The sequence below is a fragment of the Parabacteroides sp. genome, from assembly GCF_977054455.1.
Genome location: NZ_CDRTCT010000005.1, coordinates 57,672 through 166,909 on the forward strand (window position 1 = coordinate 57,672; position 109,238 = coordinate 166,909).

Below are 109,238 nucleotides of genomic sequence, written 5' to 3' on the forward strand. Positions count from 1 at the left end.
CTATCGGCGAGCCTTATATTGCCAACGATGTCTATCTCGACGATGAAAAGCAGCAGATCATCATTATCACCGGACCGAACATGGCCGGCAAGTCCGCTTTGCTTCGCCAGACGGCCTTGATCACGCTGATGTCCCAGATCGGTTGTTTCGTCCCTGCCGAATGCGCCCATATCGGGATTGTCGACAAGATATTTACGCGTGTGGGAGCCTCGGATAACATTTCGGTTGGAGAATCCACTTTCATGGTGGAGATGAACGAGGCTTCGGATATCCTCAACAACATGTCTTCCCGCAGTCTTGTCCTGTTTGACGAATTGGGACGCGGGACAAGCACATACGACGGTATTTCCATTGCCTGGGCGATTGTCGAATATATCCACGAACATCCCAATGCCCGTGCGAAGACCTTGTTTGCCACCCATTACCACGAGCTGAACGAGATGGAGGCTTCTTTCAAACGCATCAAGAACTACAATGTCTCGGTGAAGGAGGTCAATAACAAAGTGATCTTCTTGCGCAAGCTGATCCCCGGAGGCAGTGAGCACAGTTTCGGTATCCATGTGGCCAAGATGGCCGGCATGCCGAAAAGCATCGTAAAGCGTTCCAATGAGATCCTCAAACAGTTGGAAACGGAAAACCGCCAGGAGGGGATCGCCACGGAAAAACGCAAAGGCAGCGTCAAAAGCAAGCCTGTAAAAGGAATCGCTTCATCGGCAGACGGCTACCAGCTCAGCTTCTTCCAATTGGACGACCCGGTACTCAGCCAGGTGCGGGATGAGATCAAGAATCTGGATGTCAACAACCTGACGCCGCTGGAAGCTCTGAATAAGCTGAGCGAGATACGGAGGATCATTACCGGGAAATAAACCGATACATTTTTTCCCCTGATGCAACGAATCCGAATTCTATTGCATCCTTTATTTTAAAGGGTGCTATTGTATTTTGTAATAATATTATCCCTATATTTGTTGCAATCAGTAATAAATCAAAAACGCAGGTTTAAAGAAAGGAATGACTGCCTGCCGGGAATGTTTGCTACAGTGTCAACGAACCTTGTGTTAACCTGGGTTCGTCTTCTCATCAAAAGAATGTATGGATTTTAGGATGTTGACTTTAAAACAAATCAGAAAGTATGAATGTACAAAAGAAAATAAGAATGAGGCGATGGCTGTGGCCGTTGCTGCTTTTTGTGTCTATGTTTTTTGCCGGAGGGTGTGACTCAAATGAAGATTTTGAAACTTTCGGCGGATATGAAACACTTAAACTGTCGGAATGGGATGACGAGTGGAATCAATACTTCGAAGGAGAGTGGAAAGAATATGTAGCTTTTAAAAATCAGAAAGGCTGGATTAAAAAGTGTTTTACTGGAAAATTAGGAATTGCGACCACAAAAGAGGAAGAATATGCAAACTTTTTTCCTGAAAACATCTCCCAAGATCAATTGGAGGAAGATTTGGAAATTATTTTTTCAGGTGAAGTTCGTGCTCCTTTCTCATCCATATATCCACTACCGCTTTTCCTTAAGAATATACAAGTTCACAAAAATATAATAATCGAATAAATGAAAATATCATGAAATATTTAATATCTATAGTTGCTCTTTTCTGTATAAATACATTCACTTTCTCTCAAATAAGAATTGATATTGGAGAAGTGTATGGTGCAGCATTAGAAAAAACGGTGAATACAACAATGCAAAAAATTTATCGCATCAATGTTCAAACATTGTTGGATGCACGAGGTTTGGAAAATAATCAGATGGAGGTAAAAATGTCTTTTTTCAATAAAGATTATGACGTTGTGCTGATGGAAAATACAATATTGGAAAAATGATATAATTGACACGTCAGGTAGTTATTCTTGCGGTACTCCTGAATTAGAACAAGAAATGTCAGAATCAGCGATTATGCCAATTAAAGTCAGGAGAGGGTGTCTCTCTGCTGTAGGGGATAACGTCTCCTCTACATTAGAGAGGCTCTCTCTTTTTTCTTGTCTTTTAACAAACCTGGATAACAGGTATGTCTAACAGGAAAGCTATCTTCTTTAGCTTGTCCGCAACATGTCCGATACCGATTGCACAGTGGTGTGAAGGCCCCGCCTTACTCCATCGGTTCATAAAGGTGCGGGCTCCGCAACTGAACCTGTAGCGGCTGTTCGTGTTTCCTATGTGCAGGGTGGGTCCGTCGGTCGATTCTCCCTCTGCGACAAGTAAAAATACGCCATCATTATTTTCACATACGGAAAGAAAAGTGACAGGTCCCTGCTTGACGCGCATCTGAATGGACAATCCTTTGCCCGGTTTACCGTGATATACGGGTAGCGGTACGAGGCTGACCTTTCCCTCGGCAATGGCGAAGTGGGCCGGCCCGTCATGTCCCCATAAAACAACATCGTCATTGAAGTCCATGGCATACGGTTCAGAGAATGAACCTCCGGCATCTAAAAGAGAAAGGAGCTTCATGGCTTGTACGTTCTTTACTTCGCATTCGCCTGCTACCGGGATGCCGCGTCCTGTAAGCAGGGTATTGCCGGCTATTACGGAAGTCACGATATTTTCATAATCGTTTCCTTTCCAACCTTCGTAGTAGTAGGCCATTGAACCGAGGTCGTGGGCTTCGGCCAGTTTATCGAGTGCGACAGAGGTGCGGGCAGCACGATCCAATTCGTATTCTTCACAATGCGGGTCGACTTCAAACTTCATGGAAAATTCCAGACGTTTTGCTGTTCGTTCGTCTTCCGTTACAGCATCCCGGTAAGCTTTGAGTTCGCACATTTCGATAAGCTCTATGTGAGTGCCGAAAGTGAAGGATTGCCGGGTAATGTCGGTGTAAACGTCCAGCATACCGCAATAATAGTGTCCGAGAATCCCCATCCGGTTGTTACGCATCCCTTGCACGGCCCTTGCCGCATCGATCCAGTTTTCGATTTCGTTCCATACGTATGGTTCTTCGAGGTAACCGGTCAGGATGTCGTATTTGATGCCGGCACGGTTGAATACGCAGGCAAATTCCGGAGTGGAACAGGCTTGGCAGTGAGCCAGCCATTCGCCGGTCATTTTCCCACGGTCGCCTAATCCGTTGATATAATTGTAATTTATGGCGGCTACGGGTTGTATGTTGAGCAGGATAACCGGAATCTTGATGCGCTGGGCGATCGGAAGGATCGTTGAGGAAAGGGCATAGGTCGAAATAAAGATGAAGAGGATTTCTATGTCTTCACTTTTTAAAACTTCTGCTGTCCGGGCTGCCTTTTCCGGGCTGTCTACCATTCCCCCGTCAATCACGGTTGCCTGTAAGCCGGACATACGTTCTTTTATCTTTCTTTGGTAATCCGCCAATCGGGAGAGAAGCCCTTCGAATTGATTCCAATAGGTGTTCAATCCGACTCCGATCAGTCCGACTTTAACTTCCTTTTTTGTTGTATTCATGGTATTCTTCATTATTTATTTTTCTTCACTTTGAAAGTATAAGTACCGGAACCTGTTGTTGCCACGACATACTGGTTTCCTTCTTGTTTGCAACTGATTCCGGGGACATCTTCCAATCGTACACCGCTTTCGGTTATTTGTTTCGTGTCGGCAGACGGGAGATAGACGGAGGCTTTGCTGTTTGCCGGTACTTCCACTCGGATGATAAATTCTTTATCGTTGTCTTTCCAGTCGGAAACAATCTGTCCGTAAGGCGATTCGTAGGAAACCTGTGCGTCGCGGACATCACCGACCGGTTCGGGTTTGATGACAATATGCTTAAACCCGAAGGAATCTTCTTTCTGACGGATGCCTCCTAAGCCGCTGAACAACCATTCCATCAGATGACCCAACATAAAATGATTGTTCGATACGAAGCCGTATGCCTGCCAGGATTCGGTGAGAGCGGTAGCTCCGTGTGCCAGTTGCCAACCGTATCCCGGTGTGTCGTACTTGCAGTTCATGTCGTAAATGACATCCGAAGCGCCACCGGCTTCAAGGGCACGCAAGACATAGCGGTAGCCGACGTCGCCTGCCGTCAGGGCGTTGTTGCGTCCGCGGATATCGGCTATCAGGTTATCGAATACCTGCTGCCTGTTTTCCGGAGTCGTCAGTCCCATGTAGAGTGCGACGGCGTTTGCCGCCTGGCTGTTGCGGTCGTAGGTACGGGTGGACGGGTTCCAGAAAGTCCGGTTGAAGGCTTGTTTGATCCGGGCCGCCAGTTCCTGGTACTTGCGTGCATCGTCCGGCTTCCCTAAAAGGTTTGCCATTTTCTCCATCAGGGTGACGTCGTAATAGTAGATAGCCGTTGCCGTTACGCCATTGGAGGTCAGTTGCGATTCTCCCGGACTTTTCGGACCGATGTCGAACCAGTCTCCCAAGCCGTAGGCGATAATATGGTTGTCGGCTTTCGAGGAAAGGTAGTCGATGTAGCGTTGCATATCCGGATAATAGGTTTCGATCGGGCGCGTATCGCCATACCATTGGTAAATGTACCAAGGGCTGATGACAAATGTGCTTCCCCATTCCGGCGTATCCTTGAAGCCTCCTTCGAATTCGACCAGTTCGGGAGCAATGGTCGGTATCATGCCGTTGGCTGCTTGTGTGGAGCGCATATCGTTGAATGTCTTTTCGTACAGGCGTGCCAGGTTGTAGCGGTATTGTACGGAGTATTGCATCAGGTGCGCTTCTTCCAGCCAACCCAACTTCTCACGATGCGGGCAGTCGGTCAGCACGCTTGCCATATTGCTGCGGATCGCCCAGTCGATCAGTTCGTATGTCTGATTGAACAACGGCTTGGAACAATGGAAACTGCCGACATCTTCGGCCGAATTGCAAGTATGAAGACCGGTGATTTCCGTTATTTCAGGTAGTCCGTCCGGATTGGGTTGTCCGGCGGGAACAGCACCTTCGACCTGCACGTAACGAAAACCGTAGTAGGTAAACTGGGGTTGCCAACTTTCAATACCTTTTCCTTTCGGTGTGTAACCGAACCAGAAAGGAGCGCCGGACGCGCTTTGGTTTACGGTACTGTCCGGATTCAGTAGTTCGGCCGGATAGAGCTTAACCGGGTGCGTGTCCTTTGAATGCAGGGAAAGCTGTATGATGCCGGAAAAGTTTTGTCCCAAATCGTACACCCATTGTCCTTTCCGGGTCTTGAAAAGACGGACGGTGGGGATTCGGTCACGTACGGTCAGCGGTGCGGAGCGTTGGGAGAGGAGCCGGGTTTTCCAGCCTGTGTCGAGGGCTTTGTTCCAGGTACGGTCGTCGAAACCGGGTTGCATCCATCCGGTCTGTTCTTTCGTGGCATCGTAATCTTCACCGCCGTAAATACTGCTGTAGGTAACGGGGCTTTCGGTTGTTTTCCAGTCTGTACCGGTTACGATGTCCTGCGTACTGCCGTCTGCATATTCGATTTGTATTTTCATCAAGAGGCGCGGAGCGCCATATGAAGCAAGCAGTTTGAAATAACGTTCCCTCGGGATATTGAAAAAGCCGTTTCCCAACATGACGCCTATTGCGTTTCCGCCTTGCTTTAGCTGTCCGGACAGATCGAAAGTGACATACAGCGCACATTTATCATATTTTGTCCATCCCGGATCGAGAAAGTTGTTACCCACCTTCTCTCCATTCAGGAACATATCGAAATGTCCGAGCCCGGAGACATAGGCGGTTGCTCGTTTCACCGGTTTTTGAACCGTAAATTCTTTTCGGAATTGGGGGAGGCGGTACATACCGATCTTTTTGCCTTTGAGTTCCCGGTCTACGTTGGCCAGTCCGTGCAGCCCTGTCGTGACGATTTCGTCTTTCCTGTCTTTTTCCAGTGCAATCCATTTGGCATTGCTCCAGTCTTTTTCCGAAAGAAGCCCCATGCCGAAGGTATGGGTACAGCTCCAGCGGGAAGGGCTGTCCTCCTTATCCCAACTCCTTACTTTCCAGTAGTAGGTCTGTCCTGCTTTCAATTCTTTTCCTTTGAAAGGAACAAGGATCGAGGCGGAAGAAAGCGTTTTTCCGCTGTCCCAGATATTTCCATTGCCGGCCTGTAGTTTTTCCGGAGAATCGGCCACTAATATCTGCCAGGCCGATTGTTCGAAGTTCCGTTGTTGTGCCTGTATCTGCCAGCTGAAACAAGGTTGTCCTGTTTCGATTCCTAACGGGTTTTCTTCCTGTTCGCATCGCAGGTTATAAACGGAATGTGTGTCCGCTGCCTGTAGAAAGAAAGGAAAAACCATACATAAGATACAAATGTTTAAAAGTCTATTTTTCATGCTGCCGTCCTTTTTTGAAAAAGGTGCCATGCTTTTCCGAAAAAGCACGCACCCTTTTTTCGTGTATGTTTAATGAATTAATTCAAAATCTTCCATCAGCCCGTAATCCATCATCTGGTATTCTTTTCCGGATATCGGTTTGTCTACGTTTTTCCAATGCCAGGGAGATGCCAGGCCGGGAGCCGGATTCCGGTAATGCGGACCTAACAGGTTCTTCAAACTGCCGATCACATGTACATCGATCGTGTTGCCACCCTCTTTCAGGTAGGACGTTACATCCAGTTGCCAGGGGTCGAAGGCGATCATACCGGCTTTCTGTCCGTTGACATATACTTCTGCTACCGTCCCGTTCCATTTGTTCAGTTTGACGGCATATCTGCCTGTAAGGTCATCGAGGGTATATTCTTTGCTATAGCTCATATCCCATGAGTAGAACGGTTGCTTTTGTTCTTTCCAGCTACCCAGAGCGAACGATTCCTGTGGCGCACCGATGCTCCATCCCTCTTGTTCGGGTACGACCGAGAAGTTTCCGATGATGTAGACCGGTTCTATCTCTGCAAAAATACGCATCGGGTTGATGCTGAGTTCTACCGTATTGCTACCTTTTTTCACCTGTCCGCCTATCGGATAAACGCCGAAAGAACGGTCCAGCCACCATTCATCTGGAAGAACGTTCACGAGATTTCCGTTGATTTTTACGGTAAATAGTTCGGGGCGTTCGGAAACCAGTTTGATACCGGAATAGTCGAAAGCGTCGTTTACCGTAAAATGATAGGAGGCCGTGAAGCCGCCATCCTTAAAGTGGTCGCGGTCGAGGATATTCCGTTTGTATTGTACGGAGGTATTCCAGGGATTGCCGTTGGTGAATCCGTGCGCTTTGAAGGCGATATCGGCGGCACGGGAGAAATGTTGTTTCTTGTAAGTCTTTCCTTTAACCGTAACGTCGCAAAAGTCAATTGTCAGAGCATTGTCGCGTAAACGGCTGACGGTGGTCCGGCTTGTTGCCGTAACCGGGCTGCTTCCCGCTTTTCCGGGGCGTTCCGGATAGTTTTTCGGGTTCTTGTCAGAACAGTAAAGCAAGAGGCTTCCTGCCGGTTCGATCCGGAAAGATGTACTTAGTTTGTCTCCTTCTTTTGAAGACGGATACGTATAGATTTCTCCGTTCAGGGCATCCATTTCCAGCATGGCTTTTCCCTGCGTCGAAAGGGTGCCGTCAACAACTTCATCCATTGAAGAGTTGACGAGAAAAACCAATTCTCCGTCTGCAAACCGGCGACGGTGGTGATACAGGTTACCACTGTTGAAAGTAATCCTGAAGTTATCGGAAGAGAAATACCGGGCGATTACATCTTTGGATAGTTCCGGGAGTGATGTGACGGTTGCACCGGTCAACAGTCCGGCCAGTTCGTCATTGACAGCCCCGTCTATCCGGGTGGGAGCGGAGAAGGTTATGATCTGTCCACCTTGTTCTACAAATTGTTGCAAGAGGTTGAAGGTAGGCTTGTTTAAAGTCTCCATCATGGGAGGCAGAACGACAGTCGAGTAGGAGGCATTGCCGACGATGAAACGCCCGTTTTCTACCTTTCCGAGGTCTTTGATGATGTTTTCGGAACCGAGGTCATATTCTACCTGGTTCTTTTCCAAAGTCGTTACAAAAGTTTGGAAATCACTTCCTATCTCCATGAGTTTCGGGGAACTTCCTGTATGGACGTAATAGCTCCATAGAGTCGAGTTGGGTTCCAGAACCAAAATATCGTTTTTCTGGATGCCTTTGCTCATAACAAATGAAAGGCGTCCGTAATAGTCATTCAGTTCGCGGTAGTCGGGCCACCAGGGAGAATGGTAGGTGAATACCGGCGGATAGTCGTATTTGCGTGCTCCCGTCAGTGTCATATGGGCTAAATGTTGGTTCATGAAGTTGACCCCGAGTACATATTCCCAATCGCTCAGCCGCTTGAAGTCTTTGAAAGTTTCATCCCAACCGCCGCCGCCATAAGTTTCGCTGAGGGTACGGCTGCGGCCTGTCTGGTTGGCGGCGCTGCGCAATTCTTTTACTGCGCGGATATTGCCGAACTGTGCTTGCGGGCTGGTTTCGTCGAACTGGTTGAACAGCATGTCGATAGCGGGTACCTGATGCCAGGCGTACATTGCCATATTGTCCGGTCCGTCGTTCATTTGCGGCCAACCGTGTTCCCAATAGTGTCCGGTCCATTTCAGGTTGTTCGTCTCGCAGTAATGGTGCCAGGGTTTGGACCAGCGGTCGACAAACATTTGCAACAGGGTTTCCATATAATTATGGCGTACCTGTTTCCAATTGCCCGTCTCTTCGTTCAGGAGGGGAAGGAGTGGTTTTAGATCGTATCCCCACTGCTTTTGAAAGACTTCGAACAGATCCGGAGTCCAACGCAGGCCACCCGGACTACTGATGTTCGGTTCGTCGGTGAAGATACCGAAAACAGACTTCCCGAACTCGTCCTGTATGCTCTTCTCGTAACCTTTCATTGTGATGTCGATGAACTTCTCGGTTACACCGGGAACAAGCAGATCGACATATGAGTAGCCACCGTACCAGTCCGACTTGCCTAAATAGGTCTTTTTGTAGAGGTAATATTCTCCTTTTGCTTTTTTATGCTGGCTCAGGGCGTTCGTGATATCCTCCCATTTGTCACCTTCCTTTTTCAGGATGATGGAATATGCGTCTGTCTTGTCTGGCAAGAGGTCTGCTTTCGTCAGGGCAAGTCCTTGTCCTTGGTTGTAGGATTCGGGCATCTCTTCGGGAACATGTCCTCCGGCAAAGCCGCTGGGATAGGAGTTTTCATCGTAGATCCAGATGTCCAGTCCCATCTCTTTTCCTTTATCGACGGCATAGCGGTAGAGGGAATACCATTCGTCCGACATATATTCCGTGATCATGCCCGGACGGGGGTGGATAAACGCTCCTCCGCACCCGGCATCTTTAAAGTCTTTCAGCATGCGGTCTATTTCAGCTTCTGTAACTTTTCCGTTCCAAACCATAAAGGGAGCTGTACGGTACTCGGATGAAGGATTGGAGAATTGGGCTTCCAGAGTGGAAAAACTATCTGTCGTTTCCGCTTTGTTGCCACTGCAACCGGCCGTTCCGAGAGACAGGATACCTCCCGCTACGGCATACATAAAGTTTCTGATAATGTGTCGTGTATTCATGGTGCTAATAGTAAAAAGACCTCTACTGCAAAAGTAAAGGTCTTTTTGTTAATTATGATAATTAATAACCGGGATTTTGTTTGAGTTGCTCATTTAATTGCAACTCGTTGTAAGGTATCGGATAAAGCAAATATTCCGGTTTTATCTGATAGGTACGTTCAGGAAGTTCCGTATCAATCGTTTTGATATATTTTCCGTACGCGGTCATTACTTCAAGAGCTTTTCCTGTTCTCAACAAATCATACCAGCGATGGTTCTCAAATGCGAGTTCGTGACGTCGTTCATTGGCAACCACCTCGGCATTGATTGTTGTGACAGCTGGTAAACCTGCACGTGCACGTACCTGATTGACATAAGGTGCTGCGTCTCCCGCACGTCCTTGTTCCACCAAGCATTCGGCTAACAATAACAGACAGTCCGCATAACGGTAAACAGGCCAGTTGTCGTCTGTATTTTCTATTTTGGAGTGTGCGTGACGGTATTTATTGATAAACGGATAATTTACAGGGTAATCATTGATCTTGGGATCGCCGATTTTTAGTACATCGGTTACGACTAAAGCGTTTGCCGCATCCAGTGTACCGACCGCAACCGCAATAGACGGGTCGACGCGGAGATCTCCCGGCTCGTAAGAAGCGATCATTTCCGGTGTCGGGACATTCCAGCCCCCTGTCAGCAGCGTACTACAATCGGGAACACCTGTAATAATTTCCGCATTCGTTGTTTTGGGGATAAAGTAGTACAGCCAATCACTTTGCTGCCCTTGATCTCCCATTTGATATTGGATTTCGAAGATCGATTCTTTTCCGTTCTTTTTGGATGTGTCGTATATATCGGCATAATCGGGAAGTAATTCATATCCCATATTCATGACATCTTTCAACTGCGCTTCCGCTGTCGCATAATCCCGGTCCGGCTTTGTCATCAATACATAAGCGTAAAGCATTTTGGCTGCTCCTTTGGTTGCCGCACCGTTTTGCGGGAATTTGACTGTCGGAAGTTTCTCGATGGCGTCTTTCACATCGTCGATGATGGCCGTATATACATCGTTAACGGACGAACGGGGTAAGAATGCGTTGTCTGCTCCCGTCACTTCTTCCAGATGCAAAGGGATGTCTCCGTAGCATTGCACCAATTGGAAATACATGAAGGCACGGATGAATTTAGCCTCCCCGATCGTTTTATTTTTGAAATCATCGGGAAAAGTTGTCCCTTCAATGCGGTTCAGAATGGTGTTGGCTCTTGAAATGCCCGTATAACATGCATAATACATTTCATTTGTCCATTGGTTCTGGTCGTCTACAACAAAATCCGCAATGTTTTCGCGATATAGGATGTGTAGACCGCGGTCCGCTTTATAGCGGGTGTAGTGCGTATTGTCGGAACGCATTTCTCCCATCAGATATCCTTGTCTTGCCGATACTCCCCGTAAAGCGGAATAGGCTCCGTTCACTGCTTGCGTGAATTGCTCCTGGGTTTTAAAGAATGTCGCATCATTCGGATAATATTGAGGCGTCAGATTCAGGAAATCTTCCGAACAAGAAGCCAAAGTCAATAATGCAACAACTAAACTAAATATCTTTTTCATGATCTTTCGTTTTAAATTTATAATTTGTTTTTCTGTCAGAATGAGATGTTGCATCCGATACTGAATGTTCTTGGAACCGGGTAAGTCGTACGGTCTACCCCTAAACCGTTCCATCCCATATCTTCATTCATGGCTATTTCCGGATTCATACCTGGGTATTTGGTGAATGTTGCCAATTGCTGGGCTGTTACATATACCCGGAGTTTGGAAAGGTACTGGCTCGGTTTGATCGGAATCGTGTAGCCCAGAGTGATATTCTTTATGGTCAAATAGGAAGCATCATATACCCAACTGCTATTATTGAAGCGGAATAATTCCGTTGTACCGGCTTTTGTTCTCGGAACTTGTCCGTCACCCGGATTTTCCGGGGAGCGCCAACGGTTGGCTACTTTCTTCAATACATTGAAACAACCGTCGATATTCAGAGTATGCTCGTAGTTTGAATTTATGATGTCGCCGCCTACCTGTCCGCTGATCAGGATACTCAGGTCGAAGTTCTTCCAGGAAAATTCATTTGTCATACCATAAATGAAATCCGGATTCGGGTCACCGATTTTTACACGGTCATTGTTGTCGATTATACCGTCGGGAACACCGTTAGGACCGCTGACATCTTTCATGCGGACTGTTCCGATCTCGGATGAGGCGTGCTTTGGCTGGGAATTAAACTCTTCTTCGGTCATATATACGCCGTCAAATACATATCCCATGAATATACCGATAGGTTCTCCTACAGCTAAACGGTTGAAATCTTCCTGATTGGAATATCCGCCTTTCGGGGTGTTGTTTGTTCCCATTTTGGTTATTTCATTCCGGTTGAAGGCTATATTCAAATTGGTAGTCCATTTGAAATCGCCGACGAGGTTACGGGATTGCAAAGTGATTTCATGTCCCCATGCTTTGTAATCACCGATATTGGAATAAATGTTGGAAAAGCCGGAAGCTCTCGGAATATCGACCTGATACAAAAGTCCGTCGACTTTCTTATTATAATAGTCATACATCAAATAGATACGATCGTTTAAGAAACCGATATCGACACCTAAGTCCAGTTGCTTTGTTTCTTCCCAAGTAAGGGCATTGTTTCCTAAATTGCCCAATCCTTTTCCCGGCGCTAAAGAACCACCCAGGACATAGTTGTAAGTGTTGACTCCCGCTATATACCGGTAATTACCGATGTTGTAGTTACCGGTTAATCCATAGCTGGCTCTTATTTTCAGGTAATTCATAACATCGGTTACCGGTTCCATGAAAGCCTCGTCGGATACAATCCATCCGGCGGATACGGAAGGAAAGTTCGCATATTTATTGCCTGTTCCGAAACGTGAGCACCCATCCCGGCGGAATGTTGCCTGCAGTAAGTAGCGATCTTTGAAACTGTAGTTTGCACGTGCAATGACGGAGGCCAGTGTCCATTGCTCGATGTTGTTGTCACCGTTTTTGGTGGCACCGGCACCCATCCAGGCGATATCATCACTTGGAAAGTCGGTTGCTGTCAGTTGGTTATATTCGTTGGAATATTTTTGTGCGCTGTAACCGACCAGTGCATCGATGTTGTGGTCTCCGAATTTGTGGTTATACATCAACATATTTTCGATGGTCCAGCTATAATGGAAGTTGGTGTTGTATTGTCCGCTTGCTTTCTGAGGGGGAGCAGTGAACATCGCTCCGCCGGATGTCGAAGGTGTAAAATCCCTGTAATTCTTGGCTCCTAAATCGAGGCCTGCCTGGAATTTATATTTGATGCCGTTCCATATATCCAGTTCTGCAAAAGCATTGCTTAATAAAGCCAAATCCTGTGTTTTACTTGTTTTTTCATGTAAAACACGTATCCAGTTTGGCTGTGGGAACATCCCCGGAGAATTTAAAGAAAGAATAGGTTCTCCGTTCTCATCGTAAGGATTTACAGTCGGGTCAGCCAAGAATGCAGCACTTAATATCTGCCAGCCTCCGTCTGTATTTTGATTGTTTTTGATTTGTAAGGTGGGAGCTATGTTCAGTCCTAATTTTAAGCGGTCGTTAACCTGATAATCGTTGTTTGCACGTAAAGAATAACGTTCGAAGTTAGAATTGTACATGACGCCATCCTGACGGAAGTAACCTAATACGATAGCCGTGTTGAACTTGTCTTTATTGGCTGTCACACTGATACTGTAATTCTGCGTGGCGGCATTGCGTGTCAGCAAGTCATACCAGTTGGTTCCGGCACCGTATTGGGATGGGTTTTGATATTGTTCCGGAACTCCTCCGGTATATCCTTCATATCTGGCTGCATCTTCGTAGTATTCTTTTTTGTATTGGGCAAATTCTTCCCCGTTCATAACGTCCGGAGTTTTTAATCCCTTTAAAGTCTGGACACCGAACGAAGCGTTTACATCTACCTGGGTTTTGCCTTGTTTCCCCCTTTTCGTTGTGATCAGTACGACGCCATTGGCGGCACGTGATCCATACAGGGAAGTGGCAGCGGCATCTTTCAGGATGGAAAAAGTTTCGATTTCATCCGGGTTGATACTGCTTAGATCCATATTGACAGGGATCCCATCGACTACGAATAAGGGTGAACTGCCGCCATTGATAGAAGCTGCACCACGGATACGGAATCCCATGCCTTTACCCGGTTGTCCTGTAGACTGGTTGATTTGTACACCAGCTACCTGCCCTTGTAGTTTTTGAGCAAATTGCCCTACGGGGAAACTTTCTAATTCTCCTGCATCTATCTTTGAAACAGATCCGGTCAGATCCCTTTTTTTCTGCGTACCGTAGCTAACGACGACAAGTTCGTCCAGCTGGTTTACAGTCTCTTTCAGAACGACATTTAATGTTTTCTGGTTGGAGACAGGGATTGTTTTGGTCTCATATCCGATGAAACTGATGGTGAGTATTTGATTGGGGCTAACATCTATGGAAAAATTACCGTCCATGTCCGTAATGGTACCGATAGTGGTCCCTTTGACGGAAATGTTTGCACCTGGGATAGGTTCTCCTTTTGCGTCGATCACCCGTCCGGACAGTTTACCGTTCGTTTGTTCTATGCCACTTATGGATTCTGTGTTTGCATGAGCTTTTGAAATCACATATCCGGGGCTTAAAAATACTGATAATAGTACAGCTTTTGACAATAGATTGCTGCATATCGATTTGATCATAATATTAAAATTTAATTTAACAGTTGAAATACTCTAATTTTCTCTACTAAAACTTTTTAGGTGTGTTCTTTACTTCTCTCCATAGGCAAATGATTTAAAATTACAATTGAATTCGTTCTGGTAGAACTATGAACTATACGGTACGGATAGTTGTAAAAAAGTAGGCTCGGTTGTCGGTTTTGGCTTATCTGTAGAGGTTATTGGAGCCTTCTGGAAGGAAAAAAGGAGAATATCTTTTTTGAAAGAATATCAATTTGGCTAATTTTAATATCATTTTTGAAAACATCCGGTCGTTTTATATACCTAATTTTGTCACGGTAGCGAACAACAGACAAGAATAGCCTTAGTTCTACCAGAACTAAGGTATTCGCAAAAGCATATTTATCTTTTTCGGGCTAACAATCCTTTTTCAGTTTTAGTTGTAACTGATCGTTACCTCTTTTTTATCGCTTTGGGAAAAACTTGTTGCCACATCCTGTATATCCTGCAAAGTGAACTTGCCTGTTATCCGGATGACCACATAGTCCGAATCCGTGTCGGCCAGCATGATCATTTCGTTGATCAGGTCGCCGTTCTGGACGATGTAGAAAGAGGCACGCGTGTCGTTGTCCTTGACCCGCATCAGTTCTTCATGCGATTGGCCGATGAGGCTGCTGAATTCTTTTCGCATCTGGTCCCGTACCTCCCGCTTGTCGGAAGTGACGATCTGGAGGTTGTTTATTTTCCCTTTCAGGTTCATCAGGTTGAGACCGCCGCTTTCTACGTTAGGGATCATGTCAAACATTTTCTTGGAGATGAAGACGGATGTCACGTTATCCATGTCGGCATATTTTTCGAACAGTTTGTCCTGGGCGAAACACAGGCTGGTGCAGCAAAGAAACAGGATCAGGAATATATTCTTGGATTTCATAAGATTAATCGTTTAAATGTTTGTTTAAAATGTTGTTTACTTTATCTATCTCCTGCCCGGCACTGTTTACCTGGCTGATGCCTTTGTTGAGGTTGTGCGACAGCAGGAGCAAAGCCTTTTCGGCGGCGACGGCGGCATCTTCCGGATTGGTGTAAGTGTCGCGCCGGTCTGGAGTATGGAACGATACATCGTACTGGAAAAAGCCGATACACAGCAGGATGGAGGCGGCGACCCCGCTTAACCAGTATAAAGTCCGTCTACGGGCCAATGAACGATTCTTCTTTTCTTCCGTGGCGGCCCAGGCGTCGATCCGCTCTTCCAGCCTGCGGGAAAGTCCTTCGGGTAAAGCCTGCTCCTCCTGGAGGGCTTTATTGATCAGTTCGTCTATCTTTTTATCGTTCATATTCGTATGTATAATATTTTTCAAATTGTTCCCGGATTATTTTTCGTGCCCGGGAAAGTAGCACCCGTATGTTGACGGCACTCAGGCCGGTGATCTGTTCTATCTCATCCATCGAGCAGTCTTCAATCCCTTTCAACCGGAGGACTTGCCGTTGATTTTCCGGCAGGCGGTCGATGAGGTGGCGGACTTGCTCCACTTTGTCTTGCATTTCCAGTTCTTTGTCCGGAGAAGCATCTGTCGAGAGGCTGACGGCTTCGGTGACATCCTCGTCATGCCTGCCCGCACGGGGAGAACGAAGGAAATCGAGGCAAAGGTTTTTGACCAGCGTCACGCAGAAGGCTTCCGGATTCCGGACATCGGCCAGTTCATTCCGCCGGCTCCACAGCTTATAGTAGGCATCTTGCAGGATATCTTCGGCATCGGCTTTATTTTCGACCAAAGCGTAAGCGATCCGGAAGAGCTTGGGATGAAGGGGAAGGAACAGCCTTTTAAAGCTCTCAACATCCATCTTTGTGGTCGTTTACTACTTTTTCGATATCGGACGGTTTGATTTTCCCTTTGATACGGATCAGGGCATCGTCGCCTCCGTCGGTTGTCAGGATCACCAGTTCGCGGATGATATCTTCGTCAATGCGTACCATTACTTTCGTACGGCTGCCCTCCTCGTTGGAGTTGACCATTGTTTCAAAATTCGGATCTTTCAGTTTTTTGATGGCAGCGCGGAGATCGTCTTTGACGGTACTGCCGCATTCCTCGAAAGAAAGGACTTCGATGCTGTTCACGCCCATCGTCTCGGTGAACAGGCTGCTTATTTTCATCAGGAACGGGCCGACTGTTACGCGGGTTACGTTTTTTTGCTTGGCAAAGTCGTTGAACAGTTTGTCCATGCTCTGGCTGTATCCTGCCTGGCAGGATAGAATGAGGATCAGGATTGCAATGTATTTTTTCATCTTTCTTGTGTATTAACCGTTATTTAATTCCGTTAGTTCCGCTCTTTCAATGCGCGCTATTGAAGAGCGTTCATTTAGTAGACGGGAACGGAAAAGAAGTTGTTACAAAGAAAGGGAAAAAAATTATTTTTTTTCTTTGTTCTCTGCTATTTCGACAAAGTAAACGCTGGAACAGATGAGCAATATGGCTATCAGTTGCGTCCAGCTGAAACGGTCCTGTCCCAATGTGAGCGATACGATGGTGGCGACAATCAGAATGAGATAGCCATAGAGGGCTACTAAAGTCGTACTCAGGTATTTCAGGCCGATAGGGATGAGCAAATAGCTGACGACGGTCGGGAAGATCAGGACGAACATCAGGATAAGGAAGGGCGTCCAATGCAAAGGCAATTCCAGCACCTTGGCATCGAAACCGGTTATCGCCGACACGATAAGGGCTGAAAAAGCCGCTCCTGTAAACGTATATCGCAGCATGGTCATCACCCCGACCTTACTCAATATCCGGTTGCTGATAATCAGATAGGCGGCGTACGCGAACGAGCTCATCAGGCAAAGCATATTCCCGGTAAAAGCGTCGGCTGCCAGGTCGTCGCTCTTTTGCGTCAGGATGCAAAGCAGGGCGCCTCCCAGCCCGATCAGTATCCCGATAACCTTCATCTTCGTTATCTTCTCTTTGAAAAAGATTACGGCAAGAATGAATACCCAGATCGGTTCGAGGCTGGTGAAGATGGAGCTGGAGACCGGAGTTGTCTTACTCAGCCCGATCAGGTAGAAGAACATAAAACCATAGATGCCCAGTGCCCCTAACAGGAAAAGAGATATCTTTTCCTTCCGTGTAGAAGTTTCCGGTTTCGTAAACATCCCGATAATCCAGAAAGCGACTGCCGCGAAAGTGCATCGTAGCGTAACTCCCGAAAGCGGCGTCATCCAGAGTGGCAGCAGATATTTCAGGGCATTCATATTCAGACCGCTGAAGGTCTTGGATATTACCATGCTGACGTTTGCTTCTGTAATTTTATTCTTCATGCTTGATGCGGTTTGATATTATGCGGATTTAAAATTGTCGTTAAATAAGAAAGAATCCTGTTTGACATATGCCCACGCGGCGGTTATCAGCGCGATCACCATATTGAAGATGAAAGCGAATTGCTGGGTCTCGATATGGAAGAGGTCTTTAAAGACATTGATGATAAACGGGCAAAGCAGGATTGCCAGGTAATTCATCGCCATCACGAAAGCCAGCGCGAGCGTCACTTTGGACGGGATCGCCGTACGGGTCGTCTTGTCGTAAGCGACAGGTTGTATGACGCCGTAGCCGAAGCCGGCAAAGATACAACCCAGCCCGATCAGCCATTCCGTCCGGGAGATCAGGATGAGCGCCATCCCGATCGCAATGGAAAGCATGCAGGCGAACTTGGTCTTTTTCCCGAAATAGGAGACGATCTGGTTAAGTATGAACCCCGGCGCCATGATCGCTAAGAAAAAAAGCGAGATCATGATGCCCGAATTCCCGCTGGTGAAATGATACTCCTTCATCAGGAACGGCAGGTTGAAGCTGATAATGATCACCAGATAAGTGGCCAGCCCGTAGAACGCCATAATCTGCATCAGATGCCGTATCTGTATGCCGAATTTGCCGAAGCTGCTGGCGGTTGTATCCTCCGTCGGTTTGGATTGGGCCTGTGGAGCCGCCGGCTTTGCGGTTGCATGTGTACTTGTTTCGGGATAGGGCGAAATATTCTTTTTCAGATAAAACGAAAGAACGATCGAGATCAGGGGAAACAGATAGACGACGAACGGCAGGTGCCAGTTTACTTCCGCCAGATAACCGGTCAGAATCGTTGCCAATACTAAGGTCACATTCGTGATCGCGGAACTAAGGCCGAACTGCTTCGTCCGGTATGCACCCGTGAAAAAGCGGGAGATCAAGCCAGTGGAAAGTGGTACGATCAACCCCGAACCGATTCCTAAAAGCGCACTGACGGCAATCAGTTGCCACATTTTTATGGAAAGCAAATACAGAATCCCGCTCAATGAGAAGATCACCAGGCCGACTTGCAGCAGGAGGATATTATTGATCTTTTCCGTCAGCTTGCCCGACAGGATGATAAAAGGAATGATCAAAAGGGAAGGAAGTGACGAAAGCATCTGTATGTCCAATTCCGTGGAGTGGGGGAAGATCGCAGAAAGTTTTCCTAAGATAGGGGAGACGGCCAGGCCGGGCAATGCATTCAGTGCCGATATCGACCATATACCTATTAATGTAATAAGGGGAATCGTCCCCTGTCCGGTCTGTATTCGCATAATCGTTTCGTTAAATCATTATTTATTGTATTGAAACAATCTCGAATTGCGAATGTTCATTATTTTAATAAACCCCAAATATAGTATGTTTAACCAAAAACACAGAACAATTGTGGATAGTAGCTGTTTTTGCCTTACAATCGACCGAATGGAGTCGATAACGCCATTAATAATTAAAAACAAAAAAGACATGGAAGATTCTAATTTCAGAAAAGGTGATGCCAAGACAGCGATCTTTGGCTCGGAAAAAATGTTACAAGCCTCTCCTGTAGACAAAATCCCAGATGGTCCTACCACTCCGGAAATAGCGTATCAAATGGTTAAAGACGAAACGTTTGCACAGACACAGCCGCGTCTGAACCTGGCGACATTCGTGACGACTTATATGGATGACTATGCAACCAAACTGATGAACGAGGCAATCAACATCAACTACATCGATGAGACGGAATATCCGCGTATTGCCGTTATGAACGCCAAATGTATCAACATCGTAGCGAATTTGTGGAATACTCCCGAACAGGCAAAATGGAAAGCCGGTGCATTGGCTATCGGTTCGTCCGAAGCATGTATGTTGGGAGGGGTGGCTGCCTGGCTACGCTGGCGTAAGAAAAGATTGGCCGCCGGTAAGCCTGCAGACAAACCGAACTTCGTAATCTCTACCGGATTTCAGGTTGTATGGGAAAAATTCGCCCAGCTTTGGCAGATCGAAATGCGCCAGGTGCCTTTGACACTGGACAAGACTACGCTCGATCCCGAAGAAGCATTGAAGATGTGTGATGAAAATACGATCTGTATCGTGCCGATCCAGGGGGTTACATGGACAGGTCTGAACGATGATGTAGAGGCTTTGGACAAAGCTCTCGACGCCTACAATGCAAAGACTGGTTACGATATTCCTATTCATGTGGATGCTGCTTCCGGCGGCTTTATCCTTCCGTTTTTGAAACCGGAATTGAAGTGGGACTTCCGTTTGAAATGGGTTCTTTCCATCAGTACGTCCGGACATAAGTTCGGTCTGGTTTATCCGGGTCTGGGCTGGGTTGTCTGGAAAGACAAATCTTATCTGCCTGATTCCATGTCGTTCAGTGTGAACTATCTGGGTGCCAACATTACACAGGTCGGTTTGAACTTCTCCCGTCCTGCCGCACAGATCCTCGGACAATACTACCAGTTCATCCGTCTCGGTTTCGAAGGATATAAAGCAGTCCAGGAAAACAGCATGGCGGTTACCCAGTACCTGCATGACCAGATTGGCAAGATGGCTCCGTTCGTAAACTATAGCAACGAAGTCGTGAACCCGCTGTTCATCTGGTATCTGAAACCGGATTATGCGCAAAAGGCGAAATGGACACTGTACGACCTGCAGGATAAACTGAAACAAAGCGGTTGGATGGTTCCCGCCTATACATTGCCAAACAATCTTGAAAACTATGTCGTGATGCGTATCGTTGCCCGTCAGGGATTCAGCCGCGACATGGCGGACCAGTTACTGAACGATATCACGGGAGCCGTTGCGGAACTTGAAAAACTCGAATATCCGACTCCTACGCGTATTGCGCAGGATAAGAACCAGGAAGTGAAAGGTTCCGTATTTACTCACACGGGCATGCCTCATAAGAAGTAATCCTGTTGACTATATATATTCAAGAGCGAGGAAGTTGCAACTCTGTTGCGACAACCTCCTCTTTCACTATCAATCTTTAATTACAGTTGTTTATGAATAAAACAATTTCCGTTTCACAAATAAAAGAAGCAGCACAGGAAGCCTTTGAGCAATTTAAGGATAATACGGGTGGCAAGAATGCCGATTACATCCCTTATCTGGCTAATATCGACAAGAACCTGTTCGGTATCAGTATCTGCCTGTTGGATGGTAAGACCATTACGCTGGGTGATTCTTCCTACCGTTTCGGGATCGAATCTGTTTCGAAAGTGCACACGGCTATCCTGGCACTTCGTCAATACGGAGCCGAAAAAGTACTGAAGATGATCGGTGCCGACGCTACCGGCCTTCCTTTCAACTCCATCATGGCGATCTTGTTGGAGAATGACCATCCTTCCACTCCGCTGGTAAACGCCGGGGCGATCACGGCTTGCAGCATGGTGCAGCCGGTCGGTGATTCCGACAAGAAGTGGGAGGCTATCGTTTCCAATATCACCGACCTTTGCGGAAGCGCCCCGCAGTTGATCGACGAATTGTATAAGTCCGAGACGGCAACCAACTTCAACAACCGTTCCATCGCCTGGTTGCTGAAGAACTACAACCGTATCTATGACGATCCGGATATGTCGCTCGACCTGTACACCCGCCAGTGTTCATTGGGGATCACAACCGAACAACTTTCCATCGCTGCAGCTACCGTTGCCAACGACGGTGTGAACCCGGTTACGAAGAAGTCTGTTTTCGACGCTTCTCTGTCGCCGAAAATCACTTCCTTAGTGGCTACGGTCGGTTTCTACGAACGTACGGGAGACTGGTTGTACACTTCCGGTATTCCTGCCAAGACAGGGGTAGGCGGCGGCGTCATGGGTATCATGCCCGGACACTTCGGTATCTCTGCCTTTGCTCCTCCTTTGGACAGCTCCGGCAACTCCGTAAAAGCTCAATTGGCAATAAAATACATAATGAATAAACTGGGCATCTCCATCTTTGGCAGTACCCGGTTTACAATCACCGATTAAAACGGTTTATTCTTTTAGTTGACGAGCCTTCACGCCCCTGTAGTTGACAGGGAGACGGGAGGCTCGTTTTTTGTGGGCGAAAGGTTTCTTGATTAGTTGAATTTGCTTGAAAAACATATTTTATATTTCAATTAGTAATGATATTAGCCGTATATTTGTAGTTATCAGCAATAAATCAAAATGCAGGCTTAAAGAAAGGAATGATTGCCTGCCGGAAATGTTTACCACGTACATGCGAACCTTGTGTTAACTTATGTTCGTCTTCTTGCCAAAAGAATATATTAATTTAGGATGTTAACTTTTAAAACAAATCAGAGAATATGAAAACAAGAGAAACAAGAGAAACAAGAGAAACAAGAGAAACAAGAGAAACAAGAAAAAATAATCAATGGCTATTGCCTTTTGGATAATCCTAAATTTGTATTCCTTTATCATGTCGGATGTGTTTCAGAAAAACAAGAGGGGGAAAATGGAAGAGCCGTGGTGTAAAAAGAGTAATTTCTCTAATAAAGCGAACCTTATGTAAACAAATTTGTTTACCTTTGTGAAAAGGATAAAATTATGGATAGCCGTATTGATATAATAAAAGGTATTCATCCCGGAAAATTTATTGAAAGGGAACTGAAAAAAGGAAATTTGACTCAGCGTTCTCTGGCAGAGGCAACAGGTATTCCATATCAAACTATTAATGCAATTATTGCAGGCAGACGAAACTTAACAACGGAGCAAGCCATAAAAATAGATTCTGTATTGAACTTGGAAGAGGGTTTTTTCTCTATACTTCAAGTTTATTATGACATAAAACAGTATAGAGAGAAAGAATTAGCTAATCTGTATACTGGTAGTCCACGTATTCGTCGAATACTTTTTTGGGACACGGATTTCGACAAAATCAACTGGGGTAAGTATAAAGATGCTGTTATCAAGCGGGTATTAGAGAGAGGTAATGAAGAAGAAATCAATGAAATTCAAAATTTTTATAATCTTTCGACAGGTCAACTAAAACTATATAAGCCGAGGAAAATACGTCAATATAGATTAAACCAAAAAACGAATGACTAAGAAAAACGCTAATAAACTGCATTATGAAACGGTTAGTCCTCTATTGAGGAAGATTCTCAATGATATAATGGGGAATTCTATTTTTGAGCCGTTCTATTTGGTTGGTGGTACTTCTTTGAGCTTGCGGTTAGGACATAGGAAGTCGGTAGATATTGATTTGTTTACCAATGTCCCTTATGGAAGCTTGGATTTTACTGTATATGAAAACTTTTTTCGGAATAACTATCAATACTACTATTGTGCAGATAAAACAGACCTTGTCGGGTTTGGGCGTTCGTATTATATTGGAAATTTGGAAGACGATAGCATAAAAGTAGATTTGTTTTATCACGATGAGATTATAGACCCATGCGATATAGTTGATGGTATACGAATGGCAAGTCTTCCCGATGTTACAGCGATGAAAATAGATGTTATTTCCCGAATTGGTCGTAAAAAGGATTTTTGGGATTTACACGAACTGCTGAATACTTATACTATTTCTCAAATGATATCCTTTCATAAACAGCGGTATGAATACACGCATGACAAAAAGGAAATAATTTCCAATCTTACTGATTTTTCTTCTGCTGATAAGGAGCTTGACCCTATCTGTCTGAAAGAGAAAGAGTGGGAATTAATAAAGTTGGACTTTGTGGAACTGATGAAACTAAAATCTTAATGGGATGGGGTATTTGTATGGAGCAATTCATGGTGATTGCCAAAATCAGACACTAATCATGTATTAAGAGATAAAACTATCGTAATACAGAAAAATGACAATAACCCCTTTTTTGCCCTTTTTCTATTTCATCTCAAATTCCGGTTCATTTTGATCTTACATTTTGTCCGGTCAGACGGTTTTTGTTTAACAACAGAAAGTATGTGGTAGGCAGCTTGTCCGGTTATCGCTTCTGTTTTGTCAGTCTGAGTAGGAAAAACAGGGAAATGTGATAAAGTCCAACTCCCGGAGAATCGAATATTTGCAGACGAGATCGGAGCGCTTATCATTTATGGAGAACGTTTTTTTCAGGCCTTTCACTGTGAGCTGCGCAGAATTTTGCCATGACGACCGTCTTCGTTGCCGTGGGTTGCCGGGTTCATGGGTAATGACGACCGTCTTCACTGCGATGAAGTCCCTTGCTATGGCGATGACGACCGTCCTCATGGCGATAAACCAGCAAATAAATGGAAAAAGTGCGTTTTACCTTCAAAAAGAAGAATATCTGAACTCTTTCATCGCCAAACCTGCTAATTGTTAAATAACTTGTTTTTTACAATAAGTGATCTTGAATTTATTTGTTTGTTTGAGTAGGGTCGGTTGGTTTGGCATCAACTGCTTGCCCAGCAGGGGCAGGATGTGTTTTATTATAATAATCTTCTTTTTTCTTGTTTGCGGACTGTACCAGGCTCGTGACATAGACCGTGAAGATCGGGAACATCATCATGCCGAGAGCAGCCAGCAGAACCGACAGGATGCGCCCCGTAGGCGTGATCGCGATGATGTTCGAGCCGACGGTCGTCACGTCCATGAAAGCCCACCAGAGGGCGTCGCTGTAATCCTTTACTTCGGGGTTCACCTTATGTTCGATCACGAAAAATATCAGGCTGGAGAAATAGACCATTGCCAGCAACATCGTCAGGTAGGAGACGAAAAGACCGGAGGCCCGGTTAGAAGTCAGCCAGCCGACGACGATCGCCAGTGCCCAGCCACTGCGTACGAGCGGAATGAAACGCAGGAAATAGGTCACTTCGGCCGAGAAGGTGAAACCATAGTAGTCTATAATATTAAGATAAGGAATCGATACCAGCAGGAAGAGGAAATGAGTTTGCAAATAATGAATTTTATCTTTTGATAAGAAAAACTCCAATACGAAATCGGCTATGAAGAACATACAGATCCAGAACTGCGTTTTCAGATACGAAGTCTGCGAGATGAACGGTATATTGTTGAACGTGTCGATCGAAATATCTACAATCAGAAAAAGCGAGAGTAGCAATATCATCACATGAAGCACTCCGTAAATGCCTCGCTTTTCATAAAAAAAGTCGTTGAATGCAGTTCTCATTATCTTTAAATATTTAGTCTTTATTGGGTGAATGCTGATTTATCCGATGAAACAACAAAATGATACCTTTTGTTTTTAACACTTGTCTGTTAATTAACCAAATTTGACATCCTGTTGACAAACTAACACAAAAAGGAGTTGTTATACTGTCAATACAAGCGAAACTAAACGAAACAAAATTCACATTTTAATAGTAAAATTCATGGCAAATATTGGAAAAGCAGTAAAACTTGGAGTATTTACTCTTGCGATTATGAATGTAACGGCAGTCGTCTCACTCCGCGGACTGCCGGCTGAGGCTGTGTATGGACTGAGTTCAGCCTTTTATTATCTGTTTGCAGCAATCGTGTTCTTAATTCCTACCTCGTTGGTGGCAGCCGAGTTGGCCGCCATGTTCCAGGATAAACAGGGTGGGGTGTTCCGGTGGGTAGGAGAGGCCTATGGCAAGAAATGGGGCTTCCTGGCTATCTGGGTGCAATGGATCGAAAGTACGATCTGGTATCCGACCGTGTTGACTTTCGGCGCCGTTTCCATCGCGTTTATCGGAATGAACGATGCACACGACATGACGTTGGCTTCAAACAAAATGTACACGCTGGTTGTGGTATTGATTATTTACTGGCTCGCAACTTTCATCTCTTTGAAAGGCTTGAGCTGGGTAGGCAAAGTGGCTAAAGTGGGCGGTATCGTCGGTACGATCATCCCGGCTGCCTTGCTGATTATCTTAGGTATTGTGTACCTGGCTTCCGGCGGTCATTCCAATATGGACTTCCATGGCAATTTCTTCCCCGATTTTACGAAATTCGATAACCTGGTACTTGCTTCCAGTATTTTCCTCTTTTATGCCGGTATGGAAATGGGCGGTATCCATGTGAAAGATGTGGAAAACCCTTCCGTCAATTATCCGAAGGCCGTGTTTATCGGTGCGTTGATTACCGTGTTGATCTTCGTGTTGGGAACATTCGCATTGGGTATCATTATCCCGCAGAAGGATATTAACCTGACACAGAGTTTGCTGGTCGGTTTCGACAACTATTTCAAGTTTATCCATGCTTCCTGGCTGTCGCCGGTTATCGCCGTTGCCTTGGCTTTCGGTGTGCTGGCAGGCGTATTGACATGGGTGGCCGGTCCGTCAAAAGGTATCTTTGCCGTAGGTAAAGCCGGTTATCTGCCTCCGTTCTTCCAGAAAACAAACAAGTTGGGCGTACAGAAAAATATCTTGCTGATCCAGGGTCTGGCTGTTACATTCCTGAGCTTGTTGTTCGTGGTTATGCCTTCCGTACAGAGCTTCTATCAGATTCTGTCACAGCTGACGGTTATCCTTTACCTGATTATGTATATGCTGATGTTCTCCGGTGCGATCGCATTGCGTTACCGGATGAAGAAAGCCGGTCGTCCGTTCCGTATCGGTAAGAGTGGCAACGGTCTGATGTGGTTTATCGGCGGTCTTGGTTTCTGCGGTTCTTTGCTCGCTTTCATCCTGAGCTTTATCCCGCCCAGCCAGATTTCTACAGGTAACAATACCGTTTGGTTTGCCGTGCTGATTATCGGCGCTATCGTGGTGGTAGCCGCTCCGTTCATCATCTATGCTGCCAAGAAACCGTCTTGGGTGGATCCTAATACAGAGTTCGAACCGTTCCATTGGGAAGTCGACAAACAGGTTCAAGGAACCGGCAGCACCAATACGACAGGCGCATCCCCTTCCGGAACATCTCCTAAGGCGTAAATCCGTGCGCGATGGGTTTGCCTCTGGCAAGTGGCAGGCTTTATTGACAATAGAATAAAACGAGAGGATGCATCCAAACTCCCCTTTCCCGCGTCGAGCGCGGGGATAAGGAGTTTTGGGCGCATCCTCTTGTTATTGAAAGACGAATACCCGGTGAAGTTTTACCAACCTGTGTTCTGCACCAGATGCTCGTTCATGTCTATTTCTTCCTGCGGGATCGGCCAGAGCTTATATTTCTCTTCAGTCGCTTTGGTGGAAAGGACTTTTCCCACAACGTCTACCTGTGCCTGGTTGTTGGTCATGGAGATCAGCAAGCCCCAACGTTTCAAATCATTGTAACGGATGCCTTCGGCTGCGAATTCGATGGCTCTTTCGTGTTTGATCCGTTCGAATACCTGTTCCTTACCCGTTGCCTGCAAGTATGACGGACCGGAGTTCAGGAGCGCGATGCCAGCTCTTTGGCGTACCTGGTTGATCAACTCGACAGCTTTTGACTGGTTGCCGTTTTCGTTATAGCATTCGGCAAGCATCAGCAATACGTCTGCGTAGCGGATCAGCGGGAAATTAGTCGGTGAATGGAAACGGTCCGTGATCAATCCGTCCATGTCATATTCGGGGACAAATTTGCGATACAGATAGGTGTTATGCCCGAAAGCATTCCGCACGTATCCGTTGGTCTCGTTTGACGGGTTCGATGGAGCGATAATCATTTCACAATCTTTGGCGGCGTTGTTTACCCACCCTTTATATTTGTTGGCTGTGTAAGGCAGGATAATAGTCGATTCCATGCGCGGATCGCGTTCTGCGTACATCTTTTGCAAGGTTGCGACGCTTTCCGGATATTCGGCTACGTATTTGCCGTCCGCATCAAACGTGCTGTAGAATACATTCTCCTTCACCGTGTTGTCTGTCGAGAAGCCGGGGAAAAGCTCGTCCCAGTCGAACGGCCGTCCATCCTTGTATTCATACATATCCACCAGTTCGACCGATGGAACCAGGCAGTTGATACAACCTCCGTAAGAAGCACGGTTGGCAATATAATGGACCGGCATGCCGTAAGCGGTACTTGCTCCGCCCATGTTCTGGACGGCAAAGATCATTTCCGTGCTTTCGTCTCCACCCGGTTTGAACAGTCCGGCGTAGTCCGGATAAAGGGCATAGCCGTAACCTCCGTTGCAGACTTCTTCAAAGGCCGTTGCCGCATCCTGGTATTGTTTGTTATAGAGCAGGACTTTTCCCTTCAGGGCATATGCCGTACCTTTGGTGACACGTCCTTTATCGGCATCGTCCCATGTCTTGGGAAGAGCGGAGCAGGCATATTCCAGATCGGCCAGAATGAAGTTGCGCACTTCTTCTTCCGTATTCCGGGTTTTGTACATATTATCGTATTCTTTATCTATCTCGGTTGTTTCGTCGTAGATGGGGACGCCTCCGTAGAGGTTCAACAATTCGTTGTAGAAAAAGGCACGCATGAAACGGGCTTCGGCGATATACTGGTTGATCAGGCTTTCGTCCATATCTACGTGTTTTATATTTGTGATCAGGGTGTTCGAACGTGCGATCCCGTCGTACATGCGTTTCCAGATGTCTTTGAACAAACCGGTAGTCGAATTGCTTTGTCCCTGGGCTACTTCGATAAAGCCATAAACGCCCCAGTTCAATCCGATGCCGATATCTGTCAAACAATCGCGAGTATAATATATGCCGAAAGCATCATCCTTTTTGAGGGAGCTGTAGATCCCCATCATGCCTTCTTTCGCATCAGCTTCGTCCTGCCAGAAAGAACCGCTCGATACTTTATCGGCAGGATATTGATCCATGTCGTAGCATCCTGTTAATAGAAGGAGGCTCGAGAAAGCTGTTAAGCCTATATGTTTAATTGTTTTTTTCATGATCCTGATATTTAAAATTCTATATTAACACCAATAACTGCCTGTCTCATGGTCGGGTAGGTCAACTGATCCAGTTCGGGATCGATGCCTTTGTAGCTTGTGAACGTAAAGAAGTTCTCCAAGCTCCCGTAGATACGCAATTTCTGTAATTGAATCTTGCTCAGCAAATGCTTCGGGATACTGTATCCTAACTGGATGTTCCGTATCTTCAGATAGTTTTTATTCTGTATCCACAGCGTATTTGCTTGGTTGTTGATGGCGTTCTGGTAGGTCAAACGCGGATATTTGGCGTTTGTCATGCCTTCCGCCCAGCTATTTTCGGCGATCTCTTTCGTGATCTGGTAGCCTCTCTGTACGCTTGTGCTGAAGTATTTTTCATTCAGATATCCTTTTGCACCGGCTACGCCCTGCATAAAGATCGAGAAGTCGATTCCTTTGTAAGCGGCGGACAATGTCAGGCCGAATGTATGTTTCGGGATCGTGCTGCCTACAACCTTGCGGTCTTTGTTCGGGTCGATGATACCGTCTCCATCCTGGTCTTTGAACAAGATATCCCCTTTGCCAGGAGTCGCTCCCAGTTTGCTGAATGCGTCCGGATTCTTGGCGATCATGTTGTTGACGATTGCCAAGTCTTCGTCTGTCTGGATGATGCGGTCTGCTTCGTACATGTACATCGAGCGGATGGCTTCGCCTTCTTTGGTCATATAGATTCCGTCCAAGCTATAATCTTTGCCCTTGAATTTGTCCACATTATTCGTGACATACATATAGTTTCCGTTGATGCTGTAGCTGAAATCGTTGATCTGGTCTCTCCAACCTAAAGACAGTTCGATCCCCTTATTGGTAACTTGTGCTGCATTGGAGGTCGGAGTCGAGGCTGCACCGTGCACCAATGGAGACGGCAGTTGGATCAAGATTCCTTCTGTCTGTTTGTTGAACCAGTCGAATGTTCCGTACAAACGGTTGTTCAGGACACCGAAATCGAAACCGATATCGGTTACTTTGGTCTTTTCCCAGGTCAGGTTGGCATTAGCCAGTGCTGTGATAGACCAACCGGTGTTGACCGCGTTATTCAGGATGTAATTAGCTGCTCCATAGCTGGAAATAGCGGAATAGTTGCCAACCGAGTTATTCCCCAGTGCACCGTAAGAAGCACGAATCTTCAGATTGTCGAGCCATTCGGCATCTTCCATGAAAGCTTCCTGGTCGATGCGCCATGCCAGTGATCCGGAAGGGAAGTAACCCCAGCGGTGGTCGGACAGGAAACGGGAGGAACCGTCGGAACGAAGGTTGAACTCGGCCAGATATTTGTTTTCCCAGTCCAGATTGATACGTCCGAAGTAGGAACGCATCACCCATTGGGTACGGTTGCCGCTTGCACTGATTTCACCGTTTGCAGCGTCTAATACGCTTCCGTTGGGAACAGTCAGGTCCTTGCGGCTGACAGTGTGCCATTCATACTGGTATTGTTCCTGGCTTGCGCCCGCCATTACTTGTAATCCCAGGCGGTTTTCCAGAAAACGATGGTTGTAGTTGGCTACGACGTCCATGTAGTTACGTTCGCGGTCATATTGCTTTTGAGTGATATAACTCTGTCCTTCGCCGTAAAACATGATCTGGTTCGTTCCGAAATTCCATATATCGTTGAAGACAGGCATTGTCTTCACGTTTTGTCCGGTATATTCATACGAGTACGATCCTGTAACCGATAAATCCTTGATCGGTTGCAAAGTGATGAAAAAACGGGATTTGACATTGCGGGTGATGTTGCTTCCTGTCGTGGAGTTCAGAGCCAACCGGATATTGTTTCCGGATTCGGACACGTCGTCTTCCGGGTTCTGGATACCTCCGTAGCGTCCGTCATGCTTCAGGATCATGGCGGGAGAAGTCGCCCAGCCCCAGGTGAATGCCCCGACAGAGGCTTGTTCGCCGGCTTCGGTAGCAGTTTGCCCGGCATTTCCCGGATCGGCTTTACCGACAAAACCGCTGGCATTGATCCCCATCTTCAACCAGGAGGTCAGCTGGGCGGTAATGTTCGTGCGGGCATTGTATTTGCGGTAACCGGCATTTTCCAATACTCCCGGATTATCGAAATAACCGAAAGCGCCGTAAAACTGGATTTTATCCGTACCTCCGCTCATGGACAGGTTATGCTGGGTTCCTACGCCGTTCTGGAAAGCCGCGTCGATCCAGTTCGTGTTCGGATATTTCAGCGGGTTTTGCCCGTTGTCGTTTCTCCATTCGGAAATGGCCGTGGAACTGTACGGGGTAGCCATATCGCTGTTTACATATCCGCTATTGATATATTCCATATAGTCCGCATAGTTGCTTACAGGGTCTAATACTCCCGGGCGGATGCTCTGAAAAGACACATATCCGTTGTAAGAAACGGACAGTTTACCCGATTTGCCGGATTTAGTCGTGATCAGGATTACGCCATTGGCGGCACGTGAACCGTAAATAGCGGCTGAAGAGGCATCTTTCAGAACCGAAATATTTTCGATATCCTGCACGTTCAGGCTGCTCATTTCACCTTCCATGCCGTCGATTATCACCAGCGGGGCGGCATTATTGAGAGTACCCTGCCCGCGGATCAGGATGCTGGCATTGTCATCGCCCGGACGGTTGTTGGATGACGTTACTTGCAGACCGGCTGCAACACCGGCCAAGGCGTTTGTCACGTTCGTGATCGGGCGGCTTTCTGCCAGGTCGTTCATATCGACCGAAACCACCGAACCCGACAGATTGACCTTTTTCTGCGTTCCGAAACCGACCACTACCACCTCTTCCAAGGCCTGGGTATCTTCTTTCAACTGGACATTGAGAGTCGGCTCGTTGCCTAATTTGATACGGCGGGTAGCATATCCGATGTAAGAGATCTGGATGGTTTCGCCCGGAGAGGCGGACAGTGAGAAATGTCCCGAACCGTCAGTGATGGTTCCGTTGCTCGTGCCTTCGACGGATACGTTTACACCGATCAGCGGTTCACCGTATTCGTCGGTGATCGTGCCGGTGATTTTTCTGGCTGACTGCATGACGATAGGGCTTTCCGTTTTCTCCCCTTTCATCAGCATGATGCTGTTTCCCTGCATGGCATAGACAATATCGGTGTTATTGAATATGTTTTGCAGGATGTCGGCAACGGACTGATTGGTTGCATGCACGGAGACCTTACGGGTAAGGTCTACTTCGTTCTTATTGAATATAAACAGGTAATCCGTCTGCTGTTCGATTTGATTGATCAGCGTCTGGATATTTATGTTTTCGCTGTTGATGGAAACTTTGGCAACTTGCGAGCTGGCTTCCGTAGCGAATAGCCCCGTTATGAAAATGAAGAGAGATGTAAAGGTTATTTTCATAATGCGCAATATATGTTTATTAGTCATTTTTAATGGGATATAGAAATCCCTGTATAAATTATTTTTCATACATTTATAGCCTTGTAATCGTTAATACTTAAGATAATTAAAATCCTGTCTGGTATTGACTTAGCCGGAGTGTGTCGGTAGCGCGTTCCGGCTTTTTTATGTATTCTTTCCTTTCCCCATAGGCAGTATAGATTTAAGATGTTAATAACTCTTGTTTATTTTATTATGATTGTACTTTCCTTGTCGTCTTTTTTCTCGTATTTAAATTTTGTCCTGAGTTGTAAGGTCTTCAGGACATGTTCCACCCCGTCGCTGGTTCGGAATTTACCGCTGTAGCGCTGGTTGAGGATCCGGGTGTTTTCAATGATGATGTTGACATCGAAATAGAGTTGAAGTTTTTTGAAGAGGTCACCGATCGTATTGTCGTCAAAGCAGATCAGCCCTTCTTTCCATAAGAAATAATTGTATTGGGTGATCGGGGAAGTTTTAAGCTGTCCGTGTTCCATGTAAGCTTTTTTGTTGGGCTCCAGCAGGAGATTGTCCTGGTGGTTGGACGATTCGATCTGTACGGAACCTTTCAGCAAAGCCGTTTCGAAAACGGGATTTCCCTTATAGGCCTGGACGTTGAACTCCGTACCTAAAACCTTTATGTCGTACTGCTCGGTCTTGACGATGAACGGTTTGTTTTTGTTGTGGGTTACATTGAAATAACCTTCGCCATCCAACGTGACGCTGCGGTTATTGCCCTCGAAATGACTGGGAAAGGTCAGGGTCGTTTTTGCATTCAGCCAGACTTTTGTGCTATCCGACAACGTCAGTTCGGCACGCTGTCCGGCAGGGACGTAAATCGTTTGCATGACGGCTTCCTGCCGGACAGGTTCCGGCTCCGGTTGGTTATATATGGACACAATTGAAAACGCGATGGCAAATATGGCGGCGATTTTCAGTATTTCACGGCCGATCGTCCGTAGCGTCCGCCGTTTCCGGCCCTCAGAAAGATTTTCTGAGGCAACATGAGCCGGCTCATGTTGCCAAATCGTTATGCTATAGAGTTTGCGTAAGGCGAGATATTCTTTCATATTCTCCTTATCGGCATCGATCCAACGGGCAACGGCCTCTTTTTCGTTTGGGCTTGCATCGCCGATAATATATTTATGCAGTGTCTCTTTATCCATAATTATGCGTTGGGGTAGTTGTTTTTCCACCCTTCTATTAATAATACGATTGGAAAGGGAACATCCCTAAACGAAAAACGAAGATTATTCAATTAAAAGTAAAAAATATAAAACGGGCAGATAGTCCTTTAGCCGCAGGCGTAACGGTTTGAGCGCTTTCGTGATATGATATTCCACGCCTTTTACCGAGATACCCAACTGTTCTGCAATCTCTTTGTTCGATCTGTTCTGGAAACGGCTCATGATAAAGATATGGCGGGTCTGTCCGGGTAAGGTCGCCAAAGTGTCTGCAATGATCTTTTTAACCTCTTCGGAGAATATCTCTTCAGGGTCGCATGCCTGCAAGGTGGAGATACGGATTTCCAGTTCCCGCTGGCTCATGCTGCTCATCGAATGAAGGGCTTCCGCTTTGATGGCTTCGTGTTTCAGGTGGTCGAGCGATTTGTTTTTGAGGATTGTAAGCAGCAACGCATCGGCATGATCCGTCTCTTTTGTTTTCAGGATTTCCCAGAGTTTGATCAGCGCATCGGATACAATGTCTTCTGCTACGGATTCATCATGTACAAACGATTTCGTGAACAAGAAAGCTTTCTTGTAGTACCGTGTGTATAAGATATTAAAGCTATGTATTTCCCCTTCAGACATTTATTTATATTTGTATTCCATACGCTTCTGGTAGCAAATATAAATAAAAATATGAGATTGTCACGAGAAGCGGGATGAAAAGCGGTTCCGCCCTATTTAAATTTGAATGGAGGTGCACTACGGAATCTTATTTTCCATATTCCCTTCCACGGGAAGCCATTCACTGGCGCTTACATTTTCGAGAGTGATGTCTTTACCGTTGAAAAGGAGGTTGTATATGTATCTTTTTCCTTTTTCCCACTTCGTATCGGCAGGAACATAATATTTGAATGTCGTTCCGTTGATGGTGAAGAGCACTTCCACATCTCCGTCTGCCTTGATACGCGACGTGGGGATCACCATCAGCTGCTGCGGCTCGCCCGGTATTTTTTTCAGCATGTGCGGACTATCCAGTTTCAGTCGGGTAGAGGCATTCGTCCCGACGCATCCGCTGATGTTTCCGGTCTTGATATTCATCTTTCCTCCGAAGCATAGGGACGTGCCGCCGGCTTTGTTTCCGATCTGGATCGCATGGAGCAGGAAACAGCCTTTCGTTTCCGGTGCCATTCGCAACTGGAAACTCAGGAGCGAAAGCGTATGATTCATGTTGAGTAAAGCGACCGGGGAAATCTGGTTGACCGCCCGTTGTCCGCGGGCCTGTATCCCGTACATATAATCTTTCGTCAGGGAAGCATCCGGTGATATGCGGACCGGGATATTCTCAGGGTCGAAGTTTACCTGCGATTGATAGGGGTAATAGGCATAAACGGTGACCGGTTCCTGATGCAGATAGATCTCAGGTGACTGGCGCCAGTTCAGTTTGTTGTTCAACAGGCAGGCTTCCGCCCGTACATTCTTGTAATCCGGATTACTATCGTAGATGCTGCCGGTGTTTTCCGAGACGACATGCAACCCGATGACCGACCCGCTTGTAAATTCTTGCATGAAATTGGGAGACTTTGTCGTTAGCGCCTTTGTTATTATTCTTAAAGGTTGCTCTTTCATGCCCAAATTTTCAATGAGTCCCGGTTCGTAGTCGTTTGTGCAACTAAAAATACTAACTGCCGTCACCATAAATAGTAGTAATTTATTCATTCTTTGTATTATTTTTGTGAAATGATTACAGATGCAAAGATCAGTCAGTTTGAGGAGGTAGAGGCTGCATTCGGTATAAAACCACGATGAAATCGTATAAAACCACAGGATGCAAATTGTCTACAGGCGTCAAATTGTCAACTGACGGTTCAGATTAACTATTTAATGCTTCAATTTGTTTACTTGATACGAGGGATTCATTATGTTGGACAAAATTCAGTTTTTATTAAGCTTGCAGATTATAGGATTCTGTATTTTTGGCGGAGTCACCCTGTTACTCCGGGCTGGTGAAAACCGGGCGAAAAAGATATTGGGCTGGGGGATGTTTTTGTGGGCTTTCCTGGCAGTCATGAGGGTGTCTGTGAATCTTTATCTGCATGAACCGAAAGAGGCTTTCCATCCGGATATCCTGATTATGGGGGCTTTGGTGACGGCAACGCTCGCTTGTTATGTGATTGAAGTTTTGCGGCCCGGCTTTCTTACTTGCAAACGTTTTCTTCTGTTTATCAGTCCGGTTATTTTCGGCGGACTGGCTTACCTGACTTATCGTCTGTCGGGAGGTGAAATTCATACCTATTATTCGATACGGGAGGTTTTCGAATACTTTAATATGGATGTCTTGCTTCGTATGACGGTCTTTCTGCTGACCTTGTTTTATATGGTTCTGCCTGTTTATCTGATAGCCAGGTACGGTAAGGACTTCAAGGTCTTTTTGGCGGAGAATGTTTCCGATCCGGAAGAATATGATTTGGAATGGTTAAGGAAAACCATGATACTTTTAATTGTTCTGTATGGCTTTTATCTGGCCTTATTGCTGACCGATACGCCTTTGATGTATGTGATCGACAAAACGGTCCTGCTGTTCGTATGGTATTATTTCTTTTATAAGGCGCTATTCCTGAAGGTGGTGGTCCTGGAACATTCCTTTGAAAGCGGGTGGGACCTGCCGTACCAGGAAGAGGGTAATGACGATGACGAACACCGGGTTCTCAGTAAACGTTATGCGGAGGAAGTAAATGCATGGTTTGAAAGGGAAAAACCGTATCTTCGCGAAGATTTACGCCTGACGGATTTGCAACGGATCTTTCCTATCAGCCGTTCTTATCTTTCCCAACTGTTTAACCGGGAGCTGGGACAATCGTTTTCCGATTATGTCAACCAGTTCCGGATCGAGGAAAGCAAGCGTCTGATGGATGCCGAGCCGAATGCCAGTATACAGGAGATTGCCGAACGTTCCGGATTCCATTCGATCAGTACGTTCCGGCGGGCTTTCCAGAAGTGTACAGGCACGATTCCGTCGGAGTATAAGAATAGCAAATAAACACGTAACGATCTTTATTCCGTCATGGACACTGTTCAAACTACTACTGCCGTCCGACCGCATATTGTCTGGCTGGACGTTCTTCGCCTTGTCGCCATCCTGATGGTGATTGCCATTCATTGTACCGACCCGTTTAACGCCTCGCCTGAATCGCGTGCCGATCCGGAATTTAATTTCTGGGGTTCTGTTTACGGTTCCATGCTGCGTGCCAGCGTGCCGCTTTTTGTGATGATGACCGGATTCCTTTTGTTGCCGGTCAGGCAGGAGGCTTCCGCCTTTTATAGGAAACGCATTCCGCGTGTGTTGTTTCCATTCCTGATCTGGTCTGTCTTGTTCGATCTGGCACCCTGGTTCATCCAGTGGGTAGGAGGTAGTCCGGAACTGGTGACGGACTTTTTCCCTTGGGAACCGAACCCTTCGGCCTCGTTCGTAGAGGCGTTGAAGACGATTGCTTTGATCCCTCTCACCTTTACGGTCTATGCGACACCGATGTGGTATATCTATGTGCTGATAGGGCTTTATCTGTATATGCCGGTCTTCTCCGCATGGGTGGAAAAGGCATCGGACAAGGCGAAGCGTATGTTTCTGGCGCTTTGGTTTGTTTCGTTGTTTATCCCTTATCTGACGGAGTTTGTCTCGCGTTACCAGTTCGGAACCTGCTCATGGAACTCATTCGGGCTGTTTTACTATTTTGCCGGTTTCAACGGATATCTGTTGTTAGGGCATTATTTAGGGAAAAGAACAGACGGGTCGCTCGGCAAGACCTTGTCGGTGACGGTTCCGCTGTTTTTAGCCGGCTATTTTATCACATTGGCCGGTTTTCGCCATATGACATCCGACCCGAATGTGAGCGAGGAGGGGATGGAGCTGTTCTTTACTTATTGTTCGCCTAACGTGTTGCTGATGACGGTTGCCGTTTTCCTGTTGGTACGGAAAGTGCGGATTACCTCGCCGGTCGTTTGCCGCGCCCTTGCCAATCTGACCAAATGCGGTTTTGGTTTGTATTGCGTGCATTATTTCTTTGTCGGTCCTTCCTATATGTTTGCGCAGTGGATCGGGACGCCTGTTCCGGCGTTGGTGCCTGTTTCGGCCGTTCTGACCTTTATTTGTTCATGGTCATTTACTTATCTGGTGAGTAAGTTGCCGCATGCGAAATATATCATCGGTTGAGGCGCCTTTCTCTTGTCCGGCTGTTTGTGCAAATGATGTTAAATAGGCACACGAAGTGAATAACGTATCTGTTTTACCTCTATTTTTGTGTTGTAAAACATAATTATGCAATACTAATGCAGGTATGTTTTGCACGAATCGTTTTAAACAAGAAGAGAGAAGCTATGAAGAAGTTTTTTAGAAAGTGTGTCAGATGCCTTGAAATATTAGGTGACTATGGAATGCAGAAATATGGTATGAAACGTGCTTGAGAGGTTCACTCCTCCAAACAACGAAGCCCCGAAGATGTCGATCACCTTCGGGGCTTGTTTTCTGTATGCTTTCGTCCTTCACAGGGTTACCGGCTACATTGAACTTTTCAATTCAATATACTTTAGTATTATTAATATTAAATCCGGCCGCCTGTTCGCCTGTCGCAGGGTAATTGCCGTTTTCACGGCACGCGGCCAAACATTTTAGAATTATTTGATTATAAAATATCTTCCTTTATTTTACAATTGCCTTAACAGCAGCTTCGCCTTCGACAGCTACTACTACCACACCTGCCGGAGCAGCGATTGCAGCGTTGTCAGAAGTCAGAACCGTGTTGGCTACTGTCTGGCCTAAGATGTTGCTGATAACCACCTTCTTGCCGGCAGCGTTAGCGATGGTTACCTGGCCTTCGCCTGCGATAACGGCGATTTCAGATGTGGCGATCGTTTCGTTGTCTGTAGCAACTACATCGTCTGCAGATACTTCAAGAACATTTACGACAACTGCATCTTCTTTCGGGCCCATAGCCAATACACCGTTGATGTTGTGGACGTAGTTCTTGCCATTTGCATTCTGGCATACGATGTTGTATTCGCCTTCAGCGTCCTTGCTTGCAAATTCGAAGCTGAACTGGAAGTTCTTGACACCTTCCTTAACTTCGTGTTTCAAACCGTCTTTTGAAGTACCTTTAGCAACAGATACGGTATCGATCTTGGCAGCAGCATCCAAAGCCGGAACCAACAATGTATCCTGAGCCATGATAGAAGCCGTGCGGAACATAACGCGGTTTGCACCTGTACCGTAGATGTACGGAAGTTCTTTGTTTGCATCCTTTGTAGTGGCAGAGTCAACAGAGTTCCACATATACAGACGGCTTGCAGCAGCTTCTTCAGTAGCCTTAACACCCTTCGTGATGTAGTAAGTGTAGGGAGCAGCATTGTCATAATGGGCGGTATCCAACCAGAAGATAAAGTCCAAGTTGCTATAAGCATCAGCCTTCAAGTCGCCTTCGCGAACAGCGATGCCCTGGTTCTTGGCGTTAACAACGGCATAGTCGCCATTGACAGCTTGGATGCGTACGTGCTTCGGCAGAGATTTGTAAGAAGCAGGAGCAGACTGCGGTTTAACGATGAACATGTCGTTGCGAGCGGTCAGAGGTTCGCCGGAGATGGTCTTGTACTGGGTGCTTACAACCAGTTTCAATGGATCAGGAGTTGCAGTTGCATCATACAATACGAATGTAGAATCCGTATCGACAGCGATCATAGTGAACTGAACCGGAGTGCCGTTCTTCGTTGCATATTTGCCGTTAGAGAATACATAACCTCTTGTAGCATCTTTGATGATAAATGCGCTGTCGGCATCCATGATCGTGTAAGTCACTTTCTTCAAAGCATCTTCCACACCGTATTTGCTTTCATCGGAAGGAACTAATGTGTACAGCACTTCTTCTTCCGGAGCAGCTACTTTCAGCGTAGAGTCTTTTGTCATGACAATGCTCTGTCCTTCCAATACGTCGGCAGCCGAGGTGATGGTGAACTTGTTGTTCTTGGCATCGTTAGCTGTGATATATTTGAAGCCGATATATGCGTTGTCTGCGTCTACGTCTTCGGCTGCTACCAACTGGATTGTATCGCTACCGATAGCGAAGATGTTATTGTCTTTGTCGACAACGTTGGTTACACCTTGCCATTTAGCAGTTGCCGTTGCACGGTTTTCAATAGCATAATTACCTTTGTCTACACCGGCAGCCTTAGAAACTACGAATTGTGCATACGGATTGAATGCCTGAGCTTTTGCTACATACTTGGCAGGATTAACCGGGCTTTCATCAAAGTACAAGCCATAATATTTGTTAGCTACACCGGCACTTTTTTCTTTCATTGCATTGATCACATAATACAGACCTTCAGCGATTGTGGCATCACCACCGATAGTTGCGGCTTTGTCGGATGTTTTGATAGTGGCGACCAAGTTGCCATTAGTAGTAACAGAAGGATCACCACCGATCGTTAAGACTTTCGTATTAGAAAGTTTACGGATTACCACTTGCTTAGAAGGAGAAATAGAGGTTCCTGAACCTGTCCCTATTAAAGTAACCTCAAGAGCATTAATGCCATTTGCATAGTTTGCACCGTCTTTGATGGCGGAAGTGGAGACAAGAGCTGCATTAGAATTATCTGATACTGTTGTTATTTCCAAACCATTAAGAGCAGTCAAATACTTATTTACAGCTGCAACATAAGCTTCTTCCTTCTTTTTTGTTGCATCGGTCGTAGAATAAGTAATTCCTTTTATTGCAGTCTTTACTGCATCAATCAGATCCTGACCTGTTTTTGCAGAACCTGTGGCTCCTGCATCTGTAAACTTCTTTGCTTCTGCAAATTTTGTCCCTTTAGGAAAATCTGACGCCTTGTCCTGAGTAGAGAACAAAGTGACACCTGCCTCCAAATGGTCTACAGCAGTTTTAACAGCAGAAATTTCTCCATCTGTAGGAAGTGCTGTATGCATAGCATCCAAAGTAGAAGCTACCGGCAGTGACTTCGGAGCGAACAACGGAGCAATTACTAAAGAATCATTCGGGATATAATAAGTTGCGATGAAAGCAGCTGTTGCAGGATGATGTTTAGCAATCTTTGTTCGCTCAGCCAAAGTAGTGACCTTATTTGAACTTGGTTCAACTGCGATAGTATCCACATTCAATACATTAAATTCTTTGCTTGGGTCGTAGAACTTATAGTCAACCAACAGATATTCTTTTTGTGTCACATCTGCTGCAGTCATATCATTGTTCATACGGCCTTTATGTTCTTTTCCGTTTGTAAGGAAAAGGGCACGTGTTCCAGAATTTACTGCTCTATAATTACCTGTTTCATCAAAAGTGACATTGACTGCTTTCCATTTATTATCTGTCAAAACATTAGTCTCTGTAGAAGAAACATTTTCGCCAGTAAAGTACAGGCGGCCACTATTTCTGGCAACCAATGCATTAAAATCTCCTGCGGACAATTTAACAGCAGCTGTAGAAACATCACCTTTCAACAAGGCAGATGTCACACTTTGAGCATCTGTTCCTTTAGTAGCATCAAAGGCAATTTCTCCAGTTGTCCCATTAAAACCGATAGTAAAGGTAGTATCCTTTCCGGCACCATAGTTTTTAACAACATAAAGGCCTTTCGAAGCATCCCAAGCCCAATCTGTATTACCATTCTTTTCATTTGCTTTGATAGCCGTAGCACGACCACCATCTGCCTTATCAGACTGTAACTTGATAGATAGTTTCTGACCAGACAATCTGTTAGTAAATGAATAGGTATAAGTTGTACCAGCTACAGAAGAATGAGGATTTAACTTTACCTGCCAAAGGGTCCCCAGCAAATTGGAAATACTACCTCTCCAAACGGACGCCTCTACTTTCTTGAAATTACCTGCTTCATCCATTGCCAAATAGTCAGTAGAACCACTACCGATCGTCAAATGGATAAAAGAGCCATCCTTTATAGTGCTGGCATCGACAGAAGCTGCCGCCGCATTAAAGGACAGTCCACCGGCTACCAGAGCGGTAGCCAAAAGAGTAGAAAATCTCTTGTTCATAATCATTAAAAATTAATTGTTAATAAAATAGTGTTTAAAAATCCAACAACTAATTTCACGAAGGGGAAACAACCCCCGCGAATGATTATGAACGGGCATAAAAAAACGCGGGTCTATTGTCTATTATCAAACATAAGGCTCTGGTAAGCCCGTACAACAATAATAGAACAATAGCCCGCGCCTTATACGATATAAAACAATTTTCCCATAAGAATGGTAGATGAATTTATACGTAACCAGCGCAAGCATTTACTGTCCATTATTCCGTTGTACTAAAAATTTACCAGATTCTATGTAAGGAATAATCTTCGTAAAATGCTTACAATATGTAACTGATCCCGCGCCCTATGAGCCGCTGCCCACTACGGAATCGTTGCAAAGGTAAATAGGTTTTCCGAATCGACAAGAGAAAATACCCGTAATTTTCCAAAATATGTGGGTTACAGGACAAAACAATACCCTTTGGGCAACATATTCCTCTGGTTTAAGGATAAAATACAAGTATCTGATATGCTTTGAATGAAGTGAAAAACGGATCTCAAAACAGTGTATTAATAGATATTGATAACCAGTCTATTACAGTTTCCCCCTGTAGGGAACGGAAATTCCCCTTGCAGGGAACCAGAGTTCCCTATGCTGGAAACGGAAATTCCCTCGTTAGGAAACGAGAGTTTCCCTATAAGGGAACTTCATGAAAGTAAAAGGGCAATGGCCGCTTGGGCCTTTCTCTTGGGATTGCCGATACATAAGTATAACTATCAGTATCGGCATTCCCCTGCGGTACGAGGAAAGCCTCGCCATCCGCGAACCTGGTTCTTTAGTGGGACATTTAGTTTCACATCTGCTAATATCCGAAACATTCTTCCCGATCCGCCCTCCCGTTTATAAATAATATGTATATTTGTGGATTATAAGTAATAACTAAAAAACAGTAACTATGAAAAAGGAAGAGTCGGATCTGAAAATCATAGAAGAGATGGAAAGAAGAGAGTTGCAGGACCGGTATATCCGTTTTGATTGGGCCATCAAGCGTCTGCTGCGCCAGAAGGCCAATTTCGACGTGCTCGACGGTTTCCTGACCGTCATGCTGAACGAAGAGATCAAGATCGTCGAAATCCTCGAGAGCGAAGGCAACCAGGAAAGTGCCGACGACAAGTACAACCGCGTCGACATCAAAGCCTTGAACAGCAAAGGGGAGATCATCCTCGTCGAGATCCAGAACACACGCGAACTGCATTACTTGGAACGCATCCTCTACGGCGTGGCGAAAGCTATCACCGAACATATCTCGCTTGGCGAAGGCTACGAGAAAATCAAGAAAGTCTACTCCATCAGCATCCTCTATTTCGACATCGGCATCGGGACGGACTATATCTACCACGGTCAGAACCATTTCGTCGGCGTGCATACGGGCGACCACTTGCGTGTCAACATGCGCGAACGAGATGTGATCGTTTCGCACCTTCCCGCTGAGATCTTCCCCGAATATATCCTGGTCCGCGTGAACGAGTTCGACAAAGTGGCCCTCACGCCATTGGACGAATGGATCGAATACCTGAAAGACGGCACGATCCGTCCGGACACGACGGCTCCCGGCCTGAAGGAAGCCCGCGAGAAGTTGAAATACTACTCCATGTCGCCCCAGGAACGCCTTATCTACGACCGCCATCTCGACGCCATCATGATCCAAAACGACGTGATCGACACGGCCAAATTGGAAGGGAGAATAGAAGGGAAAGCCGAAGGTCTTGCCGAAGGCATGCGTCAAGTCGCCTTGAAGATGAAAGATACGGGTGTAGACGTTGCTACCATAGCAAAATATACCGGCTTGAGCGAAGAAATCATTTTGTCTTTATAAGGGGGCAAGGCGGTAGCTGACAAATGCAACGCGTCTGCTGTCCGGTGCCCAGGAATTGACGTTGATCGTTCCTTGTCCGCCGAATAGCTTGACCAACGTTTTCGGTTCTCCTCCCGTGGCCGGCATGATCCTGAGTTCTACATTCTTATTGGGGAGATGCTGTCCCGGTTCCAGGTCTCCTTTGTAATATGTGATGAAGAGGACGGATTTACCGTCGGGCGAGACATGGGGAAACCAGGAGTTACGGGTCTCATCGAACGTCATCTGGGTTTGTTCGGAGCCGTCTTTCTTCATTCTCCATATTTGCATCAGGCCGGTACGGACGGAATTGAACCAGATATAGTCTCCGCAAGGGGAATATTCGGGACCGTCATCCAATCCTTCGGCTGTCGTGAGGCGGGTTTCTTCTCCTCCTTCAACCGGAATAACATAAATGTCGTAATTGCCTTTCCGTTCGGCACAATAGGCGAGTTGTCCTCCGTCCGGGCTCCATCCGTGCAGGTAGCTGGGAGCCATCGGGGTGATCAGGCGGGGCGTTCCTCCCTGTATCGGAAGGGTGTAAACGCGGGATTTGCCGTCTTCCTTCGTCCCGTGGCTGATGGCTATCTGCTTGCCGTCGGCTGCTATGACATGGTCGTTGTTGCATCGGGTGGCGAAGCCGGTGTCGATCATCTCCGGTTCGCCGGGCGAATCGGGGGAGAGCTTGTACAGTTTTCCTCCGCTGTTATAGACGAGCCACCGTCCGTCGGGTGTCCAGTTGGGGGCTTCGACACGGTAGGGGAATTCCTTGACTACGGTGCGCTGGCCGTTTGTCACGTCCAGCACTTCCAGTATGCTGGTTACGCCGTTTTGCTGGGCGGATGCGAGCGACGCGAAGGCCGCTAAAAGAATCATGCAACAGGTTTTCATAATGAATGAGAATTAATAGAACGCTGAAAGATACGAAAATTAGCCGGGCCGGTAATAACCGTAAGGGATTAATTCTTCTTTTTCCTTGATCTCTGCCGACAAAATCCCTTTGTTTCTTGTATGATATTCCCTTTCAAATCCTGATTACAATAAACATGATTTAGGCACGGATTGCGCGGATTACACGGAAAGATAATAAATTTATCCGTGTAAATCCGTGAAATCCGTGCCTAAAAGATCGTGATAAAGGAGTTCTACCACTTATTATACAACACCACTTCGCGAGAGTCCCGTACGCTCATGGTCGGGAACCAGATGTCGTCTGCTGTCAGGCCGCATTCGTCGACGGCTTGCAGACAATATTCCAGTTTGCCGAAATCGGCATCGACATTGTTCGTGCCGAAGGTGAACTTGATTCCGCGTTCTTTGGCTTTACGGATGATATCCATGCTTGGAATCTTGTAGCGTGCGTTGATTTCGAGTGCTATATTGTATTGGACCAATACGTCCAGGACGCGGTCGACACGCTCGTCGGTCCAGTATTTGGCATACTCTGCATTCAGCTCTTCCGGCAGGAAGGTCGGATTGGCATAGATGTCGGCCGGTTCGTTGGTCAGGATCTTGACGGTTTGGTCGACCAGATGATCCATATATTGTTCTTTGGTAACATCGTCGTAGTGCACCTCTTCCGGACGGTAGATTCGAGACAGCCGGCCTTTATGGTCCACAATGGTCATGCCGTCGGTAAAGAGATAGTCGAATACGCCTAATGCCTTTTGCGAGAAGGTGGCTGTCCATTTACGGCCTTCACCTTGTACGCCGCGCAGGAAAGGCATGTCTTTTACTTCGTTGTAGTATTCGTACACTTCCTTGTCGTCGGCAAGCATACGCCCTACGCCACCTTCGCCGGCATTAGGAGCTACACCGTAGTTGATGCCGTAGTTCATCGACATGGCTTGTGCCATCTCCTTCGTCAGGCCGCCTTTCAGGTGCACATGGTAGTCTATCACAGGGAAGTTTTGCTGCTGGAAACGGATCACGGCATCGTTCTGTTCGTCTATCCGGGGCATTGTGTCCGCTTCATTGACCGCGTTTTTTTTCAAACGGGTCATGTTGAGGTTACGAAAGGCTACATCGCCGCTCACGCCTTTTAGCGCAATAGCGCCCCGGCTGAGCAGGCGCTTTGCATATTCTTTCGTACGATAGGGATATTCGGGTTCGGTATAGCATACTACCACCGTATCGTTTATGGTAACCGATATGTTATGCCCGCGTACGGCGATCTCGAAATCGAACCATTTCCCGTCTTCGGCCAATGAACGGTAGAGGTTGCGCACGGATGTGAGGCTGCCGCTTTTGCGTGTGCCGTCGATAGCTCCGTTCCGGAATACCACCTCATAGCCTGATTGCCCGTCGGTGTGGAACAGCAAGGCTGCTTCCGCATTGTCTCCGGTGAGGGCCTGTCCGGTAAGTATAAAGTTCTTGTAATCCCCTCCTTCGGCGAACCAGGTCGATCCGGCTGTCACGGTTATTTCATTACCGTCGGCAGTCCCCATTTCGGGATTGCTGAAACGGGTTAACGGTTCTGCAACGTTGTATCGTACGCAGCCGGTAAGTCCTAAGATACTTATCAAGACCGCTATGATTGCTGTATTGGTTTTATTAATCATAATGTATTTGTTTTAGTAAATTACACATTAAAGCGGAAATGCATGATATCGCCGTCCTGGACGATATATTCTTTTCCTTCGACACTCATCTTTCCGGCTTCTTTCACGGCAGATTCGGAACCGTAGGAGATATAATCCTCATATTTGATGACTTCGGCGCGGATGAAGCCTTTCTCGAAGTCGGTATGGATCACACCGGCGCATTGCGGGGCTTTCCAGCCTTTATGGAACGTCCAGGCACGACATTCGTCGGGACCGGCAGTCAGGAAGGTTTGCAGGTTCAGGAGTTTGTAAGCGGACTTGATCAGGCGGGCGACGCCGGATTCTTCCAAACCGATCTCCTGCAAGAACATCTGGCGTTCCTCGTAGGTGTCGAACTCGGCGATTTCGCTTTCGATCTTGGCCGCTACAACCAGGATTTCGGCTCCTTCGTCTTTTACGGCTTCGCGTACGGCATCCACGTATTTGTTGCCGTTGACAGCACTGGCCTCGTCTACGTTGCAGACATACATTACCGGTTTGTCGGTCAACAGGAACAGGTCGTGTGCGATCTTTTGCTCGTCTTTCGTGTCGAAAGAAACGGTGCGGGCGCTTTTGCCCTGTTCCAGCGCTTCCTTGTATTTGCAAAGTACCTCGTAAGCGATCTTAGCCTGTTTGTCACCGCCTGTCTGTGCCTGTTTCTGCACTTTGGCGATCCGGCTGTCGATGGTTTCGAGGTCTTTGATCTGCAACTCGGCATCGATGATTTCCTTGTCGCGCACCGGATCGACACGGCCGTCTACATGGACGATGTTGTCATCGTCGAAGCAACGCAATACGTGCAGGATTGCATCTGTCTCGCGGATATTGGCGAGGAATTTGTTTCCCAGCCCTTCCCCTTTGCTGGCGCCTTTTACGAGGCCGGCAATATCTACGATTTCGACCGTAGTAGGGATGACACGTTGGGGATGTTCGATTTCAGCCAGCTTGTTCAGACGTTCGTCCGGTACGGTGATCACGCCGACATTCGGTTCGATCGTACAGAACGGGAAGTTAGCAGACTGTGCTTTTGCATTCGATAAGCAGTTGAAAAGAGTAGACTTTCCTACGTTGGGAAGTCCTACGATGCCACATTGTAATGCCATTCTATTTTGTTGTTATGATTTATTCAAAAAATCTGTTTTCAGTTTGCAAAGATAAGGATTCTTTTGTATTTCTGTTGCCGGATAGCTGGCGAACCGAATATTTTGCTTATGTTTGTGTACCTTTTAATTAATGTATTATGAACAAAAAACTTAAAGCTCTTCTTTGTGTTTTGGCATGTTCTCTGATGACGACCTATGCACAACAAAAGCCGGAATGGATGAATCCGGAAGTGAATGCTGTCAACCGCGCTCCGATGCACACGCATTATTTCGCCTATGAAACGGAAGATGCGGCCTTGCAAGGCGAGCAGCAAAAGTCCTCCAACTTCATGTCGATCGACGGAACCTGGAAATTCAACTGGGTGAGGAATGCCGACCAACGGCCGCTCGACTTCTTTAAAGTTGATTTTAATGATAAGGGATGGGACAATTTCTCCGTTCCCGGTCTTTGGGAAATGAACGGCTATGGCGACCCGCTGTATATCGAGAGCGGTTATGCCTGGTGCTACCAGTTCGAAAGTAACCCGCCTTATGTGCCGATCGAAAACAACCATGTCGGTTCATACCGCCGGGAGATCGAACTGCCTGCCGGCTGGAAGGGGAAAGAGGTTTTTGCCCATTTCGGTTCCGTTACGTCCAATATGTATCTGTGGGTAAACGGCAAATATGTCGGATATAGCGAGGACAGCAAGCTGGAAGCCGAGTTCAATCTGACTAAATACCTGAAACCGGGCAAGAACCTGATAGCGTTCCAGGTGTTCCGCTGGTGTGACGGGACGTATCTGGAAGACCAGGATTTCGTTCGTCTTTCCGGAGTAGCCCGTAGCTGTTATCTCTATGCCCGTAACCCGAAATATATCGAGGACATACGGATCACGCCGGATCTGGATGCAAACTATAGAAACGGGACGGTCCGGGTGGATCTGGACCTGAAAGGAAATGCCGCCGTAGAACTGAAACTGACGGATGCCGAAGGTCGTGTGGTTGCGTCCGAAGAGTTGAAGGGGAGCGGTAAGCTGAATACTTCTTTTGCTATCGGAAATGCACGGAAATGGTCTGCCGAGACACCTTATCTGTATACGCTGACCGCAACCTTGAAAGACGGGGACCGGGTACTTGAAGTTATCCCGCAGAAGGTCGGTATCCGGAAAGTCGAATTGCGCAATAACCAGGTTTGGGTGAACGGTTCGCCGGTCCTGATCAAAGGTGTGAACCGCCATGAGATCGATCCGGACAGGGGGTATTGGGTGACGCCCGAACGGATGCTTCAGGATATCCGGATTATGAAGGAAAATAATATCAATGCGGTCCGTACCTGCCATTATCCGGATGATAACCTGTGGTATGATTTGTGTGACGAATACGGTCTGTATATGGTTGCCGAAGCCAATGTGGAATCGCATGGCATGGGGTACGGCGAAGAGACGCTGGCCAAGAATCCGGCGTTCAGGAAAGCCCATTTGGAGAGGAACGAACGGAACGTGCAGCGCAACTTCAACCATCCGTCCATCATCTTCTGGTCATTGGGAAATGAAGCCGGTTTCGGCCCTAACTTCGAGGCTTGCTACCGTTGGGTGAAAGCGGAAGATCCGTCACGCGCCGTACAGTATGAACAGGCGGAGGAGAATGAGTTTACCGATATCTATTGCCCGATGTATATCCCGTTCGACAGTTGCCTGAAGCATTTGCGTGGCAATTACGGCAAACCGTTGATCCAGTGCGAATATGCGCATGCGATGGGTAATTCCGAAGGCGGCTTCAAGGAGTATTGGGACCTGATCCGGAAAGAACCCGAATATCAGGGTGGCTTTATCTGGGATTTCGTCGACCAGTCTCCCCGTATGTTTACGAAAGAAGGTGTACAATACTTCGGTTATGGAGGCGACTTCAACAAGTACGATGCTTCGGGACAGAACTTCCTGGATAACGGCCTGGTCAATCCTGACCGGCGCCTGAATCCGCATATGGATGAAGTGCGGCATATCTATCAGGATATCTGGGTAACGCCGAAAGACCTCGAAAAGGGGGAAATCTCCGTTTATAACGAATACTTCTTCCGTGATCTGGATGCTTATTACCTGGAATGGCAATTGCTCGCCGACGGCGTGCCGGTGCAGAACGGTATTGTCCCCCGTTTGGAAATTAAGCCGCATGAGACGAAAACAATGCATCTGGATTACGACCTTTCGCGTATCTGTGCGGATAAGGAAGTCTTGCTGAATGTCGCTTTCCGTTTGAAACAGTCCGAAACACTATTGCCTTCCGGTTATCCGGTCGCCAAGAACCAGCTTTCGGTCCGCCCGTACAAAACACCTTCCATCGACAATGCGAACTTGGCGGAAAGCAATCAGCCTGTGATCACGCCGGTTGTGAAGGAAAATGATATCAACTACCTGATCGTGGAAGGGGATAACTACCGTGCCGAATTCGCAAAGGAAGATGGATTCCTGACGCTGTACACCGTGAACGGCGTCCCGATGATGAAGGAGGGCGGCAAGCTGACACCGAACTTCTGGCGTGCCCCGACCGATAACGAGATGGGAGGCAATATGCAGAAACTATATGCCGTCTGGCGTAACCCGCAGATCAAGCTGGATAAGATCACCCAAAAGGCGGAGAACGGCCAGGCACTGATCGAGGCGGCTTATACCATGCCCGAAGTCTCTGCTAAGTTGTATCTGACTTATCAGATCAATAATAAAGGAACCATGAAAGTCACTCAGAAAATGGTTGCCGATGCTTCTGCCGACGTTCCGGACCTGTTCCGTTTCGGTATGCGCCTGCAAATGCCGAAGTGCATGGACCGGATCTCTTATTATGGTCGCGGCCCGATTGAAAACTATCCGGACCGTAATCATTCGACCGATCTGGGAAGATACAAACAGACGGTTGCCGAGCAGTTCTATCCGTATATCCGCCCGCAGGAAACAGGTACGAAGAGCGATATCCGTTGGTGGAAACAGCAGACGGTTGCCGGTGACGGGCTGAAGTTCTTTTCCGGTAAACCGATTCTTATGTCGGCCATGAACTATACGGTGGAAGATCTGGACGACGGACCGGAAAAAGGCCAACGCCATTCCGAACTCGTCCCGCAGGTCGATTATACCAATGTGCTGATCGACCTGAACCAGAAAGGACTGGGATGTATCACCAGCTGGGGTAAACGTGCTTTACCGCTCGAACCTTACCGGATTCATTATGGTAATTATGAATTCTCGTTTATCATGCAACCGGTGTTCGGAGATTATGAATAGTTTTTACGATGATCGTAACAGTGCTTTTACGATGGCCGTAACAACAAAGCCTCATCCTTCCTGCCCGGTGCAGGGTTCGGATGAGGCTCTTCATTTAACATTCAGAAAAAATATTGTTTGGGCGAATAGGCGGGAGAGGATTGGGGTATTTCAATAATCCAGTATGGCCCGGACCTGCCGCTTTTCCTTTTTGGGACATATATCGAGGCTGCTGTTTGCCATATTGAATGCCACTCCCAGGTCGATCACGCTGTTGTCTTTGCACCAGTATTCCTCGTCGTATAGCAGGGTTCCCCGGCGCTTGGCAAGGAGCAGGTTGAATTCCCGTTGCCTGGTGTGCAGCAATACCAGATTGAGCATATCCGGCAAATGCCAGTTGTCCAACGTCCCTTCGGAAATAGACTCGCAATAGATCAGGGCATCGAAATAGTCGAGTGTCTGTTCCCGTATCTCCATTACCGAACCTTTATAAGGGATGATATCGGGTTCTATATGCCGGCCGGAAGGACCTTCTCCGACCCGTATAACCACGCCGTTCGCATAAAGATCTCCGACGGCCGGAGCCTGGAAGGGGGGAAGATGGATGCCTTGCGCGATCTGATACCCTTTTTCGGGGTAATAGTAAATGAAATGGCTTAGGGATGTCGTGAGGCGGATGGAACGGATGTGACTGGCTTCGTCCGGAATAGCGATTGAAATGCCCCGATTCAGTATCTCTGTATCCGGTGTTATGTATCGATACAAGGGGAGTTGTTCGGATGTGAATTCGAACGCCGCCTTTTGTACGGATGCCGGAAGATTGTCTGGGAATATGAAATACATAATTTTCCAATTGCTCCATCTGTCCCCCTGAGATGGAAAAAATAATAGAAGCGTGGGAACTGCCATCTATCCAAGCAAGAGGTATCGCCAAACACCTATCCAGCAGATAGACAACAGCCCACGCTTTATGTTTATATAATATGTATATATACAAAAAACGTGAGGCAATTGTTGTCTACTGTCCTTGCTGGATGAAAAATTGGCGATTTTCTTGCTTAAGGACAATATGATAACGCTTCTGTTTTACTATGTGATATTGCAACTCTTTGCAATAAAGTTCACTACAAAGATAGTGTATAAATGATATGATTTATAATCTTTATGTGTTTTTGTTAATGCGCTTCCAGCCAGTTCACCCCTTCACCGCAGTCGGCGATCAGAGGAACTTGCAGCTTGATTGCATTTTCCATTTCATCCAATACGATTTGTTTCACTTTTTCCAGTTCGTCCTTGTAGACGTTAAAGTTCAATTCATCGTGTACCTGCAGGATCATCTTGCTTTTCAGGCCTTCGGTTTCGAAACGGTTGAAGATACGGACCATAGCCACCTTGATGATGTCGGCGGCACTGCCCTGGATCGGAGCGTTGATCGCGTTTCGTTCGGCATATCCCCTCACGATGGCGTTGTGGGAGTTGATATCCGGCAGGAAACGTTTCCGCTTGTAGATCGTTTCTACATATCCTTTTTCTTTCGCCACCTCGATGCTTTCGTCCATGTAGGCGCGGATGTCCGGATAGGTCTTGAAGTAGCCTTCGATCAACTCTTTCGATTCTGCACGGGGGATGTTCAGCCGTTCGGCCAACCCGAATACGGAGATACCGTAGATAATGCCGAAATTGGCCGTTTTCGCTTTCCGGCGCATGTCGGAAGTGACTTCTTCGACCGGAATGCCGTATATCTTGGCGGCAGTGGCGGCATGGATGTCGGCTCCGCTGCGGAAGGCTTCTATCATGTGGGCATCCTGGCTGAGGTGAGCCATGATGCGTAGTTCGATCTGCGAATAGTCGGCGGAGAAGAAGATACAGTCTTCGTTTTCGGCTGTAAAGGCTTTCCGGATTTCACGTCCCAATTCGTCGCGTACCGGAATGTTTTGCAGGTTCGGATTGGTGGAGCTGAGGCGGCCGGTCGAGGTGACTGCCTGGTTGTAGGACGTGTGGATCTTGCCGGTCTCCGGGTTGATCAGTTCGGGCAGGGCGTCGATATAGGTGCTGAGCAGCTTCTTCAGCCCGCGATATTCGAGCAGCTTTTCCACGACGGGATGTTTGGAACGCATTTTTTCCAGTATTTCTTCACTCGTGCTGTAGCTGCCTGTCTTCGTCTTCCTCGCTTTCTCTTCTATCTTGAGGTGATCGAAAAGGACTTCGCCGACCTGCCGGGCGGAATTGATGTTGAACTTCATTCCTGCCAGTTCGTAAATCTCTTTCTCCAACTTCTTGAGTGCGGCTGTCAGTTCTCCGGACGATTGTTTCAGGGCGACGGTGTCGAGCGTCACTCCCGTATATTCCATTTCGGCCAATACATATATTAAAGGCATCTCGATGTCATAGAAAAGCGATCCGAGTCCTTCTTTCTCCAGGCAGGGAGCAAAATAGTTTTTCAGCTTGAGCGTGATGTCCGCATCCTCGGCGGCATATTCGGCTACCTGTGGGATGGGGACGTCGCGCATGCAAAGTTGCTTTTTCCCTTTCGGCCCGATCAGCTCCTCGATGTGTACCGTTTTATATTTAAGATACGTTTCGGCAAGATAGTCCATGCCGTGGCGCAATTCGGGATTCAGAAGGTAGTGGGCGATCATCGTGTCGAATAGAGGGCCGGCTACCCGGATTCCGTATTTGCGGACGACAAGGATGTCGAATTTTATGTTTTGTCCGATCTTGAGCGATTTCGGGTTTTGCAGGGCGGGGGAGAAGTGGGCAAGAACTTTGTCCGCTTCTTTGCGGGCTGCCGGAACAGGGACGTACCAAGCCTCGTTTTCCTTCACCGCGAACGACATTCCGACCAATCCGGCCTTCAGCGGATCGACGCTATCTGTTTCCGTGTCAAAAGCAAAAAAATCCTGTTCCTCCAAAAACCGTCCTAATTCGATTCTTTTCTCCTCTGTATCAACAAGATGATAGGTGTGAGGAGTGGACTTTAAGTTCGCGAGAGTCGAATATTTGGGAACAACCGTAGGCTCGGCCGCAAATTCTTCAAAGAGCGAGCCTTGAATGGGGCCTGTGGGAACTGCTTTTTTCTTCGTGTTATTCTTTGCCGGAGCTGACGCCGCTTTGAATTCCGTTTTGACTTTTTCCGGCTCTCCGCGCATCCTGTTAATAAATGTTCTGAATTCTAATTCGGTGTAAATCTCTATGAGACGTTCCTCATTCATCTTTTCACGGATGCATTTGGCGGCATCGAACCGGATCGGGACATCCGTCTTGATAGTGGCCAGGAACTTGGAGAAACGAATTTGCTCCATGTTCTCCGTGACCTTCTTTTGAAGGGAACCTTTCAGCTTGTCGGTATTCTCCAAAAGATTTTCGATCGTTCCGAATTCGGTCAATAATTTCTGGGCGGTCTTTTCACCGACACCCGGACATCCGGGGATGTTGTCGGAACTGTCGCCCATCAGTCCCAAAAGGTCGATCACCTGGTTGACCGATGTCAGGCCGTATTTGCCCAGCACTTCGGGTACGCCCATAATCTCGTAGTCACCGCCGAAGCGGGGACGGTACATGAATATATGTTCGGACACCAGCTGGCCGTAGTCTTTGTCAGGTGTCATCATATAAACCTCGAAGCCTTCTTTTTCGGCTTGCTTGGCAACCGTGCCGATCACATCGTCGGCTTCATAGCGCGGGACTTCCAGTATCGGGATATTGTAGGCTTCTATGATGTCTTTGATGAAAGGGACCGACTTGCGGATATCTTCCGGTGTCTCTTGCCGTTGCGCCTTGTACTGTTCGTAGGCTTCGTGGCGGAAAGTCGGGCCTTTCGGGTCGAAGCCTACCGCAATATGGGTCGGGTTTTCACGTTTCAGGACATCTTCCAGGCTGTTGATAAAACCGAAGATGGCCGAAGTGTTCATACCTTTGGAGTTGATACGCGGGTTCTTGATAAAAGCGTAGTAAGACCGATAAATCAATGCATAAGCATCTATGAGGAATAACTTCATCTCTTTTAACACGTTTTAGTGTGACAATTGTCGGTAAATGTACGAAAAAACTCGCTTACTCGATACTTTTTGTTACTTTTGCGCATCTTAGGATCGATTATGAAGGATAGAAGTAAAATAGAACAACCGGTTGCCGTAGAGTTTCAACGTTTTAATGATGAGTTTGCTGCTTCGCTGCGAAGCGAAACGAATCGTTTGCAATCGGCTATTGACCAGATACTGAATGCGAGCGGGAAACATGTCCGCCCCTTATTGGTACTTTTGGCGGCTAAAGCATGCGGGCAGGTAACGGATAATACGATCAATTCGGCTGTTTTGCTGGAATTGCTTCATACTGCCACACTGATTCATGATGATGTGATCGACGAGACCAAACAGCGTCGTGGTGTCCCTTCCCTGAATGCCATATTCGACAACCGCATATCTGTCTTAGTGGGCGATTATGTCCTTTCCACCGCGTTGATCCGTTCTATCCAGACAGGTAATCTGCAAATCATAGGTATCGTTTCCAACCTGGGCCGCGATCTTTCGGAAGGGGAGATCAAACAGTTGGAGACGGCTGAAGAAAGCATCATCGACGAGTCCTGCTATATGCAGGTGATACGGAAAAAAACGGCCATGCTGCTTTCCGCGTGTGCCGAGATCGGTGCCATCTCGGCCGGAGCATCCGGTGAAATGGTGGAAAAATGCCGGGAGTTCGGTGAATACTTAGGTTACTGTTTCCAGATCAAAGATGATATCTTCGACTACTTCAAGGAGGCGAATATCGGCAAACCGACCGGCAACGATATCCGGGAGGGAAAGGTCACGCTCCCTTTGCTGCACGCTTTGCAGACGGGCAAGAGGGAAGAGGCTGAACATTGCCTTCATATCATAAAGGAGAAAGACTTTACCACAGAGAATATAGACTTGCTGATTGATTTTGCGAAAGCGAACGGGGGAATCGAATATGCCGAACAGCGCATGCAGGTATATCATGACAAAGCGGTAGAGGTTTTGATGACACTCCCTGAATCGGAAGCACGCGAGGGTTTGCTGTCGCTTGCCGATTACATCGTAGAGCGACGTAAATAGATTTTCGCGTATTTACTGTCACTCTATCACTTTTTTCCTTGCATCCTTTGTATATCAACATGTATTGAGTGTGATAGATGCCCTTTTCATCTATCACTCCTGTGTCACTCTCTATCACACTTTTCTTTTCATTTAATACGTTATTGGTTGAAAATCAATTTGATAAATATGCCGAGGGAAAGTTAGGTTTGCTGCTTTATTATCAGTATCTTTGCCAGATATTACTTAAAAACAGTGACTATGACAAAAAAAGAAGCGATTAAGCTCTTCGAAGAGCGTAAAGTCCGGACCGTTTGGGACGATGAACTGGAAAAATGGTACTTTTCTATTGTAGATGTAATAGGTGTGTTAACCGACAGTCCTGATCCTCGAAATTATTGGAAAGTATTGAAAAATCGGTTGAAGAAGGAGGGAAATGAAACGGTTACAAATTGTAACCAGTTGAAATTAGTAGCCGAAGATGGAAAGAAACGTCTTACCGATGTTGCCGATACCGAACAACTTTTCCGCCTGATTCAATCCGTCCCTTCTCCCAAAGCCGAACCTTTCAAAGGGTGGATGGCACAGATTGCCAGTGAAAGAATTGATGAATTGCAGGATCCTGAATTGACGATAGATCGTGCTATGTGGGAATATAAACGTTTGGGATACTCTGACAGCTGGATCAATCAACGATTAAAAAGCATCGAGATCCGTAAGAACCTGACGGACGAATGGAAGCGTTGTGGAATGGAAGAAGGGGTACAGTTCGCTTCTTTGACCGATATTATCACAAAGACTTGGTCTGATAAAACGACGAAAGAATATAAGGCGTATAAGGGGCTTAAGAAAGAAAACCTCCGGGATAATATGACTAATACGGAGTTAATCTTGAATATGCTTGCCGAAGCCTCCACAACGGAACTTTCGCAAGTAAAGAACCCTCAAAATTTCGATGAAAACGCCTCTGTCGCGATGGAAGGCGGTAAGGTCGCCAAAGTGGCCAGGCAGCAATTGGAAAGTCAGTTGGGACGTTCTGTTGTCTCTCCGTTGAATGCGCATAGTACCTTGGAGAAACTTCCGGAAGATACGGAAAAAGATGAATGAACTGCTTATATAAACACGACGACACCCGGATGTAGGCGATCCCTGCATCCGGGTGTTCGTTTAGGGTAGATCCGGGTGTAGTGGGAGGGAACATCCGGATGTAGCCGAATTTATGTCGTTGTCTTTTGGAAAAAAGACTATGGGCTTGTGGGAAATGTCCCGTTGCTTTTCTTATTTTCCCAAACGATGTTCGATGTCTTCCACCAGGCTGCTGGCTCCTATGCGGAACAGATCTTTATTCAACCAGTCGTTTCCTAATACTTCCTTGACAACGGTATAGTAGCGGACAGCCTCTTCTGCCGTGCGGACACCGCCTGCGACTTTGATGCCGACGCGCTTTCCCGTGATGGAATGGTACTTTTTCAGGACTTGGCACATCGTGTAGACGGCTTCCGGAGTGGCGCCCGGATAGCCCTTCCCGGTCGATGTCTTGATGAAATCCGCACCGGAATAGACCGCGAGGATAGCCGCTTTCTGAATGCTTTCGGGAGTCTGGAGGGCACCTGTCTCGAGGATGACCTTCAGTTTGGCATCACGGCAGCTCTCTTTGATCTCCTGAAGTTCTTCGGTAAGTTCGTCATAGTTCTCTTCCAGGAAATAGCCTAAGTTCATGACAACGTCGATTTCATCGGCTCCCTGCATGACGGCCATCGCCGTCTCGGCAATCTTTATTTCCATGAAGGTCTGCGAGGAGGGGAAACCGCCTGCTACGGACGCAATCTTTACCTCCTGTGCGGAGAGGGCCTCTTTTACCGTCTCCACAAACAGGGGATAGGTGCAGATGGCGGCCACGTTGGGCACGTCGGGGCGGGTTCCTTCGAAATCGTTCACCTTGTCGACCAGTTTCCAGATGCTCTCCTTCGTGTCGATACTGGTGAGCGAGGTCAGGTCGATGAAACCGTGGATCTGCTTCAAGACGTCGGGAGTGAAGTTGTCGTTCCCCTGTTTTCCGAGCAGTGTCTTTACCCGTTCGGCGACTTCTTCCGTCGTGCCGGCCGCTTCGAATTTGGCGAATGCCTGCAGGTATTTGTTGGTGTGGAGATGTTCGGCGTCTTCATCGTGATGGTGATGTCCGCATCCACATTCGTGATCGTGTTCGTGTACCATAATCTTATAGCTTTTTATTGTTTATATGTCGTTCTTTATCGCGGTCCGTTTTCTTTTGCAGATTCTTTTCGAAAGCAGCAGTCAGATCGACGCCTGTCTGGTTGGCAAGGCAAAGCAATACCCATAGGACATCGGCCATTTCATCGCCTAAATCACGGTGTTTGTCGCTTTCCTTGAAAGACTGTTCGCCGTATGTGCGGGCCATGATGCGGGCCAGTTCGCCGACTTCTTCGGTCAGGATGGTCATATTCGTCAGTTCGTTGAAGTAGCGGACGCCATACGTTTTGATCCAGCTGTCCACCTGTTCCTGTGCCTGTTTGAGTGTAATTTCTGCCATATCTTTATCATTCTTTATTCTGTGAATCGATCCAGATCGTGACAGGCCCGTCGTTCACCAGTTCCACTTTCATGTCGGCGCCGAACGTGCCGGTCTGCACTTCCTTTCCGATCTGCAAGCCCATCTCGGCGCAAAAAGCCTCGTACATCGGAATGGCTATGTCCGGTTTGGAGGCATGGATATAGGAAGGGCGGTTCCCCTTCTTTGTGGAGGCGTGGAGGGTAAACTGGCTGACCACCATCACTTCCCCTTCCGTTTCGACGACAGAGCGGTTCATAACGCCGTTTTCATCGTCAAAGATGCGGAGGTTGGCAATCTTCTTGCACAACCATTCGATATCCTCCTGCGTGTCGCGGTCTTCAATGCCGACCAACACGAGCAGGCCTTTCCCGATTTTGGACTTCAGCTGTCCGTCTATGGTTACGGAGGCATGTTGTACCCGTTGTATCAATGTTCTCATATCTTTATTTTAAACCATTTAATAATGCTTTTGTTTTGGCTTCTCCGATCACTTCCTTCAGTTCGTCGAAGCCGGCTTCGCGGATGCGTTTTACGCTCTTAAAATGACGTAAAAGTAATACTTTTGTCTTTTCTCCGATCCCTTTTATCGTATCCAATTCGGATTTTGTCTGGCTTTTGCTTCGCTTATCCTTGTGGAAAGTGATGGCGAAACGATGCACCTCGTCCTGTATTTGCGTGAAGAATTTGAACATGAAACTTTGTATCGGCATGCCGATCGTTTCGGGGGGAAAGCCGAACAAGAGTTCCGAAGTCCGGTGTTTCCCGTCTTTTGCCAGCCCGGCAATCGGAATATCCAAGTGCAGTTCGTCCTGGATCACTTCGCGCACGACTTCCATTTGCCCCTTTCCACCGTCGGTGATGATCAGGTCGGGCAGGGGAGCCTCTTCGGCGATGGCACGCTGGTAACGGCGGCGTACGACCTCTTTCATCGAGGCGTAGTCGTCCGGGCCGACAACCGTTTTGATGTTGTATTTCCGGTAATCTTTTTTCGATGGTTTCGCCATTTTGAAGACGACACACGCAGCCACCGCATCGCTTCCCTGTATATTGGAGTTGTCGAAGCACTCGATGTGTGCCGGCAATTTCGAGAGATGAAGCGTGTCCTGTATCTCTTTTAAAAGGCGGGTGCTGCGTTGCTCCGGATTCAGTTTCTCCGCTTGTTTCAGCTTGTCGACCTTATACTGCTTCACGTTCATCTCCGACAATTCCACCAGCTTCTTTTTGTCTCCGCGCTGCGGAACGGTGATCGAAACGTTTTCCAGTTCTATATCCAGCGGAAAAGGAACGATGATTTCGCGTGCGGTGCTTTTAAAGCGGTTGCGCATTTCGATGATCCCCAGGCTGAGCAGGTCCTCTTTCGACTCGTCCAAGCGTTTCTTGTATTCGAACGTATAGGCTTGCACGATCGCCCCGTTGCCGATATGCAGGTAATTGATGTAGGCGGAATTCTCGTTTTCGGCCAGCGAGAATACATCTATATTGTGGAGCATCGGGGTAACCACTGTCGATTTGGAACGGTAATTCTCGATGACTTCATACTTTTCTTTGATCTTCTGTGCCTCCTCGAACCGCAATTCTCCGGCCAGTTTTTGCATCTCTTCGTACAGATGCTTGCTTATTTGCGAGATATTTCCGCGTAGGATTTCCTTTATTTCGGAAATGTTTTGCTGGTATTCCTCCAGTGTCTGCAATCCTTCGCAAGGTCCTTTGCAGCGTTTGATATGGTATTCGAGGCAAACTTTATACCGTCCTTCCGCGATGGATTCGGGGGTAAGAGGGTATTTGCAGGTACGTAGCGGATACAGCTCTTTCAACATTTGCAGCATGACCTTTGCCGTGTAGATGGAAGGGTAGGGACCGTAATAGCGCGAACCGTCCCGTACGATATTCCGGGTTTGGAATACGCGCGGGAAATATTCGTTCTTGACAACGATGGACGGATAGGTCTTGTCGTCTTTCAGCAGCACGTTGTACCGGGGGCGATATTGCTTGATCAAGTTGTTCTCCAAAAGAAGCGCGTCCTCTTCGGTGTCGACAACAAAGTATTTGATGTCCCGTATCTGCTTGACCAGGACACGCGTTTTGTTGCTGTCGTGCTCTTTGTTGAAATAGGAGGAAACGCGACGCTTCAGGTTCTTTGCTTTGCCTACATAGATGATCGTTCCCTTCTCGTCGAAGTATTGGTAGCAGCCTGGCGATTCCGGTATGACGGAAAGGATGTTTTTTATATGTTCCTCGGTTGCGCTCATTTCTTTTTGCATCTATTTCTATCCTATTTTCAGTCTTTTACGCTATTGTTGTTAAAGTAAATGTTTCACGTGGAACATTCCGCCTTTAGCGCCCCAACATCACCAAAAGGATGTTGATGTCGCTCGGGGAGATACCCGGAATGCGGCTTGCCTGGGCTATCGTGTCCGGGTCTATCCGTGTCAGTTTCTGGCGGGCTTCCGTAGACAAAGACTGGATCGAATTGTAGTCGAACTTGCCTTTGATGTGGATATTCTCCAGACGGTTTATCTTGTCGGCGATGATCTGCTCGCGGCGGATGTAGCCGCTATACTTGATTAAGATTTCTGCCGCTTCGATAATCTCTTCCTTTCGTGAAACAGGAACCTTGTCCAGTTCTGTCCGGAATGCCGGAACCAGTTCCGCGATATTCTCCAACGTGATCTGAGGACGCGGAATCAGTTCGATCAACTTGCATCCGTGTGCGAGCGGGGTAGTGCCCAGCGCCTCCAGTCCGCTGTTTATATATTGCGGTTTGATGGAGTAGTTTTCTGCGAAAGAAATGATCGCGTCCCGGCTTGCCTTTTTTTCTTTCAGCAGATCGTAGCGGTCCTGCTTTGCCAAGCCGAGATGATACGACTTTTCCGTCAAACGCATGTCCGCATCATCCTGGCGGAGCAGAATGCGGTATTCTGCACGCGAGGTAAACATGCGGTAAGGTTCGTCTACGCCTTTCGTGACAAGATCGTCAATCAATACGCCGATATAGGCTTCGTCGCGTCCTAAGACGAACGGCTCTCCGCCGTGGCAATTGATATGTGCGTTTATTCCGGCCACCAATCCTTGTCCGCCGGCTTCCTCATATCCGGTCGTCCCGTTGATCTGTCCTGCAAAGAACAGGTTGCGGATATGTTTTGTTTCCAGGTTATGGTGGAGCTGTGTCGGATCGAAGAAATCATATTCGATTGCATATCCCGGACGGTAGATTTGTATGTCGCGGAATGCCGGGATCTGTTGCAGGGCGCGTAGTTGTATCTCTAAAGGCAAGGAGGAGGAGAAGCCGTTCAGGTAGTATTCTTGTGTCGTTTCGCCTTCCGGTTCCAGGAAGAGCTGGTGCTGGGGCTTGTCTGCAAACGTCACGATCTTCGTCTCGATGCTCGGACAGTAGCGCGGGCCGATGCTCCGGATCTGTCCGTTATACAACGGGGAGTCGGGGAGGCCTTCGCGCAGGACTGCATGGCAGGCTTCGTTGGTGAACGTTGTCCAACAGCTTAGCTGTTTCAGGACGCGGTGCGAAGTGTCCATATAAGAGAACTTATGGAAGTCGTTTTCTCCGGGCTGTTCCGCCATTTCATCGAAGTGCACGCTCCGTGCATCGATACGCACAGGCGTTCCGGTCTTCATCCGTTCGGATTTGATGCCTAATGAGACCAGTTGTTCGGTCAGTCCGGTCGCCGCCGGTTCGGCTATGCGGCCGCCTCTGATTTGTGTCCGGCCGATGTGCATAAGCCCGTTCAGGAAAGTCCCGTTTGTCAAGACTACGCTTTTCGCATGGAACTCGACTCCCATATCCGTCTTTACGCCGCATACGGTATTCCCGTCGAGCAACAGTTCGCGTACGGTATCCTGCCAGATATACAGGTTCGGCAGGTTTTCCAGTATTCCCCGCCAGCATTCGATGAAACGGGCGCGGTCGCTCTGGGAGCGCGGGCTCCACATCGCCGGTCCCTTGCTTTGGTTCAGCATACGGAACTGGATGGCTGTCCGGTCCGTCACGATTCCCATATATCCGCCTAAAGCGTCGATTTCACGGACGATCTGGCCTTTGGCGATACCTCCGACCGCCGGATTGCAACTCATCTGCGCAATCTTGTTCATGTCCATTGTTATGAGAAGCGTCTTCGAACCCATATTGGCGGCCGCCGCTGCGGCTTCACAGCCGGCATGACCGGCACCTACCACGATCACATCGTAATTGAAAGTCATTGTCCTAATTGTCTTTGTTTCTTTTGCAAAGATAGTCATACTCGGCCTTTCAGTCATCATCCCAAAGAATATTTTGCTTATGCTTTGTTTCGTTAAGGTTCGACGAAACTTATCGGTCGAGGTATGCAGCGTTCCGAATGCTGCGACCATCTTACTGATATAAGTCTAAAAGAAATGTTATGAAAAAGTATGTACTTTTGTTAGGGCTGTTGATACAGGCGGTGTCGGTTTTGGCCCAGGAGGCGTCTGCCGGGAAGTCGATGTTCTCCGTTCATGCAGGGCCGTCCTGGTATTTGGGGAAAATGATCGGGATCACGAACAACGCCGACGCTTATCGGAATGGTTTACGGAATGGGATCGCCTGGGATGCCGACTATTATTTCTTGGGTGACAAATATATCTCCGGTTCGTTTAAGCTCGCTCCCGGACTTGTCTATCAGGGCGGGTGCTATAAAAACACTCATGACGAAAGTTCCGACAAGATCCTGATGCATTATATCGCGCCTCAGCTTGCCTTGTTTATGGTGAAGCAGAAATACAATCTGTCTTTGTCGACCGGGGTGGGATATCAGCATTATAAAGATAGAAGTTTTGTGTACGGCAAGCCGCGGGATGTGTCAATGAATAAACTGGCCTATAATCTGTCGGCGGGGGGTGAGTATCGTCTTTCTCCGCTTGTGGGGATTTCCGCAAAACTGAACTGGATCGTTACCTCCTCCGAGAGCTATTCGGTCAGGTACCACGGCCAGAAATGGCAGGTCGAATCTCCTGAATTGAGCGATGGCGGAGGATGCTTCTCCCGATTATCCTTATTGTTCGGTATGAATTTACACTTTTAATCAGATACGGTTATGAGAGATCTGTTATTTATCTGTTTGTTGCTGTTTTGTGTGGCCTGTGAAGAGAACGAATCGGTCGATCCGACGGTCATGCCCGAAGCTACTACGACCGGGACGAATACATTCGGTTGCCTGGTAGACGGCTGGGTGTACACAAGCGGTCGGTGGGGGTTGCCTGTCGCGGAATATTGGGAGCGGGAAGAGGGCTCCGGCATGACGGTTTCGGCGCAGGTCGGCCTTGGTTCGTTTATCCGTTTTACGATTGCCGATCCCAAGCAGGGCGAGACACTTCCTTGCGTGAATGTATCTTTTGAGAATCAAAATATGGAGGATGGCAAGGTCTACATCTCCCGTATGTCGGACGGCGTGTTCAGCGGCACTTTCGAGGGAGGACGCATCACGAAAGGCCGTTTCGATCTGAAATACAAGGAATGAGCGATCGCTCAGGCGGCTTGGTTTATAATTGCTTTAATACTTCCATCACATAGTTCCGCCGTTGGCGGGAAATGCTGACCGAGGCTCCGTCTTTCATGCGTATATATCCGCCGTCGCTCTTGATGAAACTTTTGATTTCATCAAGGTTGATCAGGTGCGATTGGTGGACGCGGAGGAAGTTGTAGGGGGTCAGCAATTCGTCGAACTCCTTGAGTGTCTTCGATACGATCAGTTTTTCTCCCGACTTCAGATAGAAGGTCGTGTAGTTGCTTTCGGATTCGCAACGGATGATGGAACCGATTTCGACAAATTCTATCTTATCGGCGACCGACAGGGCTATTTTCTTTTGCTTGTCCAATACTTGCGTGTTTTGCAGGAGGTTCTGCATCCGTCTGTTTTCCTGTTTCCGAAGGACGACCTGGACCGCCTTGTCTACGGCATGCGTCAGTTCTTCCGGGTCGATAGGCTTCAGCAAATAGTCGAGTGCGCTGAAGCGGATGGCCTGGATCGCATAGCTGTCGTAGGCGGTAACGAAGATCACTTCAAACGGAATCTCAGCAAGACTGCCTAAGAGGGAGAAGCCGGTATCGTCGCCCAACCGGATATCCAGGAAAAGGATATCCGGTTTAGCTTCAAGCAGCACGGCACGGGCTTCGGTGACGGAACTGCAAACGGCCGATATCCTGATTTGCGGACAATGCCTCCCGATCATACGGAGCAGGTTCTCCCGGTTCCCCTGCTCGTCTTCTACGATTGCTGCTGTTATTTTTGTATTCATATTTTGTCTTATAAAGGAACGGATAGCCGGACATGGCAACCGGAAACGGATTCTTTCTCCTGCCTGTTTTCGATCGTTATGCCGATTTCCGTATTGTACAAATCCTTTAATATCTCGAACTCGTTGCTGATGGCACGGATACCGAAGCCGCTTCCCGCTTCAGCTTTCATTCCGGGACCGTCGTCGATGATGTCGATGACCAACAACTGGTCTTGCAAAGATAATCGAATTATGATTTCTCCCGTACCGCGCGGAGCGATTCCGTGTTTGACGGCGTTTTCGATGAAAGGCTGTATCAGCATCCCCGGAATCTCGATCGCATCCGGTTCGATATTTTTGTCTACCGTCAACGAGTAGGAGAAGGGGAAACGGAGCTGTTCGAGCTTCAGGTAGAGCTGTAATTGTTCGATCTCGTCGGAGAGGGGGACCAGTTTCTTTTCGGAAGTCGCCAGCACTTTCCGCAACAGGCGTGAGAAGTCGATCAAGTATTTATTCGCCTCCTGATTGGCCGAGCGGTTGATCAGGTTCTGGATCGAACTGAGCGCATTGAATATAAAATGCGGGTTCATCTGGGAACGGATGGCGCGTAGTTCGAGTTCACGGATGCGGCGGCGGTTACGTTCCTTCTTTTGCCTTCCTTTCACCCGGAAATAATAAACGACGCCGATGATTGCCGCGATTAAAAGCGTACCTAATACTCCTTCTTTGAATCCCTTTATAAAGTCGTTGAAAGATTCGTCTTCCCGTTTCAGGTCGTTTTGAATGATTTCCAAGGCGGGGCTGGGATCAAATTCCCAATTCGTAAATTGCCGATGGAGGATGGTCCCGTCTTCACGCATCAGGATCGTCACGGTGCCGAGTTCCTTACGCCTTAATTCCTCTATTTGCAGATCGGAAATAGCTTTAAAAGGCTTTACCCGTTTGGCATTGTTAGATTGGAATTTTGAATATAATTCGAGTTGCACGATGGAGGCCAGCCCTTCCGATTCGAGGCGTTTCTTGAAATCGAGTGCATTTTGAAGGCTTGGCGCTGGAAGACCTTGTTCCCTCGTTGATAAAAACAGCAGGATGTATTTTCGGTCGCTTCCTTTTACCAGATGCAGGCTATCGGCTATCATAAGGCCGCTTTCCCGGATATTTTTTCCGGCTTCGAAGGGCAATAGTTTATCGTATGCTCTTCGAAGCTGATTTGTCAGGCTGGTATCCGGACAGGAGCGGATAAAATCGTTGTAATCCTCTTGAGTTTCAGCTAACGTTTTATCGTGTATTAAAAATTGTAAATTCATTTCGTTTACTTGATATTTGGGAAAGCCGGAGAGGATATGTTTATTCAGAAAATAATCATCTGCCGGATTCAATACATATTTTTCCTTCGCTTTTTGTGTTTTTAGGTTCAGGTTGTCTGATTTCAATTCCTGTTTCTTATACATCGTGTAAACATTCAAAAAATAAAAGTAATTAGCGACCTCCGGTCGATGCATGCTGTATGCAAAATCGATAAGTGGATTGACCGATACGAAATAGGGAGCTTGCCAGTCGACCAAGCCGCTTTTGTGCCAAACTTCTTTATCGTTGGCATACATATAGAGATGAAGGGCAAGCGCCCCTTTAAGATACTGTTCCGAACGTTCGAATACCATCCGCCAATAAGGATCCATGTTTTTAAAATCTTTCGCTAATACATTTTGGAACAGAGATTCGCGGAGTTGGAAGGCTTTTTTCATTTTATCGGGAGATTCGAGGTCCGAAGGGTACATATAAAGGTCTGATTCGTACAGGTCGGCGAATCTTCGGTAGCTGTATTGGAGATTGTTTTGTTCGCTTCCCCGTCCCTGATAACGTCTTTTGTGCGTTGTGGCAAACAATTCTTTGTCTTGCGTGATGGAATCCCCCGGAGTAAGCCGTAGCGTCACCCGTTCGCCCACATTGTGTTCGGTCGGGTAGGCGATGAATATCTTCTTGTGGACGGTCGAATCGTCAGACAAGTCGAAATTGACATAGCTACAGGTAAATTCCGTATTCGGAGGAAGGGAGAACGAGGCGTCGATGACCCGCGTGTTTTGTGCCAGCCGAGGCATCCCGTCTTTCTGCCAGCCGGTCAGGATATCCTGTGCCGCCGGTGCAAGCAGTTTGTCCAAGAGTAAGGAATCCTGGACAGTCGTTTCCGGATAGGCGGACAACCCTGCCTGTCTTACTCCGAAAGGAACATAGTTTTTCGAGTAAGAAAAGGTAGTTTCTTGCCTGTCTAAAGTATGTGCTTTCCGGCTTTCCCGATCGTATGTGACGCGCAGGATGCGTTTGCCGACCATCTCGTGATCGAACGTAAAGTCCTGCTGATAACGGCTGTCAAAATAGTAGAAACCGGGCTTCCCGGTATCGTTCTTGCAATCGTACAGGCTCTTGAACGTGAAATCGAGGGTGAGGGTACGTTCATTCAGCTCCGTTACGGTCGCCCTGAAGGTGATTCGTCGGATGTTTTCCGCCCGCCAGGGAACCTTTTCTTCGATGCCCGGAGCCACATAGGGATAGTAGTGGACGGACTCGATTTCCACCCAATCGCCCTTTTTCAAAGAGTCGGGCGTATAGGGGACGAACGTTTCAGCCGAACCGCTGTTTACCAGAAAAAGGAGAAGCAATAGGAGTGCTGTTTTCATACCTGTAAAAATAAGATGAATAATTGAATTACCCTTCAAATATATCCCGTAAAGACCGCTTATTATTGACTTAATGAGCGGATGGTTGTTTTGAATGAGTATCGGACCTCGTTTATTCTTTTCTTTTTCTTCGGAAGAAAAGAGGGCTACCATTCAAGTTTATGTCTTTTGGGTGATTTTTCCCTTAAAATCTGTAGAGTCAACTATTTGATTATGACAAATGAATGTGTATCTTTGTCATAAGTAAATATTTACGCAAATGGACAAGAAGGTGATATATTGGATTGAGATGTCTGATTATGACTTAGAAACAGCTAATGCAATGTTAGCTACGAGTCGTTATCTATATGTGGGTTTCATGTGCCATCAAACAATAGAGAAGATATTGAAAGCCTTTTGGTCTAAAAATCTGGAAGAAACTCCGTTAAAAATACATTCTTTATCCAGATTGGCAGAGAGAACAGGATTGGACGGACAACTTTCAGATGAACAATTGGACTTTATAGACAGACTTGAACCGTTAAATATAGAAGCACGTTATCCTTCTTACAAAGACAGATTGATGAAAAGCCTTACAAAAGATTATTGTGAAAAATTATTAGTGGACACTCGAAATTTGCAGTTATGGATAAAGAACAAGCTATAGTACTTGCAAAGAAATATAAAGAAATGGTTGCTTCATTGCTTCCATTAAAGGCTTTGTATCTTTATGGTTCTTATAGCAAAGGAAATTATAGAGAAGATAGTGACATTGACATTGCGGTTGTAGTGGAACATCTTAGTGAAAACTATTTTGAAGATACGCCTATTCTTTGGAAGCTTAAACGTAAAGTAAGTAACCTGATAGAGCCTGTTTTACTTACAGAAGATACAAATAATCCCCTTTACCTTGACATAACCAAAACAGGGATTCTTATATAGATTCCCTTTTAACAAAGGTCTGTTTTATAAGCTTTAATTTTTATGTTTTATCAGCATAATTACCGGATTGGAATCTTCGTCTAACTGAGAGGCGATCTCTTTTAATTTGCCTTTTAGCTTTCCCCCTTTATAATCCCGGATAAGATCCGATGCTTCTAAAAATTGGCAGGATGGGATTTTGCCGTTTAAAGGTTTTGATTTTAAGAAGGCTTCTTTCTTATTTACGTAATCAGAGTTATAGGCTCTATATCTGAATAAAGCTTTTTCCTGCTTGTCATATAATAGATCAATAGACGAGATTTCAATTGTTTTTTCAAGCGCTTCCATAAAAAAGTATCGATCCGTGAGCAAACTCGGTATAAGAAAAACTTCAGGATTCATGGATTGGATGGATGGGACCCTTGCAATGAATGGTTTCAAAGCATGGTCTGGTGAATAGCTATACAACGTATCGGCTGAATATTCTGTTAATACATAATCGTTAAAATAAGGCATTATGGGATGAGATGTTTGTGGGTGATAGGTCATTTTCCTATCTTGAGACCAAATGACAATCGACTTTTTCTTTTCAAATGGTATTTGAATTTCTTTTGTAATGTGACCGTCTTGTTTGGATAGAAGTAAAAATGATTGCCCGGTATTGTTATGAAAATGATCGCGACAGATTAGGTTTTCCTGGTCAAAATTATACATTTCAAAAGGTAGCAAATCTCCTTTCCATGAGATTTTCCGTTTGAAATTACCTTCCAGGTCATATACAAGTATTTTCTTAGAAATATCGTTGACAAATATTTCTTCCTTTTCTTCATCTAATACGATTCTATTGAATAATGCATATTCTTCATTACCATGTCCTTTTCGGTTAATCTTTTTCAAAGCTCTCCCTTTCCGGTCAAAGAGGAAAATATCCCCGCTAAAATTAAAGTTGGTCGCGACTATGACATTCTTGCCTACCGCCCATATATTACCTTGACAAAGGAATTCGTCCGTTGTCTCTAACGGGATATATTCAACATCCATAAAGTCTTGCAGAATCAGTTCTTTATAGGGATATTTTGCCGTGACATCTACCGTGATCAAGTCGTCTGCCGTTTGAACCTGTCTTTTGCAACCTGTCGTTATTAACAGAATAGATAGAAAGAAAATAGTTGTGCCTTTCATGCCGGATAATTTATTATTGTTACCAATCCTTTATTTGCCTGTTTCTAGGAATTCAAATCTATATGATAATGCCGGGGAATATCCGGCAAATGAGTAGATGGTCGTTTGGAATGAGTATTTGTGATGGTGATGGCGAGCAATCGGTTTTGGGAACATTGCTCCGGTTAAAAGCAGATATAACCGGAGCATACACAGGCTTTTTCAGGCACACATATCATACAACCTCTTCAGCAGCATCCTTAACAGGAAGTGGTTCCAGACATTTCTTTTTACCGGGAAAGTTAACTTTCCCGGCATTCCTCCGGCAATATCGCCAGTGCTTTGTTCTCGTTGGCCTCCATGATCTCGCGTTCTCCAGGCCCTTTATCGTTGATGCCGCATAGATGGAGGATGCCGTGGATGATGGTACGGTGGAGTTCCTCGTTGTAGGGAGTGTTGAAGGTTTCGGAATTAGTCTTCACCGTATCGAGGCTGATAAACAGGTCTCCCGATATCTTGTCGCCGCTGGTATAATCGAACGTGATGATATCCGTATAATAATCATGTTGGAGGTACTGGCGGTTTACTTCCAGTATCTTCTCATCGGAACAGAAGATGTAGCTGATATCGCCGACTTTCTTTCCGTATGTGGCGGCAACCTCTTTCACCCAGTTGCCGACCGCTCTCTTTTTGATTGCCGGAAGCTTGATGTCTTCCGCGTAGAATGCTATTGCCATATTGTTATTCTTTTTGTGTTTTATCTTTCCGAATGGTATGTTAAAAAATATTACCCGCTATACTAATTCCAAATAGATGCACTACTAATCCGATTTACATGGGGTAGGAGTGTCATTTTGATATTAGGTAAAAAACAGATACGTCATAGCTACCGCCGCAATCGCCCCGGCTAAATCGGCCAGTAGTGAACAGGGGATCGTATAGTAGGTGTTGCGGATTCCGACACTGCCGAAATAGAGGGCGACGACGTAGAAAGTCGTGTCGCTCGATCCCTGCACGATGGAGCAGAGGCGGCCTATGAACGAGTCCGCGCCGTAGGTGTTCATCGCGTCCAGCATCATACCCCGCGCCCCGCTGCCGCTGAGCGGTTTCATCAGCATGGTAGGCAGGCCTTCCACGAACTGCGTGTCCAGTCCTGCTGCCGCGACTCCCATGCGGATGCCGTCGATCAGGAAATCCATCGCTCCCGAAGCCCGGAAAACAGCAATGGCGACCAATACGGCGATGAGGTAGGGGATGATGGTCACGGCGGTCCGGAACCCCTCTTTCGCCCCTTCTATAAAGGTGTCGTAGACATTGATTTTCTTACGGATTCCGCTGATGATGAATCCGCATATGATGGAGAAAAGCAAAATGTTGGCAAACAGGGTAGAGTAGAGGGAGACCGACTGCTGGCTCATCATCCCGAAAAGCAAGGCCAGACCGCCGATGAACGCGATCATACCGCCGAAGAAAAGCAGCAGGTTCCGTTGCAGGATGTTGATCCGTTGTTTGAAGCAGACCGCCAATATGGCGACCAGGGTGGAAGAGAAGGTTGCGAGCATGAGGGGCAGGAAGACATCGGCCGGGTTGGCCGCTCCCATCTGTGCCCGGTAGGTCATGATGGAGACCGGGATCAGCGTCAGTCCCGAAGCGTTGATGCAAAGGAACATGATCATCGGATCGCTGGCTGAATCCTTCTGCGTGTTCAGCTCCTGCAACTCTTTCATGGCTTTCAGTCCCATCGGCGTGGCGGCATTGTCCAAGCCTAACAAGTTGGCGGAAATGCACATGAAAATGGAGCCCGTTGCCGGATGGTCTTTCGGTATTCCCGGAAAGAGCTTGCTGAACACGGGCGCCGTCAACCGGGCAAACGCCTGTATCAAGCCCCCTTTTTCCCCGATTTTCATGATGCCGAGCCAGAGAGCCAGGACTCCCGTCAGTCCGAGGGATATCTCGAACCCTGTCTTTGCCGAGGCAAAGGAGGCGTTGATGATGTTGGTGAAAACTTCCGTGTCTCCGCCGATGGCTAATTTGCAAAGCGCCACCACGAAAGCAATCAGAAAGAAGGCGATCCAGATATAATTTAGAACCATAGTAGTTGTTGACAGGTAATAAGATACTTGTTAATGGTTACAAAAATAGGAAATAATCGGCTTTATCGGAAAAAGAAGGCGGGAAATGGCAGATTGTTTGCTTAGTTGCAAAAAGCTGATTACTTTTGGAGGATGTTTTTTGTGTTTAATCAATTCAAATTTGGTGTATAATATGATGAATAAAATCGGGTTAACCTTGCTGCTTGTCTGGTTGGCTGTGATGGCTATTGCTGCCGATTATTCCTATGAGCGTAATGTCCCGTACCGTGGAAATGCAGGTGATGAATATGCTTCCAAGATGTGCCGTCTGGATATCGCTTACCGGCCGGGCGTACAAAACGCGCCGGTCGTAGTCTGGTTTCATGGCGGCGGCTTGACCGGCGGGAGCCGTGAAGTCCCTTCCGCGTTATTGACGGACGACATGGTAGTCGTAGGTGTCGAATACCGTTTGTCGCCGCATGTGGAGACGATGGAGATCGTGGATGATGCCGCTGCTGCCGTTGCCTGGGTATTCGATAATATCGGAAAGTACGGTGGCGACCCCTCCTCCATCTATATTGCCGGCCATTCCGCCGGCGGTTATCTGGTCGATATGGTCGGGTTGGATAAGAAGCAGTTGGCGCGTTACGGGAAAGATGCCGACAAGCTTGCCGGGATCATCCCTTTCAGCGGTCAGGTGATCACCCATTTCGAAACCCGCAACCGGCGAGGGCTGGAACCTTTGCAGCCGACGATCGACGAAACGGCTCCCTTGTATCACGTCCGTCCGGACTGCGCCCCTATCCTGATCCTTTCCGGTGACCGTGAGAAGGAATTGTATGGCCGTTACGAAGAGTCCGCCTATTTCTACCGCCTCTTCAAACTGCTCGGCCATCCTGATGTGACCCTTTACGAATTAGGCGGTTTTGACCACGGCAGTATGTGCGCCGCCGCTTTCCCCTTAGCCGTACGGTTTATCCGTGACCATACACTTTCGAATCAACCCGAAAGTAACAGATAAATGATCATTTACCTTCATTAAGTTGAATAAAAAGAATAGTTATGACAAAGATATTAGTTACTTACGACATGTTCCGCGAAGGTTTTACCGAGCTGGAAAGCAAGTATGAAGTTACTTTTCCCGAAGGAAGAGATTTTACGTACGAAGAAGTTTTAGAGATGATTCCGGAGTATGACGTGTTGTGCTCGATGTTCGATTTCCCGGTAAACAAGGAATTGATCGACCGTGCCTCCAAACTGAAAATGGTGGCAAACTATGCCGTCGGTTACAACAATATCGATGTCGCCTACTGCCTTGAAAAAGGAATCACGGTAGCCAATACCCCCGACCCCGTGACGGCCCCTACCGCCAATCTCGCACTCGGCCTGATGCTCGATGTGGCACGCCGCATTACCGAATGCGACCGTAAGCTGCGCCGGGAAGGTCTTGGCATGAAAGTCGGTGTCTTGGAGAATTTAGGCATCAACGTGACCGGGAAGACGTTGGGTATTATCGGTATGGGACGTATCGGGAAAGCCCTTGCCCGCCGGGCGAATGCTTGTGGTATGGAAGTCCTCTATCATAACCGTCGCCAACTGTATGTCGAAGAAGAGACAAAGCTGAACGTGACATACGTTTCCAAAGAGGAGCTCCTCTCCCAATCCGATTTCGTCTCCCTGAATGTCCCTTATACACCGGAAACTTACCATATCATCGGGGAAGCCGAACTGAAGCAGATGAAGCCGACAGCCGTCCTGATCAACACCGGCCGCGGCCCTTTGGTCGATGAAAAGGCTTTGGTGCAGGCGTTGAAAGACGGGACGATTCATGGCGCCGGCCTGGATGTCTTCGAGTTCGGCGATTATCCCTTGCCGGAGTTGCTGGAAATGGAAAATGTCGTCCTGACGCCCCATATCGGGACGCAGACGCTGGAAACGCGTATTATCATGGCGCGTACGGTCTGCAACAATGTAATCGGATTCCTGGAAGGCGACCGTCCTGTGTCACGGGTGCTGCGTCCATGACGGCGGAGTTTGTGCTGAGTGAACTGCAATCGGTCGGTTCACCCGAAAAAGCCGCCCATCTGAGCCGGTTTTTCAAGACCGGACCGGGGCAATATGGCGAAGGCGACCGCTTTTTAGGAGTCGTCGTCCCGCAAACCCGCAGCATAGCCAAGGCCAACAAAGCGATGCCACTGGAAGAATTGCAACTCCTGCTGGATAGTCCGTGGCATGAGGCCCGCCTTTGCGCCCTGTTGGTTTTGGTCTATCGTTTTCAGGATAAGAAGACTCCGGAAGTTGAACGGGAAAGGATGTATCGTTTCTATCTGAAGAATACCCGCCGCTGCAATAATTGGGATTTGGTGGATTTATCCTGCCGGGATATTGTCGGCGAATATTTGGTGGACCGGGACCGTTCCGTCCTGTATGAACTGGCTGCCAGCGATAACCTCTGGGAACAGCGGATTTCGATCGTCTGTACCTGGGCCTTTATCCGCCGTTCGGATTTTACCGATACATTGGCGTTGGCCGAACGGTTGATGACGCATAAACATGACTTGATGCATAAAGCCGTAGGCTGGATGCTCCGCGAGGTGGGCAAAAGGGACCGGGATACCCTCACCGACTTTCTGGAACGTTATGCGACACAGCTTCCGCGTACGGCTCTCCGCTATGCCATCGAGCATTATCCTGAAGACCGGCGCCAGTATTTCTTAAAGATGAAATAAGGGATGGACGAACAACTGAAAGCGAAATTGAAGGAATGGGCCGGAACCTATAATGTGAAGTCTTTTATACTCGATGACCCGGTTCAGTTCCCCCATCGGTTTGCAGGGAAACAGGATATCGAAATATCCGCTTTTATCACTTCCTGGATCTCCTATGGACGCCGGGAGTTGATCCTCCGCAAGGCGGACTGGTTGCATAGCCGGATGGGCGGAAGCCCTTACGAGTGGATATTGTCCGGGCGGTATCGGGAACTGGTTTCGGAGGTCCCGGCCGGCAAGCGCGATACGTTTTACCGCTTTTATACGCATTCGGACCTGCGTGCCCTCTGTGGCCGGTTGAAAGAGATATATGGGCGCTATGATTCGTTGGAAGACGCATTGGCTGCAAGCCCCTATCCGAATCCGGTTCTTAAGTTACAGGATCTCTTTTCCGGCATAAAGGGCATTCCGGTGATGGGTGGTACTTCTGCTTGTAAACGCTTGGCGATGTTCCTCCGCTGGATGATCCGGACCGATGGAATCGTCGATTTCGGGATTTGGCAGACCGCCTTTCATCCCCGCCAGTTGATTATCCCGCTGGACACGCATGTTCACCAGATTTCATTGGAACTCGGCTTGACGCAGCAGCGAACCGCCACCCTGAAAACGGCTCTTGAGATAACCGAGGCCCTATCGCGTATCTTCCCGGATGATCCCTGCTTGGGTGATTTTGCCTTGTTCGGGTATGATATAAACAAGAAAAAAGAGTAATGGAAAAAGAAAGAAATAAGATCGCTTCTGTTTGTGTGTATTGTGCCTCCAGCACGCAAGTCGCTCCTGCCTATCGGGAGGCGGCAACCGAGTTGGGACGCCTGTTAGGCGAACGGAACCTGCGGGTGATCAACGGGGCCGGCAATTCAGGCTTGATGTGCGCCGTGTCGGATGCTACGCTGGCTGCCGGTGGAACGGTTACGGGCGTTATTCCCCGTTTTATGGTGGAACAGGATTGGTGTCACAAGGGGCTTACCGATCTGGTCGAAGTCGACAGTATGCACGAACGCAAACAACGGATGGCCGACCTCTCGGATGCCGTGATCGCCCTTCCGGGCGGATGCGGCACTCTCGAAGAGTTGCTGGAAGTCATCACCTGGAAACAGTTAGGTTTGTATCTCAACCCGATTGTCATCCTGAATATAAACGGCTACTTCGATCCCCTTTTGGAGATGTTCCGAAGAGCCGTCGACGAGCATTTCATGCGCCCGCAACATGCAGGGCTTTGGGTGGTCGCCTCTACCCCCGCCGAAGCTGTTGCGCTGATTTATTCCGAACCGCGTTGGGATGCGGACATCCGTAAACTGGCTTTGGTGTGAATCAGGGGAGCGTCAGTTCAAAAGCATTGACCTCCGGCGTGCGGATGCCCGGCTTTAGTTCTCCGCCAATTATGATTACCGTGTTGGCATTGTTTGCGATGCCGGCGCCGGCACGTGCCGGTTCTTCGTAGTCGCCTAAGTGGGTCCAGCGCTTTGTGAAAGTGTTGTATTGTAGCAGGGAGGTGTTGAACTTATACCAGTCGGCAGGATGCAGCAGATAATCCGGTTGAGGGCGGTTAAGAGCGTCACGGAAACGGTCGTAGTTCACGCCTCCTGCCAGCAGGATGGAGCTATCGCCCGATGCGACGGCGCAGCCTCCCGTAACGGTACGGTGGGAACCGTCTGCTAAAGAAGGCAAGGATCCTTCGTCTCTCCACTGTTTTGTCTCCGGATGATAAGAAAGCATGTCTGTACAGACAATGGCTTCCTGACGGGCGGATGCCGGCTGGAAACCACCGGCCAGATAGAGCCGTACGCCGTCCCCGGATTGCTGGGCTGCCAGGACGGGCTGTACGCGGGCAGGCCCGGGAAAATCCGGTAGCCGCACCCATTCCTTTTGAGGTGACGGCGTTAGCTGCAATGAAAAGAGCAGGTTTGTTGGGACGGTTTGCGAACCGCCCTTACCTATTGTCGCTCGCAGCTCGCCGTTCCCCCCGGCGACATACAGGCAACCGCCGGCGTATGCGGCCGACAGGTTATCCATCGGCATAGGGAGTGACGGCAGTTCGGAGATATGCAATTGCTGCTTTTCCCTGTCCCAATTCAGGAAAAAAACCTGTTTGGAAGCTCCTTGCCGGTTGTTTCCTCCGATCCAAACGATCCCTTCGGGGGTTGTGACCGATGCCCCGTAGGCAAGCGGCAACGGCAGTCTGCCGATCCTTCTCCATTCGGCGGGGGATCGGTCAGCCATATCTAATGCGTATATATCGCTGTAGTATTCTTTTGTACCCCCTTCGGCCGCCGGTTTGTCGGGAAAGTTGCACCCTCCGGCCACCAATAGCTTGTCGCCACTGATGCCCGTAAACGGAGCCGATACGCCCAATGCCGGATCCTTTTCAGTGCCGGGCAGGTCGGGCAACCGGAACCAGCTGACCGGAGCCGCTTCCGAACGGAATGTCGAAGCCGGTAGCTCCGCTTCGTTCACTAAATTGGCACGGGTGAAAGGTTGCCAGCCGTAACGGACGAATTTCGGGTTCCGGATCTGTCCGCTCCATACTTTTACGGTCTTTCCATCGATGATCTGTGCCTCTGCGGGGACGAATAAACCATCGTGTTCGGCTATCTCGAAAGTACGCAGCCGGTCGCCGTCGGAACTGTGCATGCCTTTTCCGTAATCGAATGTGACATAGGCGGCGCCGTCCTTGAATGTCGCCGAGCGGTAGAGAGGGCCGGAAGGCAGGACCTCGTGCCCGTAGGTCTTGTTGAGCGCCCAGTGAGCGAGGCGTTCCCCTATCTCCCGTTTGTGGCGCGGGTGGACATCCAGGGAGTCGCCGTGGTCGCTGCTGACCGCCATGCCGCTGTTGGGGATCGACCGGAGCATCCGGCGTTGGCTGTCCCGGAACCAGGGCCAGCCGGGACGGTCGATGCTGGATAGTTGCACATAATAGAAAGGCAATTCTTCCGCCCAGTTCTCCCGCCAGTTTTTTGTCAGCAGATGGAACAGTCTCTCATGCGCTTCCATATTGTGGGCGTTCGATTCTCCCTGATACCAGATGATCCCCCGTATCGGGAACTTTTCGAGCGGCCGGATGCCGGACTCGTATAAGTAGCAAGGCTCGTAGGGATGCCGTTGCTGTTTGTTCGCCGATTTGCGGAGATTGAGGGCGGCGCGTTCCCGTGCCCAGCCTTGAATGAAATCATTCTGTTTCCAGTCGTAGAGGATGTCGGGAAACTCGAGTTCCAACGTCTTGCGGTCTATCCAGGCTTCCGCCGGCGAACCGCCTATGGCGTTCAGGATCAGTCCGACCGGGACCTGCAAGCTGTCTGACAACATCTGCCCGAACGCAAAGGCCACGGCGGAGAAACGGTTCGCCGTCTCTTCGTTGCATTCCTTCCATTCGGTGTCCCGATAATATTGGAGCCTGTTGAGGGAGTCCAGTGTCGAAATGTCCCATTCCACCGCACTTGTCGCCCACCGGGGCTTCATATCGAAAAGGCGGATTTGCGGTTTCCCGGCGGCAAATTCCAGAAAAGCCTTTCGTTGGCTGTCGATGGCACTGCTGACCTGGAACGCCATATTCGACTGGCCGGAGCAAAGCCATACTTCGCCGATCAGGACATTTGTATAATCCAGTCTTCCGGATGCGGCGGAGATACTCAACGTGTACGGTCCTCCTGCCTTCATCGGCGGCAGGGTGACCGACCATTTCCCGTCCGAAGCTGTTACCGTTTCGCCTTTCTGTCCGGCGATGCCGACCGTCACTTTTTCCCCGGCATTGGCTGTCCCGGCTATCCGGAGCGGTTTCTCCCGTTGGAGTACCATATTGTCCGAATAGGTCACGGGCATTTGAAGACCTCCGTAATCTCCGGTCAATGTCCGGCAGACTGTCCGTGCGATGATTCCGGCCCCTTCGGCTGTGGGATGCAAGGCGTCGGACAAGAGGTCGGGGCGGTCGTACAGTCCCGCTTGCAGGTCGATCAGCCCGGTATGGGCGAGTGCTGCGATTTCTTCGATGTTTTGTTGTATCTGCCAGTACCAGTCGCGTGTGCCCGATTTGAAGCGCGTGTGGCGGTGGGAGATCGGCGTCAGGCGGCAGATCCATATTTCACATTTCGGATTCGCTTGCCGGAAAGCATCGATCAGGGCCAGATAATCCTTCGTGAAGTCATCCCGGTAATTCGGCCAGTCGCGCGGATCGGTGTCGTTCAGCCCGAGATGGATGACGACCCGGTCGGCGGCAAAGTCGAGTGCCGCCTTGCATTCCTCCTGCTCGTTGTAGGGACGGTGTCCCCTTCGCAATAGCGTCGCCCCGCTTTTTCCGAAATTGGCGACTTCGTATCCGTTGCCCAACATCCGTTGGAGCTGGGCGGGATAACTGTTCTTTTCGCGGTCCTCGATTCCGTGACCGTACGTTACACTGTTACCGATACAGGCTACCTTGATCTTTTGCGCTTGGATGGTACCTGTCGGTTGTTTCATGCCTATGGAACAAAAGTTTTCCGCAAGGGAAACAAAAGTTTCTCTATAGGGAAACTTTTCTCCGTTCCAAGCCTCTTTCTGCGGCCAGGGAAGCAAATGAGGGATACCGGCTGCACAGGCAACCAATATCCCTACATATAAACTTATCAATATGAACAGTATGCGTTTCATGCCGGATTATTTGACCAGGTCGGTCAGCTTGACGGCCTGGAAAGTCATATGGGCGACGCTCGATTCGTAGAAGATGCCGACCGTCTCCTTGTCGATCATGGACAGGCAGGAATAGCCCCAGCCTTCCTCTTCGTCTAATGTCACCTGGTTGGAGAGCGGCCAGGTCATGCCTCCGTCCGTACTTACCTTTATGGTGATATGGTTACGTCCCTTCGTCGTGTTCGGGTTGGAGAAGATCAGCAGGTCTTTTCCTGTTATGTTGTCTTTGGCATCCACGTGGATGAGGCTTGCCATACAAACCGGTTCCTGCAGGGCGCTGCGGCTGGACGGATGTTCGTGCCAGGTCTTGCCCAGGTCGCGGGTGATGGCCACGGCGCGACTGCCTCCCCGGTTGTCACGCATGTTCAGCATCAGGACGCCCGGTTCGATTTCGGCAACCTGCGCCTCGGTCGTGTTCGTGCGTGCCAGGTTATGCAGATGCCAGGTGCTTCCCCGGTCTTTGCTGTACATGATGCCGGCATTCGGTACGCGGGTGGAATCGATGAACTGGATCGGGAAAACCAGCGTCCCGTCTTTCATCGTGATGCCCCGTCCCGGTCCCTGCAACAGGAAGTACCAAGAAGGATCTTTCACCTGAGAGGTGATGTTGATCGGCCGGCTCCAGGTCTTGCCGTCATCTTCGCTTTTGACAAGCATCAGTTGCGCTGTATTGTCCGGTTCCATGCCCGGCATGGAGTTCCACCAGGCACGTCCGTTTCCCATGCCGTGCGTCCAGGCGGCAACGATCCAGATCGTATTTGTCTTTTCATCCACCAGGATAGACGGGTCGCCCACGCCATTCTGTGCGTGAGGCAGGCCGCCCGTTTCGCCGAACGTCATCGCCACGCGCATCGGCTCCCAGGTCTGTCCCTTGTCGGTGCTGCGGCTTATCCCTATGTCGACCATTTCCTGCAGGTCCACACTGCTGTTGTAGCGGATATCGTACACGCCCAGAAGCGTCCCGTTGTTGGTCGTTACCAGCCCCGGAATACGGTAGGCCGAAGCCCCGTCGTCACCGGCGTGGCGGACACCGATTCCCATGCGGCGGACATCCGGTTTGCCGTCCCACACGATTGCCGCCGGCATGTTATTGATTTCCGCCATCGGCATCTGGACGGTGAAGGTAGTCAGCAGGGAAGCCTCAGACTTCATCTCGATGCTGACCCAGTAATAGTTGATTCCTTCCACCATCGGCTGGCTGCTGGTGAAGGTCACGACATTGGCGATATCCGTCACCTCACTCTGCTTCACGGAGTAGGCGGGATTGGCAACCTTTGTCTTGCCTTCCGCATGGCTGGAAATGTAGGCAACCGGACGGTAATGCTTTCCCTGCCGGGAAGTCGCCTCCGTTCCGCTATAGAAAAGACGTAAAGCCTTTATGTCGTTCAGGTCGATCCCCTTTTCGAATTGCAGGGAAAGCTTGTTGAGTACGTCTCCTTTGTGTGCCTGTATGCGCATTTCCACCAGGATATTGTCTGTCCGGTCGATCAGTATCGGGATCTGCGGCTTTCTGACAAATAAGCTATCGGCTGCAAAGGCCGTTTGCAGGAAGAGAAGGAGGCTGAAATAGAAAAGGATCTTTCTCATGATGTTTTTATTTTAATTATTTATCGGTCATGTTGACTGTTTTCGGGCGTAAGAAGATGACTTCCACCACCAAGGCGACGAATACCAAGCCGGCCATCATCGCGAAATCATGTCCTAAGTTGCCGGCGTCCGTCGATTCGCCCAACAGTTTTGTGATGATCGCCCCGGCAAATACCCCGGTCATGTTCATGATGCCGTAGGCGGTCGCCCGGTAGCGTGGCGATACGAACTGGCAGAGGATCGGCATGTTGTTGGCATCGAAAATGCCGAAACCGATACCGAAACAAAGTCCGCCGCCGATAATCATCGCGAAACTCGTGCCGAACCCTAACAGCAGCAGTGCCGGAATGGTCAGGGCAAGCCCGATGGAACCGGTATAAATGCGTCCCCGTACATTGCGCTGAATCCATTTGTCGGATAAGATACCGCCTGCAATCACCCCGATGAAGGAAGAAATCGCGATCGTGAAGGTGGACAATGGTCCGGCTTCCGACATATCGATGGACAAATTCTCCGAGAACAAAGTCGGCAGCCAGTTTTTAGTCGCCCAACCCGGCAAGCTCGAAGTGGCGAAGTAGAGCAGGATGATCCAGAATGAAATGTTGACGAACAACATCCCCATTCCCTTTATCGCCGCTTTCACCGGACTCTCTTTCGGTCCGGGTTCCGAATCCGGTTTGGCGACCGTATGGTCTTTTTTCTCTTTCAGGAACAGGATCAATACAAGACTGTACGCGATCCCGATAATCCCGAACCAGTGGAATGTCGTTTCCCAACTGTAGGCTCCTGCGATCGTTGCTCCGAAACCGCCCAATGCCTGTCCGGTGTAAAGCCCGGTCATATGGATGCCGACCGCTAATGACCGCGTCTTTTCCTGGTGGTAATCCGTGATCAGCGAAAGTCCGGCAGGGATATACAATGCCTCGCTGACTCCCATGATGGCGCGGAGAATGTAAATCTGATTGAAATCAGTCGAATATCCCATCATCAGCGTAACGAACGACCAGACGAAGAGACTGCCCACGATCAGCCATTTCCGGTTGATCCGGTCGGCGACCATACCGGCGACGGGGCTCATCAGGCCGTATATCCACAGGAACACCGCCATCAGGCGCCCGAAGTTCGTGGCAGATTCCAGTTCGGTAATATCGATCATCATGGCAGACTTCATGGTCGAAAGCATCTGTCTGTCCATGTAGTTTAACAAAGCCACGCCCCAAAGCAGGGCGACAACGATCCAAGGGTAATATTTCCGATTGTTTATCATAGCCCTGAAAGAATTTCCTTACATAAAAGATTACATTTCAGAAGCATCCGGGGGATGTGGAACGGACCTTTGTACATGTTCCCCTTTGCCGGTTGCGAGAGCGTCCCGTCGTAATGGAAATAGCCGAACCATTCGCCGTATTCCTTGTCCGGGAAACGGGCGTAAGTGTATTCGTTGATCAGTTTGTGCATTTCGAGGTATTTCGGGTCGCCTGTCGCTTCATAAGCATACAGCGTGGCGATGATGGCTTCGCACTGCGGCCACCAGAACTTCATGTCGTGCCAGTATTCCTGCTGCGGACGGTTCTTGCAATCCCTGAAATAGGTGATTCCGCCATGTGTTTTGTCCCAGCCCCATTCCCAGGACCAGTCCAGGATCGTGAGCCCCATCTGCTTCAGCTGCGGGTCCCAGTTCCGGTGCTTGGCCTCTTCGAGGATGAACCATGCCGTTTCGATGGAATGGCCCGGATTGATGGTCCGGCCGGGAATCGAATCGATAAATTCGCCGTTCGGCCCGACCGTTTCGAGGATGGCCTTAAACTCCGGCTTCATGAAATCACGACGTAGTTCGGCTATCGACTCGTCGATCTGACGTGTCAGGACAGGATCGTCTACTGCCTCCCGGATGCGGGCGGCAGTATCGATCAGGATCATGCAAAAGGAATGCCCTTTTGCAACGAATCCTTCTCTGAATTTGGGCTCTAATGCGCCCGGTGTGTTTTTGTAATAGAGAATCTGTTTGAACAGCTTGACCGCTTTTTCAGCATAGCTCTTGTCACCCGAAGCGATCGAATACTGAGCCATGGCGATTGCGGCAAACGTTTCGGAAAATACATATCGGCGTTTTCGTACGGGAGTTCCTGTTTTCGTCACCTCGTAAAACATGCGGCCGTCGATATCGAAACAATATTTCTCGATAAAGTCGATCCCGTTTTTACAAGCTTCCAGCCATTCGGCCCGTTTTTCGAGGTTGTTGTAAGCATAAGCGAGAATAAAGGCGAACCGTCCCTGGAACCAAACCGACTTGTTCGTGTCCAGCAGCGAGCCGTCTCGGTCCAAACAGGTGAAGTAGCCTCCGTTCTCATGATCGATACCGTATTTCAGCCAGAAAGGCAGAATGTCGGTCAGTAAATCGTTTTTGTATTTTTCGCCCCAATACTCCAGGTATTCGGACGGTTTTGTCGTGTCGTTCATGGCGTTTATGGATTTAGAATTTATTGCATCTGTCGAAGAAATGAATGGCTTCGAGTTCCGCTTTCATGGCGGCCTCTTCCGCATCCGTCATATTCTGGAACGGCGTCCGGTTTTTACCTAAATCAAGTCCGATCAGCTTCATGATCCGCTTGCCGCCCACGATATTGCCGCGATAATGGCAGATTACGTTGATCACTTCCTGTGAGAAGTTCTGGCGTTCGCGTGCCGTTTCGAGGTCTCCGGCGGCCCAGGCTTCGAGTATCCCGGTCAGCTCTTTGCCGTTGTAGTTGGTCGTTCCGCCGATGCCGCCTTGTGCGCCGCCCATTGCCAGGCATGGAAGGATTGTTTCGTCCTGTCCGTGAAGCATATCGAATTTGCCGTCTTTATACAAGCGGCACTGGTTGTATTCGTACAGGCTTTCGTATGTATATTTGATGCCGGCGAAGTTCGGGATACGCCCGTCCACCGCTTTCAGCAGTTCGACCATCGGCAGGAAAGCGCCGTTGAAAGCCGGGATATGATAGTAATAGAAAGGAAGTCCGGGTGCGCCGGAAGCGATTTCTTCGCAGTATTTCACCAGTTCTTCTATCCGGTTCACTTTCGGGAAAGGCGAGGCCATGGCTCCGATTCCCCAGGCTCCGATCTTTTGGGCATGCGCAGCCAGCTTGTGGCTCGCTTTTACGCAGGTGCTGCCTACGTGTACGATGACCTTGAATCCTGAAGGTGCCACTTCTACCCATCTTTCGGCCAGTTTCATGCGTTCTTCGTCGGTCAGCATATAGCCTTCTCCCGAAGATCCGTTGATAAACACTCCCTTTAAACCGTTTTTGACCAGAAGCTTGGCATATGCTTCTATCGGTTCGTAATTTACTTCCCCGTTTTCGTAGAACGGTGTGAAAGGTGCATCAATTAAGCCTTTAATCTTTTCCATTATCTGTGCGATTTAATGTGTTTTACTTTTAATAATGTATCATGCCGAGCAGCTTGCTTCTCGATAAGAGGCAGGCTCCGAATGCGCCTGCCCTTTCCCCTAATTTGGATATTCTGATTTCCGTGTCCTGGTTGACCAGGTTGAGCGAATATTTACGGATGGCGCTCTTGATCGGCAGGCTGATATACTCGCCTGCCAGTGAAAGCGTTCCGCCCAGTATGACCAGTTCCGGATTGAAGATGTTCATCAGACCGGCAATGCCTTTCCCTAAATTTAGCCCCATTGTTTCCAGAATCTCGATACAGAGCACATCTTCTTTCCGTACCGCCTCGAGCAGGTCGTCGAGCGAGATTTCCTCTCCGTTGTCCAGCTTCCGGGCGAGTATGGTGTTGCTGCCTTCCCGGTGACGTTCCATCAGGATGCGGTGGAAAGCCGATCCGGAAGCCTCTGTTTCGAGACAGCCTTTCTTGCCGCAATGGCACAGCACTTCGTTCTCGAACATGCAGAAATGTCCGAACTCCCCGGAAAAGCCGGATTTCCCGTAGTATAAATTACCGTCGATGATGATGCCCAGTCCCAGCCCCCACGCCATATTGACGAACAGGATGTTCTTTTCTCCCTGCACGGCTCCTTTCATATATTCGCCGTAGGTCATGGCCCGGCTGTCGTTCTCAATGAAAACCTTCGCCTGCAACCGTTCTTCGAGAATCTGGGCAAGGGGTTTCTCTTCGAAATAGAAAATGCTGTAGCTATAGCCCGATGTCGGATTCACGCGGCCGGTGATGTTGACTCCGATCGCCAAAATCTTCTTCCGTTCGACTGGCAATGAAACGATGAAATCGTCAATCATCTGGCAAAACTGCTCCAGTGAGGCAGGCGTATTTTCGAATTGGTAGGGGATGTTTTCTTCGAGTTGTACCTTGTCGCCCTTGAAATCGATCGCTGCGATGTTCAGTTTGTCTTTCAGCATATCGACTCCCACGAAATATCCGGATGCCGGATTGAGGCCATAAATGTTCGGTTTGCGTCCTCCGCTGGTTTCCTGTTTTCCGAAGTCCAGGATATAGCCGTCATCCTGAAGCTCGGCGACCAGTTTGGTGACGGTCGGAATACTCAGGTCCATTTCACGGCCCAGATCGGCAATGGTCGCATCGCCATTGGCAATATAATAGTGGATGATCTTCTTTTTTAGAAGTTCGCTGCGGTTGTTATTATCGGAAGACAGTAAAAATTTTGTATTCATGGCTATAGAATATTATAATATTGAAATGGCTCTACAAAAGTATGTAAAATTTTTTCAAATATAGGGTTGTGAAAATAAAAATTTCAGGGTAATCATGCCGGGATATTCTATTTTGTTACCTACGCTCGCTGTCGTGTAGAAAAAGGAGCTTGCAACAGCCGAAAAGCGGCATATTCTACGCAAGTTCATGTATGATGAAACTACAATAACCCCTCCTAAAAGACGGATATTTGTATCTCGCTAATATTCAAAACTTTGTCAAATATCTTGTTTCTTAAAAAATATTACCCTTGCGGAAAATTTGAAATATATGGGGTATAAAATCAAATTTCATGCGCTATTGTTTCGATTTGGACCAACGGGTATTTGGGAAAACGATACAATAAGCTAAGTATGACAAAAAGTTTAGTTTTAAGAATATTTCCTCTTCGAGTTAAAAAGACTCTTGCAGGTATGTAAAACGATGTTTTTTATGTAAGTTTGCAAAAAGTAAAACGATAAAATGGAAACAAATCAAGGAGGACTTGACTCGGCCATGCTCCCATTCGTAATGCGTGAACTGGTTGAATTGGTTATGAAGAAAAAGGTGCTGTCTTTGGAAGATGCGCTGTATTATATTTATTCTTCCAAATTGTACAAATTGCTGTCGGATGAGAAAACGAAACTATGGTATTCAAGTACGTTATCGCTTTATGATACACTGGAAAAGGAAAAAACTGAAGAAAAGCGACAGCAAAACGATGATACGAAGGTTTTGCTTTTCAAGATGTTTTGTATTGAAAATTACAGGGAGGCAAAGAAACGAAGTGCGGCAGAAACTTTGTTACTGTTTTCCAAATATAAAGTCTTTGATTTTTTGGATGAAAATTTTGAAATGCTTCATACCCAAGACACAGAATATATATTAGATACTATAACGACCTATATTCATAAAAAGAAATGAGACTATATCATGGATCAACAGTAACCGTGAAACGGCCAAGCATACGAAAAGGACGGAAAACTACGGACTTTGGAAAAGGATTCTATACGACAACCAATTTCGAACAAGCAAAAAAATGGGCATTACTGAAAAAGAATAGAGAACAGAGTGAAAAAGCGATCGTTTCTGTTTATGAGGTTCCCGATAATATTCTCGATAAGGAATACTCTGTTCTTCGGTTTACAGGTGCAACAAAAGAATGGCTGGAGTTTGTGGTCAATAACCGTAGAGGCAAAGAAGCAGGTGGCTATGATTTGATAATGGGGCCTGTTGCAAACGACCAGTTGTATGCGACAATCCGGCTTTATGAACAAGGAATCGTTACGGCTGAAGCTGCTATTGAGATGCTAAAAGCGCATAAACTGTTCGACCAACTTTCATTTCATGCGGAACAGGCCGTTTTACTGCTGAAGTTTGTTGAATCAGTTGAAGTGAGAGACTGAGCAAGTCCGGCATATATCCGGATAAACAGTTTGTCACAATAATAAGAAAGAAAATTATAATATTATGAATATAAATCTAAACGGATTTACAGCGTTTGTTACCGGTAGTTCCAGCGGTATGGGCTTTGAAATGGCAAAAGAATTGCTGTCGCATGGAGCAACTGTTGTTATTGCAGCAAGAGCAGGAGCAAAATTAGATAATGCCTATGAAAAGCTGGCAAAAGAAGGATATGATGTTCATGCTGTTGCGCTCGATGTTCGGGATGAAAATTCGGTGAACGCAGCCGCCACTTGGTTCGGTGAGCATTTCGATCACTTGAATATGCTTATTAATAATGCCGGCATCGGCAATAATGCTCCTGGCATGGAGTTAGGACTTCAGCTCTATGATATACCTGTTTCCACATTTAATGCGATTGTAGAAACCAACTTTACCGGATATTTTCTGGTTTCCCGTGCTTTTATTCCGATAATGGTTAGAAATGGAAAAGGAAAAGTAGTAAATGTTTCTACAAGTACCAGTACGATGGTTCGGAAAGGAATGATTCCATACGGACCTTCGAGGGCGGCAGCAGAAACAATGTCACAGATTCTTTCGGAAGACCTTCGTGATCTGGGCATTATGGTCAATGTGATTTGTCCCGGCGGAGTGACCGATACGGGAATGACAACGGATGCAATGAGAGATTTATTTAGTCAGCACAACATTCCCATATTAAAAGCGGATGTTATGAACAAGCCGGTTTTATTCCTGGCATCTTCGTATGCGGATGGCTTGACAGGTGAAAAGATTGTTGGAAACGAATTTGATGAGTGGCTGAAAAACAGGAATATTTCATTCCCTGACTAAATGATATGATTTACCGGAGATAAAAAGGAAACTGCCGTATAGTTAGTAGTAGAATCTTTATTCGTGGATAGGGGTTTTTCCCATTTTCCCTGTCATATCAACAAAGTCAAACCAATAAAAAGAGAGTTGATATGAAAAAGAGTGTGATGTTTTTATTGTTGAGTTTAGTGTGTTTATCTGTTTCCGCACAAAATGGGAAAGTGAGAAGTGGGATAATAGGGGGTGTTTCAATGGATTGGTATAAGGATGAGGCGATGTCTAAAGGCAAAGTCGGGTTTAATATACCGGATATGAAACCTTCTTTCCATGTGGGATATCAGTTGCAAATCGAATTGAAGCATCGTTTATCGGTGGATGCAGCCTTATTATATGGGCAGAAGCGGGGAGAAATTGCCTCGGTTGGCAATAAAGCGACTCCCGTTAAAGGCTACAAAAGTAAGTTTGCAAGAAATTACATGGCTTTGAACGGAGTTCTGAATTATAATCTGATCGGGGGGTTGAAGGTAGGAGCGGGAGTTGAGCCTACTCTCCATTTTAAGGATAATATTATGATTGGGAAGACAATCAAATCTGCCTTTGACGTGCCGGTCGTCGTCAAAGCCGCCTATGCTTTCAAATACTTCGATCTGGCTCTGACATACAAACAGGGTACTTGCAATGTAATGAAAGGAGTCCCTTATATGAAATCGGGGTGGACACGTGATCTGCAAGTTTCTATCTTTGTCCCGATTTCCATTAGTAAATGAAGCCGAACATCCATAAAGGAATTTCGTTTTGGTAGGCATATTCCATGTCGTCTTTTACTATATATCCTTCAACTGCATTTTTTATTTGTGCCTTTTTTTTATTTCGTCCGCCGACTTCGAAAGTGCGTCCGTCAATTTCAAAGTCGCTTATAGGGGATGAGGTGATGAAATGCCCTACACGCATCCAAGTAAAGAAGACGGTTTCACGGATATTGCCTATATCCGGAGTCGTGTCGGATAACATGTAGGCGATGTCTGTATTGTTGAGATAGATTTTGTCTATCTTTTCCAGTACTTTTATGCCATTCGCCTTTTCGCGAAGCAGGTTGATGAGTCCGGCCTTTTCCAAGTAGAGCAGATAGTCGGGCAATGTGTTCCGGCTGATTTCCAGGTCGCGTTCCAATTTGGTATAATTAGGCTTGAATGGTACGCTTTGGGCAAGGGCATAAAGCAACTTTTTCAGTTTAAAAGCTGATGCTACATTCATTTCGGCAAATTGAGGTATGTCGGTTTCTACCATGAGTTTCACGACATTGCTTAATCGCAGGCGATACTCCGTTTCTGTGAAAAAAGGATAATAGCCAGCTTGCAGATAGCTTTTGAAAAGTTTAAGAGGACGTTCCTTTTCGTATGGGAACTGTACTTTCCCGGCTACTATGTCGGATAACGGATAGGCTGGCAATTGCCAGCCTTGGGTAAGATTGATGTATTCTCTAAAAGAGAGACCGGGCAAGTGATACTCCACTTTCCTTCGACTCAAGTCTGCACCTCCTTTTTCTAAATCCAGAATAGACGATCCTGTGTAAACGACATGGAGGCCGGGTAACTGGTCGTAGATGTTTTTTATCTCGGTTGACCATCCTTTGTATTTATGTATTTCATCAATAAAAAGTTTTTTCCCGCCTTGTGTGTAAAACCGGTAGGCTAAATCGAAAAGGCGATGATTGGTGAAATAGAAATCATCGGCTGTGATATAGAGTACATCTTCAGGTTTTTCGTACTTTTTGATGTGTTGAAGCAATAACGTCGTTTTGCCTACTCCTCTGGAGCCGACAATGGCTATTAATCTGCTGTCCCAGGCGATTTTATCGTGCAGGAAGCGAATGAAATCAGTAGATGTCAGTTCTAATTGAAGACGAAAGTTTCTATATAAGTTCTGCATCATTGTTCTCTTTTAAGTTTTTCTTTGCCACAAAGATAGTAAATTGCATGTTCTATTGTGCAGCTTTTGCTAAAAATTGCATATCGTAATGTGCGATTTGTGAAGAAAGATCGGGCTTATTTCTTGTAACAAGTATCTCCACAAGTTCAGAACCCGGCAATTCTTATTATCTTTGCCTGTCAAAGTAATAAGAATATGGAAGATGAATTTGATATAAGGGATGCACGGGTTCCGGAGAGCGAGCGGGAGTACGAGAATGCGCTTCGTCCGCTTTCGTTTCATGACTTCAGCGGACAGGCCAAAGTGGTCGAGAACCTGAAGATTTTCGTGATGGCGGCCCGGATGCGTAAGGAGGCGCTCGACCATGTGCTGCTGCACGGGCCTCCCGGATTGGGAAAGACTACATTATCCAATATTATAGCGAATGAATTGGGAGTCGGCTTCAAGGTGACTTCCGGGCCGGTGCTGGATAAACCGGGCGATCTGGCGGGAGTGCTGACTTCGCTGGAGAAGAACGATGTTCTTTTTATCGACGAGATCCACCGCTTGAGCCCGATTGTGGAGGAGTACCTGTATTCGGCGATGGAAGATTACCGGATCGATATCATGATCGATAAAGGGCCGAGCGCCCGTTCCATCCAGATCGACCTGGCTCCGTTCACGCTGGTGGGGGCGACGACTCGTAGTGGTTTGCTGACAAGTCCGCTCAGGGCGCGGTTCGGGATCAATATGCACCTCGAATATTACGAGGTGGAGACGCTGACGAAGATCGTGTTGCGCAGTGCCGATATCCTGAATGTGAAATGCGAACTGAATGCGGCACGCGAGATCGCTTCCCGTAGCCGTGGTACGCCCCGTATAGCGAACGCGTTGCTGCGTCGCGTGCGTGATTTCGCACAGGTGAAAGGGTCCGGAGAGATCGACAAGGCGATTTCTTGCTATGCGCTGGAGGCACTGAACATCGACCGCTACGGCCTGGATCAGATCGACAATAAGTTGCTGACGACTATCATCGACAAATTTAACGGCGGACCGGTAGGATTGACGACTATCGCGACTGCCCTGGGAGAAGATCCCGGAACGCTGGAAGAGGTCTACGAGCCTTTCCTTATCAAAGAAGGCTTTATCAAACGTACGCCCCGCGGCCGCGAGGTGACGGAGTTGGCTTATACCCATCTGGGACGTAACAAGGGGAGCGAACAAGGTTTTTTATTTTGTGATTGATTATGGTGACGATAGAACAACTGAAGTCGTTGAAGGAATCCGAAGATCACGTTGAATTTAAAAAGGGTGAAGGAGGAAACATTGCCTATAACGGAGGTTCTAAAACAGAACCATCCGAAAGGAGACGTTGTATTTTGGGATATGTTACAGCCTTATGTAATGAAGGTGGAGGGCATTTGGTGATCGGTATGCACGATAAGTTCCCTCATAAAGTTATAGGGACTAAGCAGTGTGAAGGTGAAATCGGTGAATTGGAAGCCCGTATTTATCGTGATACGTCTATTCGTACGACTATTTATGAACTTTATGAGGATGGGAAACGAGTTTTGGTCATTGAGATTCCTGGGAGACCGGCTGGACGGGTTTTCAAATTTGAAGATGTTACTTTGATGCGTGTCGGTGAAGAGTTGAAACCGATGTCGGATGAGCATCTTTTGAAGATCTTGCAGGAACAAGAACCTGATTTTTCTCAACAAATTTGTAAGGAACTTACCATTTCCGATTTGGATCGGCAGGCGTTGGCGGTGATGAAAGAAAAGTATGCGATAAAACAGAATAATCCTCGATTTCGAACACTTTCCGATCGTCAGATATTAATTGATTTGGATCTGATTAGAGAGGGCAAGTTGACCAATGCTGCCTTGATTTTGTTGGGAAAAGAAGATATTATAAAAAAATATCTACCTCAATGTGCCGTCATGTTGGAATATCGTAATACAGAGTCGCAAATCCATTTTGATAATCGTTTATCTTTCCGTAAATCTTTTTTTCTGTTGATAGATGAACTGTGGCAAATGATTGATTTGAGGAATGGAAGTGTTCCGGTTCAGGAAGGAGCTTATATTTTTAATATTCCTTTTTTTAACGAGGAGGTTATTCGCGAATCTGTTAATAATGCGATTGCTCACCGTGATTATAGAAGGAATGGAGAGATTGTCATAAAGCAATATCCCAAAAGATTGGATATTGTTAACCCGGGTAGTTTTCCGATTGGGGTAACGATTGATAACTTATTGATTGTGCCGAGTACTCCTCGAAATCGTTTATTGGCAGATGTTTTGCAGAAGACAGGAGTGGTTGAACGTTCCGGGCAAGGAATCGACAAAATATTCTATAATACTCTGTCAGAGGGTAAAAAACTTCCGGATTATTCGAAATCTGATCATTTCAATGTCTATTTAAGTCTTTCTTCCATTATTGAGGATCAAGCTTTTGCTTTGTTTCTTGAATCGGTTCAGTCCACTTTACCTGATGATAGAAAACTGTCCGTTTTCGAAATTGTAACACTTGAACAGATAAAACGGGGAGTGAAGAGGAGCGAGTTGGACAAACAGGCATTATTATCGTTGCAACAACGCAAGTTGATAGAAAAGAAAGGGCATACGAGTGGTATTTATTATCTATTGGCTAAGGATTATTATGTTTTTACGGATCAGCAAGCCGAATATGTAAAACGTACGGATTGGGATGAAGATCAGGTATTCAATGTTGTCAGATCTTATTTGGAAAAATATGAAAAAATCAGAATGGGAGATATGGTTTGTTTGTTTGAAGGCAGATTGACAAGGAAACAAATTCGTAAAATGGTGGAAAAGTTGTTGGAACGTAAATGGCTACAGGCTAAAGGACGGGCTAAAGGTACTTATTATATACTGAGTCCGGCTTACGAAGAAAATGTCAAGATTTTACAAAAAGCGATGAATATTGGATTGAATGTGATGAAAGAAGCTTCACTCAAAGGAAAGAATTAGAAAAGGGCCAGAAAAGGGCCAGAAAATATTTCTTTTTTGATGTTTTGTTGTTTATACTTAATTTAAAAGCCTTGATTTTATGGCGTTATATCATTATTTCATAAAATCGGGAAAGGGCCAGAAATATGTTATTGCAGATATAAATTGTTAAGTTATGGCAGGAGGAATGAAGCGGCTCGCAGGGGAGACCGCAATTTATGGTGTCAGCAGTATTGTCGGGAAGTTTCTGAACTGGATGCTGGTGCCGATGTACACGCGTGTGCTGGCTACCGAGAGCGATTTCGGGATCGTGACGAATCTGTATGCCTGGACAGCCTTGTTGATGGTGATCTTGACGTATGGGATGGAGACCGGCTTTTTCCGGTTTATGAACAAGAAGGAGATCAAGCTCCCGATGCGGGTCTACGCGACGACGTTGTTCAGTCTGGCATTCACTTCCGTCCTGTTTATGGTGTTTGTGTTCAGTGCGCTGACTCCGGTCAGTAACTTCTTAGGATATGGTGCGCACCCTGAATATATCGGGATGATGGCGGGGATCGTGGCGGTGGATGCTTTCTGTTGCATTCCGTTTGCTTTCCTCCGGTATCAGGGGAAGGCGGTTCGCTTTGCGGCGATCAAGCTGTTGAATATATTCCTGAATATCGTATTGGTGATATTCTTCCTGATCGCTTGCCCGTGGCTGTATGAGCATGCGCCGGGATCGATCGGCTGGTTGTATGTGCCCGGTTACCAGGTGGAGTATATCTTTGTCGCCAATGTAGTTACTTCGGTGGTGACATTCTTGCTTTTGGTGCCGGATATGATACCCGGACTGCGCGAGAAAGCCAGTTTCGTATTGCTGAAACAGATGTTGAGATACTCGTTCCCGATCCTGATCTTAGGGATTGCCGGGATTTTCAACCAGACGGCGGATAAGATTCTGTTCCCTTTCCTGTTCGAAGATAAGGACTATGCGGCTACCCAGTTGGGAATTTACGGAGCCTGTTTCAAGGTGGCGGTGGTGATGGTGATGTTTATCCAGGCATTCCGGTATGCCTATGAACCTTTTATCTTTGCCAAGAATAAGGATGACGATAATACGAAGGCCTATTCGGAAGCAATGAAGTATTTCATCATCTTTTCGCTGATTATCTTTTTGGGCGTGATGTATTATCTGGATATACTGAAATATTTTGTGGACGCCAAGTATTATCCCGGATTGCGTGTCGTGCCGATCGTGATGCTGGGGGAACTGTTTTTCGGTATCTATTTCAACCTGTCGTTCTGGTATAAGCTGATCGACCAGACGCAGTGGGGAGCCTACTTCTCGACGATCGGTTGCGTGGTGACGGTGTTGATGATCGTGCTGCTGGCGCCGGTTTACGGGTATATGGCGTGTGCCTGGGCTTCCTTTGCCAGCAACCTGCTGATGATGATCCTTTCTTATGTGATCGGGCAGAAGAAGTTCCCGATCCGCTACGATATAAAGTCGGCGATACTTTACGGCATACTGGCAACCGTTTTCTATCTCGCGGGGATGTTGCCCCGGATCGATTCGGAAATCCTCCGCTTGGGCTATCGCACGGTCCTGCTCCTGATTTTCCTGGCAATCATCATTAAACGCGATCTCCCGTTGAGCGAATTGCCTTATATCGGGAAAAGGTTTGCATCTAAGAATATTTGAAACATTGAAGAACCAGGTTCGCGGATGAAACGGATTAAAGCGGATTAAAGCGGATTTTAATTATTTTATCCGTTAAAATCCGCCCGATCCGCGTCATCCGCGAACCTGGTTCTTTAGTGGTACATTTAGTTTCAAATCTGCTAAAATAAGAACCTTTTTATTATTTATAGGGATTTACCGGTAACCGCAGTACGAACCGGGCTCCCCCGGTGTAACTGGTGTCCAGCTTGAGGGTCCCGTTGAGGCGTTGGGTGATGAGGCGGCAGAGGTAGAGGCCGAGGCCCGAACCGGGGATGAAGTCGTCGTTCTTGGTGAAACGTTCGAAAATCCATTCGCTCTTGTCTGCCGGGATTCCGCATCCTGTGTCGGTAACGCTTATGCACATTATCTTTCCCTCTTCTTCGGTCTGGTAAGAGAGCGTGATACTTCCCCGGTTCGTGAACTTGTTCGCGTTGTTCAGCAGATGGGAGATGATAATACCGAAATGATTCGCGTCCGAATAGATCAGGTCATTGCTCTTGTCGCCTTCGACCTGGTAATGAATATCCGGTTTCTGCTGCAATTTTTTCAACAGGTTCATCTCGTGGTGGCAAAGCAGGTCGATGTGGACCGGTTCCAGCGGGAGGACCTCGTTGCTGCTGTCCAGTTGGGCGATTACCAGCACATCGTTCATCATGGAGGTGATGTTGTTGCAGTTCGTATAGATGATCTTGCTGAATTCCTTTTTTTCCTCCGGGCTTACGCCGTCGCCGGTGATCAGTTCGGCAAAGCCGTTGATCGCATTTAGCGGCGTGCGCACTTCGTGGCACATGTTCTTGATAAAGGCGTTCTTCATCCGCTCGCTTTCCTGCGCCTTTTCACTGGCGATGATGACCAACCGGTTCGATTCCTGCAACTTTTCGTACAGCGATTTGATCTTACCTAAACGGAAGAAGATGAAGATTCCGAAGCAGATCGAGAGGATGAGCAACGCAAGGAATAGATAGAGCTGGCTCCGGCTCTTTTGAAGGTCTACTTCGAGCGCCTTTTTCTCGACCACCAGCTCGTCCACGTTCTTTTTGATCTCCAGGTCTTCGACTTTGTTTTCCATGCTTCGCGTGCGTGCGGAATCCAGGAGTACGGTATATTCCTTATAGGCTTCATAGGCGTCTTTGTACCTGTGGAGGCTGTCGAGGCAGTCGATTTTGTCTTTTAGGGTCAGGACGATGTTTTCGGTCAGGTCGAACTGGAAATCACCGTGGCGGAAATAGTGGATGACCGAATCGTTGTAATCTGCCGCTTTCTGGAAGTCCCGTATCGACTTATAATAGTTGAGCGAAGTGAAATAGCGGTCATATTCGGCGGAGAATCCGGCATCTTCGGGATATTTCCTGTTCAGGTCGATGAAGTAGTTGAAATAGTAGGTTGCCATATCTTTCCCGACTGTTTCAGTTGCGGTTGCCAAAGTGGAGTAGGCGTTGAGCAGGTGCCGTTTGCTTGTGTACGGCCGTTTTTTCATCTCTTTTGTGGCCGCGTATTCCTTTTGTATGTTCAGGTAGCGGAGGGAGACTTTCACCCGATCTTCGGGAGTCGCTTCCATAAGGCTCAGTATACTGAGCGTATTGAGGCGGAACAGGTAGGAATAGCGGAGCGGGATGTTCTCCGACAGTTTGATCGCATTGTTCATGTAATAACAGACCTCTTTGTAAATGGCCTCCTGGTTTTTCGGATCGACCCGGTTGCTGTTTGCCATACCGAGGAGATAGTTGTTCGCTATTTTGTCGAGAACCGACATGTCCTTTTCCGTTTCAAGGCGGAGTTTGTATTTTTCGATCAGTTTCATCCGGTCCTCGCCTTTGGTGTAATAGACTACGCGGACGTCCATGATCGTCTTCATGTACGTGACGAGGTAATCGCGTGCTTTCCCTTTCAGTTCCCGTTCGGCTTCGGCGAGATACACCTTTGCGCTGTCTTTGGCATCGGTATTCACGTAAAAGCGCAAGATCTCGGTCAAGGCCGCTTCCTTATAATAGTCTTCGTCTTCTTCGAGGGCGAGCTGATAGAGTTGTTTCGCATATTTAACCTGTTCCTCCTGCCGTGAAATATCCATCAGATTAGTCATGGTTTCCAGTTTTTGCAAGGAGGAGGAGGCGGACGACAAAGCCCCCGACAGTGAATCTTTCACTGCTGTATTCGCCTCCGTAGCGAGGGAAAAAGCGAGGAAGTATATCAGAAGAATGTAGTGTTTCATCTTATTTATCGAGATTAATTGAGAATGTTTGTTATTATACTGCTCTGCGCATTTGCAAAGTTAAGCGAAAATCAATGATTATTGAGAGATTTAACGCGCTTATTTTATGTTCACAGCTCTTATTTTTTATTTCGAGATACTATTTCTATCTTTGTGCGGTTTAGGCGATGTGTTAAAACGGTTGTGAGAGAGTGTTAGCCATTGTAAAGCCCCTTTAACGGGATGTTCATATACAAACATTGATTTTAATAGGATGGAAAAAGGATTGTTGCACAAGCAGATTAGGGACTTCTTTGTCCGTAATTTCGATGTCCGTCAGGAAAAAGAGGATGAGCTCGAAACGATCGAGTCTATCAAGAAAGGCATAGAGTTCAAGGGGACGAACCTCTGGGTTCTGATCTTTGCGACCTTCGTCGCTTCGCTGGGTTTGAATACGAACTCGACGGCGGTGATTATCGGTGCGATGTTGATCTCCCCGCTGATGGGGCCTATCATGGGGTTCGGCTTGGGGCTGGGGATTTCCGATTTCGATCTGATCAAGCGTTCCTTCCGCAATTTTGCCACGGCGACGGTCTTCAGTGTCATCACGTCGACGCTCTTTTTCCTGATCTCCCCGATCAGCGAGGCGCAGAGCGAGTTGCTGGCCCGTACGCAGCCGACCGTCTACGACGTGCTGATCGCTTTCTTCGGCGGTCTGGCGGGGATCGTGGCCAGTTCGACCAAGAGCAAGGGGAATGTGATTCCCGGCGTGGCGATCGCCACGGCTTTGATGCCGCCGCTTTGTACGGCCGGTTTCGGGCTGGCGAGCGGTAACCTGTATTATTTCTTCGGCGCTTTCTACCTTTATTTTATCAATACGGTGTTCATCAGCCTGGCGACCTATGTGGTGGTCCGCCTGCTGAAATACCCGAAGAAAGTCTTTTTAGACAAACAGCGCGAGAAGATCGTGACGCGATATGTCGGGGTGATCGTCTTCTTTACCATCGTGCCCAGCCTTTTCCTGAGCTACAACCTGATCCGGGCCAGTTATTTCAACGACCGGGTGCGGACGTTTGTCGCCGATGAGCTGAGTTTCCCGAACACGCAGATACTGAGCAAGACGGTGACCGACACCAGTGACAAGAAAGAGGTGAAAGTAGTCCTGATCGGCGAGACAGTGCCTGAAACGATGATTACGAACGCCCGTGCCAAGATGCCGAAATACGGCTTGAAAAACGTGGGGCTTATCGTGCAACAGGGTTTCGGGCAGGAAGCCACCGATATCAACGAGTTGAAAAGCCTGCTGATGCAGGACCTGTATAAGAATAGCGAAGAGGTCCTCCGGGCGCAGTCCGTGCAGATCGATTCGCTGAAACGCGACCTGAACAAATATCACAGTTACAATCATCTTACGTCCGAGCTGATGCCGGAAATGAAAGTTCTTTTCCCCTATGTCAAGGAAGTCTCTTGTGCGCATACCTATCTGATGGATATGGATAGCATTCGAACCGATACCGTCCTGTTAGTCTACCTGAAAAGTAAAGAAAAAGTGCGTGAGGCAGAGCAGGAAAAGATTAAGAAATGGCTTGCCGCGCGTGTAGAACGAAAGAAAATCAAATTAATTATTGAATAACGAACAAAGAATGAATTTTATGAAGAAGTTGTGGGCAGTGTTACTGCTTCTCGTTGCTTCAGGCCAAGTGTTTGCCGATGAGGGCATGTGGGTGCTGAAAGAGTTGAACAAACAAAACCTGGCGAGGATGAAGGAGTTGGGATTTACTCCGTCTTACGAACAGTTGTACAGTGAAACCGGCCCTTGCGTCGCCAACGCCGTCGTGATCTTCGGAGGAGGATGTACCGGCATTACCGTTTCGAACGAGGGATTGGTCTTCACCAACCATCATTGCGGTTTCGGCTCGATCCAGCAGTTGAGCAGTGTGGAACACGATTACCTGAAAGACGGTTTCGTTTCGCAGAGTAAGGAAGAAGAGTTGCCGGTTCCGGGCCTGACGGTCCGTTACCTGCGTGAGACGGTGGATGTGAGCGACCGTATCAATTCTGAGATCGCTTCGATCAAGGAAGAGCACCTGCGTCTGGCCGCCGCCGATTCGATCGGGCAGGCGATGGCCGATTCTGTCGGGAACACGGAATTCCAGTCTGCCGATGTCGTGCCTTTCTACAACAATAACAAGTATTTCCTGATCGTCTACGATGTCTACAACGACGTCCGCATGGTGTTCGCCCCGCCCAGCTCGGTCGGGAAGTTCGGCGGCGATACGGACAACTGGATGTGGCCGCGCCATACGGGCGACTTCTCCGTGTTCCGCGTATATGCCGGAGCCGACAACAAGCCGGCGGCCTACAGCAAGGATAACAAGCCCTACCGGCCGAAATACGTGGCCGAAGTGTCGTTGCAAGGGTATGAGGACAAGGACTACGCGATGACGATCGGTTTCCCCGGCAGCACGGACCGTTACCTCTGTTCATGGGGCGTGCAGCAGCGTATCGAGGATAGCAACAAACCGCGTATCGAAGTGCGCGGCATCAAGCAGGCGATCTGGAAAGACGCGATGTTGAAGAGTGACGAGGTGCGCATCAAATATGCCTCCAAATATGCCGGCAGCTCCAACTACTGGAAAAACTCGATCGGTATGAACAAGGGCCTTGCCAACCTGAAAGTGATCGACCGCAAACGCGAAGAGGAAGCCGCTTTTGCCGCTTGGGTGGCACAAGACCCGAAGCGCAAGGAAGCCTATGGCGACGTGTTGAGCCTTCTGGAAAAGGGATATACTTCTTCCGGCGAATATAAGAAGATCTCCACCTACCTGGGCGAAGCGTTCCTGAGCGGCGCCGAGATCGTGAAGCTGGCCCGCATGATCCAGAGCGTGGATGTGAAAGGCTCGACCCCCGAAGAGATCGACATCTTCCTCGAAGATAATATCAAAGGCTTCTTCAAGGACTACGACGCAAGCCTCGACCGGAAGGTGCTGGCGGCAATGATGAAGATCGTGAAAGAACGGGTTCCGGCTGAGAATCTTCCGGATATCTACAAGAAGGTGGACAAGAAATATAAAGGCGATTATGAAAAGTATGCCGCCGATGTATTCAAGAAGACATCCATCCTGTCTTACGACAATATCGCCTCCATGCTGAAGGACCCGAAGAAATATGCGAAGCTGAAGAAGGACCCGGCTGCCGAGTTGAGCCTGTCCGTCCTCATCTCCCTCTTCGAGTTGCAACAGCTCACGGGTGATTCTTACTACGATATCGCCAAGGGCGAACGCCTCTATTTTGCCGGCTTGAAAGAGATGCACCCGGAGAAGGCTTTCGCTTCGGACGCCAACTTTACGATGCGTGTGAGCTACGGTTCCATCGGCGGTTACCGTCCGTACGATGCTGCCTGGTATGATTACTATACGACCCAGAAGGGGATCTTCGAAAAGGAAAACCCCGAAAGCGACGAGTTCTGGGTGCAGCCCGAAATCCTCGACCTGATCCGCAGCAAGGACTTCGGCCAGTATGCCAACAAGGACGGCGAATTGCAGCTTTGCTTCCTCTCGAACAACGACATCACAGGCGGTAACTCCGGCAGCCCTGTGTTCGACAAGAACGCCCGTCTGATCGGCCTTGCCTTCGATGGCAACTGGGAAGCGATGAGCGGCGACATCGCCTTCGAGCCGGACTTGCAGCGCACGATCAGCGTCGACATCCGCTATGTGCTGTATATGATTGACAAATGGGGGAAATGCCCGCGGTTGATTGAGGAGTTGAAATTGGTGAAGTAAGGAAGGTGTGTCAAAAGAAAATCCTGCTTACAATAGACATAATTCAGGCACGGATTTCACGGATTTACACGGATAAATTTATTATCTTTCCGTGTAATCCGCGTAATCCGTGCCTTAAAGATCGTGATAAAGGAGTTTTGACACACCTCCCTCCTTTTTTACAACTCTCCCGGCCTTTCTTCCTCGCCGCCGCCCGAAGGGGTGGAAGGTTCCTGCTTGTCGGCAGGGGTGAAATTGGGTTTCGGGCCGACGCCGGCGCGTGAAAGCGTGTTTTGCAATTGGAGGATGATGGCGTTCACCTCATCGATGACCGCGCCGATGGAGGTTTCCTTGTCACTGCTTTTCGTTACCAGGAAATTGACCTGGTAGAGGGCGTTGACGGCCGATGCCAGTTCCTTGTAAGCATCGTCCACTTTGGGGCGGATCGACTTCATATTGTCCGAAGTGGTACGTGCGAGGACTTCGGCGGACCGCCCGCTGTAGAGGTCGTTGAAGGCCTTGTTCGCTTCACCCAATTGCGTAATGACGGCTGTCAGGCCGAGCGTGGCGACATCCTCTTTGATGCCTTCCTGCTGCATTTTGTCGACGAAGTCCGTCACGGCAGCCGTGTTGGCGGCGTAGGTCAGACGAGGTGCGTCTTTGTAAGGCGCTAAATGATAGTCCAGCCGTTTGGCGGCTGTGGCAGTCGCCTCGATCGGGCACAGGAGTCCGGTCGTGATGGTTTGCGAAACATACAGGAAAAGGTTGTCGCGCGTTTTGTCGGCTGCTTCGACCTCCGGCGTGTCTTGCAACTTGGCATTGCGCAGGTAGCAGGTGTTTTCCGTGTCGAACAGTTCCTGGTAGGGGGTGCGCAACGTTTCGATTCCCTGTTCGGTAGCGAAATCGAGGGTGATGATACGCAGGATGTCGGAGTGGAACTGGTAGTGCTCGGCGTTGCGGGCACGTGAAAGATCAAATTTCAAATTAATCTGTTTCATGGTAATAAATTTATGGTATGAATAAAATAAATATCTTTTCGGAAGTTCCCGGAATCCCGGAAAATCATTTTTGAAGTTTCCGGAGTTTTCCGCCGTCTTCAAAAATGATTTTTCAGGCTTTCGGAACTTTCCGGCGGTTTGAAAAACGATTTTCGGAGCTTTCGGGAACTTCCGCCGCCTTGAAAAATGATTTTTCGGACTTTCGGAAGTTTCCGGAAGCTTCAAAAATCATTTTCCGGGTTTTCGGGAAGTTCCGAAGCCTCCGCTATCGCCTTCAGCATCTTTTGAAAGAAATCGGGAGGCAGGACAATGCCTTGTTGCATTTCGCGGAGTAACTTGTTCGATTCCTTTTTTTGGTCCAGCGAATCCTGGAGTATTTTTTGCATTGTATCCCAGTGTTCGATTCCTTTTTGGATTTGCTCCTCATAATCGGGTAGGAAGCGGTTGGCGGCTCTCCTAAGATGCCGTTCCCAGATTTTTCTGGCGTTGGGGGTGTTGAACAAGGCTTCGGCCTTGTTTATGTAAGTGTCAAAGTCTTTGTCGAGGTATAGCCCGATTTCTTTGAATTTTCGGAGGAGCGATTCTTCTTCATACACGAGCGCCTTATATTGCGACAGGCTCTCTTGGTCGAGGAATGTGATAAACGTGCGCATATCGCCTTTTTCCTCGGTGACGATCAGTCCTTGATCTGAAATCCAGACTTTCTTGGTCTTGAATTCTTCAGCAGTCCAGTTCGGGGGAGTGAAATTCGTCTTTTTCATGTCCGTCGTGTATCGTTGGAAGTAGACAGCCAAAGGCATCCAGCCCAAGTTGATATTGTTAGGTTCGATGTAACGTTCCTTGTATCGTTGCAAGAGATGAGGGGTTACTATCTCGAGTATAAACTCTGTGGTATCTTTCAGGAAGAGATAATAGACTTGTTCTCCTTTCTGTAGCGGGAGGTAGATGAGGTAACCATAGATCATGCCTCCGTTTGGCTTGCGAGAATGGACGAAGAAGCGCACTTCCCAATTGTTGTGGCGGCGCGTCCGGCACGTCCTGCTTTGCACGACGGAGTGGATCGCTTGTTTGTGTCGTTGTGTTTGGGCGAAATCCTGCAAGCCATATTGCAGCTTTGTCTTTATTTCCAGGAAATCCAGCAACGCTTCGTGGCGGATCTCTTCGTCTGTCATGGTCGATGTAAACATATTTGTCTTTTTTCTGATAAATCTGTTGCTAAAGGTAGGGTTTATTCCGGAACATTTCAGTTTTGTCTTGATTTTTATTTGTTGTCGGATTTTTTTTCTTCGTCCGAGCATCCTTGCCATCGGCACATTATTTAAATTCGTTACTTTTGCAGGGAAAAACAAAAGACATGCCATGAAAACATTGAATCAACTTATCATCGGAGCCGGCCTCCTGGCGACAGCCTCCCCGGTGTCGGCTGCCGGCAAAGCGGAAACGGCCGGCGAACGCCCGAACATCCTTTTCATCCTCTCCGACGACCACACGTCGCAGGCGTGGGGCATATACGGAGGAATCCTGAGCGAGTATGTGAAGAATGAGAATATCCGCCGCCTGGCGGCCGAGGGGTGCGTGCTCGACAACTGCTTCTGCACGAACTCGATCTCCGCGCCCAGCCGCGCTGCGATCATGACAGGCGCCTACAGCCATCATAACGGGGTCTACACGCTTGAAGACGGGCTTGACCCGATGGCGGACAATATCGCCAAGCAGATGCAGCAAGGCGGCTACCAGACCGCACTGATCGGCAAATGGCATCTGAAGAAACAACCTTCCGGCTTCGATTACTTCTGTGTTTTCCACGACCAGGGAGAATATTGGGACCCGCTGTTCAAGACCGCCGAAGGCTGGGTGGATGACGATCAGGGCAAGAGCGGCAAGGTGGAGAAAGGCTTCTCGACCGACCTGGTGACCGACAAGACGATCCGGTGGATCCGTTCGCGCGATAAGGACCAGCCCTTCATGATGTGCTGCCATTTCAAGGCGACGCACGAGCCGTGGGATTTCCCCGAACGGCTGGCGCATATCTATGACGGTGTCACCTTCCCCGAACCGGCCAATATGATGGAGTTCGGGCCGGAAGAATCCGGGCGTACCTTCCCCGGACAGCCGTTGGAGGACATGGCACGCCGGTGGGGCATCGCGTCGAAAGATCCGGATTCGTGGTGGTGCAAGTACCCCGAACTGCCTTTCTCCATAGAAGGGATGAGCAAGGAAGACGCACGCCGGAAGATCTATCAGAAGTTGATTCGCGACTACCTGCGTTGCGGGGCGGCCATCGACGACAATATCGGCCGCCTGCTGCGTTTCCTCGATGAGGAAGGGCTGGCCGAGAACACGATCGTGGTCTATGTCTCCGACCAGGGCTATTTCCTCGGTGAACACGGCATGTTCGACAAACGCATGATGTTCGAGGAACCGCTCCGTATGCCTTTCGTCATCCGCTACCCGAAGGAGATCCCCGCCGGGACGCGCAACGCCGACATCATCCTCAACACTGACTTTGCCGCCACGCTGGCCGACTATGCCGGAGTGAACGCTCCGTCGTGCAGCGAAGGCCGCAGCTTCCGCGACAACCTGAAAGGCGAGACTCCGCGCGACTGGCGGCAGTCCATGTACTACCGTTACTGGACGCACCATAAGATCCGTCCCGCCCACATGGGCATCCGCAACCATCGCTATAAACTGATGTTCCTCTACGGCGATCCGCTGAATGCGACCGGCTCGGATAAGGTTCCCGTCACGCCATCATGGGAATTTTACGACCTGCTCGCCGACCCGCACGAAAACCATAATGCCTACGGTTCCCCTACCTATGCCGGGGAAATCGAGAAGATGAAACGCGAGCTGTTGCAATTGCGGCGCGAGGTTGGCGATACCGACGCGGCGACTCCCCGGATGAAGGAGATTATGGAGGGGTATTATTGGTAATCACCCTTTCTTCATCTTCTTGTACTCCCGCGGCGGCATCCCCATGATCTTGCTGAAGAGGCGGGAGAAGTAATAGGTGTCTTCGATGCCGATCTTATAGCAGACCTGGTTCACCTTCATGTCGGTGAAGTCTAAGAGCCGGCAGGCTTGCTGTATCTTCAGTTGGTTGAAGTAGGCCAGCGGCGCGTAACCTGTCCGCTGGCTGAACAGGACGGAGAAGTGGGAGGACGAATAGCCTGTGTGGGCGGCGATCTCCTGCAACGTCAGCTTTTTCTCGATGTTCTCCTTCATGAAATGGATGGCAGCCGTCACGATATCGTTCTTTTCCGGCTCGTGGCGGGCGGCGTCACGGTACTGTTGCAAATAGCGCAATGTTCCGAGGTAGTGGTAGAAGATGGAGCAGGCGTATAATAGGTTTTCATGGCTGTAACCCATTTCCAGTGTCCGGAGTATCTCTTCGAACATGTCGATCCGGTTGCTGATGCGCGAGTGCATCCCCGGTTTGATCTCTATCGGGCGTGTGCACTGCCTGGAGAAATGGGGGGCCAGCTTTCCTTTAAAATGAATCCAGTAGATCGTCCACGGGTCCTCCTCGTTGGCCCCGTAGGCATGCGGTTTCCCGGCCGGCAGGATGAAATATTGGTTGGCGGTCACCTGGAATTCCTGCCCTTCCGTCCGGAACCAGCCCGATCCTTCTATGCAATAGATGAAGACGAACTGCGTGATCGGCTCCTGCCGTTCCCGGAAATGATGCCACGCTTTCGGGTAATATCCGATATCGGTAATGTGCAAAATGGAGGAAATAGGGTCTTCCTCCATCTCGTGGATGATGGGCTGTGGAAGGACAAGCGCCCGCTCCCCGCTGAAACCGTCTTTTCTTCTGATCATAATACGTCGATTTAGGAATGATGCAAACTTACGATTAAAATCGGAAGATCGTCCATCTCTATCAATTTTTTATCTATTTATTCTTCCCGCAAAAGGCATTTACTTTGCATCCGTATCTTAATCATTTACCGCAAACTTAATAACTAATTATCATGAAGCAAACAACAGGCTATTTGTTATTGATCTGCCTCGTCTCGGCAATGGGGGGATTGCTGTTCGGTTACGACTGGGTGGTGATCGGAGGCGCCAAGATATTTTATGAACCCTTTTTCAACCTGGAAGGTTCGGCGGCCCTCCGCGGCTGGGCGATGAGCAGCGCACTGGTCGGCTGCCTGGCAGGAGCCTTGCTTTCGGGGGCCTGGAGCGATCGTTACGGGCGAAAGAAGATGCTGATTGCCGCCTCTTTCCTCTTTGTGGCTTCGGCTGTTGGGACCGGGGCGGTAGATCGTTTCTCCTGGTTTATCGTCTATCGCATCGTCGGAGGCTTCGGTATCGGTATCGCCTCGAATGTCTCCCCGGTTTATATAGCCGAGGTTTCCCCGGCATCCGTTCGCGGCAAGTTTGTTTCGCTCAACCAGCTGACGATCGTGTTGGGTATCCTGATGGCGCAGTTGGCGAACTGGCAGATCGGCGAATATTTTACGGCCGGCGGCGAGACGTTGAGCGCGGAAAGTATCGAGTGGGCCTGGCGTTGGATGTTCTGGGCGGAGCTGGTTCCGGCAGACGTGTTCTTTATCCTCTCCTTTGTGATTCCCGAAAGCCCTCGTTGGTTGGCTATGGCGGGGCAGCCTGCCGAAGCCGGTAAAATCCTGGTGCGTGTCGGTGGGGAGGAATATGCCCGGCAAACGCTTTCCGAACTGGGACAGTTGGGCGAAGACAAGAAAGAAAAGGCCAACTGGGGCGCGTTGTTGCAGCCCGGTGTGCGGGGTGTGCTGGTGATCGGGATCGTATTGGCTGTCTTCCAACAGTGGTGCGGGATTAATGTGATCTTCAATTATGCGCAGGAAATCTTCTCGGCCGCCGGCTATGCCGTGTCCGATGTCCTGATGAATATCGTGGTGACAGGGGTGACGAATGTGATCTTTACGTTTGTTGCGATCTATACGGTCGATAAATGGGGGCGTCGCACGCTGATGTTTGTCGGTTCGGCAGGGTTGGCTTTGATCTATACGATCCTCGGGACGTGCTATTTCTCAGGGATCAGCGGTTGGCCGATGCTGTTGCTGGTCGTGCTGGCGATCGCTTGCTATGCCATGTCGCTGGCGCCGGTGGTCTGGGTCGTGCTCTCCGAGATCTTCCCCGTCCGCATACGCGGGATGGCGATGGCGCTCTCCACCTTTTTCCTTTGGGTGGCTTGCTTCGTGCTGACCTATACCTTCCCGATCCTGAACGAGGCGGTCGGCGCTTCGGGCACGTTCTGGCTGTATGGCGGAATCTGCCTCGCCGGTTTCCTCTTCATACGGGCCAAGCTGCCGGAGACGAAAGGAAAGACATTGGAAGAACTGGAAAAAGAATTAACGAAATAACTTTAGAATATGGCAGAGAATGTAAAAGTCTGGGAAGAAGACATCCTTCTCCCTACCTACGGCATCGGTAAACCGGAAAAGAACCCGATGTTCCTGGAAAAACGCGTGTATCAGGGGAGCAGCGGGGTGGTCTATCCCTATCCTGTGATCGAGAAGATCGAAGATACCTGTGAAAACAAGTCCTATCACGCCGTGTATCTGGAAAACGAATATATAAAGGTAATGATCCTGCCGGAACTCGGCGGGCGGGTGCAGATGGCGTACGACAAGATCAAGCAGCGTCATTTCATCTATTACAACCATGTGATCAAACCGGCCTTGGTCGGCCTGACGGGGCCTTGGATCTCCGGGGGAATCGAGTTCAACTGGCCGCAGCACCACCGTCCGAGCACGTTCCTTCCGGTGGATTATTCGATCGAGAAAAAGCCGGACGGCAGTGTGGTCGTCTGGGTGAGCGAAAGGGAACGGATGTTCCACCAGAAAGGGATGGCCGGGTTTACATTGCGTCCGGGGCGTGCGGTCCTGGAAATACAGGGCAAGGTGTATAATCCGACTCCGCTCCCGCAGACGTTCCTCTGGTGGGCGAATCCGGCGGTTGCCGTGAACGAGCAGTACCAATCGGTCTTTCCCGGTGATGTCAATGCCGTGTTCGATCATGGCAAACGCGATGTTTCGCGTTATCCGATCGCTACGGGAACGTATTACAAGATGGATTATTCGGCAGGTGTCGATATCTCCCGCTATAAGAATATTCCCGTCCCCACGTCCTACATGGCGATCCGTTCCCGATACAATTTTGTCGGCGGTTACGAAAACGATACCCGTGCCGGTGTCCTGCACGTCGCCAACCACCATATCTCACCGGGCAAGAAACAATGGACCTGGGGAAACGGTGATTTCGGGAAGGCCTGGGACCGGAACCTGACGGATGCCGACGGCCCTTATATCGAGTTGATGACGGGAGTCTATACCGACAACCAGCCGGATTTCACCTGGCTGCAACCGTATGAAGAAAAGACCTTCACCCAGTATTTTATGCCGTACCGGGAGTTGGGAGTCGTCAAGAACGCCTCTTCCGACCTGCTGATGAATATCGAGCCGGAAGGAGAAGCGCTGCGCCTGAAGATCTTTGCCACTTCTGCACAAAAAGAGTTGCATATCGTGGTCACAAAAGCCGGAGAACGGATATTGGATATTGTCCGCGACGTCACCCCGGAAGCCATCCTGGAAGAACTGCTCCCGAGGGTAGAATTTACAGGCTTAAGGGTATCGGTTTATACCCTTAAGGGAAAACTCCTGCTCTCTTGGGAGCCGGAACCCGATGAAGTCAGAGATATTCCCGAACCGGCAAAGGCGGCTCTCGATCCGAAAGAGATCCGGACGACGGAACAACTCTATCTGACCGGCCTGCATCTCGAACAATACCGCCATGCCACCTATTCCGCTACCGATTATTACCGGGAGGCGCTCAGCCGTGATCCGGGCGATGTCCGCAACAACAACGCAATGGGGCTGTGGCTGATCCGTAAGGGGCAGTTTGCAAAAGCCGAACCTTATTTGCGCCGTGCTGTCAAGACGCTGACGGAAAAGAACCCGAACCCGTATGACGGCGAGCCTTTGTATAATCTCGGATTGTCGCTTAAATATCAGGGTAAGACGGATGAGGCCTACGACTGTTTCTATAAAGCCTGTTGGAATGCGGCCTGGCAGGATGCCGGGTATTATTCGCTGGCTCAACTGTCCGCTTCGAAAGGCAATTGGGAGGAGGCATTGTATGAAATAGATAAATCCCTGCTCCGTAACTGGCATAACTTGCGCGGGCGCCATTTGAAGGCTGTCGTTCTCCGTCACCTCGGACGGGCGGACGAGGCGTTGGCCCTGATCCGGGAATCCCTCGCGATCGACCGCTTCAACTTCGGCTGTAGCTTTGAAGAGTATCTGTTGACGGGCGAGAAGGCTGTTTTGGACGACCTGCTCGTACGGATGCGTTCGGAAGGGCATAACTACGAGGAATTATCGCTCGACTATGCCTCTGCCGGCTGCTTCGAAGAAGCCCTGAAGGTCGTTGAGGCGGCTTTCGAAGTAGTTGTCTCGGAACGCACATTGCTGTATTATTATAAATGTTGGTTCCTATTATCCTTGGGGCGCTTGAAAGAGGCCGAAATGGCGATCTGCGTTGCCGAGCACCAGCCGGCTGACTGCTGTTTCCCGAATGCGCTCGAAGCGATCACGGCTTTGCAAGCGGTGATCCGGTTTACGGATGCCGTGCCTAAGGCCCATTATTACTTAGGCAACCTGTGGTATGACAAACGCCAATATCCCGAAGCGATCGCCGAATGGGAGAAGTCGATAGAGCTGGACGATACCTTCCCGACAGCACTCCGCAACTTGTCCTTAGCCTATTTCAACAAGCTGAATAAACAACAGGAAGCGGTGGCCTTACTGGAAAGGGCGTTTAAGGCGGATATACGGGATGCCCGTATCCTGATGGAATGCGACCAGCTCTATAAACGCTTGAACCGGCCGCATGCCGAGCGTCTGGCTGTATTGGACCTGGTAAAGGAGACCGCCTTCTCCCGCGACGACCTGTATCTGGAATATGTCACCCTGCTGAACCAGTTGGGACGTTATGAAGAGGCGATCCGCATGATCGATGCCCGCCGTTTCCATCCCTGGGAAGGGGGAGAAGGGAAAGTCCCTGCACAGTATCAGTTGGCACGTGTCGAGTTGGTAAAAGCTTGCCTGAAAGCCGGAGAGAATCAAAAAGCATTGGACTTGATCGAAGAATGTTTCATCTATCCTCATAACTTAGGCGAGGGGAAACTCTATGGCGCCCAGGAGAACGATTTCAATTACTACAAAGGCTGTGCCTTGCAAGCATTGGGACGTGAAGCCGAGGCCCGCGAACTGTTCCTGGCCGCCAGCACCGGGAATAGCCAGCCGGCAGCCGCCATGTACTACAACGACCAGAAGCCGGATAAGATCTTCTACCAGGGACTGGCGCTCCGTAAGTTAGGACGTGAAGATGAGGCACGCGGCCGCTTTAACCGGCTGATCGACTTTGGCGAAAAGCATTTGTTCGACACCTTCAAGATGGACTATTTCGCCGTCTCGCTCCCCGATCTCCAGATTTGGGAAGACGACATGGACAAGAAGAACCGCATCCATTGCAACTACCTGATGGGGTTGGGGCATCTCGGACTCGGCAACCTCGACAAGGCGGAACGTTATTTCCACATCGCCGCCGGGATGGATAATAACCATCAGGGAGTACAGATACATCTGAAAATGGTCGGAAACCTTATATAGTGCAATGGACGGACTGATATATGAATTACTTAAACTGATAGGATTATGAAGCAGGTGAACATCTTTTTATTTTGGGCCTCGATAAGCCTGGTATTCTTTCTGTCCTGCAAGGAGACGTCTTCCGAACTGTCTCTGGCAGGTGAGTGGCAATTTGCTTTGGACCCGGCAGATGCCGGAATAGGGCAGGAGTGGCAGAAGAAAGACTTGGCAGACGTTGTCCGTCTGCCGGGCTCATTACAAGAGCAGGGAAAAGGCGAAGAGGTCAGTCTGGACACCCGGTGGACCGGACAGGTGGTCGATAGCTCGTGGTATAATGCGCCCGAATATGCCAAGTACCGGCAACCGGGTAATATCAAGGTGCCTTTCTGGCTGAACCCGGACAAGCATTATGTAGGTGCAGCCTGGTATCGGAAGAAGGTGAATGTGCCTTCCGGTTGGGAGAACCGTCCGGTGGTACTTAGCCTCGAACGGACACATTGGGAGACTACCCTTTTCCTGGATGGCAAGAGAGTAGGGGAGCAGAACTCCCTTCAGACTCCCCACCGCTTTGTCTTAGACGGCCTGCAAGCCGGAGAGCATACGATCACGTTGCGCGTGGATAACCGCCTTTATGCAGAGGTCGGAATAAATGCACATAGTGTTTCCGACCATACGCAAAGTAACTGGAACGGAATTATCGGGGACATCAAACTGTCGGCAAAGCCTTCCCGGTATATCGAATCCGTCCAAATCTATCCGGATCTGAAGAAAAAGCAGGCCAAATTGAAGATACGGCTGGCTGGAAATGCCGGTAAAGACCATTCGATTCTTTCCTTGCATGTAGATAATAACTGAAAAGTACTCCACTAAAATAATTGAAAAGTATCCCACCCGTTGGATAGAACTTTAGGGCTATCGCATATAAAAGTCTGAGTTTTATCTACACTAATTAACATTATAAATT

General features: G+C 48.2%; 81 protein-coding genes (1 of these 81 only partly in view). 37 read left to right on the forward strand and 44 right to left on the reverse strand.

Annotated elements, in window-relative coordinates:
• From mutS to ACW6QF_RS03515, 3 genes are all read left to right on the forward strand, one after another.
• Positions 1 to 866, forward strand: partial view of a DNA mismatch repair protein MutS gene (mutS, locus tag ACW6QF_RS03505; RefSeq protein ID WP_456086845.1) — the 3' portion only. 1,774 nt of this gene lie to the left of the window's left edge; the window shows 866 of its 2,640 coding nt (coding positions 1,775-2,640); the start codon falls outside the window, past its left edge; the stop codon is at positions 864 to 866.
• Between the two features lie 266 nt (positions 867 to 1,132).
• Complete coding sequence (locus ACW6QF_RS03510) at positions 1,133 to 1,561, forward strand: hypothetical protein (protein ID WP_456086846.1); 429 nt, start codon at positions 1,133 to 1,135, stop codon at positions 1,559 to 1,561.
• An 11-nt stretch (positions 1,562 to 1,572) separates the two neighbouring features.
• On the forward strand, positions 1,573 to 1,833 hold the full coding sequence (locus ACW6QF_RS03515) for a hypothetical protein (RefSeq protein ID WP_456086847.1): 261 nt from the start codon (positions 1,573 to 1,575) through the stop codon (positions 1,831 to 1,833).
• Between the two features lie 163 nt (positions 1,834 to 1,996).
• On the opposite strand, the gene ACW6QF_RS03520 is transcribed toward ACW6QF_RS03515, so the two are convergent.
• From ACW6QF_RS03520 to ACW6QF_RS03570, 11 genes are all read right to left on the reverse strand, one after another.
• Complete coding sequence (locus tag ACW6QF_RS03520) at positions 1,997 to 3,427, reverse strand: arabinose isomerase (RefSeq protein ID WP_456086848.1); 1,431 nt, start codon at positions 3,425 to 3,427, stop codon at positions 1,997 to 1,999.
• 11 nt (positions 3,428 to 3,438) lie between these two features.
• Entirely contained in the window at positions 3,439 to 6,234 is a 2,796-nt protein-coding gene (locus ACW6QF_RS03525; RefSeq protein WP_456086849.1) for a family 78 glycoside hydrolase catalytic domain, read from the reverse strand.
• Positions 6,235 to 6,303: 69 nt separating this feature from the next.
• Positions 6,304 to 9,417 carry a glycosyl hydrolase gene (locus ACW6QF_RS03530; RefSeq protein WP_456086850.1) on the reverse strand — a complete coding sequence of 1,038 codons (3,114 nt, stop codon included), beginning with the start codon at positions 9,415 to 9,417 and terminating at the stop codon, positions 6,304 to 6,306.
• Between the two features lie 61 nt (positions 9,418 to 9,478).
• The gene (locus ACW6QF_RS03535; RefSeq protein WP_456086851.1) at positions 9,479 to 11,005 is read right to left on the reverse strand and encodes a RagB/SusD family nutrient uptake outer membrane protein; all 1,527 of its coding nucleotides are present in this window, start codon (positions 11,003 to 11,005) and stop codon (positions 9,479 to 9,481) included.
• A 35-nt stretch (positions 11,006 to 11,040) separates the two neighbouring features.
• Positions 11,041 to 14,151 carry a SusC/RagA family TonB-linked outer membrane protein gene (locus ACW6QF_RS03540; protein WP_374044521.1) on the reverse strand — a complete coding sequence of 1,037 codons (3,111 nt, stop codon included), beginning with the start codon at positions 14,149 to 14,151 and terminating at the stop codon, positions 11,041 to 11,043.
• Between the two features lie 415 nt (positions 14,152 to 14,566).
• Positions 14,567 to 15,061 carry a DUF4252 domain-containing protein gene (locus ACW6QF_RS03545; RefSeq protein ID WP_456086852.1) on the reverse strand — a complete coding sequence of 165 codons (495 nt, stop codon included), beginning with the start codon at positions 15,059 to 15,061 and terminating at the stop codon, positions 14,567 to 14,569.
• Between the two features lie 4 nt (positions 15,062 to 15,065).
• The gene (locus ACW6QF_RS03550) at positions 15,066 to 15,464 is read right to left on the reverse strand and encodes a hypothetical protein (RefSeq protein ID WP_456086853.1); all 399 of its coding nucleotides are present in this window, start codon (positions 15,462 to 15,464) and stop codon (positions 15,066 to 15,068) included.
• Positions 15,454 to 15,972: an RNA polymerase sigma factor gene (locus tag ACW6QF_RS03555; protein WP_298552054.1), complete on the reverse strand. Its 519-nt coding sequence runs from the start codon at positions 15,970 to 15,972 to the stop codon at positions 15,454 to 15,456. Before ACW6QF_RS03555 ends, ACW6QF_RS03550 begins: the two co-directional genes overlap by 11 nt.
• Complete coding sequence (locus ACW6QF_RS03560; RefSeq protein ID WP_298552053.1) at positions 15,962 to 16,414, reverse strand: DUF4252 domain-containing protein; 453 nt, start codon at positions 16,412 to 16,414, stop codon at positions 15,962 to 15,964. Before ACW6QF_RS03560 ends, ACW6QF_RS03555 begins: the two co-directional genes overlap by 11 nt.
• A gap of 123 nt (positions 16,415 to 16,537) precedes the next feature.
• A complete protein-coding gene (locus tag ACW6QF_RS03565; protein WP_456086854.1) occupies positions 16,538 to 17,440 on the reverse strand; it encodes a DMT family transporter in 903 nt (300 codons plus the stop codon).
• 18 nt (positions 17,441 to 17,458) lie between these two features.
• Positions 17,459 to 18,718 carry an MFS transporter gene (locus ACW6QF_RS03570; RefSeq protein ID WP_456086855.1) on the reverse strand — a complete coding sequence of 420 codons (1,260 nt, stop codon included), beginning with the start codon at positions 18,716 to 18,718 and terminating at the stop codon, positions 17,459 to 17,461.
• Between the two features lie 190 nt (positions 18,719 to 18,908).
• Between ACW6QF_RS03570 and ACW6QF_RS03575 the strand changes: the two genes are divergently transcribed.
• The 5 genes from ACW6QF_RS03575 (at position 18,909) to ACW6QF_RS03595 (ending at position 23,706) form a co-directional block, all read left to right on the forward strand.
• Entirely contained in the window at positions 18,909 to 20,345 is a 1,437-nt protein-coding gene (locus ACW6QF_RS03575; protein WP_298552048.1) for a glutamate decarboxylase, read from the forward strand.
• Between the two features lie 92 nt (positions 20,346 to 20,437).
• Positions 20,438 to 21,403 carry a glutaminase A gene (glsA, locus tag ACW6QF_RS03580; RefSeq protein ID WP_456086856.1) on the forward strand — a complete coding sequence of 322 codons (966 nt, stop codon included), beginning with the start codon at positions 20,438 to 20,440 and terminating at the stop codon, positions 21,401 to 21,403.
• A gap of 561 nt (positions 21,404 to 21,964) precedes the next feature.
• Entirely contained in the window at positions 21,965 to 22,465 is a 501-nt protein-coding gene (locus tag ACW6QF_RS03585) for a HigA family addiction module antitoxin (RefSeq protein ID WP_186929806.1), read from the forward strand.
• Positions 22,458 to 23,126, forward strand: coding sequence for a nucleotidyl transferase AbiEii/AbiGii toxin family protein (locus tag ACW6QF_RS03590; RefSeq protein WP_186929807.1), 669 nt, complete (start codon positions 22,458 to 22,460; stop codon positions 23,124 to 23,126). The genes ACW6QF_RS03585 and ACW6QF_RS03590 overlap by 8 nt, the downstream gene beginning before the upstream one ends.
• Before the next feature lie 361 nt (positions 23,127 to 23,487).
• Positions 23,488 to 23,706 carry a hypothetical protein gene (locus ACW6QF_RS03595; RefSeq protein ID WP_456086857.1) on the forward strand — a complete coding sequence of 73 codons (219 nt, stop codon included), beginning with the start codon at positions 23,488 to 23,490 and terminating at the stop codon, positions 23,704 to 23,706.
• Between the two features lie 33 nt (positions 23,707 to 23,739).
• Here ACW6QF_RS03595 and ACW6QF_RS03600 read toward each other — a convergent pair whose 3' ends face one another.
• Positions 23,740 to 24,513: a potassium channel family protein gene (locus ACW6QF_RS03600; protein WP_456086858.1), complete on the reverse strand. Its 774-nt coding sequence runs from the start codon at positions 24,511 to 24,513 to the stop codon at positions 23,740 to 23,742.
• Between the two features lie 202 nt (positions 24,514 to 24,715).
• Here ACW6QF_RS03600 and gadC point away from each other — a divergent pair, with 202 nt between their 5' ends.
• Positions 24,716 to 26,239, forward strand: a complete 1,524-nt coding sequence (gadC, locus tag ACW6QF_RS03605; RefSeq protein WP_298552037.1) for a putative glutamine/gamma-aminobutyrate antiporter GadC — start codon at positions 24,716 to 24,718, stop codon at positions 26,237 to 26,239.
• Between the two features lie 161 nt (positions 26,240 to 26,400).
• On the opposite strand, the gene ACW6QF_RS03610 is transcribed toward gadC, so the two are convergent.
• The 5 genes from ACW6QF_RS03610 to ACW6QF_RS03630 form a co-directional block, all read right to left on the reverse strand.
• Complete coding sequence (locus tag ACW6QF_RS03610; RefSeq protein ID WP_456086859.1) at positions 26,401 to 28,131, reverse strand: RagB/SusD family nutrient uptake outer membrane protein; 1,731 nt, start codon at positions 28,129 to 28,131, stop codon at positions 26,401 to 26,403.
• Between the two features lie 11 nt (positions 28,132 to 28,142).
• Positions 28,143 to 31,490: a TonB-dependent receptor gene (locus tag ACW6QF_RS03615; RefSeq protein ID WP_298552032.1), complete on the reverse strand. Its 3,348-nt coding sequence runs from the start codon at positions 31,488 to 31,490 to the stop codon at positions 28,143 to 28,145.
• A 224-nt stretch (positions 31,491 to 31,714) separates the two neighbouring features.
• Positions 31,715 to 32,674, reverse strand: coding sequence for a FecR family protein (locus ACW6QF_RS03620; protein ID WP_456086860.1), 960 nt, complete (start codon positions 32,672 to 32,674; stop codon positions 31,715 to 31,717).
• Between the two features lie 84 nt (positions 32,675 to 32,758).
• On the reverse strand, positions 32,759 to 33,319 hold the full coding sequence (locus ACW6QF_RS03625; RefSeq protein ID WP_298552029.1) for an RNA polymerase sigma-70 factor: 561 nt from the start codon (positions 33,317 to 33,319) through the stop codon (positions 32,759 to 32,761).
• A gap of 117 nt (positions 33,320 to 33,436) precedes the next feature.
• On the reverse strand, positions 33,437 to 34,393 hold the full coding sequence (locus tag ACW6QF_RS03630; RefSeq protein WP_298552028.1) for a fimbrillin family protein: 957 nt from the start codon (positions 34,391 to 34,393) through the stop codon (positions 33,437 to 33,439).
• 202 nt (positions 34,394 to 34,595) lie between these two features.
• On the opposite strand from ACW6QF_RS03630, the gene ACW6QF_RS03635 reads away from it, so the two are divergent.
• Both ACW6QF_RS03635 and ACW6QF_RS03640 read left to right on the forward strand, forming a co-directional pair.
• On the forward strand, positions 34,596 to 35,714 hold the full coding sequence (locus tag ACW6QF_RS03635) for a helix-turn-helix transcriptional regulator (RefSeq protein ID WP_298552027.1): 1,119 nt from the start codon (positions 34,596 to 34,598) through the stop codon (positions 35,712 to 35,714).
• 24 nt (positions 35,715 to 35,738) lie between these two features.
• Positions 35,739 to 36,884, forward strand: a complete 1,146-nt coding sequence (locus tag ACW6QF_RS03640) for an acyltransferase (RefSeq protein ID WP_456086861.1) — start codon at positions 35,739 to 35,741, stop codon at positions 36,882 to 36,884.
• Between the two features lie 486 nt (positions 36,885 to 37,370).
• On the opposite strand, the gene ACW6QF_RS03645 is transcribed toward ACW6QF_RS03640, so the two are convergent.
• On the reverse strand, positions 37,371 to 40,730 hold the full coding sequence (locus ACW6QF_RS03645) for a DUF6383 domain-containing protein (RefSeq protein ID WP_456086862.1): 3,360 nt from the start codon (positions 40,728 to 40,730) through the stop codon (positions 37,371 to 37,373).
• Between the two features lie 937 nt (positions 40,731 to 41,667).
• On the opposite strand from ACW6QF_RS03645, the gene ACW6QF_RS03650 reads away from it, so the two are divergent.
• Positions 41,668 to 42,588, forward strand: a complete 921-nt coding sequence (locus ACW6QF_RS03650; RefSeq protein WP_456086863.1) for an Rpn family recombination-promoting nuclease/putative transposase — start codon at positions 41,668 to 41,670, stop codon at positions 42,586 to 42,588.
• On the opposite strand, the gene ACW6QF_RS03655 is transcribed toward ACW6QF_RS03650, so the two are convergent.
• The 3 genes from ACW6QF_RS03655 to ychF all read right to left on the reverse strand — a co-directional run bounded on the left by ACW6QF_RS03655 (position 42,583) and on the right by ychF (position 46,291).
• Positions 42,583 to 43,497, reverse strand: a complete 915-nt coding sequence (locus ACW6QF_RS03655) for a TolB family protein (protein ID WP_456086864.1) — start codon at positions 43,495 to 43,497, stop codon at positions 42,583 to 42,585. The genes ACW6QF_RS03650 and ACW6QF_RS03655 overlap by 6 nt on opposite strands.
• A 254-nt stretch (positions 43,498 to 43,751) precedes the next feature.
• On the reverse strand, positions 43,752 to 45,167 hold the full coding sequence (locus ACW6QF_RS03660; RefSeq protein ID WP_456086865.1) for a family 16 glycoside hydrolase: 1,416 nt from the start codon (positions 45,165 to 45,167) through the stop codon (positions 43,752 to 43,754).
• Between the two features lie 20 nt (positions 45,168 to 45,187).
• The gene (ychF, locus tag ACW6QF_RS03665; protein ID WP_298551061.1) at positions 45,188 to 46,291 is read right to left on the reverse strand and encodes a redox-regulated ATPase YchF; all 1,104 of its coding nucleotides are present in this window, start codon (positions 46,289 to 46,291) and stop codon (positions 45,188 to 45,190) included.
• 137 nt (positions 46,292 to 46,428) lie between these two features.
• Between ychF and ACW6QF_RS03670 the strand changes: the two genes are divergently transcribed.
• Positions 46,429 to 49,545 (forward strand): glycoside hydrolase family 2 TIM barrel-domain containing protein, encoded by a 3,117-nt coding sequence (locus ACW6QF_RS03670; RefSeq protein ID WP_456086866.1) that lies wholly within the window; start codon positions 46,429 to 46,431, stop codon positions 49,543 to 49,545.
• A 150-nt stretch (positions 49,546 to 49,695) separates the two neighbouring features.
• On the opposite strand, the gene ACW6QF_RS03675 is transcribed toward ACW6QF_RS03670, so the two are convergent.
• Both ACW6QF_RS03675 and polA read right to left on the reverse strand, forming a co-directional pair.
• Positions 49,696 to 50,367 (reverse strand): hypothetical protein, encoded by a 672-nt coding sequence (locus tag ACW6QF_RS03675; RefSeq protein ID WP_456086867.1) that lies wholly within the window; start codon positions 50,365 to 50,367, stop codon positions 49,696 to 49,698.
• A 332-nt stretch (positions 50,368 to 50,699) separates the two neighbouring features.
• Positions 50,700 to 53,522 carry a DNA polymerase I gene (polA, locus tag ACW6QF_RS03680; protein ID WP_456086868.1) on the reverse strand — a complete coding sequence of 941 codons (2,823 nt, stop codon included), beginning with the start codon at positions 53,520 to 53,522 and terminating at the stop codon, positions 50,700 to 50,702.
• Between the two features lie 99 nt (positions 53,523 to 53,621).
• On the opposite strand from polA, the gene ACW6QF_RS03685 reads away from it, so the two are divergent.
• The gene (locus tag ACW6QF_RS03685) at positions 53,622 to 54,596 is read left to right on the forward strand and encodes a polyprenyl synthetase family protein (protein WP_456086869.1); all 975 of its coding nucleotides are present in this window, start codon (positions 53,622 to 53,624) and stop codon (positions 54,594 to 54,596) included.
• Positions 54,597 to 54,836: 240 nt separating this feature from the next.
• The gene (locus tag ACW6QF_RS03690; RefSeq protein WP_119215938.1) at positions 54,837 to 55,682 is read left to right on the forward strand and encodes a BRO-N domain-containing protein; all 846 of its coding nucleotides are present in this window, start codon (positions 54,837 to 54,839) and stop codon (positions 55,680 to 55,682) included.
• A gap of 171 nt (positions 55,683 to 55,853) precedes the next feature.
• Here the strand turns inward: ACW6QF_RS03690 and deoC are convergent, their stop codons facing one another.
• The 5 genes from deoC to mnmG all read right to left on the reverse strand — a co-directional run bounded on the left by deoC (position 55,854) and on the right by mnmG (position 61,359).
• Entirely contained in the window at positions 55,854 to 56,789 is a 936-nt protein-coding gene (gene deoC / locus ACW6QF_RS03695) for a deoxyribose-phosphate aldolase (RefSeq protein ID WP_456086870.1), read from the reverse strand.
• A gap of 4 nt (positions 56,790 to 56,793) precedes the next feature.
• Entirely contained in the window at positions 56,794 to 57,126 is a 333-nt protein-coding gene (locus tag ACW6QF_RS03700) for a nucleotide pyrophosphohydrolase (protein WP_293732421.1), read from the reverse strand.
• 7 nt (positions 57,127 to 57,133) lie between these two features.
• Complete coding sequence (gene dtd / locus ACW6QF_RS03705; RefSeq protein WP_005633815.1) at positions 57,134 to 57,586, reverse strand: D-aminoacyl-tRNA deacylase; 453 nt, start codon at positions 57,584 to 57,586, stop codon at positions 57,134 to 57,136.
• A 4-nt stretch (positions 57,587 to 57,590) separates the two neighbouring features.
• Positions 57,591 to 59,396 (reverse strand): excinuclease ABC subunit UvrC, encoded by a 1,806-nt coding sequence (uvrC, locus tag ACW6QF_RS03710; protein ID WP_456086871.1) that lies wholly within the window; start codon positions 59,394 to 59,396, stop codon positions 57,591 to 57,593.
• Between the two features lie 85 nt (positions 59,397 to 59,481).
• The gene (gene mnmG, locus ACW6QF_RS03715; protein WP_456086872.1) at positions 59,482 to 61,359 is read right to left on the reverse strand and encodes a tRNA uridine-5-carboxymethylaminomethyl(34) synthesis enzyme MnmG; all 1,878 of its coding nucleotides are present in this window, start codon (positions 61,357 to 61,359) and stop codon (positions 59,482 to 59,484) included.
• 179 nt (positions 61,360 to 61,538) lie between these two features.
• On the opposite strand from mnmG, the gene ACW6QF_RS03720 reads away from it, so the two are divergent.
• Both ACW6QF_RS03720 and ACW6QF_RS03725 read left to right on the forward strand, forming a co-directional pair.
• The gene (locus ACW6QF_RS03720; protein WP_456086873.1) at positions 61,539 to 62,198 is read left to right on the forward strand and encodes a hypothetical protein; all 660 of its coding nucleotides are present in this window, start codon (positions 61,539 to 61,541) and stop codon (positions 62,196 to 62,198) included.
• 12 nt (positions 62,199 to 62,210) lie between these two features.
• A complete protein-coding gene (locus ACW6QF_RS03725; protein ID WP_456086874.1) occupies positions 62,211 to 62,633 on the forward strand; it encodes a hypothetical protein in 423 nt (140 codons plus the stop codon).
• A 22-nt stretch (positions 62,634 to 62,655) separates the two neighbouring features.
• On the opposite strand, the gene ACW6QF_RS03730 is transcribed toward ACW6QF_RS03725, so the two are convergent.
• Positions 62,656 to 63,411, reverse strand: coding sequence for a LytR/AlgR family response regulator transcription factor (locus ACW6QF_RS03730; RefSeq protein WP_456086875.1), 756 nt, complete (start codon positions 63,409 to 63,411; stop codon positions 62,656 to 62,658).
• Positions 63,412 to 63,419: 8 nt separating this feature from the next.
• The gene (locus tag ACW6QF_RS03735; protein WP_456086876.1) at positions 63,420 to 66,065 is read right to left on the reverse strand and encodes a sensor histidine kinase; all 2,646 of its coding nucleotides are present in this window, start codon (positions 66,063 to 66,065) and stop codon (positions 63,420 to 63,422) included.
• A gap of 259 nt (positions 66,066 to 66,324) precedes the next feature.
• On the opposite strand from ACW6QF_RS03735, the gene ACW6QF_RS03740 reads away from it, so the two are divergent.
• Both ACW6QF_RS03740 and ACW6QF_RS03745 read left to right on the forward strand, forming a co-directional pair.
• Positions 66,325 to 66,711 (forward strand): HEPN domain-containing protein, encoded by a 387-nt coding sequence (locus tag ACW6QF_RS03740; RefSeq protein WP_456086877.1) that lies wholly within the window; start codon positions 66,325 to 66,327, stop codon positions 66,709 to 66,711.
• Positions 66,690 to 66,986, forward strand: coding sequence for a nucleotidyltransferase domain-containing protein (locus tag ACW6QF_RS03745; RefSeq protein ID WP_456086878.1), 297 nt, complete (start codon positions 66,690 to 66,692; stop codon positions 66,984 to 66,986). Before ACW6QF_RS03740 ends, ACW6QF_RS03745 begins: the two co-directional genes overlap by 22 nt.
• A 33-nt stretch (positions 66,987 to 67,019) precedes the next feature.
• Here ACW6QF_RS03745 and ACW6QF_RS03750 read toward each other — a convergent pair whose 3' ends face one another.
• The 3 genes from ACW6QF_RS03750 to ACW6QF_RS03760 all read right to left on the reverse strand — a co-directional run bounded on the left by ACW6QF_RS03750 (position 67,020) and on the right by ACW6QF_RS03760 (position 70,219).
• The gene (locus tag ACW6QF_RS03750) at positions 67,020 to 68,147 is read right to left on the reverse strand and encodes a 6-bladed beta-propeller (RefSeq protein ID WP_456086879.1); all 1,128 of its coding nucleotides are present in this window, start codon (positions 68,145 to 68,147) and stop codon (positions 67,020 to 67,022) included.
• A 281-nt stretch (positions 68,148 to 68,428) separates the two neighbouring features.
• Positions 68,429 to 68,863: an rRNA maturation RNase YbeY gene (gene ybeY / locus ACW6QF_RS03755; RefSeq protein WP_456086880.1), complete on the reverse strand. Its 435-nt coding sequence runs from the start codon at positions 68,861 to 68,863 to the stop codon at positions 68,429 to 68,431.
• 123 nt (positions 68,864 to 68,986) lie between these two features.
• Complete coding sequence (locus ACW6QF_RS03760) at positions 68,987 to 70,219, reverse strand: nucleoside recognition domain-containing protein (RefSeq protein ID WP_456086881.1); 1,233 nt, start codon at positions 70,217 to 70,219, stop codon at positions 68,987 to 68,989.
• A 172-nt stretch (positions 70,220 to 70,391) separates the two neighbouring features.
• Here ACW6QF_RS03760 and ACW6QF_RS03765 point away from each other — a divergent pair, with 172 nt between their 5' ends.
• From ACW6QF_RS03765 to ACW6QF_RS03785, 5 genes are read left to right on the forward strand one after another with little or no spacing between them, the layout of a single operon-like run.
• Entirely contained in the window at positions 70,392 to 71,219 is an 828-nt protein-coding gene (locus ACW6QF_RS03765; RefSeq protein ID WP_456086882.1) for an alpha/beta hydrolase, read from the forward strand.
• Positions 71,220 to 71,260: 41 nt separating this feature from the next.
• On the forward strand, positions 71,261 to 72,223 hold the full coding sequence (locus ACW6QF_RS03770) for a 2-hydroxyacid dehydrogenase family protein (protein ID WP_456086883.1): 963 nt from the start codon (positions 71,261 to 71,263) through the stop codon (positions 72,221 to 72,223).
• Positions 72,220 to 72,927 carry a DNA alkylation repair protein gene (locus ACW6QF_RS03775; protein WP_456086884.1) on the forward strand — a complete coding sequence of 236 codons (708 nt, stop codon included), beginning with the start codon at positions 72,220 to 72,222 and terminating at the stop codon, positions 72,925 to 72,927. Before ACW6QF_RS03770 ends, ACW6QF_RS03775 begins: the two co-directional genes overlap by 4 nt.
• A gap of 3 nt (positions 72,928 to 72,930) precedes the next feature.
• Positions 72,931 to 73,677 (forward strand): TIGR02757 family protein, encoded by a 747-nt coding sequence (locus ACW6QF_RS03780; RefSeq protein ID WP_456086885.1) that lies wholly within the window; start codon positions 72,931 to 72,933, stop codon positions 73,675 to 73,677.
• Positions 73,677 to 74,276 (forward strand): LOG family protein, encoded by a 600-nt coding sequence (locus ACW6QF_RS03785; protein ID WP_456086886.1) that lies wholly within the window; start codon positions 73,677 to 73,679, stop codon positions 74,274 to 74,276. Before ACW6QF_RS03780 ends, ACW6QF_RS03785 begins: the two co-directional genes overlap by 1 nt.
• 1 nt (position 74,277) lies before the next feature.
• On the opposite strand, the gene ACW6QF_RS03790 is transcribed toward ACW6QF_RS03785, so the two are convergent.
• The 6 genes from ACW6QF_RS03790 to ACW6QF_RS03815 all read right to left on the reverse strand — a co-directional run bounded on the left by ACW6QF_RS03790 (position 74,278) and on the right by ACW6QF_RS03815 (position 83,846).
• Positions 74,278 to 77,415, reverse strand: a complete 3,138-nt coding sequence (locus tag ACW6QF_RS03790) for a cyclically-permuted mutarotase family protein (RefSeq protein ID WP_456086895.1) — start codon at positions 77,413 to 77,415, stop codon at positions 74,278 to 74,280.
• 177 nt (positions 77,416 to 77,592) lie between these two features.
• The gene (locus ACW6QF_RS03795; protein ID WP_456086887.1) at positions 77,593 to 79,212 is read right to left on the reverse strand and encodes a BNR-repeat neuraminidase N-terminal domain-containing protein; all 1,620 of its coding nucleotides are present in this window, start codon (positions 79,210 to 79,212) and stop codon (positions 77,593 to 77,595) included.
• 16 nt (positions 79,213 to 79,228) lie between these two features.
• Positions 79,229 to 80,476 (reverse strand): MFS transporter, encoded by a 1,248-nt coding sequence (locus tag ACW6QF_RS03800; protein ID WP_456086896.1) that lies wholly within the window; start codon positions 80,474 to 80,476, stop codon positions 79,229 to 79,231.
• Complete coding sequence (locus ACW6QF_RS03805; protein WP_456086888.1) at positions 80,476 to 81,672, reverse strand: AGE family epimerase/isomerase; 1,197 nt, start codon at positions 81,670 to 81,672, stop codon at positions 80,476 to 80,478. The genes ACW6QF_RS03800 and ACW6QF_RS03805 overlap by 1 nt, the downstream gene beginning before the upstream one ends.
• Positions 81,673 to 81,685: 13 nt before the next feature.
• On the reverse strand, positions 81,686 to 82,603 hold the full coding sequence (locus ACW6QF_RS03810) for a dihydrodipicolinate synthase family protein (protein ID WP_298551007.1): 918 nt from the start codon (positions 82,601 to 82,603) through the stop codon (positions 81,686 to 81,688).
• A gap of 28 nt (positions 82,604 to 82,631) precedes the next feature.
• Positions 82,632 to 83,846 (reverse strand): ROK family transcriptional regulator, encoded by a 1,215-nt coding sequence (locus ACW6QF_RS03815; protein ID WP_298551005.1) that lies wholly within the window; start codon positions 83,844 to 83,846, stop codon positions 82,632 to 82,634.
• Positions 83,847 to 84,348: 502 nt separating this feature from the next.
• Here ACW6QF_RS03815 and ACW6QF_RS03820 point away from each other — a divergent pair.
• The 4 genes from ACW6QF_RS03820 to ACW6QF_RS03835 all read left to right on the forward strand — a co-directional run bounded on the left by ACW6QF_RS03820 (position 84,349) and on the right by ACW6QF_RS03835 (position 86,867).
• Positions 84,349 to 84,789, forward strand: coding sequence for a DUF3791 domain-containing protein (locus ACW6QF_RS03820; protein WP_298551003.1), 441 nt, complete (start codon positions 84,349 to 84,351; stop codon positions 84,787 to 84,789).
• Positions 84,786 to 85,271: a DUF3990 domain-containing protein gene (locus ACW6QF_RS03825; RefSeq protein ID WP_298551001.1), complete on the forward strand. Its 486-nt coding sequence runs from the start codon at positions 84,786 to 84,788 to the stop codon at positions 85,269 to 85,271. Before ACW6QF_RS03820 ends, ACW6QF_RS03825 begins: the two co-directional genes overlap by 4 nt.
• Before the next feature lie 64 nt (positions 85,272 to 85,335).
• Positions 85,336 to 86,121 carry an SDR family NAD(P)-dependent oxidoreductase gene (locus ACW6QF_RS03830; protein WP_298550999.1) on the forward strand — a complete coding sequence of 262 codons (786 nt, stop codon included), beginning with the start codon at positions 85,336 to 85,338 and terminating at the stop codon, positions 86,119 to 86,121.
• Positions 86,122 to 86,351: 230 nt separating this feature from the next.
• The gene (locus tag ACW6QF_RS03835; protein WP_308573245.1) at positions 86,352 to 86,867 is read left to right on the forward strand and encodes a hypothetical protein; all 516 of its coding nucleotides are present in this window, start codon (positions 86,352 to 86,354) and stop codon (positions 86,865 to 86,867) included.
• On the opposite strand, the gene ACW6QF_RS03840 is transcribed toward ACW6QF_RS03835, so the two are convergent.
• Complete coding sequence (locus ACW6QF_RS03840; protein ID WP_298551068.1) at positions 86,857 to 88,029, reverse strand: ATP-binding protein; 1,173 nt, start codon at positions 88,027 to 88,029, stop codon at positions 86,857 to 86,859. The two genes, ACW6QF_RS03835 and ACW6QF_RS03840, sit on opposite strands and share 11 nt — an antisense overlap.
• A gap of 195 nt (positions 88,030 to 88,224) precedes the next feature.
• Here ACW6QF_RS03840 and ruvB point away from each other — a divergent pair, with 195 nt between their 5' ends.
• The 3 genes from ruvB to ACW6QF_RS03855 all read left to right on the forward strand — a co-directional run bounded on the left by ruvB (position 88,225) and on the right by ACW6QF_RS03855 (position 92,667).
• Positions 88,225 to 89,253 (forward strand): Holliday junction branch migration DNA helicase RuvB, encoded by a 1,029-nt coding sequence (gene ruvB / locus ACW6QF_RS03845; RefSeq protein WP_298550995.1) that lies wholly within the window; start codon positions 88,225 to 88,227, stop codon positions 89,251 to 89,253.
• Between the two features lie 2 nt (positions 89,254 to 89,255).
• Positions 89,256 to 91,004, forward strand: a complete 1,749-nt coding sequence (locus ACW6QF_RS03850) for an ATP-binding protein (protein ID WP_298550994.1) — start codon at positions 89,256 to 89,258, stop codon at positions 91,002 to 91,004.
• 154 nt (positions 91,005 to 91,158) lie between these two features.
• Positions 91,159 to 92,667, forward strand: coding sequence for a lipopolysaccharide biosynthesis protein (locus ACW6QF_RS03855; RefSeq protein ID WP_456086889.1), 1,509 nt, complete (start codon positions 91,159 to 91,161; stop codon positions 92,665 to 92,667).
• 160 nt (positions 92,668 to 92,827) lie between these two features.
• On the opposite strand, the gene ACW6QF_RS03860 is transcribed toward ACW6QF_RS03855, so the two are convergent.
• Positions 92,828 to 94,897: a sensor histidine kinase gene (locus ACW6QF_RS03860; protein ID WP_298550990.1), complete on the reverse strand. Its 2,070-nt coding sequence runs from the start codon at positions 94,895 to 94,897 to the stop codon at positions 92,828 to 92,830.
• 253 nt (positions 94,898 to 95,150) lie between these two features.
• Here ACW6QF_RS03860 and ACW6QF_RS03865 point away from each other — a divergent pair, with 253 nt between their 5' ends.
• Both ACW6QF_RS03865 and ACW6QF_RS03870 read left to right on the forward strand, forming a co-directional pair.
• Positions 95,151 to 96,509, forward strand: coding sequence for a TIGR00341 family protein (locus ACW6QF_RS03865; RefSeq protein ID WP_456086890.1), 1,359 nt, complete (start codon positions 95,151 to 95,153; stop codon positions 96,507 to 96,509).
• Between the two features lie 19 nt (positions 96,510 to 96,528).
• Positions 96,529 to 98,661 (forward strand): S46 family peptidase, encoded by a 2,133-nt coding sequence (locus ACW6QF_RS03870; protein ID WP_366139611.1) that lies wholly within the window; start codon positions 96,529 to 96,531, stop codon positions 98,659 to 98,661.
• Between the two features lie 158 nt (positions 98,662 to 98,819).
• On the opposite strand, the gene ACW6QF_RS03875 is transcribed toward ACW6QF_RS03870, so the two are convergent.
• Positions 98,820 to 99,638 (reverse strand): DUF6261 family protein, encoded by an 819-nt coding sequence (locus ACW6QF_RS03875; RefSeq protein WP_456086891.1) that lies wholly within the window; start codon positions 99,636 to 99,638, stop codon positions 98,820 to 98,822.
• A 221-nt stretch (positions 99,639 to 99,859) separates the two neighbouring features.
• Positions 99,860 to 100,825: a hypothetical protein gene (locus ACW6QF_RS03880; RefSeq protein WP_298550982.1), complete on the reverse strand. Its 966-nt coding sequence runs from the start codon at positions 100,823 to 100,825 to the stop codon at positions 99,860 to 99,862.
• Positions 100,826 to 100,997: 172 nt separating this feature from the next.
• Here ACW6QF_RS03880 and ACW6QF_RS03885 point away from each other — a divergent pair, with 172 nt between their 5' ends.
• Entirely contained in the window at positions 100,998 to 102,572 is a 1,575-nt protein-coding gene (locus ACW6QF_RS03885) for a sulfatase family protein (RefSeq protein WP_456086892.1), read from the forward strand.
• Here ACW6QF_RS03885 and ACW6QF_RS03890 read toward each other — a convergent pair whose 3' ends face one another.
• Positions 102,573 to 103,460 (reverse strand): AraC family transcriptional regulator, encoded by an 888-nt coding sequence (locus ACW6QF_RS03890; RefSeq protein ID WP_298550978.1) that lies wholly within the window; start codon positions 103,458 to 103,460, stop codon positions 102,573 to 102,575.
• 152 nt (positions 103,461 to 103,612) lie between these two features.
• On the opposite strand from ACW6QF_RS03890, the gene ACW6QF_RS03895 reads away from it, so the two are divergent.
• Genes ACW6QF_RS03895 through ACW6QF_RS03905 form a run of 3 tightly spaced genes read left to right on the forward strand, consistent with a single transcriptional unit; the run spans position 103,613 to position 109,129 of the window.
• Positions 103,613 to 104,986, forward strand: coding sequence for a sugar porter family MFS transporter (locus ACW6QF_RS03895; protein WP_456086893.1), 1,374 nt, complete (start codon positions 103,613 to 103,615; stop codon positions 104,984 to 104,986).
• Between the two features lie 9 nt (positions 104,987 to 104,995).
• On the forward strand, positions 104,996 to 108,295 hold the full coding sequence (locus ACW6QF_RS03900) for a DUF5107 domain-containing protein (RefSeq protein WP_298550975.1): 3,300 nt from the start codon (positions 104,996 to 104,998) through the stop codon (positions 108,293 to 108,295).
• 45 nt (positions 108,296 to 108,340) lie between these two features.
• Entirely contained in the window at positions 108,341 to 109,129 is a 789-nt protein-coding gene (locus tag ACW6QF_RS03905) for a sugar-binding domain-containing protein (RefSeq protein WP_456086894.1), read from the forward strand.
• Positions 109,130 to 109,238: the final 109 nt, after the last annotated feature.

Coding starts and splice junctions, on each gene's coding strand:
- ACW6QF_RS03510 (WP_456086846.1), top strand. CDS start 1,133: ATGAATGTACAAAAGAAAATAAGAATGAGGCGATGGCTGTGGCCGTTG.
- ACW6QF_RS03515 (WP_456086847.1), top strand. CDS start 1,573: ATGAAATATTTAATATCTATAGTTGCTCTTTTCTGTATAAATACATTC.
- ACW6QF_RS03520 (WP_456086848.1), bottom strand. CDS start 3,427: ATGAATACAACAAAAAAGGAAGTTAAAGTCGGACTGATCGGAGTCGGA.
- ACW6QF_RS03525 (WP_456086849.1), bottom strand. CDS start 6,234: ATGAAAAATAGACTTTTAAACATTTGTATCTTATGTATGGTTTTTCCT.
- ACW6QF_RS03530 (WP_456086850.1), bottom strand. CDS start 9,417: ATGAATACACGACACATTATCAGAAACTTTATGTATGCCGTAGCGGGA.
- ACW6QF_RS03535 (WP_456086851.1), bottom strand. CDS start 11,005: ATGAAAAAGATATTTAGTTTAGTTGTTGCATTATTGACTTTGGCTTCT.
- ACW6QF_RS03540 (WP_374044521.1), bottom strand. CDS start 14,151: ATGATCAAATCGATATGCAGCAATCTATTGTCAAAAGCTGTACTATTA.
- ACW6QF_RS03545 (WP_456086852.1), bottom strand. CDS start 15,061: ATGAAATCCAAGAATATATTCCTGATCCTGTTTCTTTGCTGCACCAGC.
- ACW6QF_RS03550 (WP_456086853.1), bottom strand. CDS start 15,464: ATGAACGATAAAAAGATAGACGAACTGATCAATAAAGCCCTCCAGGAG.
- ACW6QF_RS03555 (WP_298552054.1), bottom strand. CDS start 15,972: ATGGATGTTGAGAGCTTTAAAAGGCTGTTCCTTCCCCTTCATCCCAAG.
- ACW6QF_RS03560 (WP_298552053.1), bottom strand. CDS start 16,414: ATGAAAAAATACATTGCAATCCTGATCCTCATTCTATCCTGCCAGGCA.
- ACW6QF_RS03565 (WP_456086854.1), bottom strand. CDS start 17,440: ATGAAGAATAAAATTACAGAAGCAAACGTCAGCATGGTAATATCCAAG.
- ACW6QF_RS03570 (WP_456086855.1), bottom strand. CDS start 18,718: ATGCGAATACAGACCGGACAGGGGACGATTCCCCTTATTACATTAATA.
- ACW6QF_RS03575 (WP_298552048.1), top strand. CDS start 18,909: ATGGAAGATTCTAATTTCAGAAAAGGTGATGCCAAGACAGCGATCTTT.
- glsA (WP_456086856.1), top strand. CDS start 20,438: ATGAATAAAACAATTTCCGTTTCACAAATAAAAGAAGCAGCACAGGAA.
- ACW6QF_RS03585 (WP_186929806.1), top strand. CDS start 21,965: ATGGATAGCCGTATTGATATAATAAAAGGTATTCATCCCGGAAAATTT.
- ACW6QF_RS03590 (WP_186929807.1), top strand. CDS start 22,458: ATGACTAAGAAAAACGCTAATAAACTGCATTATGAAACGGTTAGTCCT.
- ACW6QF_RS03600 (WP_456086858.1), bottom strand. CDS start 24,513: ATGAGAACTGCATTCAACGACTTTTTTTATGAAAAGCGAGGCATTTAC.
- gadC (WP_298552037.1), top strand. CDS start 24,716: ATGGCAAATATTGGAAAAGCAGTAAAACTTGGAGTATTTACTCTTGCG.
- ACW6QF_RS03610 (WP_456086859.1), bottom strand. CDS start 28,131: ATGAAAAAAACAATTAAACATATAGGCTTAACAGCTTTCTCGAGCCTC.
- ACW6QF_RS03615 (WP_298552032.1), bottom strand. CDS start 31,490: ATGAAAATAACCTTTACATCTCTCTTCATTTTCATAACGGGGCTATTC.
- ACW6QF_RS03620 (WP_456086860.1), bottom strand. CDS start 32,674: ATGGATAAAGAGACACTGCATAAATATATTATCGGCGATGCAAGCCCA.
- ACW6QF_RS03625 (WP_298552029.1), bottom strand. CDS start 33,319: ATGTCTGAAGGGGAAATACATAGCTTTAATATCTTATACACACGGTAC.
- ACW6QF_RS03630 (WP_298552028.1), bottom strand. CDS start 34,393: ATGAATAAATTACTACTATTTATGGTGACGGCAGTTAGTATTTTTAGT.
- ACW6QF_RS03635 (WP_298552027.1), top strand. CDS start 34,596: ATGTTGGACAAAATTCAGTTTTTATTAAGCTTGCAGATTATAGGATTC.
- ACW6QF_RS03640 (WP_456086861.1), top strand. CDS start 35,739: ATGGACACTGTTCAAACTACTACTGCCGTCCGACCGCATATTGTCTGG.
- ACW6QF_RS03645 (WP_456086862.1), bottom strand. CDS start 40,730: ATGAACAAGAGATTTTCTACTCTTTTGGCTACCGCTCTGGTAGCCGGT.
- ACW6QF_RS03650 (WP_456086863.1), top strand. CDS start 41,668: ATGAAAAAGGAAGAGTCGGATCTGAAAATCATAGAAGAGATGGAAAGA.
- ACW6QF_RS03655 (WP_456086864.1), bottom strand. CDS start 43,497: ATGAAAACCTGTTGCATGATTCTTTTAGCGGCCTTCGCGTCGCTCGCA.
- ACW6QF_RS03660 (WP_456086865.1), bottom strand. CDS start 45,167: ATGATTAATAAAACCAATACAGCAATCATAGCGGTCTTGATAAGTATC.
- ychF (WP_298551061.1), bottom strand. CDS start 46,291: ATGGCATTACAATGTGGCATCGTAGGACTTCCCAACGTAGGAAAGTCT.
- ACW6QF_RS03670 (WP_456086866.1), top strand. CDS start 46,429: ATGAACAAAAAACTTAAAGCTCTTCTTTGTGTTTTGGCATGTTCTCTG.
- ACW6QF_RS03675 (WP_456086867.1), bottom strand. CDS start 50,367: ATGTATTTCATATTCCCAGACAATCTTCCGGCATCCGTACAAAAGGCG.
- polA (WP_456086868.1), bottom strand. CDS start 53,522: ATGAAGTTATTCCTCATAGATGCTTATGCATTGATTTATCGGTCTTAC.
- ACW6QF_RS03685 (WP_456086869.1), top strand. CDS start 53,622: ATGAAGGATAGAAGTAAAATAGAACAACCGGTTGCCGTAGAGTTTCAA.
- ACW6QF_RS03690 (WP_119215938.1), top strand. CDS start 54,837: ATGACAAAAAAAGAAGCGATTAAGCTCTTCGAAGAGCGTAAAGTCCGG.
- deoC (WP_456086870.1), bottom strand. CDS start 56,789: ATGGTACACGAACACGATCACGAATGTGGATGCGGACATCACCATCAC.
- ACW6QF_RS03700 (WP_293732421.1), bottom strand. CDS start 57,126: ATGGCAGAAATTACACTCAAACAGGCACAGGAACAGGTGGACAGCTGG.
- dtd (WP_005633815.1), bottom strand. CDS start 57,586: ATGAGAACATTGATACAACGGGTACAACATGCCTCCGTAACCATAGAC.
- uvrC (WP_456086871.1), bottom strand. CDS start 59,396: ATGAGCGCAACCGAGGAACATATAAAAAACATCCTTTCCGTCATACCG.
- mnmG (WP_456086872.1), bottom strand. CDS start 61,359: ATGACTTTCAATTACGATGTGATCGTGGTAGGTGCCGGTCATGCCGGC.
- ACW6QF_RS03720 (WP_456086873.1), top strand. CDS start 61,539: ATGAAAAAGTATGTACTTTTGTTAGGGCTGTTGATACAGGCGGTGTCG.
- ACW6QF_RS03725 (WP_456086874.1), top strand. CDS start 62,211: ATGAGAGATCTGTTATTTATCTGTTTGTTGCTGTTTTGTGTGGCCTGT.
- ACW6QF_RS03730 (WP_456086875.1), bottom strand. CDS start 63,411: ATGAATACAAAAATAACAGCAGCAATCGTAGAAGACGAGCAGGGGAAC.
- ACW6QF_RS03735 (WP_456086876.1), bottom strand. CDS start 66,065: ATGAAAACAGCACTCCTATTGCTTCTCCTTTTTCTGGTAAACAGCGGT.
- ACW6QF_RS03740 (WP_456086877.1), top strand. CDS start 66,325: ATGGACAAGAAGGTGATATATTGGATTGAGATGTCTGATTATGACTTA.
- ACW6QF_RS03745 (WP_456086878.1), top strand. CDS start 66,690: ATGGATAAAGAACAAGCTATAGTACTTGCAAAGAAATATAAAGAAATG.
- ACW6QF_RS03750 (WP_456086879.1), bottom strand. CDS start 68,147: ATGAAAGGCACAACTATTTTCTTTCTATCTATTCTGTTAATAACGACA.
- ybeY (WP_456086880.1), bottom strand. CDS start 68,863: ATGGCAATAGCATTCTACGCGGAAGACATCAAGCTTCCGGCAATCAAA.
- ACW6QF_RS03760 (WP_456086881.1), bottom strand. CDS start 70,219: ATGGTTCTAAATTATATCTGGATCGCCTTCTTTCTGATTGCTTTCGTG.
- ACW6QF_RS03765 (WP_456086882.1), top strand. CDS start 70,392: ATGATGAATAAAATCGGGTTAACCTTGCTGCTTGTCTGGTTGGCTGTG.
- ACW6QF_RS03770 (WP_456086883.1), top strand. CDS start 71,261: ATGACAAAGATATTAGTTACTTACGACATGTTCCGCGAAGGTTTTACC.
- ACW6QF_RS03775 (WP_456086884.1), top strand. CDS start 72,220: ATGACGGCGGAGTTTGTGCTGAGTGAACTGCAATCGGTCGGTTCACCC.
- ACW6QF_RS03780 (WP_456086885.1), top strand. CDS start 72,931: ATGGACGAACAACTGAAAGCGAAATTGAAGGAATGGGCCGGAACCTAT.
- ACW6QF_RS03785 (WP_456086886.1), top strand. CDS start 73,677: ATGGAAAAAGAAAGAAATAAGATCGCTTCTGTTTGTGTGTATTGTGCC.
- ACW6QF_RS03790 (WP_456086895.1), bottom strand. CDS start 77,415: ATGAAACAACCGACAGGTACCATCCAAGCGCAAAAGATCAAGGTAGCC.
- ACW6QF_RS03795 (WP_456086887.1), bottom strand. CDS start 79,212: ATGAGAAAGATCCTTTTCTATTTCAGCCTCCTTCTCTTCCTGCAAACG.
- ACW6QF_RS03805 (WP_456086888.1), bottom strand. CDS start 81,672: ATGAACGACACGACAAAACCGTCCGAATACCTGGAGTATTGGGGCGAA.
- ACW6QF_RS03810 (WP_298551007.1), bottom strand. CDS start 82,603: ATGGAAAAGATTAAAGGCTTAATTGATGCACCTTTCACACCGTTCTAC.
- ACW6QF_RS03815 (WP_298551005.1), bottom strand. CDS start 83,846: ATGAATACAAAATTTTTACTGTCTTCCGATAATAACAACCGCAGCGAA.
- ACW6QF_RS03820 (WP_298551003.1), top strand. CDS start 84,349: ATGGAAACAAATCAAGGAGGACTTGACTCGGCCATGCTCCCATTCGTA.
- ACW6QF_RS03825 (WP_298551001.1), top strand. CDS start 84,786: ATGAGACTATATCATGGATCAACAGTAACCGTGAAACGGCCAAGCATA.
- ACW6QF_RS03830 (WP_298550999.1), top strand. CDS start 85,336: ATGAATATAAATCTAAACGGATTTACAGCGTTTGTTACCGGTAGTTCC.
- ACW6QF_RS03835 (WP_308573245.1), top strand. CDS start 86,352: ATGGATTGGTATAAGGATGAGGCGATGTCTAAAGGCAAAGTCGGGTTT.
- ACW6QF_RS03840 (WP_298551068.1), bottom strand. CDS start 88,029: ATGCAGAACTTATATAGAAACTTTCGTCTTCAATTAGAACTGACATCT.
- ruvB (WP_298550995.1), top strand. CDS start 88,225: ATGGAAGATGAATTTGATATAAGGGATGCACGGGTTCCGGAGAGCGAG.
- ACW6QF_RS03850 (WP_298550994.1), top strand. CDS start 89,256: ATGGTGACGATAGAACAACTGAAGTCGTTGAAGGAATCCGAAGATCAC.
- ACW6QF_RS03855 (WP_456086889.1), top strand. CDS start 91,159: ATGGCAGGAGGAATGAAGCGGCTCGCAGGGGAGACCGCAATTTATGGT.
- ACW6QF_RS03860 (WP_298550990.1), bottom strand. CDS start 94,897: ATGAAACACTACATTCTTCTGATATACTTCCTCGCTTTTTCCCTCGCT.
- ACW6QF_RS03865 (WP_456086890.1), top strand. CDS start 95,151: ATGGAAAAAGGATTGTTGCACAAGCAGATTAGGGACTTCTTTGTCCGT.
- ACW6QF_RS03870 (WP_366139611.1), top strand. CDS start 96,529: ATGAAGAAGTTGTGGGCAGTGTTACTGCTTCTCGTTGCTTCAGGCCAA.
- ACW6QF_RS03875 (WP_456086891.1), bottom strand. CDS start 99,638: ATGAAACAGATTAATTTGAAATTTGATCTTTCACGTGCCCGCAACGCC.
- ACW6QF_RS03880 (WP_298550982.1), bottom strand. CDS start 100,825: ATGTTTACATCGACCATGACAGACGAAGAGATCCGCCACGAAGCGTTG.
- ACW6QF_RS03885 (WP_456086892.1), top strand. CDS start 100,998: ATGAAAACATTGAATCAACTTATCATCGGAGCCGGCCTCCTGGCGACA.
- ACW6QF_RS03890 (WP_298550978.1), bottom strand. CDS start 103,460: ATGATCAGAAGAAAAGACGGTTTCAGCGGGGAGCGGGCGCTTGTCCTT.
- ACW6QF_RS03895 (WP_456086893.1), top strand. CDS start 103,613: ATGAAGCAAACAACAGGCTATTTGTTATTGATCTGCCTCGTCTCGGCA.
- ACW6QF_RS03900 (WP_298550975.1), top strand. CDS start 104,996: ATGGCAGAGAATGTAAAAGTCTGGGAAGAAGACATCCTTCTCCCTACC.
- ACW6QF_RS03905 (WP_456086894.1), top strand. CDS start 108,341: ATGAAGCAGGTGAACATCTTTTTATTTTGGGCCTCGATAAGCCTGGTA.